Origin of the sequence: Agrobacterium sp. SORGH_AS 787, assembly GCF_030819035.1 — a bacterium.
Lineage (GTDB): Bacteria > Pseudomonadota > Alphaproteobacteria > Rhizobiales > Rhizobiaceae > Agrobacterium > Agrobacterium larrymoorei_B.
The window spans coordinates 57,672-173,014 of the sequence record NZ_JAUTBG010000001.1 but is presented as its reverse complement, the minus strand read 5'-3'; the positions used below and the strand labels follow the sequence as shown (position 1 = coordinate 173,014).

Genomic DNA, 115,343 nt, shown 5'->3' with positions numbered 1-115,343 from the left:
CAGATGAAATTGGCCTGCCGCGGACGCGATTCCACTCAATGGCTTAGTGATTGCGGAATGGTGCGCCTAACCTAAACCTCCTCTGACATGGTGTTCACTTGGTACAGCAACGGAACCCTATTTGCGTGCCAGACTTTACCGGTGCACCATTAAGGGAGTTACCAAATGGCATTCATCGAAGCAAAAGACGGGACTAAACTGCACGTCAAGGATATGGGCCAGGGTCGCCCGGTAATCCTCATTCACGGCTGGCCGCTGACCGGCGATATGTTCGAGTACCAGACAGTTGCCCTGTTGGAGTCGGGCTTTCGTGTCATCACCTATGATCGCCGTGGTTTTGGCCAGTCGGGACATCCCGCGAGCGGCTACACATACGACACTTTCGCCGACGACCTTGCCGCCGTCATCGATGGCCTTGAACTTCAAAACGTCAGCCTTGTCGGCTTTTCCATGGGTGGCGGCGAAATAGCTCGTTATCTTTCACGTCATGGTGCGTCGAAAGTATCGAAAGCCGTTCTCGTTGCGTCCGTGGCCGGCTATCTTCTAAAGGACGAGAGCAATCCTGACGGTGTCGATGCCAGCGTGTTTGAAGGCATGAAAAAAGACATTCGCAAAGACAGGTTCGACTTCCTGCAAAGCTTCGCGAAGACCTTCTATGGTGTCGGTCTCGTGACCAGCCCGGTCAGCCAAGGAGTCCTGGACTGGTCTTTCGTTCTCGGAGTGATGGCGAGCCCGAAGGCCACGATCGATTGCGTTGACGCCTTTGCCAAAACCGACTTCCGTCCCGATTTTGCGGCGTTTACAATCCCCACGCTCGTGATCCACGGTACGGGTGACAAGACAGTTCCTATCGACCCAACGGGTCGGGCCGCTGCGACTGGTATCGCCGGAGCAAAGCTCATCGAGTATGACGGAGAACCTCATGGCCTGTTTGCGACAGTCCCTGACCGCTTGAACCAGGACCTGATAGAGTTCCTTGCCTGATTTCGAAGGGTGGGCAGATGGTATTCTCTGCCCACCCCATCAATCGTCCGACCTCGGTTCGACACATCCTTGAAAAACCTTTTATACTCCTATGGCAGGTCTGACGGCCTGCGTTGAGCCGTTTGTTTGTCGGCGGGTGAAATTCTCGCTAAATTGGCTCTGTATTGTGATAAATTAACTTTGTCGTTCTCTGGAACATCGCCCAACCGCTTTCGTTCTCCCACGCCTATTACATGGCTCTAAAGGGAGAGAACGAGATGGCGACAGCCGAAAAGTCTAGCAAAGAAAATAAGTCTTCGAGAACAGCCGTTAAAAAAACCGCGCGTGCCTCTGGGACAAAAAGTGTTGCTCCAAGCTCTGACACGCGCAGGAAGCGTGCACTGGCGGTGGCAAGCAAGTCCGCTGCCAAGAAAGCAACAAGGGTATCCGCGAAGGACGACAAAAGTCTTTCTGATCTTTTCGAGCACGCGCTCGGCGATATTTATTACGCCGAGAAAAAAATATATAAGTCTCTGCCAAAAATGATCAAGGCGGCAGATCACCCCGACCTGGTTCAAGCACTGACGTCTCATCGCGAAGAAACAGCCGGTCAGATTGAGAAGCTTGAGGCAATTTTTGAGCTTCTGGGCAAGCGAGCTAAAGCTGAGAAGTGCGACGCCATCGACGGAATTCTGGAAGAGAGCGAGAGCCTCTTAGAGGATTTTGGCTCGAGTGTTGCCGCAGACGCAGCGATCATCTTCAGCTGTCAGGCGATTGAGCACTACGAGATTACTCGTTATGGCTCGATGCGTGCCTTCGCAGACGCGCTTGGTATGGATGAGGCCAGGCAGCATATCGATGACATACTCGCTCAGGAGAAAGCTGCTGACACGAGCCTCACGGAACTTGCCGAAGACTCGGTGAATGCTGCCGCAAGCGACTACGACGAAGAGTAATCTCGTTATTCTAACAACGAAGGCTGGTTGCACCGAACGTCGACCAGCCTTCTTCTTTGTCTTCGAACAGCACTATCACGAAGACACAACATTTATTGTGCTGGAGCGTTACCCAAGCCACCAAGTCCTCCAGAGAATGTCACCGCAATCATTACTCTTCGAGTGGGGGAGGGACAGCGCGGATCGCTTTCACGATCTCCTTAAGCCGTTGCTCGACGCGATGCGTAAGGAGGCAACGTTTGTTCGTGCGACATTAAACGTCGACCCTGAATTTTCTCATGTCTTTCAGCTTCGCTAAACGCCGACTATGGCACGCCGGCCGACATTTTGGCCGAGGCCCGTCTATTTCTGTCCGGATGGGGGTAAGGTCTGCTTGATCTTGTAACAGGGTCATATGATCCTTCAGGTAGGAGGTCGCGATCCGGATGTTTAGGCTAGCCATGTGCCGGGAAACGATCTTGCAACCTTTATCCACGTTGATGTGGGAGGGGGCGCTTTAATCACGGATTCTCCAACGTCCTTCTGACCGGAGACATAGGCAGCAGTTTGTACCTAAGATATCGGTGACAATCTCATTCCGAACGCATTATCGATGGGTTGCAGCCAAAAAAGCTAGCAAAAGCCGTTCAGCTTCAAGATTCTATAGGCTTCTATCGAGGCTCTAAGTGCATCCTCGGAACCGCGATCCCCTTCATTAGAGTCGGGGTGATGCATTTTAAGCTTCTCCTTATAGCGGCTCTTGATCTCGTCAGACGTGGCTTTAGCCGTGAGGCCCAGTGTCTCGAAAGCTTTGGCTTCCAGTGTCTTGAGCTTTCTTTGTTGGCCACCGGTTGTTGGCTGCCCCGGCCTAGTGGCCTTGCGAGCATTCAACGTCTTGGCCGAGCCTGAACGGACAGAAGATGGTAGCGGGGCTTCAGTCGCTTCCCTCACACGCTTTCCCCACGTAGGGCGCGCACCCTCTGTCGCCTCCTTTTGATAACGGGCTACGTCGGCGCTGGATGGCGCCGCCGTGAAGCTGTATCCCTTGTTATAGGCGGTCACATGCTCAAGGCAGAAGAGCAGGTAGAGCCCTTCAGCGCCTGCTCCGACAGGTGCCCGATGCGTACCGGTCTTATCACACCCGTCCCACTGGCATTTTGGCCCTGTGGATTCAGTCACCGAAGGCGAACGTTTGCGAGGGGACCGGAGGCCTACAAAAATTTTCGAATCATGCGTCATTGGCGCTATATGGACTTGGAGAACGACTTGGGCAACTCTGGACTCGATTGCATTCCGATTTGTTCATCGCCGTTGCAGCCTTCTGACACGTGAGCTCAGGATTGAGACCGTTTTCCTTCGGACGAGATAATGGCACCATCAAATCGAGATCACCATCGGGTACCTCATTAGGCTCGATAGACTAATCTTTATCGACGGCACGGTGTCGACATCAAGTGGTGAGACAAAAACCTTGAAGGTCTGTGCGCATTCGATACCGGCCTTCTCCACCTGTGCATGCCAACAGCAATGTCCGTCAAGCTGTGAATGGCGCATCGTTTACAGTTCTGCGGGGCACGTTGAATAGGGACTTGGGATCGCGGAAGGTGTTGGATGGCTGATTCAACCTGCTGTAATCCTCCGCTTGCAGAGTGCGGCGGAGGAGCCTCATGCGCCCGTCAGGATGATTTCGTCGTCGGTCGAGAGAGGTGTCCTAAGCCTCGCCGGCGTTGGAAAAATGCTGGATCCTGGAAGACGGTATCTCCTCTATCGTTAGGTTGCGCTTATTTAGGGTTGCTTTAACGGTCCAACCAAGAGGCCTCCTGCAACCCAAAATAAGTTTAATGAGACGTTAATGAATTACTATAATATTAGCCCATAGCATTCTGGGTAGAGGCGCGAACGGCAGATGCCGGTCTGAAACGCGAACAATATTGTTCACCCGTTCCTATTTTCTTCATCAAAGTCCTGGAAGTCTACCTATGTCGCTCATGCAAAACCTCCGTATAAGGACGAAAGTCCTGTCCCTTGTGGTTCCGACGTGTCTTATTGGCATTGCAGGAGCTCTCTATGTCTCCAGCAACTTTAAGACAGCCGATACCACCTATAGCGAATTCATCGCGAATGATGGTGATGCCGAGATTAACATGGCGATTGCCAGCCAGCGTCTCGTCGCTATCGTGTACGATGCCTATCAGGTCTATTTGTACGACGCTGAAACCGCTGGCATGAAGCGAGCGACAGAAGACTATGCCGCCAGCAAGGCCAGGCTCCGTGAACTCTTTGACGAAGCTGAAAAGCTCGTGCCAGAGGAAAGCCGCACACTTGCTTCTCTTCGGTCGCAAGTAGACTCAGTAATCGAAATTACCGATAAGGCCGTTGAGGCTGGAATGGTTAATCAGAGTGAGGCGCCAAAAGCACTTCTGGTTCAAGCTGATGAAAAAGCGGCAAAACTCATCGGTGAGATGCGGACCTGGGTCAATACGACCAGCGACAAGATTAAGCAAAAGTCCAACCTCCTTAGCGAGGAGACCAATGATACCATTCTCTCTACGCTCGCTACACTAGCGGCAGTGTTTGGTGCCGCGCTCTTCCTGGCCGTTTTTATTACGAGGCGCGAAATTACATCGCCGATCGAAGCTTTACGGCTAAGAATGGTTTCGCTCGCATCAGGCAGGGTCGATGAAGCAGTGCCTGGCGCCGACCGTAAAGATGAGCTCGGGAGTATGTCTGCTGCAGTCGCCGTCTTCCGTACGAACGCTATCGAGAAAGATCGACTGCAGACGCAGACGGAAGCTGACCGCGCGCGCTCAGAGAATGAAAAGCTTCAACGGGAAAAACAGAAAGCTGAAGAAGCGGCGAATACAAAATTCGCTGTCGATGCTCTTCGGGATGGGTTGGAAGCTCTGGCAAATGGGAAGATAACGCACCGAATATTGGCGCCATTCACAGGCGCTCTCGACGAGCTTCGATTGAACTTCAATAACTCGCTTGAGAAACTTCACTCGACGTTGCGATCGGTGGGCCAGAATGCAGCCGGCATTGACGCAGGTGCAAACGAGATCCGATCTGCTGCTGACGATCTGTCGAGACGGACAGAACAACAGGCGGCTTCTGTGGAAGAGACGGCTGCCGCACTTGAGCAGATTACAACAACGGTGCAGGACGCCGCCAAGCGCGCAGACGATGCAGGTAAGCTCGTGGAGAAAACGCGAGGTGGCGTCGAATACTCCGGCAAACTAATGCAGGACGCTGTCCAAGCGATGATGGCTATCGAAAAATCTGCCGACGAGATGGGCAACATCATATCCGTTATTGATGAAATTGCGTTTCAGACCAACCTCCTTGCCTTGAATGCCGGAGTTGAAGCAGCTCGAGCAGGCGAGGCTGGCAAGGGATTTGCTGTCGTGGCGCAAGAAGTTCGTGAGCTAGCCCAGCGCTCCGCGTCTGCTGCGAAGGAGATCAAAATTCTGATCGCAAATTCAGGGACGCAGGTTCAATCCGGTGTTGGCTTGGTAAAGCAGACCGGGCATTCCCTGGAAAGCATCGTCATCGAAGTCCAAGAGATCAATCGCCACGTAAACGCCATCGTTGAGTCCTCCCGCGAGCAAGCTACAGGGCTGCGCGAGATCAACACTGCAGTGAACGTCATGGACCAGGGTACTCAGCAAAATGCGGCGATGGTTGAGCAGTCTACGGCAGCCAGCCATAGTCTCGCACGAGAGGCCGAAGCTCTCAATCGCCTGTTGTCACAGTTCGATCTCGGTAGCCGGGAAGGCGGATATGCAATCCGTCAGGGATCATCGAGGGCAGCCTAAATCTCCTGTTTGCGGTCGAGCGGTGTTCCCTTGAGTTGGGCACCGCTGCGGTCCCAATGCGGGCATCTCGACTCAGACTTGCGTTACGTGATGCCGGACGCGTTCGTGAGTGGTTCAGCGCAACTCTGGCTGTTTAGCTGACATGCTAGCGAGCATCGCTTGCTCCTCTTGACCTTACTTCAAGAACAATCGGATGAGGAGCCCGATGGCGGCAACTGTACCGACACCGGCCAGCCAGAGGGCGATGAACCACATTGTCTTTCGAAGACCATCGCCCATCAGTGATATCCCTCATCTGGGTCGATCTTGCCGCGAAAGACCCAATATGCGTAAGCCGTGTAGGCGAGGATCATAGGGACGAGTACCACGGCGCCGACGAGGAGGAAGCTCTGCGAACTCTCTGGTGCTGCTGCTTCCTTGATCGTGAGGACACCGGGGATCACGTATGGATAGAAGCTGATCCCAAGTCCGGCGAAGCTTAACACGAACACGCCGAGTGCCGACAAAAACGGCTGTAGGTGCTTCCCGCGGGTGAGGCCGTGCCAAAGCGCAAAGGCACAAGCAGCTAGCAGCAGCGGTACTAATGACGAGAAAAAGGCGATTGGCCAGCCGAACCAGCGTTCGAAGTACATCTGGTTGATGAACGGTGTCCAGAGTGACACGATCCCGATCAGCGCCAAGAGCATCAAGCTTAAAGGGCGCGCGAGCCTTGCCGAGCGTGCCTGAATATCGCCAGAGGTCTTGAGATTAAGCCATGTAACGCCGAGCAGCGCGTAGCCTGTGAGAACGGCGACGCCTGTCAGGATTGAGAAGGGCGTCAGCCAGTCCCACCAGCCCCCCGCATACTGTCTACCCTCGACTGCGATGCCTTGGACCAGAGCGCCAAGAGAGATGCCCTGCATGAGAGCTGCTACCGAAGATCCGATCCAGAAGCCGAAATCCCAGAGATGGGATTCATGGTGGGTTCGCCATCGAAACTCGAATGCGACGCCTCGGAAAATCAGGCTGACCAACATCAGGATGATTGGCATGTAGATCGCCGGCATGATGATTGCGTAGGCGAGCGGAAATACCGCCATGAGGCCGCCACCGCCGAGGACCAGCCAGGTTTCGTTGCCGTCCCAGACGGGGGCGATGGAATTCGTCATGACGTCGCGGTCGCGGCGCTTTCGGAAGAACGGGAAGACGATGCCAATCCCGAGATCGAAGCCGTCCAGCACAACATAGGCAAGGACGGCGAAGGCGATGATCCCCGCCCAGATGAAGGAAAGATCAATGTCCATGGCGGCCTCCAAGCGGATGATCCTGTGTTGCGCCGGGCACAATGCCCGCGGTCCGGATCGGGCCGGCGTCAAGTTCCTGATCCGTGTCGAGCGGGGTTGGCGGCCGTCGCATAAGCTTTAACAGGTAGTAGACGCCGACGCCGAACACCACGAAGTAGACGACGATGAAGATGAGGAGCGACGTCCCGACCGCAGGAGCGGAAACTGGTGAAAGGCTATCGGCGGTTCTTAAATGCCCATAGATCGTCCAGGGCTGACGGCCGACTTCGGTAGTGTACCAGCCGGCAAGAACGGCTACAAAGCCTGAACCGCCCATGGGCACCGCGACGCGATGAAGCCAAGGCGTGTCATACAGCGTTCCTTTCCAGCGCGCCCACAGCGACCAAAGCCCGACGCCGAGCATCAGGAAACCGAGGCCAACCATGATGCGGAAGGTCATGAATGGCATGAGTGCCGGAGGACGTTGGTCGCGAGGCCATTCCTTCAAACCCTTTATCTCGCCGTTCAATTCGTGGGTCAGGATTAGAGAACCGAGCTTCGGGATTTCTATCGCATAACGGGTGGTCTCTGCTTCGTCATCCGGTATGCCGAATAGGACGAGGGGGGCGCCTGCCTTATGCGTCTCGTAGTGTCCCTCCATAGCTGCGATCTTCGCTGGCTGATGTTCGAGCGTGTTCAGGCCATGCAGGTCTCCGACGAAGATCTGAACAGGCGTGACGATTGCCGCCATCCACATCGCCATCGAGAACATGATGCGGGCCTGACGGTTCGTCCGCTCTTTCAGCAGATGCCAAGCGCCGACGCCGCCGACGGCGAAGGCGGTGGTCAAGAAAGCCGCCAGCACGGTATGGGTCATTCTGTAGGGGAAGGACGGGTTGAAGATGATCTGCCACCAATCTTCAGGCACGAAGACGCCGTTGGAATCGATATTAAAGCCGGCAGGCGTATGCATCCAACTGTTGGCAGACGTTATCCACGTCGCCGATATCAGCGTGCCTATCGCCACCATTGCAACGGCGACCATGTGCGCAGTGTCGCCAACACGCTTTCGGCCAAAGAGCGCTATACCAAGGAAGCCAGCTTCGAGGAAAAATGCGGTTAGGACCTCGTAACCCATTAGCGGTCCGATGACCGGTCCGGCCTTGTCTGAAAACGCGGACCAGTTCGTCCCGAACTGATAGCTCATCACGATCCCAGACACGACGCCCATCGCGAAGGTGACCGCGAAGATCGTCTTCCAGTATTCGAAGAGCTTTAGGTAGGCCTCGTCGCGCTTCCACAGCCATAGTGCGTTTAGAACGGCCAAGTAGCTCGCTGTCCCGATCGAGAACGCCGGAAATAGGAAATGGAATGAGACGGTAAACGCGAACTGGATTCGCGCCAGCATTTCAGCTTCGAGGCCGAGGAAGGTCATGTTGACTCCATCATTGGAGACCCTCGAACTTATCAATGCAGCCCGATGTTCCCGGCACACACTGCCACTTCGCAGAGTCGTTGGAGACCATCGTAGGCTGATGTCAACTGCGTCCAAGCCCGCACAGCGTCGCGTGACGCAATGTCACGCCTCGGCGATGGCGTCGCGCGTGGAGGACGGGTTAGGGGAGTTGATCGACAGCGCCCATATTGGAGATGCGCCACGGATGTGAAACCATCCCTTCAACTGTCCCACCACCATGTGTGGAAACCTACCCGTTGCCTTACAGGTTTGGGCATGATCCCACCCATCTGACACCAGACTTTGCTTGAAGCAGCGAATAGCGGCTCTTCTGAGTTGTCTCGCGTCCGCACTGCTATAGCGTTGCGCTTGGGTTGGAAGAGGAGGAAATTTCATGCGTTTCAGTATACTGTTTTTACCGGCGATTGCGTTTCTTGCGATCATCGCCGCGCCGGCCGCAGCGCAACATCGTAACGCCAACGAGCCCAAAAAGGCAGACTGCCCGGCAGCCCTACCAGCCAGTACGGAATGTTTCTCTGGCCGGGATATGCGAGGCGCCTACTACTGGATTGCGAAACCGAAGAATTGGAACGGCACTTTGGTCGTGCATGCCCATGGTGGTCCGCGAACTGCCAAGCCGCAAGCGAATGACCCGGTAGAGGATCTCGTGCGCTTTGCCGTGACTGTCCAGGAAGGGTACGCCTGGGCAGGGTCTAACTATCGTCGGGAAGGATATGGCGTACGTATGGCGGCCGCAGATACAGACAATATCAGGCGCATCGCGATCCGTCAGCTTGGCAAGCCGAAACATGTCTTGCTGCACGGCCAGTCGTGGGGTGGCAATGTTGCTGCGAAGACCGCGGAGCTCTATGCGCTCGACTGGCAAGGCCGAAAAAACTACGACGGCGTCGTGCTGACCAGCGGGCTCCTGGCCGGAGGCAGCCGTGGATATGATTTCCGTGCCGATCTACGCGCCGTCTACCAGTATTATTGCAAGAACCACCCGCGCGCAGACGAAGTGCAATATCCCGTTTGGCAAGGTCTGCCGAAGGGGGTGACGATGAAGCGTGACGAACTTGAAAAACGCGTTAATGAATGCACAGGCTTGGCGCTTGCGCCGAATGAACGTACTGCGGAACAGGCGCGAAACCTGAAAAACATCCTTGCGGTCACAAAGGTACCTGAAAAAACTCTAGTGGCGCATCTTTCCTGGGCCACTGGACTTTTCTCCGATATCGTTTGGCGTCGAATGGATGGAAAAAATCCTTTTGACAACTCGAAGGTCACGTACACGGGGTCTGATGACGATACGGCTTTGAACAAAGGCGTTGAACGTTTTGAGGCCGACCCGGAAGCGTGTCGGGCCATGGCGTACGACGCCGACCTCACCGGTCAGATCGTTTTGCCAACCATTACGCTCCACGCAGTCAACGATCCCACAGTCTTTGTCGATCATGAGGCAATCTACCGTCAGACGGTGGAGAAGGCGGGGAATAGTGACCTGCTCGTACAGAATTTCTCAGACGAAGCTGAGCACTCAAAGCTTTCAACTCCGCAATATGCAGCGCTGTTTACCGCCATGCTCACTTGGATCGAAGAAGGTGAAAAACCGACCAAACAATCGGTGGCTGCGCTGTGCGAGGAAAAGGGCAAGACCTATGATGAGGTATGTAGGCTGTTACCTAACTATGAGCCAAAACTTCCTATAGATTGAACTGTAGCATTTGGCAGGGGTTAGTTGATACCTAACCCCTGCTAACGGAAAGATTCGCCGACTGCCAGCTCCAGGGACGGATTGATGTTCGCCCATTGAAATTGGTGAAACGGCGAGCGAGAACGCTGAGCTGATAACGTCAACGTAATCGCGGTATGAGCTTATAATTAGCATGGTGTGCATAGAGTGATGAGCCTGGCAGTATCGTCAAGCCGCTAGAGAACCCCACGCGCACGTACAAGAAAGCTTCTGGAGCGCGTCTAGAGCTTTTCCCTTTTATGCTGGATCATATCCACATGAGTTGAAGCAGTTCCGGGCCTCTTGTGGCTGGACCTGATCAATCAGCGTGCCGAAGGCGTGGTCTTCGCGGCAGAACTGGTGCCGTCACTCCATGACTCTGTGGTTGCGTGCTTGACACATAAAAGCGCTGATTAAGCCGCATTTTTCAATTTTTGGCTTTAAAGTTATTGCGGACTCGTTCGTTGATGCTATTCCTGCGTGCAGCTGAATCTGCGTTGGGGATTATGGATGAAGAGGATCGTTCCTGTGCTTCTTTTGGGCTTGCTGAGTGCTTGCGCAAGACCATCCGACGGTCCCACTGCAGGAAACATTCGGTCAGCGACTCTCCCGAATACCAATGAGAAGATTGCGGTCATCGATCTTGCGAATGCTCCCGCTTCGACATCGAGCGCAAGTATCATGTCTTCCTCTGCTGGTCCCGGTCTGGCGGCATTACGGAATACAGGATACAACGCTCAGCGTCTGCGGCGCGGCGACGTCGTCGATATCACCGTGCTTGATACCGGCGAAGATGGTCTTTTCTCGTCCACGCAGAGCAAGACGCTCAACCTTGGTCGATTCACCGTAGACCAAAGCGGCAACGTCAATCTGCCATTCGTGGGTAGACAGAGGGTGATCGACTCCACGCCAGAGGGATTGCAGAACCAGGTTGTCGCAGGATTGAAGGGATCTGCAGTTAATCCGCAGGCGGTCGTAACAGTCGTCGACAAGCCGACAAGTGCTGTGATGGTCAGCGGGGCGGTCAAGACACCAGGCAAGATCGCTTTGACGGCGCGACAGGAACGGGTTCTCGATGCGATCAGCCAAGCGGGTGGCCCGTCAGTCGCGCCGGGGGCTGCGACGGTGACGATCGTTCGCGGTCAGCAGAGAGCAAGCGCAACCCTTGATCGGGTGATGCGTGAAGATCGACAGAATGTTCGTTTGTCGCCTGACGATCAAATCATGATTGACGGGGACGCATCCAGTTTTACGGCACTTGGCGCGTTCAAGAGCGCCGGCGAATTTCAATTCGAAACCGGCAAGTTAACGCTTGCCCAGGCGGTTGGTCGTGCAGGCGGTCTTCTTGATGATCGCGCCGACTCGCGCAATGTCTATGTCTTCCGCACTCAAGAGGTGCCGCTCCGCTCGGTCGGTCCGACCGCGTCCAAGGAACGTGCTGAAATTCTAACGCAGAAACGCCCTGTGATCTACCGGGTGAACATGCGTGACGCTTCCAGCATTGCGCTGATGCAGATGTTCCAGATGCAGAAGGGTGATGTTCTCTATGCCAGCAACGCGCCGCTTGTTGATGCCGCCAAGCTGTTGACGGTGTTCCAGAAGAGCGTGCCGACAGCAGCAGCGCCTCAGCCGGGAAGCGCGAACTGAGCACGTTAGGCTAACCAGCCGGAAGGCGACAGCGCCTGCTCTTAGCCTGATATCATGTCCAGAATCTCCCGAGCGCATTGCGGTCGGTCTTCTGGACGCAACTGGCAGCATTGCTTTATCAATTCGCTCCAGATCTTCCTCGGCGCATTTATTTTGCCTGCGAGCTTTTCGGCCAGCTTTCCAATGGCATAGACATCGTGAGACGGATGGGCGTCCTCCCCTTGTAACTGCTCGGGAGCGGCAAATTCTGGCGATCCCGCGCGCTTTATGCCGATATCTCGATGCCTGGATCCTATCGGAATGGCGATACCGAAGTCTCCAAGCAGCGACTGTTCGAAATCGTCTCCATGCAGGAAAATGTTGTTCGGTGTCACGTCGCAGTGAACAAGCCCCTCTCGATGTATCGTGTCGAGGGCAAGGACAACGCTTCTCAAGATCGTTGAGGCTTCTTGTTCATCGAGCAGTTGCTCTTGTGATAGAGAAGCAAGCGTGAGCGGACGCCACGGCATCACTAATCCCGGTCTGCCGTCCTCTAGACGCAACAAGGCTGATGTCTCGAGGATGTTGGGATGCCTGAAACGCAGTCCCGTTTCTGCCTCTCGACGCAGAGATTGTGCAGTAACAATGTCGTCGCGACAAGTTGGTCGCAGCGTCTTGAGCGCGTGCGACGTGCCTAGATCGATATGGCGCAGATGCAGGACTTCTGTGCGTTCGCTCATGAAGGTGACCGTCTCGACAAGGAAGGTGTTTGCAATTCGGCCGGAGTTTTGCGCGTAGAGAGTGGATGAGTTTCGGTCGAGCGCGTTGCGGATCTGGTCGAGCAATTCCAACGTGTCCTGGGGTGGGCGCAGGCCTTCGTTACCCTGCTGAATAGCGCGCCAGAGATCGGCATAACGCTGCGCGACCAGGGCCTGGTCATTGCTTCTATCTCGGCACACGGTCGTGCCCAATCACGATGGCGCTGATATTGTCTCTTGCGGTCTCGATCAGCGCTTCCTGTATGAGCGCTTCGGCGCAGTCCTCGATCTTCGTTTCGGAGAGAAGTTCAGCGACCACGCGTTCCTTCAGTTGCTGGACGAGCGGAAAACTGCAGAGCAGCAACCTGTCGCTCCACCCCCAGTTCTCCCGAATAATGTCAGGTCGGAATTGCTGCGAGTGCCCGATATATTGCGCCAAAGTTCTTTTCATTCCGACAATCACGTGGTCGCGTGTCAGCGGATGCATGGTTCCATCCCTCAAAAGATAGGCTCGCGCATCGCCCGACCACAAGACGGCGATCGTCTGATTGAAGATCGATGCCGCAACGACGCTTGCTCCCGGACGCAAAGCGCCTTTGCCGACCTGTCGGGACAGAAGGAGGCTGTTGACAGTACCGAGTTTCCCTCTGATCGTCTGTGGATCGACGCTATGCGCGCTGCCTGCTGTCACATCGGCAAGAAGGTTTACGGTCAGCCGGGCTGCTTCGGCTGCCGCGTGGCCTTCTCCTATGCCGTCCGCGATGGCAAAGAGCGGAGGTTGACTGGATACGAAGAGCGAGTCCGCGTTGGCCGAGAGTTTTGTTCCGGCATGCGTCGCATAGCTGTAGATGATCGGGGTGGACGTAAGAGGTTTCGCTGCAAGCGGGAGAGTGACCGGCGCCTTGGGCGAAAGTGTCGGGGACTTGGCCGCGCCCACTTGCTGGTGCTTTTCGGAGTGAAGGGCAGGCTCTGGCGGAAGCTTGTTATCCTGGAAAAGCTTGATGAAATCTGCCGTGCCAGGCCTGCCGTCCAGCTTCACGCCCTTTGGGCGGCGGGTTTCCGCATCGATCTGCCACCAGAGGCTCGTCGGTTTGTCGCGGTTGTGTGTCGGAACTGGCCCATCATCGTCCTCCTTGGGTTTGGGGAGGCGAAGCCGCTTGATCGCTGTGGTGAAGCGGTTCATGTCGAAATCCTCGGACATCGAGGTTTCAGCCAAAGCCTCTGCAGCCATGAACCAGGTTTCGTCAAGATAAAGCGTTCTTGGGTGCAGTCGAAATCTGGTAAGTTGCGCCAGAACCACCAGCGGATATCTTCGACCGACGCGGTCCCGGCTCGGCAGCAAGACGCCGACATAAGCAGCATCGCCCCACACGCCGATTTCGGAGATGAAGCGCGTCGGCGGGGCGTTGGAAAAAACGGAGGACCAACGCGCACCGTATTGGTCGGCGCATGCGTGCATGCCAGCTCTTAGCCACTCATCCAGTCTTGTTATGAACTCACGGTCCAGGCCCTCGGAAACGAAATCTCCGTGGCTTGGTACTTTGCCGAAAAAGCCGATACGGTCGCTGTCCGACGCCGCAACGGCCGGCTTTGGATCTGGCTTAGTCATCAGCCAGGCGTGATCTGTCTTCGGTTGTTGCCGTCATTGCGCATGAAGTTCCTCTCCTTGATTGGTCTTCTCACCTCTGGTCAAAATTGTGTGGGGCAGGAAAATTGCGACAGCGCATCCAACCTGAAGGGGTTAAGGACAGATCCGAACTGAATGTCGAACTCGGCGGTCTGCCCGTCATTTTCGAAGCGCGCCCGGAGGATGTCGCCCGTCTGCGCCTCAATCGTCGCATCATCGAACAGCCGGAAGGGAGACCAATCGCCATTTTCGGTCTTCGCCTGCTGCCAGCCGCCTGGCTGAAAGGCGATGCGAGACAGGTTGGCGGAATTCTCCTGAGAAGGCCAGTGGATCGATTTTGCCTGGATTGGACCGTGGTAATAAACCACCCGTTCTCCTTCAATTTCCAGCATGACAGCACTGGACTGCTCGGTGAGCGAGACCGGCTTCACATTGATCGAAACCACCGGCACCTCGCTGCCATTCGGGAAAAATGCCCGAGAAATTTTGTCGGCATTCTCGAACTGGGCGATGGCTTCACTTGGGATTCCCGCCGAGCCAAAGGTGCCTTTCCAGCTCCACGGCGTCGTTGTCTTGTCGACAAAGGGCTCCATCCGCTGCTTGAAGAAAGTCTGGAAGACACCCTTCGGTCCGAAAAGCCTGGTAAAGTCCGCCATCGCCACATCTCTCGATGATGCCCGGTCAAATGGGTATCGTCCGGCAACGACCGACGAGCACAGCGACGCAGAGTCCGAAGCCCAAAGATCGGCGATGCGGCTGCGTGCGGATTTCACCGCAAGTGATCCGACATCCGCCGCAATGCCAGCAATCCAGACGTCCAGCGGGGCAGGCAGTTGCCGCGCCTGTTGCAGCAGGTCCTGATTGGACTTGGTCAATTGACTGTCAACATCGAAGACCTTTGCCACCTCGTCCGAGGTGGTGTAAGAGCGCGCCAGTTGTTCGTTGAGTGTCTTCAGGTTGGCGAGAAGTTGTTCGGATGGAGTGCCGGCTGTCTTGTTCTCTGCCGACTGGGCGTCCGCTACCGAGCCCCCAGATTTTTCAGCCAGCATATCGCGCAGCCGCGCATATGGATCGACGGCATTGACCGTCGCCGAAAGGATCGTAGCCGTTGCGTCGCCATCGGCAGTGGAGGCGAGCGTGGTAATGTTCGCGCCAGCATTCGGCCGTAGATCGGTTGCATCGGCAATGGACTTGGCTGCCTCCACGACTATATTCCGGTCGTTTGCCAAAATCCGCGTGGTCTCGACGGCATCACCCAGCGTTTGCGATGGCTTCACCCGGATGTCCGAGAGCGCATCCGCCCAGCGCTTTTCGAAACGGTCGAAGTAGATCTGCAATGCAGCCTCAGCCACCTGTTCCACAGTCGCGCCACGCACGGCGTCATCGGAGCCTCGAACCCAGGCTTCGGAGAGCGCCACGCGCGAGGCATAGGCTACTTGCGGGATTACCACATTGCGATAGCCATCCGCCGTGAACAGACCTTCGATGCCGTCCACCATGGGTTTTTTGCTGCGGCGCTCGAAGGCGCGCTCTCCGAGCGGCCCAAAAGCTGCGGCTGGTGTCCATTCCGGCAGAGCCCGCGCTTGCGGCAAGCCTGCGAGGATGTCGTAAGCACGCGCGCTGACGCTCTGGTCCTTGATCGTCTCACGTGCCTTCGCAATCAATCGGGCATCGAGTTCGATGGGAGCGAGATTTCCATTGGCGAGGGCGCGGGCATGGTCATTCAGGGAGGCGCGCGCTGCTGCTCTGCCGTCGCCAGGATAAAGAGAAGCAAACATGTCTTCAGCCTGCACCGTCATGAAATCGCGATCCAGACCGCCAAGCCCGCCCAGCATGCCATACAGTTTCAGCGAATTGAATGTTCGCGTGACATCCTTCTCGTCCTCCAACTGCTTCTGCAATTGCACGATCATGCGCGGTAGAAGAAGGGCGTTGAGGGCGCGTTGATAGGCATCTCTCTGGCGTCCGGCGATCTTGTCCTTCTGATCGAGGCCAAAGCTGATATTCCACAGACGGTCCTTGGAAAAGCCAGAGCTGGCGTCCCGCAGATTGTCCAAAGCGGGCATGATGCGCAGAAAATCCGCATCGGACACATCCCGCACGGGAATCCCCTGCACCAGCCGTTCATAGGTGTCGAGCCTCTGATCCGCTTCGGCAAGCGCCTGGGTGTTTGAGTAATAGGTACTGATCCAACCGGTAAAGACGATCGCGGCGACAATTGCTGCTGCACCATAGGCCAGACGCCGAACCAACTGCTGGCGCCCCGACAGGCGCTTGTCGCGCATGACGAGCGCTGCTTCCGGGAAGATGACATCCTTGAACAGGCGTGACAGGAAGTAGCTTCGTCGCGTCCGCGTCGTTGCGATGTCCGTCTCTTCTTGGGTACCCGAAGCAAAATAGACGCCGCGCAGAAGCGGTGCCTCGATGAGGGGGGAACTGGCACAAAGTTCAGTCAATGCCTCGTGCAAGCGATCCTTCAACTTGGCAAGTTCTGCCGGGAAGCGGAAGATGCGCCCGCGGATCTCTGTATTCTGTTCCTGCTGCAGCCGCTCGATGAGCATGGCATCCACGCGCTGTTGAAGAAGCTCGAATTCTTCCAGGAAGCGTTGGGGCAGAGACTGGGACGTGTAGCTCTCGTCCAGCTTGAAGGTCGTGCCCCATACCTGCTGGCGGTCAGTCTTGTTGAAGCCATCGAAGAATTCCACGAAACCATCCAGAAGGTCGGCCTTGGTCAGCACCAGATAAACAGGGACGCGCGCATGGAGATATTCGTCGAGCTCGGACAGGCGTTGGCGCAGCGAACGAAGTTCCTGCCGCTGTTCTTCCGGATCGCGGGTCAGAAGATCGTGGATCGATAGCGTCACCAATGCGCCGTTGATCGGCTGCGAACGGCGGTAGCGCCGAAGCAGATTGAGGAACCCCTCCCAGCCGGCTTTTGAGGACCCATCCAGATCATCCTGCGTCGTATAGCGACCGGCGGTGTCGATCAGGATCACTTCGTCGGAGAACCACCAATTGCAGTTTCGCGTTCCGCCAACGCCCCGGACGGCGTTTTCTCCTATCGCGTCACCCAAGGGAAATTGCAGGCCGGAATTTGTCAGTGCCGTGGTCTTGCCTGAGCCCGGAGCACCAAAGATCACATACCAAGGGAGATCGTAGATATAGCCGAAGCGCTTTTTGGTGATGCGGCGTAGAAGCGCCAGCGCTTCCTTTAGCCGCGTCTGGATTTCGCCCACTTCTGCATTGCGATTGGCGAGCGCCTCCTGCTCAAGGCTGTCGATCAGTTCCTTGTCCTGTTTGCGGGCGCGCAACAGGGCAATGGTGATATATACGACCCAGACGAGGAGAATGACGCCGATGGCGATAAGCCGCGCTTGCGTCGTGCCGAACGGTTTGAAATTGCCGAAGGCGACAAGATAGCCGTAGAACCAGATGACGACGCAAAGGGCAATGGCCCACAGAAGCGAGATGAAGCGACGCCCGACGAGCGAGGCATAGCTTTCGACATAAGCCCGGATTGTATAAAAGTAACTCAGCGGATTCATTGCTGGGCTCCTGGCTGCTGTCCCGGTGTCGTGGTGATGGTTGGCGAGAGAATGCCGGCGTCGCTCAGTTTCTCGTCTGGATTGGTCAGCACCATGATTTCAGTGCGGCGGTTCATCTCCCGCCCCTCGGACGTATTGTTGTCCGCGATCGGATCGCTGTCTGCGCGTCCCTCGGTCAGGATTGCTTCCTGGCCGGTAAATTGGGCAAGAAGATCGCCGACGGCTTTTGCGCGCGCTTCGGACAGGTGCCAGTTGGACGGAAACTGAACGGTTTTGATTGGCACATTATCCGTGTAGCCGATGACCACGGCGCGGAATTTCTCCGCCGACAATGCCCCGCCGATGCGCTGGATCAGATCGCGGAACTTCGGGCTCACCTCGGCGCTGCCTGTCTCGAAGAGGCCGGAATTGTTGATGCGAACTCTCAGACGTCCGTTCACTTCGGCCAGCGTCACCAGCTTCTGCTGGACTTCCGGCTCGAGGAACTCCATCAGCTTTTGAAGCCTAGTTGGCTCAGGCGGCTTTATCACTGGCGGTGCTTCGGCGACCTTCGGTGCTTCCTCCTTAGCCTGAGGCGGTTCGGGCGGGGCAGGCGGTGCTGCAATCAGAACGCTCGGTGTTTGGGTTGGCGGTAGCTTGGCAAGGCGCTCGAATGTCGCATCGGAGGCGTCGTTGAGTGACAGCGTGAAGAAGAGATAGCCAAGTGCAAAGGCGAGTGCCAAAATCGACAGCAAGGTCCACAGCGCCGACATGGTTTTCAAGGGCGTATGCCGCGCTTCTACGCCCTGCCAGTGGGGGGAAAGTTCGCGTTCGAACACGCCATATTGGCCGATCAGGGTCTTATAGAGACTGTCCCGGATGCGGGCGAGTTCCAGTGCGCCTTTGGGAGAAACACGGGTGCGTCCTTCAAATGCAAGCGAAAGGCACAGATAGATCAGCAGCAGCAGGTCCTTGTTGGCACCAGGCGACTGATGGAAATGATCCAGAATATCGAAGACCCGATCGCCGCCCGTCACGTCGTTGTGGAAGGTGGAGACGAGGCCTGAGCGCGCCCAACCAGCCCTGACACCCCAGGGCTTGCTGAGGATCACGTCGTCCACAGTGGCGCAGACGACATAGTGGGCGGCTCTGGCACGTTCAGGGCTGATCCGAGCAGACGCAAGGTCGCGTTCATAGCGCGTAATGGCTTCGAGGCAAGCGCGGCGTAGATGGTCCGGATCCGGCTGCACATCGCTGAAACGAAGCACGTGGGCGAGGTTGAGCAGCGGCGCGGCAGATTGCACCAGCGTCGGCACCTCCTCTCCGCCGAAACGGAAGTTCGACAGCAGAGAATCGATGGGCAATGCGCCCTTTTCGCCGTGCGATCGCTCGACCGGGTCGGTGGGCTCGATGATGTCGTCAAGCAACGCCGCCATATTGCGGGAACTCTGATTGCGTTGACGGCTTTCCTCGGTAATTTCCACCACCGTCGGCAGATCCTGCCATGAGGAGGACTTTTGGTCACTCATTCGCGTAACGCCCACATTTCCATCTCAAGTCCGGGGAAATCGCCTGCCAGATGCAGAGCGATTGCGCCGGATGTCTCGAGTTGTTTCCACAAGGGTGCCTTGGTATCGATTTCGAAATAGATGGTACCGGAGCGATAAGGGAGCTGGCGTGGCAGGACCGGCAGCGAGCGTACCGGAATACCCGGCAACGCAACATTGACCAGCTCCGAGATCCGCTCGACCGGCCCGACCTTGATCTGCGCCGGCAGCCGGCGGCGAATATCTTCGGCTGGCATGTCGGCCCGCACCGCAAGCACGAAGCCTGCATCGCGGAGAAGCCCACGGTCGTGGATCGTTCCGACCCGCACGCCATGGCGACGCTCGACGAGCTCGATTGCGACGGCGGCCTGTTCGAGTACCGCAGAGAGCGATGCTCGCAGGTCATCGAAGACAGCGGCAAAACTGGCTTTCAGATCGTCATGGCGGTAGGGCAGAAAATCCGTGGCCCGCTTCTTTTCCGTCGTGAAGGTGGCTAGCTCGCCGGCGAGCTGTAGGCACTCTTCGTAGAAGCGGGTCGGATGCATACGCGTGGCGTTAGCCGCAAGATGAGCCAGCAGAGGATCGGCGCGATTCAGGATTTGCAGTAGAAAGTAATCGCCAACTTCCGCCGTGCCACGGATCGTCGGGTCGCCGATGCGTTCGGAGATTGCCTGAGCGCGATGGCGAACGATGCCGAGAAGCTCCGTCATCAACTCATTCAGGCGGGATGACGCTGCGCAATTGAGGCTAGGCGGGATAAAATCGGGATCAAGAATGACGGCACGATCGGATCGCACTTCGACGACGCGCGCCAGTCCTATCAGATCATAGCCGGAGACGTCGTCACCGGTCTTGAGGAATTTCAGGCTGAGGCGACCGACATCGATCGGCGCGACGAAATCGGTATCCACATTGGCGTCCGTCGCATCGTAGCTTGAGGCGACGAAACGAATACTGTTGGTCTCAGGCCTCGGAATCGACGACATATCGGCCTTACCGGGTCGGCGGGCCGGAAGCGCCAGATAGAGGGTGGCGTTCTTGACCGTCTCGTCCAATTCCAGTGGAGGAGGAAGGTCGGTATCTCCCGGAGCTTCGAACGGCGTGCCGTCAGGTAGTATCCCTCGGATATTCGAAAGCGCGAACTGGCCGATCGCAAGCGCACTGCGGTCTACGCCGACTTCGGCGACGCCCCAGGGATAGGCTGAAAGGTTGCGCGTCGTGTTGCGCACCAATCGCTCGGTCCAGCGATCGGACTGCTGGAAATGTTGAACGCGAAGGAACATTCCCTCGCTCCAGGCAACGCGATTCTCATGCCTCATCTTGCTTACTCACCCCCTGATACTTTGATTTTTTGCTCGTCGTATCGTCCAGCTCCATGGCCTCTCCAAGCGCGGCGCGCTGTAGGAATTGCTGGACCGACAACTGGCGTCCGTTTTCTTCGAATTGCCTTTTGTAGAAGGCCCAATAGTCTGGCCCGGAAAGAATGCCTCGCCAGTCTTTGCGCTCGATCTTCGCGCGTAGATCGTTGCCGAGATCGGCTTTCGCCTCCAACAATCTCGGTTCCAGCCTTTGCGTGGAGACACGCATCAGATTGTCCAGTGAGTTTGAAAGAAGTCTCTGTTGTCGCACCAGTGTCTCAAGCCGGGCAGCCAGACTGGCATGTTCAATATGGCCATCCAACTCATCCTCAATGCCGAGGGCTGCGAGGCTGTCTGCACACGCCTTCTCCAGTTGGGAAATGAGTTCAGTGAGACCCCTGTCGGACGGTAAGGCAACGGATTCCACGGGTTCGGCACCGAGCACCTGATCAGGCTCGGTAAAAATGGTGTCGAAGTCGTCACGCGCTTGGGTGACGGGCCGTGAGACCTTGATTGGAGTGTTCAGGGCATCCGTATGCTCGTGCCTGCTGCTTTCCGCTGGCTCTTCGTTCCAATCGTCTGGCAGGATGGCTCCAATGCCCGTGGGCGAGGGTGGCCCGCTCCAGCCGATCTCCACATTGCGGGAGATCGATTTCCCCTTTTTGGGGACGCTGTGATTGATGTCATCCGGCCAGTCGTCATTGGCGATAGCGTTACCAAGCACTCCGCTGGCCGAGCGTCCGGCCGGGGCGATATCGGAAAGAATGGCGGAGATGGTCAATTGCTCGTCGCTGACCCTCAACGCCTGGTCAGGATCGCCGAAATCCATATCCGGTTCGCCCATGATGGCGACTTCGAAGGTTTGGCTGCCGATATCGATCCGCGAGCCGTTGTTTAAGGGCGCCGATTGACCTTCGAGCAGCAATCGACCATCGACCATTGTGCCATTCGCGCTCTGATCGATGATGGCGAAGCGCTGCCCCTCGCGCACTAGGGTGCAGTGAAGCTTGGAGACGCGCCGTTCGCCATCAACGATTTGCCAGTCGCATTCGTTGGATCGGCCAAGCATGCGCTTGCCGTGTTCGAAACTCCAGCGCGACGGCTGGAAGCGGCCATCCGGTTGCTTTTCCTTCAGCACCAGTTTCATGCTTTAGCCCCCAAGCGACCGAGCGCACTACCCTCGCGTTCGGTTACGATCGCATCCGCGCTGTCTTTGTCCGCAGGTGCTACGCGCGCCCAGCTATTCCAGCCAAGCCGTGCGGGCGTGTCTGTCTGGCCGAGCTGACAAAAGGGGATATCTTCTTTTCTCAGAATCACCTGCACATCGAATTCGAGTGCGCTGCCGGTGAAAAGCCGCGTCAACGCGAAGATTTCCGAGAGACGGTGGGAGCCGGGCGATAGCGCCAGATAATCGGCGTAGCCGACCGGTCCGATGACGATCCGGAAACCACCGGCAAAGTCCTCAATGCTGCTTCCGGCTGTCGTGTTTTGCCCCAAAAGGAGCCCGCCGTGCTGGCCCAACTGGCTCTGCTCATGGCTTGGGATCGATACCCACCGGCGCCGGAACTGTTTGACCTTAACAGGTAGCCCCGTGAACTCACAAAGCATCGAGGTAAGCCCCGTTGCATTTCTGGTGCGGTTAGCAAGCAGGCCGCTGAAGCGAAGCAGCACATCCTGCTTCACGCCGGCTTGTTGTGCGGTACCCATTGTGCCGAAGCCCGTCAGGGACAATAGCGTCCTGCGAAATGCAGTTGCTTTATGCTTGTCCGACCAGCGAAGTCCGCGTGCCAGCCGATATTTTTCCGTCGCAGAAACAAAGAGTTCACTGAAACGGGTAGCAAATAGGTTGAAGAAGCTGGCAAGCGCTTTGGAGCGATTGCGCTCTTCTCGCTGAAGGAGTTCGTTATAGGCAGGAGGCAATGAGCCGAGCGGTCCGACGATAGGAGCAAGTGCGGAGCGCAGGTCCGCATCCGCACCCTTTTTGCGGAAGCCACCGACGAAAGCCGTGATAGGGCTCGTCCCGCCGTGCGCGCCGACAGTCAGTTTCTCGCCGTCGGCGATGTGCTGTGCCACACGAAACGCCGTCGGTGGATCGAAACGACCGGGATCGCGGCTGAGGAGCACTTCCTGTTTTTGCTTGAGGCTTTCTGCTTGGGTTTGCATGGGCTCTCCTAAAGCAGCGGGCGATCTGCCGCGCGCGCAGGCCATCGGGCAATCGGCTCGGAATGGCCACGCATGGTCACGGTCAGGCGCGTAAAGCTGTTGATGGAGGTATAGAGACCAAAGAAGTGGTTGAGAACATTGGCAAAGACATAGGCTGCTGCCCTGTCGATCAGCGATGGATCAAACTCTACCGTGACATCTGTTCCGGGCACCATAGCGGAACCAAGTCGCGCGTGAGAATTTTGCGCCTCGACGTTGGAAATTGAATCGACCAGCTGACGGGTTTCGGGCGAATCCCGAAAGGCATATAGCGACAGAATGTCTTTTAGCGGCGCGCCACCATTGTCGAACAGAGAGAGGTGGTTCAGCAGCAGGTGAGAGATCAGGCGCCATTCGCGAGCGGTCCGCTCGTTCATGCGGATGGCGGGTGTCGGCGGCATCAGCGCGTTGATCGACTGAACTGCCTCGTTACCGGCAGAGAGTTGCAAGTAGGGGTGTCCGCCGCCGAAGGGCAACTGGCTCGGCAGTTCGCGGTTGATGCACAGCGTATCGACACTGGCGACAATATCGACTGGCCCTAGTGGTCCGCGCTTCTCGTCGACAAAGGCAATATCGGTGTCGGAAGAAGCATCATCCTCATCGAAGCGGCGGTAGGTTTGCCAGAAGACATTCGAGCCGTTGCTTTTCTGCGTTCGGCCAAAGAACGGTGATGTCTTCTCGACCTGCCCGTCGCGGGTTGTGAGTTGGACATTCTCGATCGAGTAGATTTCGCGCGTGCGCTGACGGCGCGCGTCCGGCAAGAGCCGATACTCCGTCCTCGTCCCGTCTAGGCTCAAAGGCTCGCAGCTTTGCTGAAAGAGATTGATGACTGGCGATGCGTTCAGCACCAGATCCTTGGCTGAGACCATGCGTTCAAGCCTAGCATCTGCGGTCTTCAAATAGATGTAGAGCTCGCAGTCGCCACCGGACCAGCGGTCGAGGACGTCAATGTCGATGAACAGGAACTTTTGCGGTAGCGCAAAGAATTCCGTGAGGAGACGGTAACCATCAAAGCTGTTTGGGGGACAGGGCAGCATGGCTTGGTCGCGCGCAAAGCCGGAAGGTTTTAGATTGTTCGCAGGAAGGAAGACCGCCTGCGGATCATCCGCATGGCGTGCCAGCGCCATTCCCACGCAATTATTGGCGAGCAATTCATAGAGCGCTGTCGCTTGTTGCCAAGCCGAGGAAATGAACAGTTGTAGCTTCGCGAGCCCCATTTCCTGAAATGTAGAGGGCCTCGGAGAGGTGGTACGCAGTGAGATCCGCAAGCAGCTCGCTGCACCTGCAGACGCGGTTGAAAACGGCGCATCGATGGGTTGGCCGGAAAGCGTTGCTGCAGAGATGGCAAGAGGCGTGATTTCAACATCCTGCGTGGTGCGGAAGCGGCAGCTCTCGCCATTAATGGGCTCTGCCAGAATCTCGCTATGGCGCGCGAGCCTCTGAACCGTCGCAAGTGTAGCGCCTGGCTCGAACTGCACGACACTCATGGACGGCAGCGGCGCCAAATAATGGGGGTAAAGCGTTTCGAGCAGACTGTCGGAAAGCTCAGGAAATTCATCATCCAGCTTCTGGCGCACGCGGGCGGCGGAATAGGCAAAGCTTTGGATCAAACGCTCGACATGGGGATCGTCGGCGACATCTCCCGTCATACGCAGCCGTCCGGCGATTTTGGGAAAGGCCGCCGCAAAGCGTGATGCTCGCTTTCTCAGTGCGTAGAGCTCATCGTTGTATTTATCGAGAAAACCATCAGCCATTGGTGGTCTCCACGAGGAAACGCTGTGTCGATGGATCTATCTTCGATTCAAAGCTGATCGGAGGCATCCCCTCATGCAGCCGAAACGTTGCCTGGATCCTCATGCGCAAGGCGCGCTCGCCCTCCATACGGTTCTTCAGGATCGTAACCCGTACATCGGAGAGGCGGGTCTCGAACATGGAAATGCGACGCTCGATGCTTTGCGCAAGCTTATCCTTGGACGCATCCGTCACAAGATTCGCCGACAAGACGCCGTCCATGCCATAGGAAACCAGTGCGTCATTAAGTTCTTTGAGCGCGCCCGGTGGGCCCGAGGGACTTCGGCGGGTATTGAGAAGTGCCTCAAGGTCGCGGCGTATCACTTCACGCATCTCCCTGACTTGATCCGAGAGGCTGACAAGCGGATCGGCCTCCATGTCGGGCGCATCGTCCAGCAGCCTGTCCAGCACGGAGCGGGATAGGGTTCTCTGCTTTGGCCGATATTGCTCCAGCGGATCAACCACGCGCGGATTTCCTTTCACTTTCCTGAGGTGCCGCGGAAATTCTTGTGATTTCGTGGAACGGCACGAGGTCGTCGCCGATCAACAGGCATCTCTGACCATCACCCGTGACGAGTGGGCTGCTTTCCTCGTCCCAGCGTGTCTCTCGGCCAAGCAGCAGAACAGCCGCCTTGTCCGCCCCGTGATAGATCGCGGGCAAAAGCACCGACGCCACGGCGCCATCCTTGAGCGTTAGCTCGCCATCGCGATAAGCGAGGTCGCGCGGACGCGTCATCGGCCCGATCGTGAGAGTTTCGATGCGGTCAAAACCGATCCAGAGATACCTGCCACCATTGGTCAGAACTTCAAGTGCATGCGGAACACGATCGTCAAGGTCACGGATATCATTGGCCTTTTTGCCATTGACGACAATTGATACGTCGCCTCGTTTCTCATCCAGCTCGCTCAAGGCGTCAGCGGCTTCGATGATGTTGCTCTCACGTGCGGCGATATTCGCCCTGATCGCCAGTTGATCGAGTTCACTTGGTCCGCCAGGGAATTCCGGTACGGCGGCGTTTTCGAACCACGCGTCTCGCGCCGCCATGGCGCGCAACTGCTGGCGCAACAGCGAAAATCCGACACTATCCTGCGGCGAGAAGGTCGCAGCCAGGTTACACTGCGCGTCGGCCTTTTCGTAATCGCGGACCAGAATTAAAAGATCGATGTAGAGGTGTCTGGCCTCCTTGTCGGACGGTGACGATTTGACCTGATTCCTCGCGAGTTCAAGGGCGGTCGCGACCTGGTTCTCGTCAAGAAGATCGGAAATGTCGGCGCGCAATGTCATGCGGAGATCCTCTTAGGCTCGGCCGGTGCCCACGACGGGGATGTTGACGGTACCGCCGTCTCGGCGATCAGGTGGAAGCTGGTGGAAACATCATCCAGCTGGAAGTGCGGCTGGATACGCACGGTACAGGAGAAACTACCGGGTTTGCCGGAGATCTCGTAGACGCTGATGCCAGCCGAGCGTAGTGGGTAGCGTGTTCTCAGCCCCACCTCAGCATCATCGTTCCCGAGCGTGTAGGATGATAGCCAGGTTTCGAGTTTGCGTTCGATCGCAGTTGCGTCGCTAAGTTGACCGATGTCGTCACGCATGATGACTTTGAGATAATGCGAGAAGCGGGAGGCACAGAGCACATATTGCAGCATGGCGGCAATGCGGGCGTTCTGTCGCGCGCTTTCGCTTGAGTAATGCCCTGGCGCATGCAGCGATTGGTTGGCATTGAAGATTGCCACGCTGGACAAATATGTGGTGGAGATCGGGACGAGCCCGAGATCGGAAAATTGCTGCTCCTGGCCCGTCGACAGTTGCACCTCGACCGGTGGCTGCGCGGAGAGACCATTGCTTTCCAGCCCGAAGTCGAGCGGTGGCAGTTGGTAGGGGGAGAGCATTCCTCCATCGACCGTGTCCTGCGTGACACCACGTATGTCGGCAAACCAGCCGCTATCGATGAAGTTTCGCACGACGACCGTGCCGAAGGCGAAGGCTGGATTGCCCCACAGAAGTGTCGTGCCGTCCTCGGCGATATGTTCCTGGAACGGGAAGGGATCGTTGCGGCGTCGCGAAAAAGGCCGATAGGGCGATCGCAACAGAATGCGCGGGGCGACGAGGCCGATGAAGCGGGAGTCGTCACGGGCACGCAGCGCATTCCATCTTAGCCGGGATTTTTCCTGTCGAAGCCAGGAAAAATCATGGACCCTGCTCATTTCGGAGAAATCCTGCAATCCGACGGCTTCGGGAGAAGCGGCGGCGATGAAGGGGCAAAAGGCAGCGGCTGCGACCATGCCGATCTGCGACAGTGCTGTCACGCAGTCGACACCGTCCCTGGTATCCGGCGAGAAGGCGTAATCTCCGATCAACAGGCCGATCGGCTCGCCACCCGGCATGCCGAATTCCCGGTTGTAGACGATCTCGAACAATTGGCTCTGGTCGAAGTCGGTTGCTTTTTCGAGATTGCGGGCAAGCTCCCTCCAGCTCGCGTTCAACAGCTTGACCTTTACCTCATCGCTGCGCGATGCCTCACGCACGATCATGGCAAGCCCGCGCCATCTTGCTTCCATCGCTTGAAACTCGCGATGGTGCAAAATCGCATTGACCTGCTCGTTGAGCGCCTCGTCAATAAAGGCGATGAGCTGATCGACCAGACTGCGGGTGTCCGTGAAGGACCTTGTCGCCATGAGCAACGCTCCGAGGGATGCTGTGGACATATGGCAGGCATATGTCCAACATGGTTCAGTTCTTGGACGGAATGCGAGCGACCATGCGAAGCGAGGTCGTGAGTTCTTCCATCTGCAACCATGGGCGCATCCACGCCACCGCGTTATAGGCACCCGGTTTGCCTGGCACTTCCTGAACGGTAACCTTTGCCTCACGCAGAGGATATTTGGCACGGCTCTCCTCGCCCGCCTGCTCGTTGGCATTAACGTAATTCGAAATCCAGCGATTGAGCCAGACTTCACAATCGGAAGCTTCCATGAAGGAGCCGATCTTGTCGCGACCCATGACCTTGAGATAATGGGCGAAACGAGAGGTCGCCATGATATAGGGCAGGCGAGCCGACACGGCGGCATTGGCAGTTGCCTCCGGCCTGTCGTAAAGCTTCGGCTTATGCGCCGTCTGGGCGCCAAAGAACACGGCATAATCGGTGTTCTTGTAGTGGCAGAGCGGCAGGAAGCCGAGCTTGCCGAGTTCGGCATCGCGACGGTCGGTGATGCCGACTTCGGTCGGGCATTTGAGGTCCAGATCGCCGTCGTCACTCGAGAACACATGCATGGGCAGATTTTCAACCTTGCCGCCATTTTCCGCGCCACGGATCGCCGTACACCAGCCATGCTTGGCAAAGGCATCGGTCAGCTTCGTCCCCATGACGTAAGCGGCGTTCATCCAGCAATATTCGTCGTGTTTCAGATCGCCATTCGGCGCTCCTCTTGTTTCGTCGTAGTTAAACTCATCAACCGGGTTGGTCTTTGGGTCATAGGGCATGCGCGCCAGCACGCGGGGCAGGGCGAGCGTCACGAAGCGGGAATCGTCGCTTTCACGGAAGCTGCGCCATTTGGCATATTCCACCGTGTCGAAAATCTTTTCGAGATCACGTGGACGCGAGAGATCGCGATAATCCTCGAAGCCGAACATTCGCGGGCTCGCGGCCGAGATGAAGGGTGCGAACGCCGCAGCCGCAATGGCGGACACACCTTGGAGCGTTTGGACATCATCAAAGGAGTTGTCAAACTCGTAGTCACCGATGATGGCGCCGATCGGCTCGCCGCCCGGCGTACCGAACTCGTCTTCATAGATCGATTTGAAGAGGCGCGACTGATCGAACTCCACTGCCTTTTCCAGGTCCCGCGAGATTTCCCGTTTACCGGCATTCATCACGCGGATCTTGAGGTTAACGCTCGTCTCGGAATTCTTGACGAGGTAATTCAGCCCGCGCCAAGTCCCCTCCAGTTTGGCGAATTCCGGTGCCTGCATGATTGCCGCTAATTGCTCCGAAATTGTTTTGTCGAGTTCGGCAATCGCGTGATTTAGCGTAACCGTCAGATTGCGGTCGTATTTGACCGTTCCCTTCAAGGCTTGGTCGGTCAGTGTGCGCAGCAGATTTTGCGCGCGGTCCGGTTCTGTTTGCCTGGTGGCGGCAACGACTTTGGACAGCAGTCCGTGGTCTTCGGCGGTTGTGGCCTGTGTTTCGTTTTTCAGCAGGCTTTCGGCGCTCATATCTCAATCCTTCCACTTGCGGCCGGTGCCGCAGCTTGAACCGTTCAAATCCCCGGTCGTGGGGCTGTTCGAAAATTTTGATGGCGCGCGATTACTCGGCAGCACCGTTCTTTTCCTTCAGTTCCGAAATCAGCTTTGCCAGGTCTGTCTTGTTCTGCAGGATGTCTTCCAGCATGCGCTCAAGATCTTCGGAGCGATCAGCCTTTGACAGGAGATCGCGAAGTTCGTTTCTGGCATCCAGAAGCGCCTTTAGTGCCGGCACCTGTTGAACAACGGAGCCGGGTTCGAAGTCTTCCATGCTTTCGAACTTCAGATTGACCTGAATGTCGCTACCATCCTTCTCCAATGTGTTGGGGACCGAGATATTCAGGCCGGGCGTCATGCGACGCATCACCTCGTCGAAGTTATCCCGATCGACCTGGACGAACTTGCGCTCGCCAAAAGGTTTGAGTGGCTGAGTGGGATTGCCCGAAAAGTCGCCGAGGACACCCACGACGAAGGGCAACTCCTTGACCACCATGGCGCCTTCCGTTTCCACCTCATATTTGATGTGGACGCGCGGCTTACGAACTCGCTCCAGCTTTTCATGAACACTTGCCATCTAGACCTCCTTCATGCGTATCCGCATGGTTGATTGAGAAGAGCACAGCATCTGTACCCGGTTCATCGGTTCCCATTGCTCTCGCCGCCAGGCTTGATGCCTGCTGCGGTGAGGACAGCATTGCGGGCCTGAGCTTCGGGAAGAAGTTCGGCGAGCAGTTCTGAAAAATCCATGCGCCCCCTGCGAACCAATGTCTCGATTGCCAACGAGATCGGTGAATGCGGTTCAGTTCGACGGAAATAACGCGCAACCAGAAGAAGAGTTTCAAACGCCTCATCGCGAGAATCGATGCCCTCTGGGTTGAGCGAAGGCGAGGGGCGTGTTGCGACGGGGGTGGATGCATCATCGTTGATTGCCGGGGGCTCCGTCCCATGGATCTGGGTTTGATCTGCATCGCGGCCACCAAGAGCACGGATAGCGGCTGCCGCCTCGATCAGCACATTGCGGATATTAGAGCTTGGCGGCGCGTACTGACCACAACGCTCCGTCAAAAGCCCCATCAACCGGTCAAAGACCGAAAGGCAGCCATTCACCTCCGCGAGATGGGCCGTCATCGCGGCGCTCCCTGCTTCCGTGGCGGCCCGATAAAGCTCTTCTTTAAGCGCCGTTTCATTTGGTCGCTGAGCAAGCTGAAAGTCCCACAGGCTGTTTTCGCCAAACTTTTTTCCCGGAACGAGGGACGTGAGCCGCAACGGTTGAACGAGTGAGCCCTCGCTCCCGATACCGTTTAATCCGGCAAAGGGAGCAAACTTGTCTTCCTCGCTATCGTCGTCGATCGAATAAATATTTTCCCAATGGTTGTGAAAAATATGCTCGCATATCTCGTAAACCCGACGCAAACCAGCGAAGCCCTCGAGCCTCAGCTTTGCTTCCATCAGCCACGCCAATATTTCAACATCACGGCTTTCGGAATATATAATCTGCAATCCAAGATTGTTGACGTTCTCCCAGTTGCTGGAAACTTTCAGAGCCTCCTGGGGAGATAAACTGCGTTCTTCTGCCCGAGCTTGGTTTCTTTCATCCTTAATCTTGTAATATAGTTCACGAGTTCTCGCATTGATGCGAATATTTTCTCCGCAATCTCCCGAAAGTGCTACAGTATATATGCCAGATCTCGCGTCCAAATCCAGTTTTTCCTCTATTAAATGTAATAGTTTTGTGAAGCCTACTTCCGTAGCGTGAGGATATTCACCAATCAGACCTATGACAGACTTCTGGAAAATGTGTCCAAATTGCGGCATTCGCATTTTAAGCTGCGAAATAAAAAAACAACTTCTGGCTAGACAAGCCGGTTTCATCATCTTAATTGTACTACGCAACGTTGTGGATTGACCAAGGGCAGGAGGCTCTTCGCATGTCGCATATCGATCTCAATCGCCTCATTGGAGCGCTTGAGCCTGAACTGCGCGTAGCCTTAGAAGCTGCTGCCTCGGTCGCAGTGCGAATGGGTCACCGTTACGTCGATGTTCCTCACTGGCTGAAATCGGTTGTAGAATCTGAGAAGTTTGTTGGTGTCCTCGACGAGTTGAGCATTCCGCGTCAGCGTTTTCTCGCAGAGATCGATCGTAGTCTTGAGGACGCCGTTTTCGGCAGTGGAGAGGATCTCTCGCTGTCGCAGAACGTGCTCGCAGCTGGTCGAGAAGCTTGGCTGCTAGCGTCGCTTGAGGCTGGCCGTAAACACGTCGTGCTGGCCGATCTTCTTTTGGCGCTCGACGAGGAGGAATCGCTTAGAACCCTCGTTCGGTCCACTTTGCCATCTTTAAAAAGCATGGATCGCAACGCTCTTCAGAGACTGCGGAGCGTTGAGGATGACGCTCACACAGGCAAGGCAGAGCTGTTTGAGGGCGGTAAGGTGCGCTCTGCCGAGCAGAACGAGTTCTTACGTCTCTATACCCAGGACATGACCGCTGACGCACGAGTTGGCCGGATTGATCCGGTAATCGGGCGAGATGATGAGCTGCGCCAGATTGTGGATATCCTCACGCGGCGCAGGCAGAACAATCCCATCCTTGTTGGCGAGGCGGGCGTTGGAAAGACGGCTGTGGCGGAAGCCCTCGCACTTGAGATCGTTTCCGGCAATGTCCCCGAAAAGCTGAAGAACGTCAGGCTGCTGACGCTTGATCTTTCGCTCCTTCAGGCAGGGGCGGGCGTCAAAGGCGAATTTGAGCGTCGGCTACACGGCGTGATCGACGCAGTCAAGAAATCGGTTGAGCCCATCATCCTATTCATCGACGAAGCGCATGGGCTCATTGGCGCCGGCGGTGCTGCAGGACAAGGCGATGCAGCCAATATTCTCAAGCCCGCGCTTGCGCGTGGAGAGGTTAGAACGATTGCAGCTACTACGTGGAGCGAATTCAAGAAGTATTTCGAGAAAGACGCTGCCTTGACCCGGCGTTTCCAACCCGTGCATGTTCGCGAGCCGGATGAAGCGACAGCCATCCGCATGTTGAGAGGTGTGGCGGACACCTTCGTCAAACATCATGACGTGATTGTTCGAGACGATGCGATCGTTGCGGCGGTGCAGCTCTCAGCGCGGTATCTGCCTGCGCGTCAACTTCCCGACAAGGCGGTCAGCCTGCTGGATACGGCTGCAGCGGCGGTGTCTCTCGCCCGGCAAACCTTGCCGGAAAAGCTGCGCGCCCTAACAAGCGAGCGGAGCCTTCTCATGATTGAGCTGGATTGGTTGAAGCGTGAACCAACCAGTCATGAATTGGCTGCGCGTATGGTAGCGATAGAGGAGACGATCGATTCTCTTGGGCGGCAAATCGACGAATTGCAGGCGCGCTATGATCTTGAGATGCGGGAACTCCTTGCATCGGAAGAAACAGATGAGAAGCTGACCCAGTCGAACGTTGCGCCTCTACGGCTTGCCGCTTCGAAGTCCGAGGCCGATAAACTTGTCCCCACCGTGGTCGACCGTGAGGTCATAGCATCGGTGGTATCGCGCTGGACCGGCATCCCACTTGGCAAGTTGCTTGCAGACCAGATCGAAAGTGCGCGAACACTCGATGATCGGATCAAGCAGCGGGTGATCGGGCAAGACGCGGCAATCAATCGAATTGCCGACGCTATGCGTGCTGCGCGCGCAGGATTATCCGATCCACGACGTCCCCCTGCGGTTTTCTTCCTGGTCGGCATGTCCGGTACCGGCAAGACGGAGACAGCTTTGTCACTGGCCGATCTCCTCTACGGCGGCAGCAACCACCTCACGACCATCAACATGTCTGAGTTCAAAGAAGAGCACAAAGTCTCGCTGCTCCTCGGCTCGCCTCCTGGCTATGTGGGATATGGTGAGGGAGGTGTGCTGACAGAGGCCGTGAGACGTCGTCCTTTTGGCGTTCTTCTGCTCGACGAAATCGACAAGGCGCATCCGGGTGTTCAGGATATCTTCTACCAGGTCTTCGACAAAGGTGTTCTTCGAGACGGCGAAGGCCGCGATGTAGATTTCAAGAACACCACCATCGTTTTGACCGCCAACACCGGATCGGAATTGTTGTCGGCACTTGCGGCGGATCCTGAGACGATGCCCGAAGGCGAGGCGCTGGAAGCGCTGTTGATGCCGGAACTGATGAAGCAGTTCAAGCCTGCCTTCCTTGGTCGCACGATCATTCTGCCGTTCATGCCCTTGGGGGCCGAACAGCTCTCAAGGATTGTCGACATTCAGATCGAAAAAATCCGCGATCGGGTCAGGGCGACCTACGGCGCGGAGTTGTCGCTCTCCGATGCGGCGCGGGCGGCATTGGTCAACAAAGCGGGCTCCAGCGACATCGGAGCACGCGCAATCGAGATCATGATGGGCAAGGATCTCCTGCCACCCCTTTCCAGCTTCTTCCTTGAGAGGGTTGTTGCCGGTGACAAGGTAGGCATGGTCACTGTCGATTTTGACGGTACGCGGTTCGGCGTTCATGCCGAAGCGGCTGAGAAAACGGGCGATTTCGCTTCGGCAGATGCTGCCGGGGTGGATGAAGTTGTCGCATCCAAAGGGGCAACCCGGCGTGTGCGGCGTCAAGTTGAAAGGTAACAGGGCCTCGGAGCAAGAGGTCGTTTCAAACAGGAGCTTACAGCATGCCAATTTATCTGCAGTTGGACGGTATTCAGGGTGATGCGACTCATCAGGAACATCGCAAGTGGATGGATATCGAAGCCATCCACTGGAATGTGACGCGAAACATGAACACCGCTGCGGGCTCTGCAGCAAACCGAGAAGCATCCGAGCCCACCATTTCGGAAGTCATTCTCACGAAGGTCAGCGACTCCTCCTCCACCAAGCTGTTTCAGGAAGCATGCGCTGGCCGCCAGGGTAAAACTGCTACCATCCATTTGGTAACGACTGGAGATCCCGGCAATACCTATATCCAGTATCTCCTCACCAATACGCTGATCGCCAGCTATTCGGTCGACTCCAGCGGTGACCGTCCCGTAGAGACGATCAAGCTGAATTTCACGAAGATCGAAGTGAAGTATACGCCTGCAGATGAGAACAACTCGCCGCAGTCTCCAATGATCGCCTCTTACGATCTGGCAACGACCAAGGCCGCCTGAGGAAACTGATCCGGTGCCCTCCATGGGCACCGGATTACCTGTCCAGGCTGCGCGGGCCGACAGCGTTCAACGCTAACGGAGCCGCGTAAATCGGTTGTTTCGTCAACGAGGGAGGCGTGTTGAATGCCCAATTTTTCCGTTTCTACAGATAATTTTATCGTCCGTCCGGTCCGGCAGGATGAGGTCGTAGCACCTCAAAAAATGGGTAGGGGACCAGATCTCTCCTATATGAGCCTCCCAGATGGCCCTAGGCAGTTCAATCAGCGAGCCGCGGTTGGCGGCGCAGTTGCTGCCGTGGCCAGTCAGGCTGTTGCTGCTCTGAACGAAGGTGCGATTTCCGTGTGGTTGCGGAAGTGGATACGGGCCAATGAAGCAAAGATCAGCCAGGCTCTCCTTCAGCATGGGCACAGCGCATTCGCCCTTCAAGTGAACTATGCTGTTGCAAACTCTTTCGGCAATCAGATGTTCTTGTCGAGGGATATATATCTTCTTGGCACCGCGCCCTCGGCAAAGGAGATTGGTACCATTCTCACCTCGGACGTAATGTTTGGGCCCAAAGCGGATGCCATTCCAAACTACGCGACAAAATTCAAATACGCTTATCTCGTCGGAGAGCGTCGCTGACGAACACGAACGCAAATGAAAGAGCAGATGCGAAAGCAGTTGCCGGCAGTAGAAGCACGGTAGAGCCGCCTTGCTTCACGAAAAGCGATAGTGAAAGCCACAGTCCATGCGCGTCGCTTCTCATTTTATTGATTGCGGAGAGAGACCATGACCGACCAACCCTCATCGTCTGACTTCATCCAGGCGAGCCGCGTTCTGAAGGTCAAGTCGCCGCTGGGCGAGGATCAGCTTCTGCCCGAGCGTATGGTGATACAGGAGAGCGTGTCGCAACTCTTCGAGATCAACCTCAGCGTCCGCGCCAAGAAGGAAGCGGTGAAGCCTGAGGAATTGATCGGTCGGCTAGTCGATGTCTCTGTAGAGGTGAGCCAGGGCGATGGCGGAGACGGCAGCGGTGTACGACGACCGTTCAACGGGTTGGTGACGGAACTGCATGAAGGCCCGCCCATCACCCGCGGCCTGCGCTCCTACGCCATGACCATCCGCCCGCAAATGTGGTTGCTCTCGCGCCGCTCCGACTGCCGCATCTGGATGGACAAGACGGTGGTAGAAATTGCCGAGACGCTGTTTTCCGAGCACGGCATTCCTGCACCCGACACATCCGGCATCATCACGCCGCCGCCACCGCAGCACTACAGCGTTCAATGGAACGAAACGGACCTCGATTACCTCCTGCGCCGTTTCGAGGAGGATGGACTGTTCTACTGGTTTAGCCATGAGGATGGCTCCCACAAGCTGCATGTGGCCGATAGCGCCAATGGTTGGCTTGGACCATCTCCGTCCGCCCAAGGTGAAGGCAGGGTCAGGCTGGCGCAGGGCTCGTCGGACCGCAACCACATCAATGACTGGGCGCGCCGCTTCTCCTATGTGCCGGGCCAGCGGGCAGGGGCGGACTGGAACTTCGAGACACCCTCCATGGTGCCGGGCACCATGACGCCATCATTGGTGCAGATGCCGGATGCGACCAAGCGCGAGCTTTACGAGTATCCCTCTCGCATCAAGACGGTAGCAGAAGCAGAACGCGCTCAGAAGCTTCGAACCCAGGCCATCGAAGCCGACCATGACCGCGTCTTCGGCGCATCCACCTCCCGCATCCTCGAAGCTGGACGGCGCTTTACGCCTTATGAAGTAGCCCATCCCGAGCATGAGTATGAAGAGCATGTGATCATCAAGGCGACCCACACCATCGTCGATCGCTCCTATGAGACAAACGGCAACGAGCCTGAATACCGCAACAGCTTTGAGGCCATCCCGTCGCGCGTGCCGCTGACCCCGCACCGGACGACCAAGCGCCCACGGATCGAGGGCACACAGGTGGCGATCGTTGCAGGCCCGGAGGAAGAAGAAATCCACCCGGACCAATATGGCCGCATCAAGCTGTGGTTCCCATGGGACCGAAAGGCGAAGAAGGATGGGACAGATACGTGCTGGGTGCGTGTTAGCCAGGCTTGGGGCGGCGGCACTTGGGGTGCACAGGTCATCCCCCGCATCGGCATGGAGGTGATGGTTGCCTTCGTCGATGGCGACCCTGATCGCCCGCTGGTGACGGGCGTGGTCAACAATCCCGCCAACTCCGTGCCTTACGACCTGCCCGCCAACAAGACCCGCATGGTGCTGCGCTCCAACACGCACAAGGGCCAAGGCTTCAACGAAATCACCTTCGAGGACGAGGCGGGCAAAGAGAACCAGTTCTTCCATGCCCAGAAGGATCAGACCACTCGTGTTCTGAACGACCGCACCAAGCGCATCGACCGGCATGAGGTCGCTTCCATCGGTGGCAACAGGGCGGTGGAGGTTTCGGGCAACCAGAAGCACGAGATTGGTGGATCGGTAAACACCGTCGTTGGTGGCACAGGGCCGATGGCGATGATGGCTATGGCGGGTGTGCAGGCGCTGTCCGGGCAGACGGCGGCGTTACTCAGTCAGGCGGCGCAGATAGCGGGTGGCGGTGGTCCGGGTGTTGCGGCCTTTGCCACCACAATTGCTTCATCGGCACTTGGCTTTCTTGGCGCTGGTGGCCTGTCTTCGCGAGAAGGAGTCGTATCGGGGCCAAGCCCAAGGGCCGACGCAGGTACCGCTCTTGCCGGGTCAGGCACAGGCGTCGGCAGCGATGCTTCAGGCCTGTTCCCGCTGCCGGGCATTATGAACACGATCATCGGGGCGTTTCAGTCCACGTCCGTTGGCGTTGCAAAGGCTGAGCAGATTGGCGTCAGCAAGGTGACCAACATCGGCCAGACCGAAGTCCGGCAGGTCGGAAAGCAGCAAAACCTGAGCATAGGCAATGAGCAATATGTCGAGGTTGGAAAGGGCCAGTACACGCGCGTCGGTGAGAAGATTACCGTCAATGTCGGCAAGCTCTACAATCTTGTGTCCGAGGAAAAGTATCACGGTGAAGCAAAGATCTGGGAGATATTCGGGGATGACGAAATTAGGCTTTCCACGCCGGGCGGGTACATCTCTCTCACGAAAAGCGGCATCAAACTCTTCGCGCTGAAGATCGATATCGAAGGCAACCAGATCAACTTCAAGAAAGGCGGACCGGGTGAAGCTCCCTCTTGCTTACGAAATATGACGGCAACTTCAACTCCGTTTGTTGGTTAGTCACGATGGCTGATTTGTCTAAACTTCAAGAGGTTTTGCAGCGGTCGCAAAGGCCATTGTTTGCAGTCCTTGATGGTGCACAATTTCCCGATCTTCCAACAACGCTGTCTGATGGAGATCTATTTCATCGATCTCTCTACCGCGCGTCCTCGCGAGGTGGCCAAGATCAAGACCGGTGCGCCCCGCAATTGGTGTGGCTTGACCGAGGGCTTCATGCAGCTTCCCAAACAGTGAAGAGGCCAATTAGACAAGCCTCACTGGATCGGCTGATCGACTTGATCAAAGGTAAGCACGCTTGCGTTTTTTGGGAATGCGCAGCTGGTGGTGAGAAGCTTTATCACCATTTGAGAAAAATCAACGTAGTGCTGTTTCCAAGACATGCACAAGTGGATCAAGGCAAAAGCTATGAGGTCGATCCACGCCCCAACGCGGATGAATCCGTAGCCCTGCACGGTCACCTGAAGAGGGTCATCCTGCGCCATAGTGACCCTAACGTAATGGCTCAAATTATACCCACACTCAGCCAAGGTCAGTATCTTCGTCTTCTTGGCCCAGCAGACGCGATCATCTTCCAACCGGATGAGGAGTGGGGCGACAGTATAATGCGAGCCAGCCGCAAGGGTGATGCCGCGTCTGCGCCTAGGGGTTTTCTGACTTTCAACATGAGAAATATTGATGAAATTGAGCATCAACGTCGGGAAGCAGTCGTGGGCAAACGCGTGGCTTACCTGCGGAAGGTTGCGCCGGATTTTACCGTTACAAAGAGTGACAACGAATTGCGCGACCTTGTGCGGCGGCAGGATACTGAAGCGGAGGAACTTGGATTGAGGCTAGAGTACTCTCGGAAACTATGGGCGTTCATGATGTTGATTTCTGATGAGAAAAGCGGTCAGGCGCCTGAGGTGCGAGCCTATATTCGATCTGGTCCAGATACTCCTGACCAAAATTTTGCAGTGCTATTTAATAAGACGAAGAGCGTTGTTCGCGTCCATAGGAGAGCTGACTGATGCCTCCCTTGTTGGCAGTTGGAGGCGGGCTCGCGCTCGCTGGTGGAGGAACGGCCGCAGCAGGCGGAGCGACTATTTCCGCAGGCACCGCCGCATGGTTACTCGGAGGGGCCGTAGTAACGACAGGAGCAATCGTCTATGGCGATGACATCGTTAACGGCGTCAGCGGAGCAATGTCAAATGCCCAGTCGGAAGCTCAGTCAGAGGATCAGGCAGTACCTGCAACTCGAACCGTAACTTGCGCTCGCTGCGCCCAAAATCCCTGCGCTTATCTTGCCTGTGGAGTTCCTGGCAGCGCCTACCGCGGCGGAGCTCACGGCTGCATGACTGATACTCCCGAGACGGTGGGAGATGGACTAGACAGCCACCATATGCCAGCAGATTCAAAATCACCTTTGCCCAGACCTGTGGGGCCAGCGATACAAATGGATCCGGTTGATCATCGCCTCACCGCTTCGTATGGTGGCCGCGTTCATGGACCAAGCTACGCGCTGCAACGCGGCCTTCTTTCGCGCGGCCAGACCTACGCTGCCTTCATGGCTGACGTCGTTGACGCCCGTAGAGTGGCAACGTTGCAGGGCGACCCAACAAAATACGACTCGGCCATAGCGCAGGCGACGGCGTATGCCGAGTGCCTTAAACGAAACGGAATAATGAAATAGGAACGGATCATGATTACGGCAGGGGATGATTGGAAGATTTTTCCACGCGAAGGACTGGGTCAGCTCAAATTTGGTATGTCTCCAGCGGAGGTTGACCATTGGTCGAAAACTTATGGCGCGATTGCGGGTCGCGGTAGCGACCGGGCTTCTGACAAACTTTTGAAAGACACGTTAGAGCAATTTGGCGGAGCAATGAGCGACGAAGAGAAGCAGGCTTTCATAGCCGCATATGCTCAGGTTGGCCCATCTTCGGATAGCGTCACGGAAACTCGGGGCAACCCGGGCCTTATTCTCAGATATGAAGCTGAGCGCTTAGTCGAGATAATGCCCGCTATTGGGCAGCGACCTATATTTCTTGATGGAGTCGACTTGCTAGCAGTGGGAGCGCTGGAGGCTTTGGCGGTGCTGGAGCGTCTTAACGGCAGACCGGGCAGGTATGCCAACACGGAAGCTGCATTCGATGAGCTTGCCATTTCGACTGATGGCTTCTGCGTTACAGAAAAGGCCGCAGGTGTGCGAACGCTTAGCGACGGTGATGAGCGTTTCCAGGGCCGTACTGTAATCTTGCGCGAGAAGCCATATCTCCCCGAGGAAGAGATGGAGCGATTTATCGTTCACTCAGTTTTGGAGTAGTAAGGCATGTCGAAATATTTGGCCAAGCAGAGAGGCCCTGACAAAATCGCTACCACTAGGCTCATACTTCGGCGGCCTGTTCTGAGCGACGCTGAAAGACTTTACGTCATGCTTACGGATCCGGAGCTTTTCCGTTACAGCCCCGTCCCGTTCACTGGCACATTGACTGACGTCAATCACATAATCGTTGAGTGGGACGAGAGCTGGGACAAGGGCCTGATTACTTACGTCGTCGCACGAAAAGAAGTAGTGGATGAGCCTATCGGATTCGTGAACATCGGCCCAGACGAAGAACTTGGCGGCGCTTTAATGCCTGATTTTTCAGGCCAGGGTTTCTCAGAAGAGATCATGCGCGGGCTGATTTCTGAGCTTGGTCTAACAAAAGCATGGACACTGATCGACGCGAAGGTGGCGCCTTTAATCCGTCTGCTTGAAAAGGTCGACTTTCACGTCGAAAGAATGCTGCCGCATCACAGAATACATCCGCTTGTTTCGTCAGAACGGCGAGACTGTGTTCTCATGCGACAGAACGGCCGGGGAAGATGAATGATGTGAAGGCGGTGGTGACGTAGATTCGAGATTGAATGAGTATGCAGGTGAAAAAGAGGTATTCATAATGGTTGGCCGCTCAGTTTCCCTTAAGGGCCATATGCATGTTTGTCCAATGGTCGATCCTGGGCCAAAACCGCATGTTGGAGGACCTGTTGTCTCTAGTCAGCAAAGCTTCGTTACAGTCGAGGGAGTGCCGATTGCCACTGTCGGAGACAGTTTACTGTGCACGGGCGTGCCAACAACCTCTGATAAAATCACGGAGGGTTCTTCGGTGGCAAACATTGAAGGAAAAAAGATTGCTCGACTTGGTGACTCCTGCGCTCACGGAGGAAAATTAGTGCAGGGTGTTTCCTGGCTGACGTTTGAGTAGAAGCGATTATCTTTACCTACGCCGCGGTCTGTGAGCAAAAGCATATTACCTTACTTCACCTGCGAATGTGGCTGCTCTCGCGCCGCTCCGACTGCCGTATCTGGATGGACAAGACGGTGGTTGAGATTGCCGAGACGCTGTTTTCCGAACACGGGATTCCTGCACCCGACACATCCGGCATCATCCCACCGCCGCCACCGCAGCATTACAGCGTTCAATGGAACGAAACGGACCTCGATTATCTCCTGCGCCGTTTCGAGGAGGATGGACTGTTCTACTGGTTTAGCCATGAGGATGGCTCCCACAAGCTGCATGTGGCCGATAGCGCCAATGGTTGGCTTGGACCATCTCCGTCCGCCCAAGGTGAAGGCAGGGTCAGGCTGGCGCAGGGCTCGTCGGACCGCAACCACATCAATGACTGGGCGCGCCGCTTCTCCTATGTGCCGGGCCAGCGGGCAGGGGCGGACTGGAACTTCGAGACACCCTCCATGGTGCCGGGCACCATGACGCCATCATTGGTGCAGATGCCGGATGCGACCAAGCGCGAGCTTTACGAGTATCCCTCTCGCATCAAGACGGTAGCAGAAGCAGAACGCGCTCAGAAGCTTCGAACCCAGGCCATCGAAGCCGACCATGACCGCGTCTTCGGCGCATCCACCTCCCGCATCCTCGAAGCTGGACGGCGCTTTACGCCTTATGAAGTAGCCCATCCCGAGCATGAGTATGAAGAGCATGTGATCATCAAGGCGACCCACACCATCGTCGATCGCTCCTATGAGACAAACGGCAACGAGCCTGAATACCGCAACAGCTTTGAGGCCATCCCGTCGCGCGTGCCGCTGACCCCGCACCGGACGACCAAGCGCCCACGGATCGAGGGCACACAGGTGGCGATCGTTGCAGGCCCGGAGGAAGAAGAAATCCACCCGGACCAATATGGCCGCATCAAGCTGTGGTTCCCATGGGACCGAAAGGCGAAGAAGGATGGGACAGATACGTGCTGGGTGCGCGTGGCGCAGAACTGGGCAGGTTCAAGCTGGGGCGGACAGATTATCCCGCGCATCGGCATGGAGGTAATGGTTGCGTTTGTCGATGGCGACCCGGACCGGCCTCTGGTGACGGGAGTGGTGCCGAATGCGAAGCAAGTGGTTCCTTATGAGCTGCCAGCCAACAAGACGAAGAGCACCTTTAGGACTCAAACACATAAGGGGGTTGGCTTTAACGAATTGTCCTTTGAAGACGAAAGCGGGCTCGAAGAAGTATTTTTGCATGCACAGAAAGATTTGACTTTGAAAGTACGAAACCACGCGACTGAGAGGGTGGATGCAAACAAAATCACTTCAGTTGGTGGAGCGTCGCTGACGGAGGTCCAGTCTAGTCAAATGACACACATCGGTCAAAACGCAACATTAAATATAGGAACGGGTATAGGAGGTGGTGTCGTGCGCGGTCCGCTTGCCAATAGTTCTTTTGGTGTTCGCGATGCAGCATACTTCCTTGCAAAAACAATGCCCGCAATGAGCGGTAGTGGTAACTATACAATCAATGCATCCGGGGCGGTTTCGATAAACGCGCTTGGCGCCTCAACATTGACCGTAGGTGGGGCCAATATCGTGACAGTCGGTGGTCTCCATACTGTTAATGTTGGCGGAGCGATCTATGAGAGCGCTGTGGCCACTTCGAGTGAGGTTGTCGGCGGAAAGAAAATTATCGACGCTCACGAAGAGATACTTCTTCGCTGCGGAAAATCGGAAATGCGCATGCTACCTGACGGAACTGTTAAGCTCAAAGGCGTAAATTTCATCGTAGAGGAAGAAAGTTCGGTGAAGATGACAGCAAATCGCATTGACCTAAATTGAGAAATCGCCGGTAGGTAGGGATTTTATGAAGAAACTCAGCCTGACCATCTTTTTTGCTTTGTCTTTACCTTGCGCATACTGCGCAGCGGAGGAGTCAGAATTGCGTACTCGGTTAATTATCCATGTGGACGAGCCACTAAAAAAAGAGGGAGGGGCGGTAGTCGTCTCTGGACGCCAAATTTCCGATGACGAATGGCGCGCTATTGAAACGGAGGCGGGCAACAAAGATGGTGCTGAAAAGGAGTTCCATGTGCGGGTCTCCTCCCCCGCTTCAGTTATAGATTTCGTCTATCCCGCGAGTGGAACGTATAGCTTCAAGTTTCAATCTCTTCCCGGCGACAATTCGGGAGCTTTAGAAACCAAGCAAATATTGATAGGGAGCGCTGAAGTCACCGACCCCGAAACGAAACAGGCGGTAAATTGGCCATCCATGAGCGTAATACATGTGCGTGGCCCAACGTACGATGAGGCGTGGGCGCGTCTGCTTTCTTCGAATTTTGATTTGGCGTTTACGAGCGAAGATAGGACAGCTGTTTCTATCAAACGATTCCCAGCAGGTCGTGTATTGTCCCTGTCGGCGACTGCAATTCAGGACTATGTAAGGGACACCAAATGAGCCAATTGCTTTTGGTAACGCGGTCCTTCCACCCTGATAGGAATTTCGGGATGGGTGGGCTTGGATTTCACGGCGACTCAAGAGGGTTTTCGTCAAGTTTGAGTGTAACCTCGAGAATTACCCATGAAGTTACAATAGACTTGAAAGCCGCCAAATTGACACGCGAACGCTGCTTCTCGGATCCATCATCCAATGAAGTCATACCTCGAGTGCTTGAAGGACGAGGCGACCGTGGTGTTGAGATTATCGCAAGGGATGAACTTGCCGACAGAGGGGTGGATATACCTCAAATGGAGTGGAGGACACGGCGCGACGTACTGCCAAAGATGGAAAATGACTATTCCCAACCCAGAAAACACCCGCGCAAAAACACCACAGGTAATATTTTCACCCTACAGAGAAGATGGTGATCAAAGTGTGAATGGTCGCTTGTCTTACGCAGGAAAAAATTTCGCTTTCTATGGTGCCGATACGGACCTTGGGCACTGGGTTCTCGGTGGTGACGTGTCCGATGGAGGCTCTGACACACGCGGCGGGAGTTGGAAAGTCTGGGAACGTTGGAACGGGGCGGTGCCGGATCTCGATGTTACGCATGAGTTTAGCCTCAGGATCAACAGAACAGAGAAAAAGATATACATTTCTTCTGCAATTTCGGGAGATGGCTTCCCGAACTGTGAAAGCTTTCTGGTTGATTCCTCCAAAAACGTGCTTTTTCTAGGTTCGCATATACGCATTGGGACAGCTGCAACACAACTTCCAGGAGGGGGTGCTTTGCCGATGACTCGAACCCTCCTTACAGTCGACTGGTCTCCTGGAGACTTGTTTGGAGCGAATGTCACTATCGACCTCGCGAACGACTATACTGGAAATGGTTCGCCACAACAGATCATTGCGTCTGGAAGTACTGGGCGAACTGCATGGAATGCTGCGCATACATCACGCGATGCAAGTGGCGACTGGATTAGGAGTATCGAAGATCACGTTCCAATACCCCGTCAAACACTTAGAAAACTTGGTGAACAGATACGTCGAGCATTCTAGTAATACTATGACGTATCCGGATTTTAGAAGTAAAAAAGTATTTTTCGGTGAAGCATCAGTCGGAATTATGGGATGATCGAAGTTTGTGAACTCTCCACCGGCTTTATCCGGTGGAGAGTTCACAAAGACATATCTACTCTTTTATTGCGGTAGTATTTTGGACTATGATGGATTTTTGCTTAGAATTACTTGCGTATTTACAGAAAAATGTTCGCTCATTTGGTGAGCGTACTGTATGCGATGATGGTTCTCATGCGGAACTGGTTAGAATCCGAGAGCGATCGAGATTGAGGTCGTTGCACATTGGTTGGAACTGAAAAGGGAGGATTCCAATGCCAGAGGCTCACCGCCGAGCCGACGTCGGCTCCGGTCATTCTTGTCACTTCCCTCCAACGCTTGCTAAGGGCGGAAGTCCAAATGTGTTTGTTAACAACAAGCCGTTGATGCGGGTGGGCGACGCTTACGTTCCGCACGGTTGTCCGGTTTGTCCTGAACCCGCTCACGGCCGCAAACTCGCCGCCGGGTCATCGACAGTTTTTGTCAATGGCAAACCCGCAGGTCGTATCGGTGATGCAATTGATTGCGGTGGGCAAGCGCAAACCGGGTCGCCTAATGTCTTTATCGGTGATGATAGCAGCTCTGATTCTAGCGGTCCGGGTGGAACGGATTGCCAGAAGAGTATGGCATCCCAATCCATGCCAATGGTGCGAGGATAAGCGATGCAAACCGCTGCTACTGACGAGCTTGAATCGTCTTCAATCGGACAGGCCTTGCTGAGCGCGGTTTCCGAACTCGTTTGTGACCCAAGCAAGCGTGTTTACGCTGTTGTGGATGGATCTCTGTTTGATGATCTTCCACGTTCGTTGAAGCAGATTGACGTGTCGCACAGACCCCTCTATCGCTATGCAGGTGGTGATTATTCCATCATCCTTGGTGGCCCTTGGTTCGTAGACCCTCGCCAGCCCGCTATTCTAAGCTTAGAGTCCGCATCATTCTTGAATGATGAGAGTGAAGTATCGGATGATGAGTTAGCGACGAGATCTGCCGCGCTCTCGGAGCAAATGGTCTTATTGTTGAATGCTGGTGATGCTACCGGCGGCGGGATGCTACCAGTCAACGAAGAGGATCCGTCGCTCGCGACCGCACGTCTTCGCAAACTTTTGGAATTGAGTAAAGGCAAGCCAGCGCCTGTCTTCTGGTGCGGTGATCAAACCTTATCCGCCGAGCGACTTTACCGGCATCTGCGCGGTCTCAACAGGATAGTCGTCCCAAAAGATTGGAGAGATAGTTCGGTTTCCATTGAAGGGCCGCGCGTCAGCAATGAAATTGAATCTGCCGCCGCTGGCGAGGGCGAGCCCACTCGCTGCGACGAGGTTGCACATAGCGAGATGGTCATATTCCGCCATGCTGATGCCAACGTCATGATGCAAACTATCCCAGCGTTGAACGAGGCTCAGGTCGCCCGGCTCTTCGGGCCAGGTTTGACTATCATCTTTGCGCCAGATGAAGTTTGGGGCGGGGGAATCAAGAGAGCTCGTAGGGGTAGTGATATCGCGGCGCCGCGAGGTCTTCTCACGCTCGATCGCGATGCTATGTCTGCCATGAGTGCGTCTCGACTGGACGTTTCCCGGAAGCGGATCATGACCTATCTCCGCAGTGCCGATCCTGAAAATAATAATCTTTCTGACGCTGAGTTGCGCAGGAAGGTATTGTTCTACGAAGCCCAGGGACAAAAGCTTGGACTTCGCTCCGAGCGAGCCCATGGGCAATGGGCATTTCTCATGTCGTCTTCGAATGAGGCGATCGGTGAGGAAGAGGAGATCAAATCCGCTTTAAAGTCCTCTCGTGATGCAGATCAAACTCTGAATCAGATCATGGAGGCCATGGTAAAAATTGGGCAGTCTGAAATCCAAGGTAAACGTGTATTGGAGGGGGGCTAATGGCTCTTCCTTTAGCGATTCCGGTTGCCGTTGGTTTAGGTCGTCTTGCGATGATCGGCTACCGCGCCTATCAGGGCTACAGGGCGGTGCGTGCCGCGCAGGCCGTCACCACCGCAGCGGAAGCTGCGCTCGCTGCTGAACGAGCAAGGAAAGCAGCACAACTTGCGCAAGCAGCTGCACTGGCAAACCAGCTTGCCCAAACAAGGACGCGTGACGAACCCTGTGACGATTGCCCGTGTGAGCGAACCGTCACGATCTCGCGTGCTGCATCACCGCAAGCTGCTCAACACATCGTTGATGCACAAGCCGCTGGCAAACCGAACGTGTTAACACTCGATAGACCTGGAACCGATGCAAGACGTGCTGCGTCCTTGCGTGGCATCCCGACCAAGCCTGGCATGGATCGGGATGAATATCCACCCGCAACCTTTGCAGAAGGCGGTGCCGGTGCTAGCGTGAGGGATATTCCTCGTAGCGACAATCGAAGCGCAGGGGGGCAATTGGGGGCGCAACTCGCGGGTGTTCCTGAAGGATGTAAGATTACAATGGTAGTGGGTCCCTAATGATCGCTGAATTTCCGTTGACTGTTCTCTACACGCAAGTTGTCGTTCACCTCGCCGATCTGCCGCGGCCTGGCTTGCTCTGGGATGATGAGCATGTCAACCAAGGGTTTGCGTGGGCCGAGGGCATTGTCAGTTTTGGTGTTCCTGACCATGACGGCCAATGCTTTCTTAGGATAGATCTGACCGAGACGTTTGAACTCGACCCAGAAGCTGAGTGGGCGGTTCAGACTCCATTTGAGGTAACGCGGCCCTTAAAAGTGGGGACGATTGCTAACATGCATGATGTTGTGGTGCCCAACGGTCTCTATAATGTTGTTTTTCAAGCGCTTCCCGGAAGCCAAGCACCATTAGAGGGGATGGCTTACTTGCTTTCGATAACCTTCGTACCGACCAGCAATCCATCATTTGAAATTTTAAAACAGGGTTTGGAGTTGGCGACGGACAAAGTCCTACGTCGGGACGCTCGACAGGCATAAAAGCGCGGGCTCCGGATAGTTCAACAGTAGAGACTGATCGGTCGGCTGGTCGATGTCTCTGTGGAGGTGAGCCAGGGCGATGGCGAAGAGGGCAGCGGTATCCGACGACCGTTCAACGGCCTGGTGACGGAACTGCATGAAGGCCCGCCCATCACCCGTGGCCTTCGCTCCTATGCCATGACCATTCGCCCACAGATGTGGCTGCTCTCGCGTCGCTCCGACTGCCGCATCTGGATGGACAAGACGGTGGTGGAAATTGCTGAAACGCTATTTTCCGAACACGGCATTCCAGCACCCGACACATCCGGCATCATCACCCCTCCGCCACCGCAGCACTACAGCGTTCAATGGAATGAAACGGACCTCGACTACCTCCTGCGACGCTTCGAGGAGGATGGCCTCTTCTATTGGTTTTCCCATGAGGACGGCTCCCACAAGCTGCATGTTGCCGATAGCGCCAATGGTTGGCTTGGACCATCCCCTTCCGCTCAAGGCGAGGGCAGGGTAAGGCTGGCGCAGGGCTCGTCGGACCGCAACCACATCAATGATTGGGCCCGCCGCTTCTCTTATGTACCGGGTCAGCGGGCAGGTGCTGACTGGAACTTCGAGACACCCTCCATGGTGCCGGGCACCATGACGCCGTCACTGGTGCAGATGCCGGATGCGACGAAGCGCGAGCTTTACGAGTATCCGTCCCGCATCAAGACGGTGGCAGAAGCGCATCGGCATGGAGGTAATGGTTGCGTTTGTCGATGGCGACCCGGATCGACCGCTTGTCATCGGCGTGGTCAACAACCCTGCCAACTCGGTGCCTTACGATCTGCCCGCCAACAAGACGCGCATGGTGCTGCGTTCCAACACCCACAAGGGCCAGGGCTTCAACGAAATCACCTTTGAGGATGAGGCTGGCAAGGAGAACCAGTTCTTCCACGCCCAGAAGGACCAGACGACGCGAGTTCTCAACGACCGCACCAAGCGCATCGACCGTCACGAGGTGGCCTCCATTGGCGGCAACCGCGCGCTTGGTCACGGTGCTAGAGTCCTTCAACCGTCAAGGAGTAGCGGCGTGAGAGAGACAGTTTCGATCAACGGCCTTACGCTTTGCCACAAACACTCCGACGGATGGGTGCGCTCCACCCTCCCTGACGTATGCAAAAGCCCAGACAAGCCCTTGCCCTATGCGAATGTCGCCTATTCGCGCGACCTTGCCAAAGGCACGGTGACCGTCTTTTCGCACGGCGGTGCGATGAACGGCGTAAAAGGTTCGGAATTCTATCGCTCCTTTGGCGACGAGCCGGGGGTTGGCGGCGGAGTGATCTCCGGCGTCAACCTGCACCGCGCCACGTTCCTGTCCTGGTCGCCCAACGTTTTCATTGGAGGGCCGTAACGTCACACGTCTGACTGATCGCATGCTGCTGAACAAAGGTAACACAATCTCGGCGGGCGGGTATTTCACCGGACCTGTGCGAGATGAAAAAAATCGAGAACTTCTGGACCAGATTTGCAAAGCGGCCTGTGAGTGCCAAAAGGCTGGAACAATGAATGGCCGTTGCGTCGCCGATAAGATGCGCCAATGGGCAGGTAACAACAACCGCAACATTGAAGCAGAGGTCGCTTGGGACCTGAATGATGGCCAGTGGACGATGCGCCGGCGCCCGGATGGTTCTATGATGCATGGCGGCGGCAAACGTCCGATCGACTTTATCGATCTCGATAACAATACAGGCACGGAGTACAACGGACCTGGAGATCGAATGCGAGGCCGACAAAGCCGAAATATTGATGAAATTACAAAACAGCACGACATGACCCGTGAGGACGTGAACTTCAAAAATGATTGCGATTGCTCAGGCGGAGGGGGAAGCGCGCCGGCTCCGGCGCCTGCTGCTTCACCGGCTAAGGAGCCAGCTTCGCTAGTGAGTGATCCGATGCGCTGGGCCCAAGAAAATCCGTGGAAGGCTGGGGGGGTGTGGTCGCTGGCGTCGCGACGGGTGGCGCAGTCTACTACGGTGGTGCAGCCCTTGCTGCGCTTCTCGGTGGCGGAGCGCTTATAACTGCTGCAGCCCATTAAATACTAGTTGCAGATCAAATAGCGTCAATGAGGCGAAAGCAATAATGACAGACGAAAGAGCGCTTACAGCAGATGCCCGCGACTGGAGTTTTTTAGACAGCGTCGGCATCGCATCCGATCGTGGTGTTCCCATGCTGCGGTTCGGACACTACATCGATTTTGCGTTACAAAAGGCAACCAGCCTAGAAATGCGCGAAGCCATGGCGGACGTCATCCTCGAGTACAGACAAATATTCAATGACAAGCTGACCCACTATATTCCGCATAATGGACGCAAGCTGAGTACTTTGCGTGGCGTCGATTATGACAGCTATATTAGGGAGCTTGCACGCAAGCCGGACGATGTGAAGAATGATGATGGTTTCGAAGCCACATTGTTCGGGTACCCCTACGGAGGCGATCTCGACGATCCCACCATCTATTATGCCGAAGCTATCGGAGAAACCGAAACCCGAGAGTTTTCAAGCATCAGCATTTATATGCCCGCCAGCTGGCCAGAATCAGTTGGTTATGAACACTATCGATCGCTCATCAGCAGCTGGTGCGAAAAGCTGAAACCCGCCTATGGCACGGCCGGTCTTTCGATCCTGTTCAATGAAGGACGGCAGGGACTTTCTGATCGTCTGCTGGCATTTCCAATTGCAAGACGGTTTCCTGGTCTTGATGTCCCGGAACATTCTCGTTGGTACGTTCGCATGAACCGTCTACGGATACGAGCTATTAGAACCATAAATTGGTTAACCTTTATTGACAACGGTTTGGTAAGCAAACTTGGGGGACAAGCGAAACTTATGGAAGATTTGGAAACGTCATGTCCCATTTACCCTTACAGCGGAGGAATTATTGTTCAGGCGGGTGAGAGACCGGAACTGGGCGATGTGAATAGGGGGGTGATACCGAAGGCGTATCGACACGTTTCTCGAATAATGCAGCCAATACGCTTTAACGAACACCAGCGTCCGTTGATCGACGCGCCACAGCCTCTAGATTCCTTGGAGGAGACAATCAATTGGGTCAAACGGTTCGATTGATGGATCTTAAAAATATCAGCCTGAAAAGTGGCCGTTTGTTTAGGCGTGGGCGAAATTTACATTCATCTGAAATCCTGAGAGAACCGGACAAGTCGAGCTGAAAGATTACAGCACCGTCGTTTCTCAAATAGGTTTCGCGCTGAAACTTTATCTCCTGCGTGACCGGCACGACCGCCCAGATAGCTGGGCCTCGAGAGATGAAACAATGAGTGAGTACAGTTGACACCTGATCATGCAAAAAGGCTTGATGAAGTCAAATTGCTTAACAATGGCTTCGTTGTCGCGAAAGTGGGGTTTGCCTTCGAGCTCTACCTTTCGAATGGCCAAGCGGTAACGACACGTCTGGCGCTTTGCAAAATACTGAGGGAGTACCATGCCCTATTCCATGGTCGGTTATCGCACTATCTCAAGGTCGATGCGAACCGGCTGACCATGATCGATGGTGAGGCTTATCTGAATTATTTTGACGCAAAGGCCAGCACGATTTCACCGGATGAGCCGATGGACGCGATGGTGTTCGGTTATCCTGACAAGAGGGTTGTCGACGAGCCCCAGGCTTTGGCGATTTCATTCACGGTGAGCGGTCCCGAGCCTCTTTTTCCGCACGGAAATTCCAGCATTTGCGCGTACTTTCCCTGCTCCTTCATCGTTGAAAAAGGATATCATTATTTTCGCGATCTCGTTAGCCGCTGGTGCTCTATGGTCGATGCCGTTCACGGCGGTGCCGGCTTTAGCGTTCTGTTCGAACACGGCTCCTTTTCCGGGAGTTCTGGAGGAGTGGCTACCTTACCGGCTCTGAAACGGTTTCCCGGGCTGGATTTTTCTGACCCCAATGTATTTCAGGTGGAGGCTGCTCGTAGCGATGGTCTTCAAATCAAGTCGATCAACTGGCTGACCATTCTATCCGATGGAATTGTCGAGCGCCTTGGCGGAAGGCAGGTACTGGAAGCTAAATTGGGAAGCTCGTGCCCGGTTTTTGACTTCAACGGCGGTGTGATAGTCCAAGCGGGAGACGAACCGCAACTGGGAGACAACAACCGCGGGATCGTCCTCGATGACTATCGTCGGGTTTCCGGAGCGCTGAAAGTGGTGCGGTTCAAAGACTACAAGCTGGGATTGATTGCCTTGCCCGAGCCATATGACGACATGGAAGAGACGTTGAGTTGGATCAGGCGCTTCGATTGATCGACCGGGGTCCAATTTGACCGAAGCCTTTACCACTCAAGGGTATTGCCCATTGCCATAAAAATTCTGACATGCGGGGCGCTCCATCCTGCCCGGCGTAAAGCAGTCTTAAAGATAAAGGCGCTCATATGGACGTTGCCTCAACGTCAAACGACAACAGGCCACGCCGGATGGGCGGACTGGGATGCCGGCTTTGGGGACATCGATAAATCTGGTATGGGGCCGTACCATTGAGCTCGGAGGCGAGGCGGAAGCTTGTGACTCAGCGACTGTGAAAGCCGAACGAGGCACGCTCGATGACGGCAAAAGGTGTGTTTAGGGTTACTGGTTGATAGTTCCGAAATGATATAAAAGCGCTTCTCGCTATACGCCCGAATCGCTAAGCGGCAATTGGCCGCACGGATTGCAAGCCCTCGATAGCTTATATCACGGAGATTGAGGCGTTGACCCTTCCACAAATTTCACAAGAAGAGAAACTCCTCGCAAGGTACCTTGAGACGAGCTTGGGCGAGCGTCCCAAATTCTTTATTCACAGGGAGGAGCCAACAGATCCCGTATATGTTGCTATCGGGCGTGTAGGTGATAGCCCTTCTCATCAACTCATGGCCTTAGCTACCAACGGCATTTCCAATTATCCGCTGTATGCCTCCGATGGCAGTTTTTATCCTGATACTCGCCTTGAGCTTGTCGGTGCTTGCGAGACAGATCAAGCCGACGACTTCGAACAAATGATTTTTTTCACTGCCCGGACAATCATAAAGCAAAGATGGTTTTGCGCACCCGGCACATTTTTAAGTAACGCGGTTTCTCGTTTCGGAAAATTCGGCGATATGCAACATCTCTACTTCACAACGCCATTTGCGTTCGATGGGTTCTCGACTGAAATTTTTGGTGAACGTAAAGTGTCATGGCTTTCGCCCGTTCCCGTTTCCTCAGCAGAAGTGCAGTTCGCACGGGATAACTCAATTGAAAAGTTAGAGGAGGCGTTCGAGGAGAGCGACGTCGATTGGTTTAATTTGAAAAGAGCTTCAATATTTTGACCATTGTACAGGCACGAATAGCCCGCTCAAAGCACTGTTCCAATGTGAAAGGACGCCGCCGGAAGTTGGTTAGCCTATTCCATGTCACTATCACCTGATCATTGGCGTTTTGACACTGGGAAAGTTCATCGTAGCCGCGCTAACGGCTTTTAGGGAGTTTGATCTATGACAGGATTAACAAGTTTCGAAGACGGGTGGAAAATAGTTAATGCTAATGTGTCGTAAGCAGTTTTTTTAGGACCGGCGACCGGAGAAGATTTATTGAAATCTTCGAAGTTGATCGGCTTATAATTCGGCCAGATTACGAATTATTTCTCAAGCAGCTTGGAGTAGGTACTTTTAGAGACGCCGAGTTTTAATGATAACTACGAACAAATTTCGCGAAACTTCTGTGCCCAGTATGGCGTGGCGAACATTGGACGACAGAGAATGCGCGAAGGCAATGCGAAAGTCGTTCGGCATACCTTGGTGAAGTGGCCCACAAATGCGGGGTTGCGTTTGGTCTAAATTCGACGTGGGCAAAGCCGTAGAAAGACGGTCCGCCACAATCCCTGGCCGCACCCCGCATGCTCCAACCTTCTTAGGTCGAAGCACGTGGGGATCAGCTAGAGGATCAGTTGGTCCGGTAACGTGCTAGCCAGTGCGCGTAAGGTGGTGGCAGCGTCGCCCAAGCAGGATTTTCAACGCCGAGTACTTTCGCTGCGGCATAAGGCCAGTGCGGATCGGTTAGTAGCGGACGGGCCAGCATCACCATATCCGTTTTGCCGTCCTGAATAAGAGCATCGGCCTGAACAGGATCGCTGATGAACCAGCTGGTCGATGCCGGCAGGTCGGTCTCAACGTGGACGCGTGCGGCTATCTCTGCGAGGAAGTTTGCACCCCACGGAATTTGCGCCGTTGGTGTGGAGAAACCGACGCTGACGTCAATTGCGTCGAGACCTGTTTCCTTGAAGCGGCGAACCAAAGCGATCGATTCTCGAAGGGTCTCTTCGTCGCGCCCATCAAACTCGATCACCCCGAAACGGGCCGTCAGCGGGAGGTTTTCGGGCCATACTTTGCGCACGGCGGCAAGTGTCTCAATCAAGAACCTCCCGCGGTTTTCGGGGCTTCCTCCGTATTCATCTTGCCGCTGATTGGAGTGTACAGAGAAGAAGCTCTGCGCCAGGTAGCCGTGCGCAAAATGCAGCATAAGCCATTCGAACCCTGCATCGCGAGCCCGTTCGGCTGCAGCAACAAAATCCTGCTGCACGCGAAGAATATCTTCCGTTGTCATCTCAGCCGGCACTTTCCCGAGGTCGCCGCCAAAGGCCACAGCCGATGGTGCGATGGTCTGCCACCCACGCGGGTCACCATCAGCTATATGATCATCACCCTCCCAAGGGAGATTGGCGCTAGCCTTACGGCCGGCGTGGGCAATCTGGATGCCCGGCGTCGAGCCCGCGGATTTAATGGCCTCAACGATTGGGCGAAGCGCTTTGGCTTGGGCGTCGTTCCAGATGCCAAGATCGCCGGGTGTAATCCGCCCTTCCTTCGAAACAGCCGTTGCTTCCAAGATGACGAGACCCGCACCGCCGCGCGCTAAGCCTGCATAGTGGGGAAGGTGCCAGTCAGAAACCATACCATCCGTGGCCATGTACTGGCACATGGGGGAAACCGCTATTCTATTGCGTAGGGTAACGCCTTTGAGGGTGAAAGTGTCAAACAGCTTTGCCATCGATGGTCTCCAGGTTCGAGGATACGGCCGGTCTACAACTTCGTTAGTTCGATTACAATAGAACAATGGCGCCGCGATCGTACCTGTGTTAACAACGGTAGCATGAGAGCCATGAAACATCCCTCCGTTCAAGACGTCAGCCTAGAGCAAGTGTTCTACGCCCTGAGTGATCCTGTGCGCCTCGAGATCGTGCAAAAGCTCTGTGTTACTGACGAGGCAACGTGCAGTGCGTTAGATGGGGGCCGGCCTAAGTCTAGCGTTTCGCATCACTTTCGAGTCTTGCGGGAAGCAGGATTGGTACGGACACGCAATGAAGGCGTCACACATATGAATGCGCTTCGACGCGCCGAACTAAATGAGCGATTTCCAGGGCTACTAGACCTTGTCGAAGCACTCATGCGTAGTAAGCCCGCGTCATTCCGAGGCACTGATGGCGACGCAACAAGATCTCATCTTTGAATGAAGCAGGTCGTTTTCAACTACCGTCGGCCTGTCCCGAAGAGCTAGAGAAATACTAAATAAAGTTTCGCCTAGAGAGACAGGCCCGTGGCTCTGGAATCGTAACTGCCACATCGCAGCACGTCCAGTTGCCTATCGCTACTCCTTACCCTATGAATCCGGAGAGGAGGGCGGTGCTATTAGGAAACCGTTGCAAAGCTCTACCCAATCCATCTGATGTGGTTGGGCTCTGACGATCAAGCAGACGTTTCCAAGCACAAATAATCGCGCTGTCCGCGCCAGCTAAAGCTGGCGCAGTCTCATTTTTCGAGCTCTTTCAGGGTAATGTACCTTTAAGGAATAAGGTGGTTCTTGCGCAAGCTCTCGAAAAGGCCGAAGAACGCATCGTCGGTTGGCTGGTATTCGTTGAAGCCCAGACGGCGGCTTTTACTCATGTCGGTTACGACCTCGATGGGACGGCACAAATCCGCATCCGTGTGCCATGGAGAAGCGAGGCGATCAATGTCGGGCTCCACTAGTTTGTCGCGTTTGGCGATGTCTCTCCAGATCGCAGCATCGCTGTCCATCTGATCGCTCAGAGGACTGATCGTGCCATCGAAAGGCGCTGCCTCTATGCCAAACCAGCCAGCAATTCTTTGCCACATCCATTTCCACCGAAAAACATCGCCGTTGACGACATTGAACGCCTGATTGAAGGCCCGAGGTGTATCGGTTGCCCAAAGCAGATGTTTCGCTAGAAGGTTGGCGTCAGTCATATCCGTCAAGCCGTTCCACTGACTGGACGAACCGGGAAAGCGAAATGGACGACCCGTCTCTCGGCAGATGGTAGCATATACGGCGAGCGTCGTTCCCATGTTCATGGCATTTCCAACGGCTTGGCCGATGACGGTATGGGGACGGTGGACACTCCAGGTGAAACCATCGCGTTCAGCAGCGGAGAAGACTTCATCTTCCTGAGCGTAATAGAAGTTCTCAACATCAAGACGCCCTTGTTCCTCACGAAAGGGCGTTTCCGGTAGAGTGCCTTTGCCGTAGGCCTCGAATGGCCCGAGATAGTGTTTCAACCCTGTCACGAGTGCGACGTGTCGTGTCGACTGACCAGGTCTTAGACCATCTAGAAGGTTGCGTACCATGGCCGAGTTGACACGTATATTTTCAGCTTCGCTCTCCTGGCGGGCCCAGGTTGTGACAAAAACCGCATCGGGGCGCACATCGTGTAAAGCCAGCGCTGTTTCTTCTGCATTCTGCAGATCAGCGGTAACGGATAGGATCTGCTTTTGAGCGCTAGGTCTCCGCGCCAAGCCGTAGACCGTCCAGCCTTCTTTCAGCAACAGCTGTGACGTTGCGTTGCCGACGATCCCGCTTGCACCGACGACCAATGCTGTTCTAACCATGATAATGCTCCATTTTTTGATCGAACCACAGTTAGGCATCAGGCAGGTCGACATGTAGATGGCACAGTTTGGGGACATGGATACCAGGAGGTGACCACGATGAGACCGGGTAGCGATGAAGAGGACTGGCGCGAGGACTGCGCGCCCCGCCGGGTGCTGGAACTATTCTCGACCAAATGGACGAGCATGATCTTGCATACGTTGCACAAACTTCATCAGGGTAGGGCAAGGACAGGTGTGTTGGAACGAAGTCTGCCCGGCATCTCAAAAAAGATGCTGACGCAAACATTGAAGGAGATGGAGCATTCCGGACTTGTTTCGCGACATGTGCATTCGACGAGACCGCCTGCCGTCGAATATCGACTGACCGATCTAGGTCAGCGTTTCGTCGAACCCGTCGAGCTACTGTATGCTTGGGGCAGGGACAATGCCGATGCTCTTGACGCGCTTGAACCTCGTCGAACCTCAAGGCGGTAGGTGTCTGGAAGCTAGGTCGATGTCATCGATATCGTCGTTCCAGAATAGCAATGATGACGCGCACACCGGTCACCGTATGCAAAAAGATAAATTCCTCCACCGTTTGTTCACCGCGGGATACGGCCATCGTTGCGACACGCAGTCTATTCGCTCAGAAAAAACCGAGCTTGAGTAAGGCGTGGAGTATCCCCGCAACGGCAATGAGAGCGGCTCAACAGCGATTGTGAAAACGGGGGGGCAAGATCCTCATGGACGGCATTCGACCTGTCTTTGCGCAGATGAAAAGGATGGCTTGGAGCAACTGACCAATCGTTACGAAGCTGCTACCCTTGCAAACGGGCCCATGCGCTAGCTGCTTTTGCTGTTCGCCAACACGGCTTGGGGGAATGGCCATATTGGTCGTGCGCGCCACCATTTCTCATGCAAAGGCGGGCGAAAGAACGAGAGACGAACTCCCTTCGCGGGGAAATGGGCGCCTTATGTCAGTCATGGCAGGCGACCTCGTCGGTTATAGCAGGCTCATGGAAGACAACGAGGTCGATACAATGGATCGGCCGAACGCTGCTTCAGACGTCACAGACACGATCAGCGAAGACCATGATGGCGCGATAACAGGTACAGGCCCAGCTACAAAAAGAAACCCTCCGGATTTGGAGGGTTTCAGTAAGCCGAATTTTTCCAAACGCCATAACTAGAGCGCGCTTTGTCGGACCACCGTTATCTTTCCGAGCTCGACCAGCGGCGTGACGTCGAGGATTGCACCTTTCTCAGCCAGATCGAGGCTGTAGAGAAAGGCGCGTTTAGCTGGGTGGTTGTCTGCGGTCTCTATTTTTTCGCTGCCGATGTAGGGGCCGGCGGGAATGGGAACTCCTGCGGCTTCACAGTCCTCGATCGCTCTAAAACGTACGGGTGCACCTTCCATTTGTACCTCCTCGGGTTTGGCAAATGAAGAATATGCAGCTGGTACTGCCGAATTATGATGCCCTGAAACAAACCGTGAGGCAACATCTAGAGGTCGATTTTTTAGAGACTTCATCACCTGTCGCGGGGTGATATTAAACAGCGGGCTGCTTAGCGGATGCTCGATGGCCAAGTCTCCGATGGCTGTAAAGAGGGGAAGAAGGGAACAGAGCGGTTCTTTTTGAGCATCTGTTCTTATCCTCGAGGAGATCCTGAGGCATATCGCACAAAAGTGTGCAGCGGTTTTGCAATAACGACAACGAAATGCAACAGACAAAGGGCATAGGAGCGAACGCGAGAGATCGCGAGCTACAGCTGACCGACGGGCCGCTCTGTTTTGCAGGATTAGATCTGCATTTTTTGTCTATGATGTTGGGTGCGGGGGACCCCGCCGGGATGGTCGACCCGCGAACGAGGACGTCACCAGCAGTGCGCGTGAGTTTCTTCTCCGCATGCAGACCCCTGGGCTTAAATCGTTCCATCGGACAACAGGCATCCTCTCGAACCATAACCTTCACTCTCGAGTTTGAAGGCCTCCGGAATAATTTCACTGTCACTCACTATGTCGTGAAACCTTTCGTACCGCCCGTCGTTCAGCGCCCATGAAAACTGACGACGTAAAAGCTGAACCGGCTGTTGGCGCGGAAAATACCGCAAACAAAGCCGTATCCTCCCAAGATGTTGATCATGATGCCGAGGAGCTTCCCCCAGAGGAAGTGGAACCTGCTGCGGGCCTGACGCCGGAAGAGGCTGAGGAAGCACGCCGACGGTATCTGCTCAAACGATTTTGGATCAGCGCGCGGGGCTTCTGGAGCCGACGCGGTGACAAGCTGGCATGGGTGTTCACGCTAGGCCTACTGGCGATGATCGGCATCAATGTTGCCATTCAATATGGGGTCAATGTCTGGAATCGCGGAATATTCGACGCGATCGAAAAACGCGATGCGTCTACGGTCTATTCTCTCGCATCCATATTTCCGCTCCTGGTTCTAGGGAGCGTCTTCATCGTCACGTCTCAGGTCTATGTCAGAATGCGTATTCAGCGCCGCTGGCGGTCTTGGCTGACTAAGGTGTTGGTTGGCAGATGGATTGCGAACGGTCGCTACTACCAGCTGAACCTGATTGATGGCGATCATAAGAATCCAGAGGCAAGGCTTTCGGAAGACATGCGCATCGCTACCGAAGCACCGGTCGACTTTGTCTCCGGCGTAATCGCGGCCTTCGTATCCGCCTCCACCTTTATCGTTGTCCTTTGGACAATCGGAGGCGCGCTAACTCTGCAGGTCGGTGGGGTTTGGGTTACCGTCCCGGGCTTTCTGGTCATCGCAGCGGTCATATATGCGGCAATTACCTCGACAGCTATCGCCTTCATTGCCCGAAATTTCGTCAAGGTTTCCGAGGTGAAGAACCAGGTCGAAGCGGAGTATCGCTACACACTGACGCGGGTCAGAGAGAATGGCGAGAGCATCGCACTGCTTGGTGGGGAAGAGGAGGAGCGCAGCGATCTTGACAAGAGATTCGGTAATGTCCGGGGGCAGTGGCGGCTCATGGCGCAGCAATATATGCGCACCACCGTCGTCTCCAATGGTTCGATGTTGATTGCACCCGTCGTGCCGCTCCTGTTGTGCGCACCTAAGTTTCTTGATGGCAGCATGTCGCTCGGCGAGGTCATGCAGGCAGCGTCAGCTTTCACCATTGTGCAGTCCGCCTTCGGCTGGCTCGTCGATAACTATCCGCGCCTCGCGGACTGGAACGCATGCGCACGACGCGTGGCGTCCTTAATGATGTCGCTTGATGGCCTTGAGCGGGCGGAAAAAAGCGAGACTGTCGGCCGTATTTTACGTGGTGAGACAGAGGGCGAAACCATGCTCGGACTTAAGGATGTATCCGTCGCGCTGGGCGATGGCACCGCGGTCGTCAAAGAGACAGATGTGGCAATTGGGGCGGGCGAGAGGGTGCTGGTTTCAGGTGAGTCCGGTTCGGGCAAAAGTACGCTGGTTCGAGCGATTTCAGGCCTCTGGCCATGGGGCGGTGGTAGCGTGAATTTTCGCGCTGGCAGTCAGCTTTTCATGCTGCCGCAGCGGCCATACATTCCAGCCGGGACGCTACGGCGCGCCGTGTCCTACCCGCAGCCGGCGGAAAGCTGGACAGCGGAAGAGATCGGCGTGGCTCTAGAAAAGGTTGGTCTCGGTCAACTCAAGGACAAGATCGAAGACGAAGCGCCTTGGGACCAGACTTTGTCTGGCGGTGAAAAACAGCGGCTTACTTTTGCGCGCCTGCTGCTCAACGCGCCCGACATTATCGTCATGGATGAGGCGACCGCAGCCCTGGATGAAAAAAGCCAGGACAAAATGATGCAGACTGTTATCGATGAGCTTCCCGATGCCACGATCATTAGCGTGGCTCATCGTGCCGAGCTTGAAGCATTCCATAGCCGAAAGATTACGTTGGAGCGCCGTGAAGGTGGCGCGAAGCTGGTAAGTGACATTGAGCTCATTCCTCAGAAATCAAGGAAGGGTTCCGTGCTCCGGCGGATGGTGAAGCGGAACTGATTTTTTCAGGACGAGACCTATGGCTGCCTCGTGGTGAAGCCAAGATATTGCTGGGAGCTCACTATCCTAATCCGCACCAAGAGTGTTTGAGGCAACGCACCGGACGATTTTTTTAATCCGATCCGACCTGTTGCGTAGAGACGACTTCGAACACGGAGCCACGGTTGCCCACACGCTGAGAAGCCAGGCCCCGGCTACCGGCGCTTTCCTTGTAGGAAATCCAGCATTCGCGAACATCGGCTGTGCTTCATAGATCAGTGCCGTCAAAGGTCCTTATGGCGCCGCTGGATGTCTGCAAACGTAGGCTAAGACCGCGCGCTATCCGACCGCCATCGACTCGCGAGCTCGTCTTCAAAGGCGATTATGCCTCAACGGACCCACTGCATCCCATCTATCTCTATATCTTGGCCCGTCAGAAAATTTGGCTCCGAGGTCGCGAGGAACGTTACTACGCTTGCAACATCCTGCGGCGTACCAACCCGTTTCATCGCTATGCCTGCCGCAAGCTGCGCTTCTCGCGCGTCGATCATCGCGTTAGAACGCTCAGTCTTTATAACACCAGGGCAAACGGCGTTGACGACAATTTCGGGTGCAAGCTCCTTCGCAAGTGCCTTCGTCATTCCTAGAATACCGGCTTTGGCTGCAGTATAGGAGAACTTGCTGACGGCACTCGTGACGCCGCCGGTATGAGCGTTCATCGAGGACATATTGATGATGCGGCCACCGCCGTTACGGCGCATGACGGGGACCGTCGGCTGGATGTAGTTGAACGCGCCCTTGAGGTTGATGTCGATAGTGGTATCGAACTCCTCCTCCGAGATGTCCTCTATTCCCTTCGGCATGGGGCAACCAGCATTGTTGAAGAGAACGTCGATCCGCTTCCACGCCGCTTCGACCTCCACCACGATCTCGGCGGCCCGCTTGTGATTGCGCACATCGGCCACAAAAGTCAGGGCTTGGCGCGACAGGTCACGGATTTCTGCTGCGGTGCGCGCCAGATCGTCGCCAATCAGATCCACAAGAACGATATCGAAACCGTGCTTTGCAAGATCCAATGCACAAGCGCGGCCAATGCCACGACCACCGCCTGTGACCACAGCGACTTTGTGGGGCTCATCAGTCATCGGCGTTCTCCTTGGCGTAACGCGCAATGTCTGCATGCGTGCCGAACCACACGTCGTCATGGCTCTGGATATGCTGGATAAGCTCTTCGAGGATGAAAATACGCGACCGGTAACCAGAGACATGCGGGTGCATGGTCAACAGAAACAGACCACCTTCATGATAGGCACGGTTGAATTCACGTTTGAAGATGTCGAGTACGGCAGACGGCGGTGTGTAGGGGCGGTGGGCGGTAAAACGGTTCATGTTGAAATAGACGGCATCGTCTCTGATCCATTCTACCGGCAACTCCACCATGCCGGTCGGCTCGCCGTCTTCAAGCAGCTCATAAGGATCATCGTCAGCCATCAGTGAGCTATCATAGAGAAGCCCGAGTTCACGCTCGATTTGCAGAGTAACCGCCGAAAAATCCCAAGATGGAGTGCGCATTCCCAGCGCGCGAACGCCAGTGATCTTCTCTATCGTGTCGGCAGCGCGCAGATGCAGTTCGCGCTCTTTTTCTGGCGGCACTTTCGTGTTCACCTCATGGATCCAGCCATGCAGACCGATCTCATGGCCCTCGGCGATCACGCGTTTCTGCTCATCGGGATACAAGAGTGCGGCAACGGCTGGCACGAAAAAGGTGGCGGGCACGTCGGCTCGCTTCAAGGTTTCCAGAATGCGTGGGACGCCCCGGCGGTTGCCATATTGGCCCTGCGACAGCCGACCGATGGATTCCCCACCGTCACGCAATTCATTGGTTTCGTGGTCGCTGTCGAAGGAAAGCGCAACTGCACAGCGCGCTCCGTTCTTCCATATCTTTGGCTTCAGCGAACGACCGGCGCGAACTTTCTCGACCTTGCCACGCCATGTGGCCTCATCCCATTCCCAGGGTTCCATAAAACGTTCTCCCTCGTATTTATTCGGCAGCTTGCGGCAAAACTGGAACGGCAGCGAGCAGTCGCTTCGTGTAATCGTGCTGCGGATTAGAGTAGATCGCGCTCGTTTCGCCTTCTTCGACGATACGGCCCTGATACATGATGGCAACGCGATCGCAGAGATGGCGAACCACGGAGAGATCGTGGCTGATGAAGAGCAGCGACAGATCAAGCTCTGACCGTAACCGGATCAACAGATTGATGATCTGCGCCTGTATAGAGACATCCAGAGATGCGACTGGTTCGTCGCAAACAATCACATCAGGCTGCATGGCGAGTGCGCGCGCAATGGCAATGCGCTGTCGCTGCCCACCGGAGAACTGGTGCGGAAAACGATTGGTAAATGTCGGATCAAGCCCCACCGCTGCCAGCCATTTTCTGACGTAATCGGGTGCCTCCGCGCGGCTTATCAACCGATGCGCGAGTGGTCCTTCAGCGACGATATCGCCAATGCGCATGCGGCCATTGAGAGATGCGAACGGGTCCTGAAAGATGGTCTGGATTCGCGTCGTGATCTTTGTCGGGCTACGGCCAGCACTCATAACCGGATGACCATTAAGGCGAATCGCCCCCGTCGTTGGCACAGTGATGCCGGCTGCCATACGCCCCAGCGTTGACTTGCCAGAACCGGATTCGCCCACCAGCCCCAGTACTTCACCGCGACTCACTGTGATCGAGACGCCATTAACGGCTTTGACGACAGCTACAGGCTGCGAAAGGCCGGACCTGATGGCCCACCCGTGCAGAAGGCCCACGGGCTTTTCGAAGCGCTTTACGGCATTGTCGATCACCAGGTAAGAGCTGCCCAGCGGAGGTAGATTGGCAGTCGCTGTCTTTCGCGGTGGTGGTGCCGCATCGGCAGTACCGCTGCCGCGCAACAACAGCTCGCCGGGTTTGGCGCGCGAAGGCAACGCTTCAAGCAGTGCCTTGGTGTAGTCGTGCTGCGGTTTCGTCAAGACACCCAGAGCTGGGCCGACTTCGACGATTTTGCCGGACCTCATCACGGCCACCCGGTCAGCGATTGAGGAGACGACTGCAAGGTCATGGCTGATCCACATCAGTGCGGTGCCGAGGTCAGCGACCAGTTCCTTCATCTCGGCCAGGATTTCAGCTTGGATTGATACGTCCAGCGCAGTTGTCGGTTCATCGCAAATGATCAGCTTGGGCCGGTGCAGCAGGGCGATGGCAATTGCCACACGCTGCCGCATGCCGCCGGAAAACTGGTGCGGAAAGAAATCGACCTTGCGTTCGGGATCGCTGATCCGCACCTGAGCCAAGGCCTTGATCGCGCGATCGCGCGCGTCCGAGCTACTAATGTTTTCGTGGGCTTCCAACGCCAGCTTGATCTGCGTGCCGATGCTCAGCACCGGATTTAGCGTCATCATCGGGTCTTGAAAGACCATGGAGATGAACTTGCCGCGAATGGCGCGCAGTTGGTGGGCAGGCAGGCCGACCAACTCACGACCCTCCAGCTTGATGGACCCCTCAACGATACGGCCGGGCTCATCGATCAGACCGATGATGGAGAAACCGGTAATCGATTTGCCAGAGCCGGATTCACCGACAACACCCAGCACCTCACCGGGGGCAATGGAAAAGGAGATGCCATCGACGGCCTTCACTTCCCCTCGGCCACTTGGGAACCAGGTCTTCAGATTGGTGACGTCGAGAAGCGGTGGAGCAGATGTAGCGAGAGTTAATGGTGTCATCGGCGAAGCCTCGGGTTGAGCTGGTCGCGTATCTGATCACCGACAATATTAAGCGAGAGGATGAAGAGGATCAGGGCGACGCCGGGATAGATCGAGATCCAGTAACGGCCCGAAAGCAGGTACTGGAAGCCGTTGGCGATCAACATGCCGAGGGATGGTTCTGTCGGTGGCAGGCCGACACCGAGAAAGGAAAGCGTCGCCTCAAGCGAAATGGCGCTCGCCACCTGTACGGTCGCGACAACAATGAGCGGCGGGAGAGAATTAGGCAGGATATGTTTTAGCACCACACGCCACGGTGAAAGCGGAATGGAGAGTGCTGCCTCGACGTAATCCTTTTGCCGTTCGGCTGCTGCAGCACCATGGGCGGTGCGGGCAAAATAGGCGTATTGGGCGAAGATCAGCGCCACGATGAGCTGATAGCGCCCCTGACCAAGAACCGCTGCGATGACGAAGGCGAGTAGTATCGCTGGAAAAGAAAGCTGCAAATCCACGATGCGCATGACAAGGCTCTCGAAACGCCCGCCGATATAGGCGGCAGCGCAGCCGACCACGGCCCCGATGACGAAGGCGACGCCGCCGGCGATGATGCCCATTTGCAGCGAAATGCGCAGACCATAGATGATGGCAGACAAAAGATCACGGCCTTGCGAATCCGTACCCAGCCAGTGGGTGTAACCGCCGGTACCGACATAACCCGGTGGGCGGCGGGCATCGCGCAGCACCAGATGGGTGAGATCGTACGGGTCCTGAGGCGTGACCAGTGGGGCGATGACGGCGACCAGTACGATGAAGAACACCATAACGGCAGCAGCAAGAGCGACCCTGTTGCCGCGAAATTCCTCCAGGAACCGGTAGAACGGAGTATCGCGCATCAGGCACGTCCCTTTCTCAAACGCGGGTCGAGCAGCGCATAGACGAGGTCGACCGCGAGATTGATGACAATGAACAGAAGGGCGACGAACATCAGGTAAGCAACCATGACAGGCCGCGTCGAGCGAGGTGATGCTGTCGATGATGAGTTTGCCAAGCCCCGGCCAAGAAAAGATCGTTTCAGTCACAACCGCGAACGCCAGTGTCGAGCCGAGTTCCAGCCCGAAGACTGTGACAAGCGGGATCGAAATCAGCCGTAGAACGTGACGGCTCAGCACAGTGAATTCCGAAAGACCTGCGGCACGCGCAAACTTCACGGTATCGCTCAGCATCAGTTCACGGGTCCCGGCACGCGCAAGCCGGATCATCAACGAGAACTTGAACAGTGCTAGATTGAGCGCGGGCAATATCAGATGGCGCAAGCCATCCCCGGTCAGGAAGCTGAAATCAATACCGAAAAGACTGATTGTTTCCCCACGTCCACCGGCCGGCATGCAACCGCATTGAACCGCAAAGACCATGATCAGCATCAGCCCGAACCAGAAGGTTGGTACTGAAAAGCCAAGGATTGATAAGGTCATGATGGCTCGCGAGACAGGACTGTGTGGGCGGTAGCCGGCATACATGCCGATGGGTATGCCAATCAGGCTGGCAAACAGCACCGCAGCCAACGTCAGTTCCAGCGTTGCCGGAAGGCGGGTCAGGATCAACTCGCTGACGGGCATGTTGTAGACAAAGGATCGCCCAAAATCGCCATGGAGGATGCGACCAACAAAGGTCAAATATTGCTGCCACAGCGATTGATCCAAGCCATATTGCGCAATCACGGCAGCACGAATGTCCTGCGTCGCGTCGGGAGAGATCAAGACGTCGATGGGATTGCCGACAGCGTAGACACCGCAGAACACGAGCGCCGACATGGCGATGACCACGATGATCGCCTGCCATAGCCTTTGCAGGATGAAACCAAACATACGTTACCAGTTCTCCCGTTTTATGCGGGTTTGCCCGTCTCTTTACGATCTGCGTGTGGTGGTCAGTGCCAGTTAGTCTCCAGCAGCGCGCGCGTCTCCATCACGGCTGTATCCCAGATCGCCAGCATGTCTTCATCTGGTCGCTGGTAGAGCCCGTGATAATTGCCATCGCCCAACAGTTCGCGTTTACGTGCTGCGCCGACGCGCGCCAGTGCTGCGTAGTCGATCTGCGGTTTGGATGTGTCCGGCTGGCGTTGATCCGTCGTGCGTGTCCATGGAAAGTTCTCCATCCAAGAGGCATGCGAAGCGGCCGGATCGATCTCCTGCACCTTGGCTAACGTCTTCGGTGCTCGCCACCAGTCGTGGAATTTGACGGACGCATCCGGATGCGTGTTCAGCCACTCGGAGATGACGGTCGTCGCGGGCACATTGCCGCCGTGGCCATTGATGACGAGGATGCGGCGGAAACCGGAACGGTACATGCTGTCGAGCAGGTCTTTGATCACGCCGATATAGGTAGACAGCGACAGCGTTAGCGTTCCGGGAAACGTCGCGAAGGATGAGGCAAGACCATAGGGCATGACCGGAAAAACTGGGATACCCAGCGGCTCGGCGGCGTCGATAGCGATCTTCTCGGCGAGGATCATATCTGTGGCGAGGCTAAGATAGGCATGCTGTTCGACGCTTCCGATAGGTAAAATGCAGCAATCGTTTTCCGCAACGCGCTCTTCAACGTGCATCCAGTTCATGTCGGCTATCTTCAATTCACCATCCTCATTCTCATTGTCGAGGCAAACGCGCAAAGAACGTCCACCATACCGCGCTAAAGCACAATATTTGTGCTTTTTGCCCATCTGCGCCCCTTCGAGCAAAGTTCTAAATGGAACTAAAAAAAGAAATTGACAGCGAATTAAACCAGCGTCAAGTTCCATACGGGACTAAAATGAATTTCCTTGAGGCGAGGGTTGAGTGCGACAATCACGGATACCAACACTTGATGTTCTGCTGCGGGAAGGTGGCAAAGCCGCCGCCGGAAGCCATGGGGTAGAGCCGCTTGTTTCCATCAAGCTTTGGCACAATCCGTGTTGGCTGTCGTTTCGCTTCAACTTTCTCGCGCTGCAATTCAATGAGCCGATCTACCGACTGATCGAAAAGGAACATGGGATTCCGCGGCCGGAATTCGTCGTGCTTTATTCGCTTGGCCTGTCTGACGGACTGACCGCTAGCGCCATTTGCAGTTCGTCCGGCTTTCCCAAGAATACGATCAGCCGCGCGATTCAGAAACTTATCGACAAGAACATTATCCGCCGCGACATCGATCAGACGGATTTGAGAAGTTTTGTTCTCACCATCACCGACGAAGGCAAGCGCATCGTTGAACAGGCGATGCAGCCGATGGTCGAGCGCGAGAAGGCGATGATTTCATCCCTGACGCCTGCCGAACAGCTGATGCTGTCGGAACTGCTCGCCAAGGTCGTCGTGGATTCACCGAATTGGCCACCAATGACAACGACAGAGGAGAACGAAGAATGATTATCGCCAAATCCTTCCAAACAGCCGTGGTTGCAGCGGCATTGCTCGGTGGCGTCTCAAGTGCCGCCCTTGCGGCCGATCTAACAATCGGCGTGCGCGCCGGCCCGCTGTCGATCGACCCGGATTTCACCGCTGCTGGCACCCACGCCGAAGCGATGAAGCATATTTACGACTCTCTGATTAAATCTGGCAACAACCTCGAACTTGAGCCTGGTCTTGCCACCAGCTGGACGGCAATTGACGACAGCACCTGGGAATTCAAACTGCGTCCGGGCGTCAAATTCCACGACGGATCCGACTTTACCGCCGAAGACGTGAAATTCTCCATCGAGCGCATACCGCGTGTTGCCGGCCCGAACCCGACTACGATCTATGTGCGCCGCGTGAAGGGCGTCGAAATCGTTGATCCGCTCACCATCCGCGTCAAGACCGATGGCCCGGCTCCGAACTTACCGAATGATTTCATCCGTTTGTTCGTCGTCTCGCACATCGCTGCTAAGGATTATTCCGACAGCGCCGAAAAGGCATCCGAAGGCTTCAATTCCGGCAAGGCTGCCATCGGCACCGGTCCTTACAAGTTCGTGTCGTGGACGCCCAAGGAACAGCTCGTTCTGGAAAGGTTTGACGGCTACTGGGGTGGCACTGAGCCGTGGGACAAGGTCATCCGCAAGGAATTGCCCAATGATGCGGCTCGCGTGGCCCAGCTGAAGGCCGGACAGGTTGATCTCATCGCACGTATCCCGGCCTCCGACGTGCCGACGCTGGAACAGGACTCGAAGCTGACTATCGTTCGCCAGGACAGCGTCTATCTGTTCAATATCGCCTTTGACTTTCGTGAAAAGTCGCCCCAGGTTAGCGCCAAGGATGGCACACCGCTGCCAAAAAACCCGTTCATCGATCCAAAAGTGCGCGAGGCATTCGACCTTGCCATCGACAGGGAAACCATTACCGAGATCGCCATGGAGGGCATGGGCACGGTCCAGTCACAGCTCGTGACACCGAACATTTTCGGTTACAACCCCGATGTGAAGCCGACGAAATCTGATGTTGAAAAGGCAAAGGCTCTGTTGGCAGAAGCCGGGTACCCGGACGGCTTTAAGGTCACCTTCTCCTTCACCAATGACCGCCTTCCAGGCGACAAGGATGCCGGAACCACGATCGCGCAGATGTTGGCCGCAATTGGCATTCAGGTCGAAGCGAATGCCCAGCCTGGAGCCGTCTACTTCCCCGCCAATACACGCGGCGACTATTCGCTGACCATGTCTGGCTGGGGCACGCTGACAGGTGAGGCCAACTACACACTGTCGTCTCTGGTTCACACCAACGAGCCAGCAAAGAAGCTTGGTGCCTTCAATATTCGCGGTTATTCCAATCCTGCACTGGACAAGTTGATCGAGCAGGCTGGTCTCGAAATGGATGCTGGCAAGCGAGAGCAATATCTAAAGGATGCCAACGCGATCGTGGCCTCCGATCGGCCTAATCTGTCGATTGCCTCGATCATCTCGGCATGGGGCATGAAGAAGACAATCACCATCGTGCCACGTTCGGATGAAGATACGTTGGCGATGAATATTCGTCCTGCCAAGTAATCTGCGCGGACCGCGTAGACGCAGCCGGGTGAGGCTTTGCCCGGCTGATTTTGTTTAAGGGAAGGAAGAAGCATGGGAAAGATCGCATTGGCGATTCATGGTGGTTGCGGCGTGATGGCGAAACTTGGCCTCACCGAAGCAGAGTGGGAGGCAGCGCGTGTTGATCTCGCCCATGCGTTGCGAGCCGGCTGGGCAGTCCTTTCATCCAATGGCTCAGCGCTTGATGCGGTGGAAGCCGCAGTGGTCGTGATGGAAGATAGCCCGCATTTCAATGCCGGTTATGGCGCGGCGCTCAATGCTGCTGGTGACCATGAGCTTGAGGCCTCGATCATGAACGGCACAACGCTGGAGGCCGGTGGCATCACTCTTGCAAGACGCATCCGCAATCCGATCAAGGCCGCACGGCGTGTTATGGAAAAGGGTGAGGCAGTTATGATGGGAGGCCCGGCTGCGGACGATTTTGCCAGAGTAGAAGGTCTAGACATCGTCGAGAACGCATACTTCACCACGGAAAAGCGCGTCAAAGCACTGGCTGCGATGAAGGCCCATGCCGAAGAAGGAACAGAGGCTGTGGCGAGTGAATCCGAAAAACACGGAACGGTTGGAGCGGTTGCTCTCGATGCGGCTGGACACCTGGCGGCGGCGACCTCCACGGGTGGTTACAACAACAAGCCGGTCGGTCGTATCGGCGACACGCCCATCGTTGGCGCTGGCACCTACGCGCGGGACGGCGTCTGCGCTGTATCTGGCACCGGCAAAGGCGAATTCTTCATCCGCTACGCGGTGGGTCACGAAGTGGCAAGCCGCATCGGATACCTCAACGAGACAGTGGAGCAGGCAGCTTCCAGGGTCATTCATTACGACCTGAAACCACATGGTATCGGTGCCGGGCTTGTCGCCGTCGGTGCAGATGGCTCGATTGCTGCGCCCTATAATACAGATGGTATGTTTCGCGGATGGGTCACATCCGAAGGACAGTTCTTCGTTGCTACTCACGATCAGGTGTTTGCGCTATGATGCCTGGTCTTGGACGCAATGCACCACTTGATGCGGAGCGTTTTATCAACAAAGACTGACGCATACAAAGCGCGTCGTCATCCGCAGTCGTTTCCTGAAGCGCGGCCCGTCGGGACGCGGTAATTCCGAGGACCAAGTGTACTTGGTGCACACATCAAAAAGCTCAAATTACTGTCACCGGTTCAAGCGGCCGACGAGCAGCTGAGTTACGGTCACCGCGGAAGCGTAAACGCTATAAGGAAGATGGAGCGTTAGACGAAGTGACGCCGCTCATTTTTAGGCGATACTTGCGCGGCGTGCAGCCCATAACGCGCTTAAAGGCGGTGCTGAAGGCGCTGTCAGAATCATACCCGACCGCTATCGCAGCCGAGGATATGGTTTTGTGGGGCTTCCTTAGCGCATCGGCAGCCAGCATCATGCGCCAACGCGTGAGATATTCCATTGGACTGGCGCCGACGCTCGCCTTGAAGCGGAGCGCGAAAACCGTGCGCGACATACCCGCGAGCTTGGCCATTGCAGCGACGCTCCATTTGCGAGCCGGCGCCGCATGCAGGGCCGCGATCACCGCCGCCATGGGAGGATCAGCCAGCGCAGAAAGCCATCCCACACGCGCGCCATCGCGCATGGTTAGGTGCTGTCGCAGCGCCTGTATCAGTATCAGGTGCGAGAGGTGCTCGACGAGAAGATCGCTGCCAGCTCTAGGAGCCCGTAACTCCGCCATCATTCTATCGAGCGCCCAGCGCATCGCCGTCTGATCGGTTTCGTCGTTAATATGGACAACCGGCGGAAGCAGGCTCAGTAGCAGACTGGAATCAGGACTGTCGAAATCAAAATGCGCGGCGCAGATAAAGCAACCGCCGCCCTCTCCGTAGGTAACAATCTCGCCGTTGCTTCGGCCAGCCAAGAAGGTGGCGGCATCCACAGGCGCGAGATTTGGGTCGCTACTGATGCGAAAGGAACGACCGCTCGCCAGCAAAACGCAGTCACCGGCTCCAAGTCGCAACGGGTGCGGGTTCTTCCTCAACCGTCAACCAGCATGCACCTTCCAGTATCGCGTAACAGTAGAGGCCCTCATGTGGGGGGAAGCGGATGGAGAGGTCGCCAGCGGCATCCGTGGCACCAGTCTTCAGTCGACGCGGCTTCAAGATGGTCAAGATGTCGGACAATGGATCCATTTTCGAACGATCTCGAGGATTTTCAGGATAATTGAGCATAGATGGTTCGAAGCGGCGCGGCTAGTCTCAAGACGTTCGTTCATAAAAGGATATCTTATGTCTTTCCCCTGGACTCCCCAGCCGCCGCGGAGCGGTAGCATTTTTGAGACGCGATGATGATGGCGGTGCTTGCGTTACGGTCCCGCGTGGACCGGTGCATATGGGCGGTGGCGGCAGTGGCCTCAACCGCTTTGGCACTGGTTTCCTATAGGTATCTTACAGGAAAGGGGCCGATCCCGCCGAATATCGCGGCAAACCGGTATTTCGATCCGTGGATCGCGGTGCATGCGGCCGGTGCCGCTACGGCACTACTTTTGGGCCCCTGGCAATTTTTGCCTGGTGTAAGGACGCGGTGGCCGTGGGTCCACAGATATATTGGCCGTCTCTACACACTTGGATGCGCAAGCGGCGGCCTGGCGGCGCTCGTGCTAGTCGCGGGTCAGACCTCGGGTCTGGCGGCCGGTGCGGGTTTTACCGCACTCAGTCTTGCTTGGCTCACTTCGACGGGTCTGGCGGTTCGCGAGGTTCTCGCCGGCCGTGTCGTAGCGCATCGACGATGGATGATACGATCCTTTGCTCTCACGCTCTCGGCAATAACACTTCGTATCTACGTGCCGCTCGCGGATGTCTTCGACGTCGACTTTCTGACAGCCTATCGTACCATCGCGTGGGCGTGCTGGGTTCCCAACGTGCTCCTCGCCGAGATCTATCTCTTGCGTCGGCCGATCTCCTCGGCAGTCGCTCATCCGGTGACAATTCCTGGGGAATAATCAAATGCGTATCTTCTTGACGGGAGCGACCGGTTTCATCGGGCCAGCGCTGATCGAGCATTTGTCATCAAAAGGCCACGAGATCGTCGGACTGGCCCGTTCAAGGACAGCAGAGCATAAATTACGATCTTTGGGCGCGCGTCCAATTGCTGGCAGCATCCTGGATCTCGATATCCTCCGTAGAGGTGCTGCCGATGCTGATGGCGTTATCCATCTCGCCTACAGCTTTTCACCCAGCGACCTGTCGCAACGAAGACTTTTCAACGCGCTGCTCGGTGGTTGGCCTGGCGGCATTGTCGGCAGAATGATGCATGCCATCACGGCTACGAACAACGCGGCCGTTGATGCTTTGGCCGGCGCGCTGAGCGGTTCCGGACGCCCGATGGTGACGGCGTTCGCCACCATGGGCGTGGCCAGCGCACCTGGCAACCACGCTGAACGATGCGCCATAGAAACAGATGCGCCCGATTGCCGGTCGCCCGGGCACGTTCGTGCAGTTAGCGAGGCACTGGTAAAGCAATGGGCGGGGCGGGGCGTTCGTGCCTCTATCGTCCGGCTAGCGCCTTCGGTCCACGGCAGAGGCGATAGCGGCTTAATTCCACAACTCGCAACAGTGGCCCGTAAGCATGGTGAGGTCCTTTATGTTGGAGACGGTTCAAATCGGTGGAGCGGCGTGCATATCGGTGATGCGGTGTCTCTTTTCGAGCTGGTGCTGGAGAAGGGCCGGTACGGGGGTGTCTATCATGGCGCGGTAGAAGAAGGGGTCGACTTCAGGCTTATTGCGGAGATCATGGCAAGACGCCTCGGACTGCGCGTGCGATCTGCAACTCCAATTTACGCCAAGCGCCAGCTTGGCTTCCTGGCGCCCTTCGTGGCAGTCGACAATCCCGTCGACAGCCAGCGGACCAGACAGGAACTCGGCTGGCAGCCGTTTGGACCCACACTAATCGATGACCTCGAAGGACCGGACTATTTCGGATAAGTGCTCGGCCAGTGTCGATCAGGATCGCGTGTCTTTTTCCACGACAATCCTGGACAAGATCCTAAAGTCGCTCAGCGTTCGTCTCGGGGTTGAGAGCGAAAATAAATGGTCGTCGACGTAACCCCTTTAGAAGTGCTCGCATGCATTTATTCTGCTCGAAAGCTCTTCCAATAAAGGCTCATCCCGTTTCAGCTCAACGGACCCAAGTTGTTTTTAAATGCGTCCGACCAGACTGCGTAGCCTGCTGCATTCAGGTGAACGAGATCGGGTAGATAGTAACGGAACATCGGCAGGCCATTTTCGCCCAAAAGGCCAGCGTTCAAATCCAGCCATGTTGTGCGTTCGCAGCTGTTGCACCAGTCGTGTGCCGTCTGGTTGAAGAGATCAAACTCGTGCCGATAGATCCAGCGCGCCGGACTGTGCTTGATCGCCAGGACAAACACGTCTGCCTGCGGTAGCGCTTCATGGATGCGACCGCGCAGATCCTGCAGGTGTCGAAGCGTCGTTTTAGCCTTGAGACCGTCGCTCGCAATGTCGTTTTCTCCGAAATAGAGAACGACTCTGCTTGGACTTAGAGGGATCAGGAGCTGGTGCAGGTAGTGGGTGGCGGAGAGGTAGGTACCCCCGCCGAACCCCAAATTCACGATGTTTAGCGAGCGAAGATCTTCGGTGATGGAATTCCAGATTCGAAACGAGGACGAGCCGTAAAAAGCGATCGGATCGTCAGGAATACCGATGCGTTCAAGACGAGCAAGAACGGCAATGATATCACTTTCGTGACGGCTGGTGCCGATATTGACTGGGAAGTCGTACATGACACTCCTAAAACAGTAGTACTGGAAAGATCGGCACAAGCCATGCCTCGATGCTGGACTCGGCACGGTCTACGAAAGGCATTGGCGCAGTACAGCCAGGGCACCTTTAGAAAGAGCGTCATCCCCAGCTATAGAAGTCTTGAGGCCGAATAGATTTGCGGCAACAAGGTAGAGATCGTTCAGCCCGTCATTGCCGACGATAGTTGCTTCATCTCCTTCCGCATACCAGCCGGCCTCGTGGGCTTGGCGAAACTCCTGCCCGATGACCAGTCCCCGCACGTAGGAACGCAACTGCTCCGATGACAGCCTGCCGGCGAGGCCACCAGTCCGCGCCGAAAAAAGCAGCGACAGCATGGTGGCGGAATGTTTCGCCTCATGCAGACCCCATCGGTAAGCCTCCGGATCATCCACCGGCGGCTGCGTTGATCCGCGCGCGATGAAAGAATGATTGATAAGCAAGTTGAAGATCTCACCGGTGACGAATGTCTGGAAGCCGTCAATTCGTCCCTCCTTCACGCGTGCCCATTTGCTGTGGGTTCCTGGTATGATGAGGGTGGCATCCTTAGAGAGGCCATGGCCGACGATCTGGGTCTCTTCGCCTCGCATTACGTCCGGAAAAGGCTGGCGCGCGGTGTCATTAATACCCGGCAGGAAAACGAGATCAGACCCGTTCGGCAGCGACCTGCGCGCCGTTCCGTAAGCGAGTTCTGTCGGGCCTGCGGGACACGGAACGTAAGGAACCTCGATCCATCCATTTCTGCTGGTAATCATTCCTAGAGCGGCAACGGGCAGGGCCCCGTACCGTGAAAACCAGGGCGCAAGTGCTGTCATCAGCGCCGCCTCGTGCTCACCCTGGCGAAGGCTCGAGATGCCGTTTTCGGTTTCTAGATGATCGAGTTCTTCGCCGTTTTCTCCTACGAGCGCCGCCCTCAGTGATGTGGTTCCCCAATCGACGATGATCGAGTTTGTCGCTACCGCCATGTCTTTTAGCCTCCTCGTTCATTTCATATTGGGGCTTGTCATATGGCGGATGTACAGATAGTGTCAACTAGTGATTTCAAGGTATCAACATATGATACTCGAAGGGAGTAAGAAGATGGTCGCACATCTGAAAGGGATTTTACCCGTTTTACCCACCCCGTTCTTGGCCGGTGGTCGCATTGACGAAGCGGGTATGAAGCGGCTGGTGATGTTCGCACTCGATAGGGGTGTGGACGGTGTCGTGTTTCCCGGCTTCGCTAGTGAGGTGGAGACGTTGGACGCCACCGAGCGCGCAACGCTGCTGAAGATCGTGGTAGACGCAGTAACCGGCCGTGTGCCGGTCGTGGCGGGTGCTAGTGCGGCCGATTGGCATGAGGTGGTCGAGCACGGAAGGGCGGCATTCGCGCTTGGCATTCGGCACCTGATGGTGCAGCCTCCTAAGTCCGTTGGAACAGATGCCCAAGCCCTGATCGAATTCCTAGGCAGGATCGTTGAAGAACTGCCCGAAGTTGAAATCATCCTGCAGAACGCCCCTGCTCCGCGCGGCTCAGATCTTTCGCCGGAGGCGATAGTTGAAATCGTGAGAGCACTGCCGCAGATCACCTACGTCAAAGAAGAGACCCTTCCTGCCGGACCAGCCATCAGCCACATCATCTCTCACGCACCCTCGACGTTAAAAGGCGTCATTGGTGGTGGCGGCGCGCGTTACATTCTGGACGAATACGCCCGTGGTGCGACTGCGGCCATGCCGGCGCTGGAGATCGCCGAGGAACATGTGGCAATCGACCGGGCGCTGGTCGCCGGGCGGAAGGCAGAAGCTCGCCAGATCTATGTCCGCACCCTGCCCCTCCTGGTGTTGCAGGCTGTATATCGTATGAGGCTGACTAAGTATGTACTGGCCCGTCGCGGTGTAATAGAAGGCGTTAGCGTGCGTGCTCCGACGCCTGAGCTTGATACGGCCGCCATTGCCGATATCGACGTCAATCTGGTGGAGCTCGGCCTTGTCGCCGCGGAGGCCGCATGAACAGCCCCGTCGCAACCATCGAAGTCTTCACGCTGACCCAGCCGCGTGAGGTTCCTTATCTCGGCGCGCTCAGGGAAGGGGAGGCGATCAACCCGAATGGCTACATAGTGCGCAAGGGCAATCGAACGGTCTATCCTACTTTCGACCGCAGCGTACTAGTGCGTATGACGACCGAGGCTGGCGTCGTGGGGTGGGGCGAGACCTATGGTATCGTTGCGCCTGGCGCGGTGGCGGCTCTAATCAATGATCTGTTGGCCGGCTTCGTAATCGGCCGTGATGCTTCCGATCCGTCCGCGATCTATGACGACCTTTACGACATGATGCGCGTGCGAGGCTATACCGGCGGCTTTTACGTGGACGCGCTAGCCGCGCTTGACATAGCCCTTTGGGACATTGCCGGACAGGAAGCAGGAAAATCGGTTCGCGACCTCCTCGGAGGCGGAGCGGGTAGTTTCTCCGCCTATGTTTCGGGCCTTCCAGAAAAGACATTGAAGGCGCGCGGCGAACTGGCGAAATATTGGCAGGATCGGGGTTTCGAAGCGTTTAAATTCGCGACGCCGGTTGCCGACGATGGCCCAGCGGCGGAAATCGCCAATCTCCGGCGCGTCCTCGGCCCCCGGGCCAAGATTGCCGCGGACATGCATTGGAACCAGACGCCGGAACAGGCGCTGGAACTCATAGCCGAGATGATGCCATTCGATCCTTGGTTCGCTGAGGCGCCTGTCTGGACAGAAGATATTGCCGGGTTGGAAAAGGTATCGAAGGGAACAGAGGTTCCGATCGCTGTAGGAGAGGAATGGCGCACCCACTGGGACATGCGCGCCCGTGTTGAACGCTGCCGCATCGCGATCGTGCAGCCGGAAATGGGCCACAAGGGCGTTACCAATTTCATCCGCATTGGCGCTCTTGCAGCCGAGCACGGCATAGATGTCATCCCGCACGCAACGGTTGGCGCGGGCATCTTCCTCGCGGCTAGCCTACAGGCGGCATCGACATTGCCTACTTTGAAAGGCCACGAGTTCCAGCACTCGATTTTCGAGCCCAACCGTCGCCTGCTTTACGGCGACATGGATTGCCGCGAAGGCAGATATTACCTGCCCTCTGGCCCGGGACTGGGCGTTAAGCCGTCGGAGGCGGCGCTCGCGCTTATTGAACCTATCTGAACTGGTTTTCTGGAGGAGGAACCCATGACTAAAACAATCAAAAGGCTGGCGCTTGGCACAGCGACCGCGATGTTGATCACGATGGGCGGACTTGCTCCGGCTATGGCGGACACGGTGTTGAAATTCATTTCCTGGCAAACTGACGATGCGGGCACCGGCGAATGGTGGCGGTCTGCCATAGCTGCGTTTGAGAAACAGCATCCCGGCGTAAAAATCGAATTCACCAAGGCCGAGCGTAGTTCCTACGCCGACACGATGACGACGCTTTTTGCCGCGAACCAGCCACCTCAGATCGTGCACCTGGCGTCCTTCGAATTCCAAATGTTTGCAGATAGCGGCTGGCTCGAACCGCTCGATCCGTGGCTGAAAAAGGACGGCATCGACATGACGGGCTGGGCCGGCCAGCAGAAATGCCAATGGAACGGCCAAACCGTATGCATCATGACCAACTATTTCGGCTTCGTGATGGCCTACAACAAGAAAATTTTGGAAGAGGCGGGCGTCACGGTTCCAAAGACCTACGACGAGTTCTTGGCTGCGGCAAAAGCAACAACCAAGGATTTGAACGGCGACGGGATCATCGACCAATTCGGTACTGGCCATGAAACAAAGGGTGGGCCAGGACAGTATCTTACGGAAATGCTGAACTACATCCTCGATGCAGGCGCTTACTGGACCGACAAGGACGGCAATATCACTATCGATACACCGCAGATGGTTGAAGGCCTGACAAGGTGGAAAACCATCATGAAGAGTAGCATCAGCCCAGTTGACATGAGCGCGAGCGACATCCGCAAGCTTTTTGCTGACGGAAAGATGGCGATGCGGTTTGATGGACCCTGGCTTTACGGTACGACCGAAAAGGGCTCGGCCAAGAATGACATCGTTTACGCCGCACCGCCGCTTCATCCGCCACTTGGCGGATCCTCTAACGTCTTGGCCATGCCGGCCGATATTTCCGACGATCAAAAGGCTTTGGTCTGGGATTTCATCAAGCTGACGATGTCGCCAGAATTTCAACGCAGCTATGCCACCCTCGGCGGCAACACGCCGCCCAGCCCCAAGGCCGACGTCTCGGGTGTCGAGAAGACGATTCCGCATTTTCCTGTGCTGATCGCAACGATGAAGGCAGCATCCGAAGCTGGCATCGACCGCATTCCGAGCGGCCTTGAGCTTTTCTACAACGAGTTCAGCAAGATGGTGATGGAAGAAAGCCAACGGATGATCATAGAGGATCTTGATCCTGCAGAGGTGGCAAAAACCATTCAGGCAAAGGCGGAAGCCATCAAGGGTTGATCCCGTCGTCTCGCCATAGCCGCTTGACACGGCCATGGCCATCATTCGCATCCGGCAGGAGGACCATCCATGACCGAACCCGTTCGGGCTGGGCGTCGCAGTTTTTTTGATCTTGCGCGTCCCAGCCGACAGCATCTCCTCGGCTATATCCTGATCGCGCCTGCGGTCTTGATGGTTGCCGCTATCATTGTCTGGCCACTAATTTTGGCAATCGACCTGTCGTTCCAGCAGGTAAAAATACCGAGGCTTGGCGGCGCCAGCCGGCCATTCTCATTGGCCAATTACAACTGGCTATTTTCCTCGCCCGAGTTTTGGCTGGCCTGCTGGGTAACGCTAAAGCTTGTCATTGTTGTCACCGCCGGCAGCGTCGCCGTCGGTCTGAGCACCGCGCTTCTTGCCAACAACCGTTTCAGGGGCCGCGCAATTGCGCGGCTGGGAATGGCGTTGCCTTGGGCCGTGCCGGAGATCATCGCGGTTGTCATCTTCGCGTGGATGTTCGACACCTCCTTCGGCCTGTTCGGCTGGTTGGCGATCCAACTTGGATTTTCCGACCAGATGATACCTTGGGTTAGCAGCTCGACCGCAGCTTTTTGGGCCGTTGCCATCACTATGGTGTGGAAAGGCTTTCCCTTCGTGTCCATCATGTGTCTTGCCGGTCTGCAGTCCATTCCCGCCGATTATTACGCGGCTGCCAAGGTGGATGGAGCAAATGTATGGCAGCGTTTCCGGTGGATCACCATGCCCTTGTTGATGCCGGTCTTGGGCGTAACCTTGGTGCTGACGCTGTTGTGGGTTTTCCGTGACTTTTCAATCATCAAGGTTCTGACGGGTGGCGGGCCGCTGCGTTCGACACAGACGCTGTCAATCATGACCTACGACCAGGCCTTCCAGTATCACAATTTCGGACGTGCCGCCGCAGTCGGCGTGCTCACGCTGGTAATCTGCATCGCCGCTAGCGTGCTGATGCTCGGCCGTCGTTCGAAATCGATCTATTGAGGAGGCTTCGATGAGACGGACATTCTTACAGAACCTCGCGCTTTATGCGACTGTCATCTTCACGTTAGTGATGATCCTCTTCCCGATCTATTGGCTGCTGGTCACCGCCCTCTCCACGACCGACGAGCTTTACCGCCTCCCGCCGACCTTCTGGCCGGACGATGCGCAATGGGACATCTTCGCCCGGGTCTGGGCAGCAAAACCGATCTTGCTGTGGCTTTGGAACTCGATGCTGGCGGCTATCGGCTCAGTAGCGCTATCGATGTTGGTCTCGGTCAGTGCCGGTTATGCGCTGTCGCGGTATTCCATGAAAGGCGGCGCGGCCATGGGCCTCTTCGTGCTGACAGCAAAGATGTTGCCTGCCACGCTGCTCGTCATTCCGCTGTTCTCGATCTTTTCCAGCTTCGGACTGATCGGCAGCCTATGGACATTGGTTCTCGCGCACTCGACCATGATCATTCCCTTCGCCACGTGGATGTTGAAGGGTTACTTCGACACGATCCCAAAAGAGTTGGAGCAGGCCGCTATGGTTGACGGCTGCTCGCCCATCGGTGCGATGGTGCGTGTGGTGCTTCCCATAGCCACGCCGGGCCTTGCCGCTACCGCACTATATGCGTTCGTGCTCAGCTGGGCAGACTACGCCTACGCCCGCACCTTCCTTGTCAACTCGCCGGACAACTGGACGGCGAATCTCGGCATCACCACGATGCAGGGCGAATATGTCACCTACTGGAACGACATTTCCGCCGCATCCGTGTTCATCGCGCTGCCCATCATCGCAATCTACCTGTTCCTTGAACGTTATTTGGTCGGCGGGCTCACCGCTGGCGCGGAGAAATAAGCATGGCCAATATTTCGATTCGCAACGTCAGTAAGTCTTACGGTGCGCTCAATGTGCTCAGGCCGTTTTCGCTCGAGATTGAGAACGGCGAGTTTGTCGTGCTAGTCGGACCCTCCGGCTGCGGCAAGTCGACAATGCTGAAAATCCTTGCTGGTCTGGAACCGGCGAGCGAAGGGCAGATTTTCATCGGTGACAACGAAGTCACTGATCTGGCGCCTGGTGACCGCGATATCGCCATGGTGTTTCAAAACTATGCACTTTATCCACATCTGACGGTCCGCCAGAACATCGGCTTTGGTCTGAAGATGCGCGGCACTGACAAGGCGGAGATCGACCGACGGGTAGACGATGCCGCGCGTATTCTCGAAGTGACACCCTACCTTGATCGTAAGCCCAAGGACCTTTCCGGGGGGCAACGGCAGCGGGTCGCGCTTGGTCGCGCTATCGTGCGCCAGCCGCAGGCCTTCCTAATGGATGAGCCACTATCCAACCTAGATGCCAAGCTACGCGTCCACATGCGCGCCGAAATTGGCGCTTTGCACAAACGCATAGGGGTTACCACCGTTTACGTAACACATGACCAGGTGGAAGCCATGACCATGGCGGACCGGGTGGTCATCATGCAGGGCGGCGTCATCCAGCAGATCGCTGCGCCGGACGAACTCTTCAACAATCCGGCTAACCTCTTCGTTGCCGGTTTCATCGGCTCGCCGGGCATGAATTTTCTTAATGCTGAGCTGCGCAACGGTGCGCTCACACTTTTTGGCCACACAGTCACCATGCCTACCGCCAAATCCGGTGAAGGCAACGTCGTTGTCGGTCTGCGACCCGAGCATCTGACGCTGGGTGACGCGCCCGTGACATTCAATGTTCGACCTACACTCGTGGAGAGCCTCGGTTCGGAGAAGTATGTGTACTTCAATGATGAAGGCGCAAGGCTAGCTGATGCCGAAGAGGACAAGTCCAAGGGGCTCATCGCGCGCGTCTCCCATACCGGCAGCCTTCCTGGCGGCGAGACGCTCCGGCTAGGTTTCGATCCTGCTCAGCTATACTTTTTCGATGCAAATACTGGAGCTCGGCTATGATCCTTGTCACTGGGTCGGCAGGGCGTGTCGGCCGCGCCGTGGTCGCGGCTCTGCGCGCAGAGGGGCGCGCCGTTCGCGGTCTCGATCTGAGGCCGTCCGGAACCGGGGGTGAGGAAATCGTCGGGTCTTTTGAGGATGCCCAGGCAGTTGCAAACGCTTTGGAAGGCGTAAGGGCTGTACTGCATCTCGGAGCCTTCATGTCCTGGGCCGCCCTCGATCGCGACCGCATGTTCGAAGTCAATGTCGCGGGTACACGTAGACTTTTGAATGCTGCATCGGAGACTGGCGTCAGGAGGTTCGTTTTCGCCTCTTCCGGTGAAGTGTACCCGGAAAACCGCCCAGAGTTCCTGCCTATTACCGAAGATCATCCGCTTCGCCCCAATTCGCTTTATGGTCTGACAAAGCTGCTAGGAGAAGAACTGGTACGGTTTCACCAGCGAACGGGCAGTATGGAAACGGTCATCCTGCGTTTTTCCCATACGCAGGATGCGGAGGAACTGCTGGATGAGGAGAGTTTCTTTTCCGGTCCCCGTTTTTTCCTGCGCCCGCGTATTCGCCAGCAACTGAGTTTTGGAAACCTTGCCATCGCCGATTTGCTGCGGTCTCGCGATATCGGAGAGCCGTCACATATACTTGCACGAAACGAAAACAGCCGGCCATTCCGCATGCATATAACGGATACACGTGACATGGTGGCGGGAGTCTTGCTCGCTCTCGATCACCCAAAGGCGGCCGGCGGCACATTCAATCTGGGTGCTGACGAACCGGTCGATTTTGCTGCGCTTCTACCGAAGCTCTGCGCGCTGACCGGCCTTCCAACTGTGACAGTCGATTTTCCCGGCGACGGAGTTTATTACCATACATCCAACGAGCGGATCAGAAACACCCTGGGGTTTGAAGCGCAATGGACGATGGACCGGATGCTGGACGACGCGGTAGCCGCAAGGCGCCAGCGGATCGCGAAGGAGCGACGACTATGAAACCGGAGACGCCCGGCGGTACCGCGGCGCTGGGCAAAGGGCTGACCCTTCTCGACATGGTAGCGGATGCGCCTGAGCCACCGCGTTTTGCGGAACTGCTACGCGCGTCCGGTCTGCCTAAGCCAACATTCGCAAGGATCCTACGCACACTCATCGCTTATGGGCTTGTCCGGCAGGACGAAGCGCGCGGCACTTACGTTCTTGGTCAGCGTTTTCTAGAAATGTCCCATAAGGTTTGGGAGAGCTTCGATCTCGTATCAGCGGCGACACCGGAACTCGAGCGGCTGGCAGCCGAGCTGGGAGAGACGGTCGCGCTGTGCCGACTTGACGGCACGATGACGCTGTATCTCGCAGAGCGCTCGCCAAATGGTCTTTCAGTGCGCGTCGAAGTAGGTCGTCGCGTTCCGCTTCATTGTACGGCGCCCGGCAAAGCGCTGCTCGCCTTCCAGGATCCCGCAGTCGGACGCACGTTATTGGACCGCCTGACGCTCGACTTGGAGACACCTAAAACCATCACCACCCTTGAGGCGCTGCAGGCCGATCTGACATTGACGAGGGCGCGGGGTTACTCGATTTCTTGTGAGGAGCATTTGCCGGGAGTAAACTCGGTGGCCGCTCCTGTCATGGGGCGCGACAATACGCCCATGGGCGTGCTCGTCGTACTAGGGCCGTCATCGCGCCTCGATCCCTCTAAAATTCACCCTGCCGGCCGCGAGCTCATCGCCGCTGCTCGGCGAATTACAGGCGCCGCCGGGGCAGTGGCGATCAGCTCAAGACCACGTCCACGTTCGGCAACCGGCCGCCCGAGCGACGAACTCAGTTGCATCCTTCCCTGGGGCGCGCAGCTCGGGGAAAGCCCCGTCTGGCACGAAGAGGAAAACGCGCTCTACTGGGTCGATATTCTGCATCCTGCCGTCCATCGTTTCGATCCGGTCACCGGCCGCAACGAAACCTGTGAGACAGGGAAGCTCGTGAGCGCGGTCATCCCAGTCACTGGAGGTCGGTTGCTGGTGGCATCACAAGATGGTGTCGAATGGTTAGATTTCAGCTCCGGTCAGCTGACGTCTTTTGTCAGCCCCGAGGCGGGCATTACTGACAACCGCCTAAACGATGCCAAATGCGGGCCCGACGGTGCGATATGGATAGGGTCAATGCGTATCGATGCCTCCAAGCCGACAGGTGCGCTATACCGCATCAACGCCAATGGTGCATCGGAACGCAAGGAAGGCGGCATTATCGTTTCCAATGGGCTGGGTTGGAGCCCGGACGGTAGGACATTCTATTTCGTTGACACAGTGCCCGGTCTCATCCACGCCTATGATTGCGATCCGGTGACAGGCGCTCTATCTCAGCGGCGGGAATTTGCCCGCGTTCCCGTGGCTGACGGCCGGCCGGATGGTCTGGCCGTGGATGCGGAAGGCGGGGTTTGGTGCGCGATCTGGGATGGTTGGTGCGTGCGGCGCTATCATCCGAACGGGAAGCTGGAGCGAGTGATTGATATGCCAGTTCCACGCCCTTCCAGCATTGCCTTTGGCGGACCTGATCTGTCGACCCTGTTTATCACCAGCGCTCGCACGCGCCTGCCCGCATCTACACTATCTGACGCCCCACTCTCCGGTGGACTGTTCTCCTGCCGCCCGGGCGTTTCTGGCGCGCGCGTTTCGCTGTTCAAAGGATAAGAGATGGGTCTTCAAAGCGTTTTTGGTTTGCAGAACCGCACGGCGCTCGTCACAGGTTCTAGCCGTGGAATTGGTGCCGCCATTGCCGAGGGCTTGGCGGGCGCAGGGGCACGCGTGATACTTCATGGCGTGAAGCCGGGAGCCACTGCTGCCGTTAAGCGCAGGATCGTTGAAAGTGGCGGTACGGCGCTGGAATTGTCAGGCGAGCTTTCAGAGCGCGGCGCTGGCCGCGACCTCATAGAGCGTGCTGAGGCAGTTGCCCCGGTCGATATCCTTGTCATCAATGCCAGCGCGCAAATCAACGCCGTGCTGTCGGAAATGACGACGGACGATCTGGCGTTTCAGCTGGCGGTCAATTTCGGTTCAACAGTGGATATGCTGCAGGCCGTGCTACCACGCATGGCAGCCCGGAAGTGGGGCAGGGTGGTCTCAATTGGATCGGTCAACCAGCTGCGGCCGAAAGGCGTAGTTACCGCTTATGCCGCGACAAAGGCTGCGCAACATAATCTCATTCAGAGCCAGGCCCGCGATTATGCGCGTGACAACGTGTTGCTCAACACCCTGGCTCCGGGGCTCATCGACACTGACCGTAATGCCCACGGTCGTGATGAGGATCCCGAAGGATGGGCAAATTATGTCCAGACGTTGAACTGGATGGGACGTGCCGGAAGGCCGGAGGAAATGGTGGGCGCTGCCATCTTTCTTTCGTCCGAAGCCTGCAGTTTTATGACCGGAGAGAGCATTTTTATGACGGGCGGATATTGACGGGTTGCTTAGATGGCGGAGTTGCCCCAGGCAATGCTGCCGAACGCTGCGGGTACCAGTAGTGTCGGCACTGTGATATGGATTCTCGCGCAACGTTTTTGACTAAGCGGGCGATTTTTCCATTCCGCGGTGCGATGGGAAGATAAGACGATATTATTACGCAACACGTGGTGCAGCCGCAAATCGCGCAACGGCCATTAGGATCCTCACTAGAGTTAGACAGTAGACTTTCTGCGCCAGCCCTAGGTCGTCAGCCTTCAAACTGGCATGAAGCCTAGGTGAAGGGGAGGCGATCGCCCGTTTGTGAAGCGGTGCGTTAGCCTGGTAGCACGTCATCCTCAGCCACCCTCCTGGCGGAGAACGTTTTGGCCAGCACTGCGTCAGTTAAGCTTCGATAATCAGTATATCATCATCTGCATTGCGTATGCGTGTCCATCATTTCTTTGTTTCGAGATGGATTTCCAAGACCATGAGCAAAGATGACAGCCTATCTTGACCCTCAGGTTCCAGCACGGCAAAAACATCATCGTTTCCGGTCTTGATCTCGGCTCCAATGCTGCCCATGCGACCTGAAGCTCGTTCTGACAAGCTGAAGATAACTTTGCGACGATCCACAGAGTCAGCAGTACGCTGAAGCAACCCCTCTTTCACCATCCGGTCTAGCATCTGAGCCATGGCAGGTTGCCCAATTCCAGCGAGTTCTGCGAGTTCCTTCTGGGACAGCGCTTGAGCTGTATTCAAAGCGCCAAGGACAGGAAGGTAGGCGACGTTTACTCCCAGCGGGGCGAGCCTTCGATCAAACTCACGGTTAATGAGCCGGGCGACGTGGTTCAAACGGCGCGCGAGATTAGCGGGAGGGAGAGTTTTTGTAGAGGCGCTCATTTACATTGGTTCCAATGGAATATACATTGGCACCAATATATTTCATTTGGAGACTGTGTTCAATGAGCGGATCCCCTGAAATCGCTATCGTCGGTGCCGGTCCGGCCGGCCTTACCGCCTCGATCATGCTGCATCGTTGTGGCTATCGTGTTCGCGTCTTCGAGTCGGATTCCTCTCTTCACCACCGCATGCAAGGCGGCACGCTCGACCTGCATGCTGACTCTGGGCAACTGGCTTTAAGCCGCGCAGGTTTGCTCAAGGACTTCCGCGCCATCGCACGCCACGAAGATCAGGAGACCAAAAACGTTAATCCGCTCACAGGGCTAGCCAATGAAGTGGGACCCCAACCAACTGAAGAAATGGACCGTCCGGAGGTCGATCGAGGGGTGCTGCGAGAACTTCTTCTATCAGCAATTCCAGCCGATTGCGTGGGATGGGACGCGAAGGTCGAGCGGGTGGAACCCAATAGTCGAGGACCGCATCGTCTAATATTTCAAGACGGTGCCGTGACGGAAGCCGATATTATCATCGGAGCTGACGGCTGTTGGTCCCGAGTGCGCAGGTCGCTATCACATGTTTCTCCATCGTATACCGGTGTTACTTTTATGGAAGGCTGGATTGAAGCTCCGACGTCTACGCAGGCCGATCTGGTTGGCAAAGGGTCGATGTTTGCCTTCGGAGGACCGGAGGCACTTGTTGCGCAGAAAAACGGAGCGGGCCGCATTTGCGTCTACGCGGCCGCCAAGAGATCACAGCCCTGGCTTAAGACGCAGCTAGAGAAGGTGTCATCGCTGACACTCGTTCGGGAAATGTTCAAAGGATGGTCACCCAATCTCCTAGAGCTAATCTGCGGGTGTAAGTCCTTTACCGCGCGACCGATATACAGCCTCCCTGCGGACTTTACCTGGACTTCTATCCCAGGCTTGACGCTAATCGGAGACGCTGCCCATGTGATGCCGCCGCTCGGCGTCGGCGTAAACCTTGCGATGCTGGACGCGTCGGATATGGCCATCGCGATTTCGCAGGCTGATGACTGGCGCGACGCTATGAAACAGGCGGAGTGCGCCATCCGTCAAAGGGCGCGTGGTTACATGGGCCAGATTATCCCGCAGTTCCAGGAATGGTTCGCGGAGCCGTCGCCCGTGCTATCCCGCTAGGGACCGACGCGATGAAGCCGCGTTACGATCTTAGTAACTGAAACATACGGTCGCCGGATCAGAGCGTTGTCGTCCCTCGCATCGCTCTGAGCTTCACCGTCTCGTATAACACGTTCAGCGCTCTGCTGCTGTGCCGAAAGGCCGTTCCGGTAGCGGCTGTCGGCTATCAAAAGGAGGTTGGGCCCATCGGTCGTTGGCAGTCGATTTATTCGATGTGGTAACCGAGAGCGGGACCAACGCGGCGCGCCACCGTCTTCCAGATCGGCGTTTTTGACTATGGGCGAGCAGTTGAATTCCGTCTCAACTCCAGCATTTCGTAAGATATTGTTAGCCGCGATACAGCTCCCCCGTGTTGCGAGATAAGCTGGTCATGATCATCGCAGAGGCCCACACAGTCTCGCGTCCTGCGGAACGAAACGAGGAGGCCACTGCCGAAAATGCCTGTTTAACGTAGCGGGAGCGCGAGGTTCTAGGCGGTTTAGTTGACGGCGGCACCAACATTAGTCCTGGCACCTTCAAACTCCATCGATTTCAGGTGATGAACAAACGTGGAGGCAGATAGCGCAAGAGAACTAGGACAGATTGTAATGGCAGCAGGCATCGCACCATTGGGCGCGGGCAGCAAGAGACGCAAGCCTGCTTAGTATTCCCACGAGTGCGTTCGGAGCTTGGTGCAAGCAGTACGTCGCCGTTTGCGCGATCGCGGTGACAAAACCTCGCAGCTGTTGTCCTTGCAGCCCTATCGACGTTGATATTGTTAATCTGTTCAGACCCTTGACCGATCCTGTGGAACAATCGGTGATTCAGGAAATGCAGAAGCGATGCGCCTTACACTGCCGTTGGGTAAATTAGCAAATATGTTAGTGTGCGGAACTCATTCATCAAGGAAGTAACAAGCGCCAACTGATTGTCGCCATGCGATATCTGCAAGGCCGGACGCCGAACCAGTTGAGAAACTTGCGGCGCTTTGGCAGGTTCCATTGCTCGCTTCGCTTGATGGAGTGCGCTCTTCAATAGGCCGCCACTCTCTGAGCAGCCTGCCTGAGCCGCATTCGGACTACCGCTTTTAGCGTCTCAAAACGACGCGATCGCTCTAGATGCTAGGTCTGTCGATTAACTCCACTCGGGACCAAGTTTAAGGCAGCAATGAAAACTTTCACTATCGGGGTTTTGTCGTATCCAATGCATTGCCGCCGGAGAGATTATAGCGGCTCGCGTCAAACGCTTCCTGCTTGTAACGCAGCGTAATTCCGCTGAAAGAAATATCAAATTGTCGGCCAAGCGCTAAAGTCACATCGAGTTCTCTGAGCGGCGATTGATCTCCGATAAGCGTGTAGACTATCGCGGCCGCTCTCCCGCCTAAAAGTTGCCTTGAGAGGAGCGACCCAAAATTAAGTTTGAGGCGAAAGCTGCTCCACCGTTCAGGATGAACGCCGCGGATCTGAATGAACAGGGAGGGCGAGTGCCCCGTTTCAGGATACTCCAAAAGATAGGTGCATTCCCATTCGCCGTTCTCTTTCACTTGAAACAGCGGCTGAACTTTTGAAGAGATGTCAGCAATGCTGCGACAGCGAGCCGCAGTGAAGCTAGAACGAACATTCGACGGCGTTGAAAAATCTACCTGACGATACGCAATATCGCTATCGTTGGGCGTGCCTCCTAGCCCGGAGCCCGCTAAGCTCAGAAGAAGAACCGATATATTCAGCATCAATTGGTCAATTCAATCAATAGGAATGCCTCCTCAGGTCTACACGTCATGTGCGTGAGAACATCGCGACCTCTCTCAGCCAGTCTGTTCTCACTCGTCCCCATTGGAAGCGACAGCCTCTAACCTATAGGAGTTATAGCGAGCCCATCGTATCGTCGAGGCATTTCCAAGTACAACGAATTGAAGGAGAAGCGTAGATAGACACTTGTTTTCTATTTCCGGCAAAGGAAATTTACAACCAATGGCCCTCATGCATCGTCAAGAAATCTCAACCGTGTGCGAGCCGCGGTGAGTCCGCTTTGTTAGCATACGCTGCAAAGCATTTTTGGACTAAGAGCGATCAACTCTGAGAATGCACATGATGTTGGAATTCGCCTGAACCAGCTCGCCTCCAGGCGTAGGGAGTTCCTCCAGACCCAGGGGTAGAACTGCGCGCCTGACATCGATGTTCTTGTTGTGTCTTGGGCTGTGAGTGGCTTCATGTTTCTGATTGTGGAAGCGACTCGACTCAGGGGTGTGCAGCGTGAGATTTTGTAGCGCACGCGCAAATCGCCAGGAGTAAGACGCGATGAACCACCATCTTGCATCCGCTTATAAGCAGTTAAACGAATTTTTTGAGCAAGCAAGATACATATCTGAGATATCGATCTAGACGTTTTAGGCTACCTGACAATGAATTTTACAGTCTTGGTCCCCGACGCATTTTCCAGAACGCATTGGTAGTTTGTATCTAATTTTAATGCAGACGTGCCCGCGTTAAAAAAGTTCTTCCACTACCGGCACGTACATTAAATGGCCGCGAAGGGCCCTACCTGATGCCGCCGCCACGGCGATCAACGCAAAAACCCACCTTGCACCTTGAGCGCGCGCCGTTAGCAGGTTTTGCTGTGGGCTAATGGCTTGTCTCTGTGAGATCGTCAGCGAGCGACTCGGTCACTGCTTTCGTGATCGCAAGCTCGAATTCGTCGACAGTGGAGACTATCGTGGGGCTATTCATGTATCGCAATCCAGACGCGCTTGCAGCATTGATAAACGCCGACATAGCGCTTTGATCGTGAGCCTCGCCTCTGAGCGCTTTGGTGCAGGAGATAATAGCACTCGAGTAAGAACGATCACGTTCTCCAGGCCACTCCTCAATGAGGTATGAAGCGGCGTCGCGTGTACTGTTGATACGTGCGTAAGATCTACGCTCGCCTCGAATTTCGATAGTGACGACGTTTTTCCATGTCTTCAGGCTCATTGCGACCTCCAACTCGCAAGCTTTGTAGCGCTGAGCCCTTACGCGTGGCTTGCAATGAATAAGGCTACCGTTGGCAGTCCGGCGGAAGGCTAATTTAAGGTCGAGCTAAAGGCTCGGATCACTAATCTAGGTGTTGGTATCGTGCCTGGATAGTACTGATGCGACGCATCCAGGCGTAGTTTGTAGCGGAGTCGATGGGACGCAGAGTAGCGACGGCGGGGAAACAGCCAGTGATAACGCGCGTGCGTGTATAGTATTCCGGACGGTTAGCGCAGGTGCGCTAACGACGGCGCCAAAGTTGCTGCTCGGTTCCGCCTGCCAGCGCTGATGTCGCGCCGTCACGCCCGTACCCACAAGGGCCTCACTCCTTTGGCATATTGTTGTTGAACGTAGAATAGCAAGAGCGCGGGACTGGAGTTTTTTTTAACTCTATGCTTAGGCAGGGTTGCGAGGGGAAATGTTGCCGCGAGTGAAATTCGTAGTGATAGTGACCGCATCCAAACGCCATCGCTACCCCAATACCCAGGTTAGGGTAGGTGGTGAAAAGGCGGGGCGTGATTGGTTGTGAGGTAACCGGCCGTTAATCGAGGAACTCTTCAAGAGGGGTGTTGGCAATTTGAATGAGATATTTGCCGTAAGTGCTTCTGCCTAACTGCGCTCCCAGAGCTGTCAGTTCTGCAGCACTGATGTAGCCCATCCGATACGCTATCTCTTCAGGGGAAGCGATTTTAAAACCTTGCCGCTTCTCCAGCGTCGCAACGAAACTAGCTGCATCAAGAAGACTATCGGGCGTGCCCGTGTCCAGCCAAGCATAACCGCGGCCCATCAACTCGACACTAAGCTCACCGCGTTCGAGATATATGCGGTTCAGATCCGTTATTTCGAGCTCTCCCCTGGCAGAGGGCTTCAGATTAGCTGCAAAGTCGACCACTTGTGTGTCGTAAAAATACAGACCTGTCACCGCCCAGTTGCTTTTTGGTGAGGCAGGTTTCTCCTCAATGGAGATCGCCTTCATTGATGAATCGAAATCTACAACCCCATACCTCTCCGGATCAACGACGTGGTAAGCGAAAACACGCGCGCCCTTTGCGCGAGCTCCCGATTGCATCAAATCCATCAATCCATGCCCGTAATAGATGTTGTCACCCAGTATCAGCGCAGATGGACTTTTGTCGACGAAGTCCGCTCCGATGATGTAGGCTTGAGCGAGGCCATCCGGCGTTGGTTGTACAGCATACTCAATCGATATGCCCCAGCGGCTGCCATCGCCCAGCAAGCGTTTGAACGCCTCACTGTCATGCGGTGTAGTGATGATCAATAGCTCTCTTATGCCTGCCAGCATCAGTGTCGTGAGAGGATAATAGATCATCGGTTTATCGTAGACGGGCATCAGCTGCTTGGACACTGCCATCGTGATTGGGTAGAGCCTAGAGCCAGAGCCCCCAGCTAGAATAATGCCCTTCATACTTTCATTTCCTAAATACACTCACGCAAGATGGACCGTGGATAATCTGGCTATTCGGTCTTACGTCAGGAGCCTTTCTAAAATTTCAGAGGTTGATTTCTCCCATGGAGGGAGAGTTAGGTGATAGGCGTCAGCGAGCTTTCGGCAAGACAACCGAGAGTTTTTTGGCCGCTGAGCCGGCGTAGGGTATTGAGCAGTTGTAATTCTGCTTACAGCAACAGCCTTCCCGGTTCGTTGATTTAAGTGATCAAAAATTCTTTCACCGAAATCTGCCCAAGTAGCCTCGCCTTGTCCAGTCATATGGAAGACGCCTCTCAGATTCGGATCTGCTTTTGAGTGAAGTTGTTTTGCAACTGAAATGACTGCGTCGGCGATGTCGAGTGCGCTCGTTGGCGTTCCTTTCTGGTCACTTACGATCCTCACAGTGTCGTTTGTCTCAGACAGCCGAAGCATTGTTCGAAGGAAATTATTCCCGAAAGGAGAGTAGACCCAAGACGTACGGAGGATCGCATGATCCGAATTGTATTTTGCGATCGCGTTCTCGCCTGCCAGTTTTGAACGACCATAGACCGATATTGGGTCAGGCTGGTCTGTCTCAGAATAAGGTGCCAGCTTTTCACCCGAAAACACGTAGTCGGTCGAAATATGGATGATGGGTATTCCAAGCTCTACCGTTGCTTTTGCAAGGAACTCTGGGCCGCTGGCGTTTACGCAGAATGCAGCGGCTTCATCATTCTCTGCTCTGTCCACAGCGGTGTATGCGGCGGCCGATACAACAAGATCGGGGAGCAAGTCGAAGAGGCTGTTTCTTATCGATGCGGGGTTGCTGAGATCCAATTGCGGACGCCCTAAGGCGATGATCTCAACACCATTACGTTCTGCTCTCTCAATTAACGAGGTTACTACCTGTCCTTGGCTCCCAGTGACGGCTATACGCATCCGGTCATTTCCCTTTCAACAGCCCTAATCGCTGGCCCCCGTAGACACTTCTGCGCAGAGGACCCCACCACCACTCATTTTCAAGAAACCAGCGGACAGTACGCTCTATACCAGTGTCAAAAGTTTCTCTTGCCTTCCACCCAAGTTCTGTCTCCAGTTTCGTAGCGTCTATGGCGTACCTCGCATCATGTCCCGGCCGATCAGCTACATAAGTAATTAACTCGCGGTGTGAGTGTTGCACGGGACGTAGATCGTCCATCAAAGTGCAAATAGCCTCGACGACCTCGATGTTACGACGTTCGTTTCGCCCACCAATGTTGTACTTTTCACCTGGCCGTCCCTGCGAAGCGATAAGATGCAGCGCGCGAACATGGTCTTCAACGTAGAGCCAGTCACGGATATTTGTGCCCTGGCCGTATACCGGAAGCGGATTACCGTCCAACGCATTAAGAATGATGAGAGGAATAAGCTTTTCAGGAAAGTGGTAGGGACCATAATTGTTCGAGCAATTCGAAATGATGACGGGCAAGCCATATGTCCGATGCCACGCAATCGCTAAGTGATCACTGGCAGCTTTGGATGCAGAGTATGGCGATGACGGATCGTACGGGGTCACTTCTGTGAACAGACCCTCACTGCCGAGCGAGCCATAAACCTCGTCGGTCGAAACATGGAGGAAGCGAAACTCGTCCTTCCGGTCCGGCTTCAGTGTGCTCCAATAGTTGCGAGAAGCTTCGAGTAGAGAGAAGGTGCCGACGATATTTGTCTCAACGAAGTCAGACGCGCCGCTGATAGACCGATCAACGTGGCTCTCTGCTGCGAGATGCATGATGCGATGTGGCTTGAAGGATGCGATGGCCTCGTTCATTTTTTGCACATCGCCTATGTCTGCATGCAAAAAATGGTGACGCGAAGATCCTTCTACCTCACGAAGAGATGCAAGGTTCCCTGCGTAGGTGAGGTGGTCGATGGTCATGACCTCCGCGCCAACTTCGTTGACGAGGTGGCGAACCAAAGCCGAGCCAATGAAGCCCGCTCCGCCCGTGACTATAATCCGCATCGGTGGCTCCACGATCATGAGTAGGTAAAGCTTACAGGCAAGTTTACTAATCGAGGCTGCTCAAGGTCTTTCTCTGACAGAATTACCTCGTTGACATCGATCGGCCACTCGATGCCGATAGTTTCGTCATCCCATAAAAGTCCCCGATCGTGTTCTGCGCTGTATGGGGCCGTCACTTTGTAAGACAAGATGCTGTCAGTTTCCAAAGTAGCGAAACCGTGGGCGAAACCCGGAGGAATCCAAAGTTGAGCTCCATTTTCCATTGAGAGCTCGAGGCCAAACCATCTACCGTAAGTCGGGGACCCGACCCGAATGTCAACTGCTACGTCGAAGACTTTACCTGCTATGCATCGGACTAATTTTCCCTGCGCGAAGGGTGACAACTGGAAATGAAGGCCCCGAACCGTCCCTATCGTTGCTGAGAGGGATTCATTCTCTTGGACAAAGGTGACGTCTGCCACGTTTTCCCTGAACCAAGCGTCTTTGAACACCTCGGAAAAAAAGCCCCGCTTGTCACCTAGACGGCTAGGGACGATACTGGCCAGTCCTGGGAGCGGTAATCGTTCGAGCTTCATTCCATCCTCTTAATTTCAAGTGTCGGTTGTTTGGATGTGTTGGTTAAAACTTCAACAGGGCTTCTCCTGATCTTTGACGTTACAGGAAAAGGAGCAGTTTTAGGTTGTCCTTATTCCCAAGTACCACGGGAGGTAACCTCATGAGCGGCACAACCTCATGTAATCGTCTGTGAGTTTCGACATCTCGTGAACACGCGCTCTCGTTGCCGAAGCGACCCTCTGTCTTAAGACAGAATCATCAGTCAAACTCAAAATACCAGTAACCCACTGCGAGGGGACGTTAGGGAGCAGTATTTCATCTTTTTGCTCAGCGAGGCCGTAGGCGGCAGAGAGAGAAAAAATGCCAGCAGCGCCGAAGCGAGCGACATCGATTCTTTTTGTTGGTGCGCGGCAGTCATTGACTTCAGAGTCGCATAACGGGACCAGCATTACGTCAATCTGACGTTGTTCTGCTTCAGCCAAATACTCTGACCAAGGAACCGGTCTGCGGACCGTTACGCCTGGCATATTTTTCCAGATTTTAGCCGTCCGCCCGTCCGCAAATACCTCGAAACGGATGTTAGGTCTCTTTTTCATCGCATCTGCTATGATCGGTTGAAGAAACTTGTGCTCGCTTTGGTGTACGCCCGTCGCATGATACGCGATGCTGACTTCGCTAGTGTCAGACCGAGGGTGCCAATTTCTAGCGTAAAGTTTCGGAGGAGGGGCGGGTGGGACTATTAATGTCTTGGTATGCCCTAAGTTCGCTCCCAGCCGGGGTGTAGAGACCCATATCGAATCAAGATATCGATTCAGTTGCGCCAGGGGATAGAGTGCTCGATAGTAGAGGAAAGCACGGTAGGAAATTGAAGCGTCTCTACCTACTATGACAGCAGGTATGTCATCGTCTAGAAACAGAACGACCTTTGCGAGCCTAGCTCTGTTCTTGCAGATCCAGCTGACAGCTCGCTTCGACGCATAACGACACATAACGACGAGAGCGTCATCTGGATTCAAATCTTCGGCTATACGGTCGCGGATGTCGATCAACTTGAGTTCAATGTCGGGATGTCCACCGAACCGCCCAACCAGATAATAGTCGGTCGTTGGATTAGGGTGCCGACCGAACACAATCACCGTACGAATGTCGCGCTTGTCTACCGAGCCAGACGATCGCAATACCTTAGGACGAGGAAGCATCTTGGCAACGTGTTTTCTGAAGAAGTCTACCAACATCAAGATGTCCTAACGTCGCGAGTTATCTGAATATCCAGTTCAACGGCCAAGCTGTACAATCCTTCTTACATCGGTGGTGCGACACCGTCTGTCACGAGGCTTCGCATCGAGAGTGTAGTCATCGCCATACAGAGATAGGTTGGGATTGTAGTAGGGGTCGTTCTGTAACAGAGGCCCCCAATGGTCATGCATGTACTTCTCCTCACCTGCGAAGCGGCGCATCTTTTCGGGCGTATCATCGGACCGACGCGACACCGACTCTAGGTGAGTCAGCCGAGCATAAGGTGTCCACAGGATCTTTTTTCCTTGTGCCAATAATTTTAGGCAGTAATCCACATCGTTGAACGCCACTGGTAATGCCGGTTCATTCATTCCATCAACCAACGTCCATAATGATTTGCGGGTTAACAGACATGCTGCGGTTACCGCGCTCACTTCGCGACGCTGTGCGATAAGGCCAAGATTCTCTGAGCTGTTGGGATGTTTGAAGTGGAACGAATGACGAGCTACGGATCCCATTCCTAAGGTTACCCCGCCATGCTGAATGAAACCGTCTGGGAACAGCAGCAAGGCGCCACATGCGCCCACACTTTCATGCTCTAACTCTTGAGCCATCTGCACCAGCCAGTCTGAGTGCAGAGGCTCAACGTCGTTGTTCAAAAGTAAGACAAGCTCATGTTTGGCAGCGGCCACTCCGAGGTTACAAGCTTTTGAAAAATTGAACTGACCGGGCATAACAAGCCGCCTAATGAGGCCCTCGCGTTCATAACCCGACATAAGCTCCAGCGCGTCAATGTTCCGGCTGTCATTATCGATGACGATGACGTCGAGGTTGACGTCGCTCGTGCCTTTGAACAGTCCCAGAAGGCAGCGGCTCAGTAGATCGGCGCGGTCTCTGGTGGGAATGACTACGCTGACGTGGTATGTCTTGTCGAGCTTCTTTTTTTGGGGCGGTGCAGGCAATACCCTCTCAGCTGGACGATAAAAAAGAGGTAGTGGAATGTGTCCGATCAAACCGGTCCGCGAGACGTCGAATAGAATATTGCCCATGGTAGTCGAAGCTAAGTTCATACTCTCAGGCAGCGACTTAACTCGTATTAGTGCCGCATCAGGCGCGAGCCAGCCGCTTTTCGCTAGCGGCCCGTTGAAGGCCGGCTTAAAAAATGGCTTCGTTTCTCTCGTTCTCTCGTCGAAGTATTCCTCATCGCAATAGACAGCAACGATGTCTTCTTCTTGATGCAGCGGCTCCAACAATCGCGCCACGTAATCGCGATCTAATCCAACACCAGCGGGAATTCGTAACCAAATATCATCATCACAAGCTGGGAGATCCGCTCGATGGGCCGGAAGGGGTACTTCCACCAACCTCGGGTAGCTTTGGCTTTGCATCGAGCGGCGAGTAGACTCTGCAGCGTCGCCAGACCCGTGGATAGAGTACACGACAAGCGTTGTCGTATCTTGCACTTTCAAAGGAGTTTCTTCTGGTGCCTGAGCGTGACGCCAATCCGAGTACCGAGGGGCGATCATGCTGTCGAGCAGCCTCACCATACGGAACTGAAAGCCACGGATATTCCCCGCCATGAGCAGTCTGAGAGCTCGAATTACGGTTTGGGGAGAGAAGATAAACAGCCGAAATGCAAGCTCGATGTAGGATAGCTCTCGCAGGGCAAGTTTCAGCCCATCCGTTTCGGTGTCGTCCAAGTTAACAGTTATGTTAGAAAGATTAGCGGGCATCCAGCCATAAAAGACTGCGCGGCCTGTGCTATCAGTTAGAAATGAACGCGAAAAGATCGAGGGTTCACGCTCACTGCGATGAAGGTGAACAGTACCTCGCCGTGTCTTGCCACTTCCGCTAACGTCACGAACGCTGATGGTGATTGGCTTGTCGGCGAGGCTACAAATATCGTCCGTTTGATTCTTGAAAAAATTAAGCATCAGCTTCACGTGTTAAAGGCATAGAGAATGGTTCCCAGAGGCGGTATGTTAGTTATAACGGCGGGCGCCCTGGCTTCACAACCGCTATGGTTGGCCGAATCAATTCTAAAAAATTTTCTCGCCGTGAAAGAACTCGTCGGAGGTAGTCGGAGGTGGCTATCGAACTGCTACGACAAGGGCTCCCGCCGTATATTCCTGCTGGGACGAGCGATGGCAACTCTGATGGGGACCTGCAGAGGCTACTTCTGCACTCCTCGCTTCGGATTCGTAATCGAGCTGCCTGGGGAATCATTGCCAGGCTTTGAGGCCGTCCGCAAAAAACTGTATTCAAAAACTAGGACTGGCTAGGCCACGTTTTGGAGGCAGGGATGGTCGCAGCTGGCATCGCTGCGCTGTTCAGAACCGCTATGTCTTGAACATATGGTGGATAATTGTACTATTATGTTCCGCTGATCATTTTCATGGTACGCACAAACGCTACTACGTGGAGAGCTTCCCGTTTCACCAGTCATGCCGCATAGAGTGATGTGGCCCTGATGTACTGCCGGTTGAAGCCTTGTTGAGGGCGGAATTTGGATGGATTTCGTTGTAGTCCTTGATCCATCCGTTGATGATTCGGAGCGCAGTTTCTATGTCCGGAAGTGCTGCAATGCTGATGTAGCCCCCCTTCAGGGTTTGACGAATGCCTCGGACATTCCGTTCGATTGCGAGCTGGGTCCGGCGTGAAGCGGGACGTCAGACTGAGCGCTTGGTCAAATAGAATGGTCTCGCGTGCTGTGTAGGCCGAACCGTTGTCCGTTAGACGCTCGATAGAGCGCGGAGTTCGGGTTGCCGCGAGCCGCTTCTCGACCGCCTTCAGCATCATGTCGCGCACGTGCGAGCCAGAAATGCCCGCATTCGCGACGGTGGTCCGGGCGATGCTCTCTCGGTCGAAGGCGTCGATGATGAAGGCGAAACGGATGACCTCTCCATTCCATCAGGTGAAGTCGAGACCGTCCGAGCACCATCTCACATTGGAATGCGTAACCATGATCTTGCGATCATGGATGCGGGCCTTGCGAACGGATATATGCTTTTCCAGGAGCATGACGTGGTCGCCCATGATGCGGTGGGCCCGTTTGGCGTTGACGAGAGGTTAATCGGCGGATTGCCTTTTCGCGATTGAGGAGCGCGGCGACCCCCCGATAGCCATAGGTTGGCCTTAGATCCACCAGACTGCAAATGGGGGGAGAAGCTCTGCATCCTCGACCTTGTGGTATGGCCGACGTGGCTTTGATTTGCCTTTCAGCCGTTCGATGACGTTGGAACAGGAGACGCCCAGCGTGCCTGCTATGGGCGTCATCGAGAACCGTCCTTCGGCAACAAGATCGGCCGCGATATTCGTTTTTTTTGATTCCGCTTTGGAAAAGGCTTTGCAGAGAATTTCCACCTCCATCATCTTGCGGCAGAGCCTGCGCTCTAATTCGCGGACGCGATCTTCCAGTTTCTTAACTTCCGAGTTGCCGATCACCAGCTCGTCAGAAGCCACGGCTGCAGCACCTCCATTGCTTAACAGCCTGCGACACCAATGAAGCAGATTGGGCGCAACGCCGTGCGGGCGAGCGGGCGAAGATACCGTCTCGCGTAGTTCAAAACGCTGCTCAATGTCGTCAGCTTTTGCTCGGTTGTCCACCTTCTACGGAGACATCATTTGCCACCATTTCAACGTGTCGATACTCGTTAGACATAAGTCTGTACCCCAGCTTGTGCTTAAGCCTTTCTACTTATGCCGAATGTCCGGTCGAAATGGCGGACATTTCACTACGAGGCGTCTGTGCACATGCCGCCTCGAACGTAAATGATATTCTACATGGGACTGATCCTTGCATCGCGTCACCGACCTTCGGCCTTCTGCCATCCTGCGCATCACTTTCATTTATCTGATCTCACGGAAAATCTGCGAATATGCTGAACCCGGTAAATTGTGCGCCACCGGTTAGGTGGAGCGCGTAATCTAACGGCACTGATGTCCGCTAAGATGGGGCGGGATTCGCTTCCGCGGGAGGAGTTTCATATCGCGTTGGTAGAGCAAACAGTCAACCCAGCATGGCATGTTCACAAAGTGTTTCAGTTAATGACACAGATCGGGCACGAGCACATTATGACAGCACCTTAAGTCGGTGATCTCGAATACAACGTTTTCGCGGTTCATTTTAGAGGCTTGCTGCGAGTTTCTTGGCTCCTAGTTCATTAGAAGCACGCTCAATGTTCTCGAAACTTAGCCGCCCAAACCAGGGCACGAATAGTTCAAGGCAACTAGTAGAAGAGCGAACGGCTTGAGGGGGTTACGGAAGACTATAGGAGCTTTCGGGTCTGAATCTGCCGCTTTGCGCTGAGAATATAACCGAGGCCATCTGAAAAGAGTTAGTCGGCTCGATCCCTATGAAATCAGACAAGCCATGGGTGATAATCAGTGTGGTAGACAGCACGTTCTAGGAGATCGCATCAGAAGACGAGGCCGCGCTGGATAGGGACAGTTCGACCTATCGGACCCCAGAACAGAAAACGCCCTGAGTTCGGGCTCGCCAGCGAGTGTACTGGTGTTCCTAATGGCGTTAATATGTTATCATTGGCACAGATATTTGGATATGATGCTTAATGGGCGATGATCTGAAAGACGTTTTGACGATTTTGTACCTCGCTGGAGCTGAGAAAGTACCTGCTTCTGAGCTTGCCTGGAACCCCAGTATGCTGGCCGCTATAAACGTCGCTGTGAATATGGGCTATATGCGCTACAGCGTCAAAGATGGTATGCGCTATTTCTTCCTCACTGATGCCGGCTACCACAAAATAGGAATTCCGGCCTTCTCCGTTAGGAAGTACCTTTTTGCGAAGCTGAAAGGATTGATCCGCTCAAGCCGTTGAACTTTTTGATGCCCATTTACCTGTTGAAATTATTGTATATCCCAGCGCCACCAGCGACAATGCCTATTGGCTGTCCGACAATCGTCATAAATCGAGTGAAATCGACCGATGGGTGTCGTGACGCGTAAATCACGTCTCTGGCTTTGATTTCAAAGTTCTGGCCGACTAACATGCTTCCTGCTTTGGTCATATCAAACCGATAAACAATAGGGTATCGCCCCAGCTTATCTGTACGCATTCCTTTTTGCGTGAGTTCAGTGAATCGTGGGCGACCCAAAAGGTCCATAATTATGTCGGGCTCTTCGTACCTAAAAACGAAATAGCCCTTCATGTCACTTGTCTCGGCAGAACCTCCGCCTGCAAGTGCCACGGCCTCCAGAAGATTTATATCGTTTGCGCCAAACTCGATCCTGTTGTTGGACTTAACTGCTCCTAGAACGGTGAAAGTCCTCGGTTCGCGCGTCACGAAAACTTGGTCACCGGGTTGAACGAAGACATTCTCGCGTGGATTTTGAACGAGTGTTTTCAGAAGTACAGTGGCTGTGTTGGAATCGCGGGTGAGCGTCACGTAACTCTCATAGGGTTGAGCTGTCGGGCCGCCAGCTTTGGCAAGGACCTCCATGATCGTTTCGGGGACCAGATTGAGTGGCACAACAGCAGGAGTTTTCACTGCTCCAGAGACGGTTACATTTCTAGACGCTGTGCTGGCACTACTTATAAGAACATCCGGTTCAACAGCTTTACTTTTAAGTGCACCTAAGACTGTTTGGCGTGCCTGTTCTAGTGTCTTCCCAGCAAAGCTAACAAGGCCAGCGTATGGAATTGCAGCCTTCCCATCAGGTTGAACAACGATCTCCAAAGAGGTTTGTTTGGAATCCGTAGTCGAAAAAAGTCCGTCTGATCCCGCCTCAAAAATGGTGATTTTTAACTCATCACCTACACCAATTACTGGCCTCTTTACGCCCCCACCGACACCGAAACGACTTTGGAGTAGGCGTCCGTCAAATTTAGAAATGAGCGTGGCTGAGTTTACGTCAATGTCAACAATGTCGAAGACGACATTTTGTCCCGGCGCGGGACGCGCCACAGATTGCTTGGATTGCTCCAAAACGTCGGATGCCAATGGTCCGTCACCGGGAAGGTTATTGCACGAAGTGAGGCTGATCCCCACCAATAACAAGCCAGCTTTTCTCAAAACTTCCCCACACAATAAACTCCACTAGCGAGCACTCCCATACCAACAAAGTGTTAATGATGGCTAGACCGGTAGTGCCACATCCGTAAAATTCTACCAACCAGTGGAAAATTTTGCATCGGCGAGCCTAAAATGTTTGGCTTGTCGGATTTTGCGTAATACATGCATAGGAAAGCAGCTATGTTGCTAAGCAATAAATTTTCGGGCAAAGCAGGATTGTCACCCTACACGTAGCGGTGGTTCCCTGATCAGGATTTGAGTATGACGGTTGAAATTCTTGGACGGGCTTGTATTGCTCCATCTGCCAGCAACGTTCAGGAACTGCTGAGAATTCTTGAAGACGCGAGATGTACCGTCAGTTCAATACCAAATGATCGCTGGAATCACGCACGGTTTTGGCATCCAGCCAGAAGTGTCCCCGGTAAAGCCTACACATTCGCGGCCGGCGTCATCGATCGCGCGTTTGATTTCGATCCGGCACTATTTGGGTTGTCCGCAAGAGAAGCTGCTAACATGGATCCACAGCAGCGTGTTTTGCTTCAGACCGTATGGCGCGCCCTCGAAGACGCGCGTATATCTGTCTTGCAGCTACGCGCAGAACGAGTAGGCGTCTATATTGGTGCATCCTCTCTCGATAGCGGTAACCTCCAGGTAGAGGATCCTGCGTCCGGCAGTCCCCATTTTATGACCGGCAACACGCTCTCTATCATATCCAACCGTATCTCTCATATCTTTGGCCTTATTGGCCCGAGTATGACTATTGATACTGCCTGCTCGTCATCTCTCGTCGCACTCCATCAGGCAAGACAAGCCTTGGAAGATGACCAGATCGATACCGCCATTGTGGGGGGTGTCAATCTCCTCCTTCACCCTTTTTCCTTCATAGGGTTCTCGCAGGCAAGAATGCTATCGCCCGAAGGCCTTTGCCGGGCGTATGCGGAGCAAGGCGAGGGATATGTTCGCGCTGAAGGAGCAGGAGCGATCGTTCTGCAAAGATCCGACCGTGTCATGAGGGAGGGTCGCCGAAGCCGAGCGACTGTCGTCGCCACCGGGATGAACTCTTCGGGCCGAACCAATGGCATTTCCCTTCCGTCCAGAGAGGCTCAGGCGCAGCTTCTGCGTAGCATCTATGATGACTTCGGTATCGACCGGTCGCAGCTCGCTTTTGTGGAGGGACATGGCACCGGTACCAAGGTGGGTGATCCTGCTGAGCTATGGGCAATCGGTACCGTCTTGGCAAAGGGGAGGTCGGAGCCGCTATCGATAGGTTCAATCAAGTCGAATATCGGTCATGCTGAGCCTGCCTCGGGGATTCTCGGGCTCATCAAAGCCATGCTGTCCCTCGAAAACGATATCGTTCCGGCGACCCTGCATGCTGATGTACTCAACAGTGGCGTAGATTTCACGGATCTGAACATTAGCGTAAACCGGGAGACGCGGAGCCTAATTAGAGGCAGCACACGGCGCCTCGCAGGGGTCAATTCCTTCGGCTTCGGCGGGACCAACGTTCATGTGGTGATCTCCGATCCGCCCCAAGCGGATACAAACGCCGCCGCAACGCCTGAACTCGACGAGCCTCTTATTATCTCCGCGCACACTCCGTCGGCGCTCAGGAGTTTGCTCGAAGCGTATCAGCGGCGGCTTTCTATGTCAGATGATGAAGAGGCGGCACAGCTCATCAGTGCCGATGGAGACCTGATGGCTCTCCGCCATCGCTTTGCGACGACCGGTAAAAGCGCGGACGACGTTTCTTCAGCAATACAGGACTACCTCGAATACGGCAAAAGTGCCTGTGCACAAGTCGGTGAGGTGCCCGGCAAAATCATTCGCACAGCGTTCGTCTATGCGGGTAACGGCTCTCAATGGGCCGGTATGGGCGCTGACGCCTATCGGGAAAGCGAGGAATTTCGCTCACGGTTCGATCGCTTCAGTGACTTGTTTATCAAACGCGCAGGTTTTGATCTCTCGAGCCTACTTCAATCGGCCGAGCTGGAGCCAAAATTGCGAGATACCCGCGTTGCCCAGGCAATGCTTTTCGCAGTACAGGCCGCGTTGACAGATTGTCTCGAAGCACGCGGGGTCAGGTCCGATGTCGTTTTCGGTCATTCGGTAGGGGAAATCGCTGCGGCATATGGAGCAGGAATTCTCAGCGCTGAAGACGCCGCGACGATTGTCGCGGTCCGGTCCAAGCATCAACATTCGCTCGCTGGAACAGGCACGATGGCAGCCGTTGTCATGTCGGAAGCGGCGACCGTCGCTTTTTGTGTGAGACACGGACTTTCAAACATCGTCATCGCCGGCGTTAACGCGCATAATTCGGTCACGATTTCCGGGCCGGTTGACGAGATCAAGCGTTTCAAGGTGCTGGCTCAGACAGAGCGTTATGTCGCGCATGTGCTTGACATAGATTATCCTTTCCATCATCCGATCATTGACCGAGAAAAATCAGCCTTTCTGAATGAATTACCCGCTTTGACGCTCAGCGAGGGCCACACAAAGTTCGTGTCGACCGTAAAAGGTGCGGTTGTCGACGGAAGGACGCTCGATGCCGAATACTGGTGGCTCAACGTTCGTGAACCCATTGCTTTCAAGCCGGCTGTTCAAGTTTCGATAGAGGACGGCTGCAACCTCTTTCTTGAAATCTCGCCGAGATCAATCCTTTCCAACTACGTGGCTGAGACAGGAAAACAGGTTGCCGCCTCGATCACCGTCCTGCCAACACTGACCCGCCCGGGGATGGAGCCTGGCATCGACCCGCTCCAGTCCGTTTTCCTCCGCATGGTCGCTCATGGTGCTAATGTCGGGCGTAGATCGTTAAGGGGAGCTACGGCTATCGAGCCGCCGCATCTTCCGTTTGAGAATGTCCAGTGCCGCCCGACAACGACGACCGACACCCTCAACATATTTGGCCGGGACAATGCGGACGCTGGGTATACGCTTCTTGGATGGCGTAGCGACCCGAACTCGTCAGTCTGGAAAAACCATATCGACGCTCAGCTTTTCCCTGATCTTGCTGGTCATGTCGTGGACGGAAAGTCCATTCTTCCCGGTAGCGCCTTCATTGAGATCGCGCTGCAGGCAGCGCGGCAGTATTATGGTGTTTCGGATGTCGAAATTTCCAACCTCGAGATTTTCCGACCTCTGGAGTTGCGCGACAGCAAGCTCTCCGAGCTTTCAACGAAGCTCTCCACCGAAACCGGCTTTATCGAAATCTCATCTCGAGAATATCTGAGCGATGATGGCTGGACGGTGCATGCCACGGCCCGTAGTCGCAAGCCAACGGGGCCGTTGTCTGGTCTCGAAGCCGTTCCCAGCAAATCCAATTCCGTCCATCAAATCGAAGCGGAAGCGGCCTATTGTACTGCTCGTAGCTTCGGCTTGGACTATGCCCCCTGTTTCCAGTTGCTCGAGCGCGCAGAGGTTATTGATAACAGGTACATCTTCGTCGATCTAAAGCAGGCTGAACGTCCCTCGCATCCCTACTTGGTTTACGGTCTCGATCCCGTATCCACGGACGCGGCCTTCCATGGTCTTGTTGCACTTTTCGGTCTGCTCACAGGTGAGGCGGATGGTGCACCCTATATCCCCGTTCGCTTCGGTTCGGTTCGGTTCGTCTCGTCATCTCAAAGCGTGACGAGCGCGATTATTGAAGTGCAGCGGTTCAGTCCTTACAGTCTGAAGGCCCGCATAAACCTCCTGTCAGACGACGGTTCTCTCGTCGCGTCTCTTGAGGACTGCCGTTTCCGTCGAACGTGGCTGCGCCAACACCATATATTGTCAAGCGTGTCCTTCCACTACCAAGCTATTCATGCGGGTGCTGGTTTTGCGGGAGGACAGGCGGGGAGCGCGCTCTCTAAGACCAGGCTTCTTTCCGCATCACAGTCGCAAGATCTCAACGAGGCCAGTCTCATTCTCGATGCCGCAGTACACCGGGCAGCCTTCGATATCGCGCAGAGGCTTATGAATCAGGACGGATTGATTTCGATCTCTGATTTACCTGGCGGACGCGACTTTCAATGTTATCTCTCGAGCTGCCTGTACGGACTCGTTGATATTGGCTTGGCAGAACTTGTCGATGGCGGGTGGGAAATTGCAACGTCCTGCGATATTCCGTCGGTGGATGAGATGATCAGGCAGGTGAACGATCAGTATCCTGACCGTGTCGCCGAGGCGGTACTCGTTAACGACGCTTTCCGCGAAACCATGAGGCTGCTGGAGATTGGGCCGTCGCTGGGTGAGGATGCAGTTGATGCCCGCGTCTTCAGCAACGCAACACTTGATCATGTCAGGCACCATACGCCTCTGGCACGGGAGCGGGAAAAGCTCGTCGTGGGTGCCCTTGAAGCCGCGCTGAACAACGTTCTTCCAGAAGATGATTTCACAATTATTGAGGCCGGTGCTATCTCGCCAGCCTTCAGCCAGCGTCTGGCCGATATGGCATCGGAAAGAAACGCACGCCTTATCATTCTCGAGCCGTCCGACCATCTGCGCCGCACACTGGAAATCAATTTCGAGGCAAATCCCTCCGTCTCCTGTTTCGATCCGGAACAGCCGGTTGAGATCGATAGTGCCGATCTGATTTTGAGCGCCAGCGGCTACGCATATGGCACGCTTGGACGAAGCAAGGCCTTACGGACTGCCTTGCGCTCGGCGGCGGACGCTGGCGGGCGCGTCGTCGTGACGGAGGATGCGTCGTCAGCTTTTGTCGATTTCGTTTACGGAATGACAGACGGCTGGTTCTCCGAAAGCGCGACACCCGAGTTCCCGATCGGGCGAACCTCGAGCGAGACTCAGTGGTCTGACATTCTTCTTGATCACGGATTCTCCAACCCTCTCTTTTCACAGCTCGAAAGCGCTGGTGGAGTGTTGCTTCTGGTCGAAGCCACGTCCAGCCATCAACCTAGTGCCTCATCTCAACCTGCAATAGATTTCGCCAACATCGTAGAGATCGTTGCGGATGAGGGACCGGCTTCTGTGGCGGCACATGCTGGGCAAAACACGCTGCGTTGCTCAGCTGATAATGCCGCAGAGGTGTTTCGAGCGTTCTTTGCAGAGAAACGGGCAGCGCCTATTGCATTTATTTTCAGTGTCAGAGGCAGGGCGCATGCATCGTCTGCGTTTCAGAATGATGTTCTGATATTGTCCGCTTTTGCTGAGACGGTTCGCGCTGCTGCTAATCTCGGCGATGCTGTTGTTCCGGTGAAACTGCTTCTCCTAGCCGCTGGCGGTGCGCCCGCATCCTGCCCCGATCCCGATCCTGCAACTAGCGGGATTTGGACGTTTTCCCGTGTACTGCAAAACGAATATAGCGAACTTGATATCGTCCTTCTCGATCCTGCCGATAATCGTGAGCTGCGTGTCGGCGCTATTTCCCGACTTATTGGCGGGAAGACTGAGAACAGAGAATGGGTGCAGGATAGAAGAACAGGCTTGCTTTCAGCGATACGGGCTGTGACCGGACCTCGGCCTCATCACCGACTGAAAACGAAGATGTTTGAAAGTGCCACCATTCGACAGGCATCCGCGGGACGAATAGACTCCATCCAGTGGGTAGAAACCGCGTTGCCGATTCCAGGGGCCGGCGAGGTCAGTATCGAAGTTGCCGCGACGGGTCTCAACTTCCGCGATGTCATGTGGTCAATGGGACTTCTGCCGGAAGAGGCACTCGAAGACGGCTTCGCCGGAGCGACGATCGGAATGGAAATGTCCGGCACGGTAATTGCTGTCGGTAGCGGCATTGACGATATCGTCCCGGGCGATGTCGTGATGGGCATTGCGTCGAAGGCGCTATCGACCCATATCGTGGTTGCCAGAGAGGGTGTGACGAAGATTCCCAACGGAATCGACCGTGTTGCCGCTGCAACCATTCCGGTGGCATTCCTCACGGCCTATTACGCTATCGTCGAACTCGGTCGTATTCAAAAAGGGGAAACGATCCTGATTCACGGTGCCGCTGGCGGCGTGGGTCTGGCGGCCATCCAGATCGCGAAGCTGTTCGGTGCCAAGGTCATCGCAACAGCGGGCACGGCCGAAAAACGGCAGTTCCTTTCGGTCCTTGGCGCCGATCATGTCTTCGATTCGAGATCGATGTCTTTCGTCGGTGATACATTGCGGGTAACCGGCGGTAGGGGGGTTGATCTGGTACTCAACTCGCTCTTCGCGGAAGCGATGGAGCGCAGTTTCGAATTGCTCAAGCCCTTTGGCCGGTTCCTGGAACTGGGCAAGCGAGACTATTATTCCGACCGCAAGCTTGCTCTGCGGCCATTCCGGCGCAACATCTCCTACTTCGGCATTGATGCAGACCAGCTTCTGGTCAATGTCCCCGACGTTACACGACGGATTTTCACAGCGGTCGGTACGCTTTTTGCGGAACGCAAGTTGACGGCATTGCCTTACCGCGCTTTCGGCTTCGATGAGATCGCGCCTGCTTTCCGGTTGATGCAGAATGCCGGCCATATCGGCAAGATCCTGATTCGTCCTCCAGTCGCGGCGAAGGACGCCGTGTTGAAGCGAAACAAGAGCCGTCTTGCGTTGGCACAAGGCGTTTATCTGGTGGTCGGCGGCGTTGGCGGTTTCGGCCTGGCGGCTGCCGACTGGCTGGCTATGCGCGGCGCGACGCATGTCGCGCTGTGCACGCGGCGCGGGGTTGTTGACGATGAAACACGCGCTACGATTGACAAGTGGAAAGCGGCGGGTGTCGAAGCCAGCGTATATGCGTGCGATGTGTGCGATGAAACGCAGCTTGCCAAACTGCTGCGCGAACTCCGTAGCCTAGGCCCGTTGAAGGGTATCGTTCACGCCGCTATGGTGCTTGAAGACGGTCTCATTTCTAACCTCACTCGGGATCGTAACCGCGCTGTTATCGAGGTGAAGGCGGATGGCGCTTCGAATCTAGACCGTTTGACGAGAAGCGACGAGCTGGACATGTTCCTTCTCTTTTCATCGGCCACGACGATGATCGGCAATCCCGGCCAAGCAAATTACGTCGCTGCAAACGGATATATGGAAGGGCTTGCGCGGTCGCGCCGTGCCGCAGGATTGCCAGCGCTGGCGATAGGGTTTGGAGCGATTGCCGATGCAGGGTTTCTCTCACGCAATGCCGAGGTGGGTGACATTCTTGCCCGCAAGATCGGCAAGACGGCGCTGAAGGCTAAAAATGCGCTGGCTTTCGTTGAGCAGATCATCGTGAACGACAGCGGTGAGATTGATGGTGCAGCTGTCATGGTTGCCGAAATCGATTGGGCAAGCGCGGCATCGCTTCCAATCACTGCGACGCCGCTTTTCTCGGCCATTCCGCGCCATGCGACGAAGATAGGCAGCGGCGACAGCGAGCAGGTGGACTTGGCCGCGTTGGTCGAAGGCAAGACGAATGAAGAGGCGCAAGGGATTCTTCATGGGTTCCTCGCTGCGGAGATTGCTTCCATCCTCAAAATTGCGGAAGATAGTGTCAAGCTAGACAAGGTGCTTAAGGACATTGGGCTTGATAGCCTGATGATGATGGAGCTCAGCACCGGATTCCAGCAAAAGACCGGCATTGACATACCGCTTTCTGGAATGAGCGATGGTGCTACGATCGGCGATGTTGTTAGGAAGCTTCATGAGAAGTTGACCACAGGAGCCGAGACGGCCCTCGCCACCTCGGAGGAAGCCTCGGTACTGGCGGAACTTACTGAGAAGCACGTTTCCCAGGCGCAAGAACGGAAGCCAGAGTAATGACGGATGACGTATCACGACAGGATGCAGAAGAGGCGCCGGCATTGCGTAGCGACTTTCTGAAAACTCTGCGCGACCGGAAGGACGCGGCTGGCAAGAGCCGACTTGCCCGCGTGAACCGACTCACGCCGACGTCGGTGAAAGCGCCGAAGCGTTTCGATGATCTCCCGGAGTACAGGAAGATCGTTGCGCAAAAGGCGATCAGTGATCTGGCGGGTGTGGAGAACCCCTTTTATCGCGCCCACGAAAGGGTTGCGGGGGCGACATCGAGAATCGCGGGGCAAGAGGTTATCAATTTCGCCTCCTATGATTATCTGTCGACCAACAGTCATCCTGCAGTGCGGGACGCTGCAATCGATGCTATAAGGCAGTTCGGCATATCGGCGTCGGCTAGTCGCCTCGTGGCAGGCGAACGGCCGCAGCACGGTCTGCTCGAGCAGAAGATTGCAAGTATTTATGAGGCTGAGAACGCGGTCTGTTTTGTCAGCGGATATCTGACGAATGCGACGGTCATTGATTGTCTCGTCGGCCCGAATGATCTCGTCATTCACGATGAACTCATACACAACAGCGTTCTCGCGGGCGTTAAGCTGTCCGGCGCCACACGTCGCTTTTTCCGCCATAACGACGCAGGCGATCTGGAAAGAATTCTCAAAGACATTGTCGGCGATTTCGATCGTATTCTCGTCATCGTCGAGGGCATCTATTCGATGGATGGCGATGTTGCGCCGCTGCCCGAGCTTGTCAATTTGAGGTCGAAATTCGGCTTTTGGCTGATGGTGGATGAAGCCCACGCGCTTGGCGTTATCGGTGAGCGTGGCCGGGGAACATTCGAGCACTTCGGCATTGATCCAAGCTCTGTTGATATCTGGATGGGAACTCTGTCGAAGACAGCTTCCAGTTGCGGAGGATATGTCGCTGGCTGCTCATCGTTAGTTCAGATTCTGAAGGCGCATGCTGGCGGGTTTGTTTACAGTGTCGGTCTCGCGCCAGCACTTGCCAGCAGCGCCCTCGTCAGCCTCGAACTCCTCGAAACTGAAGTCGACCGTGTCACGAAACTACGCGAAAATGGCCAGCAGTTTTTGAAGCGTGCGCAAAGTGCCGGGTTGGATACGGGCTCTAGTGCCGGTTTTTCCGTCGTCCCAATTATCGTCGGGGACTCATTGCGGGCCGTCCAACTTTCAAACGAATTGTTGAAAGCAGGCGTAAACGCTTTGCCGATTATTTATCCTGCGGTGCAGGAAGGAATGGCGCGTTTGAGATTTTTCCTAACTAGCGAACACACCCCTGAACAGCTAGAGACCGCCGTTACGCTCACTGCCGAAATTCTGCGCGAGCTCATCGACAAGAAAGTCGGACTTGCGAGTCTCGATATGCAACAAGTTGCCAAGCTCATCACCTGAGCGAGTTTGTTGCAGGAGCCTGCCAATGCCACATGTCATCATCACCGGCGGTTCCAGTGGCATAGGCTTGGCGATTGCTGAGCTGTATCACGCCAGAGGATGGAGGGTCTCGTTGCTGGCCCGCGGAGAGGAAATGCTCGATATGGCGGCTCAAAAGTTGGAAAGTGCTGGAGGATCGGGCGAAGGCCGGGTTTTCTGGGCGTCGGCGGATGTGAGCGATGAGCAAGCTGTGCAGAGCGCGATATCCCGTGCCGAGGCGATGAATGGCCCTTGTGACGTCATAGTCGCATCTGCAGGTCGTGTCGATCCGCAGGATTTCGATGTGCAGTCTGCTCAGATATTCGAGTCGCAGCTTCGGGTTAACTTCCTCGGCACGGTGTATGCTATCCGTGCTGTCCTCCAAGGGATGAAGCAGCGTCGCAGCGGAACCATTGTAGCCATTTCATCTGGCGCCGCGATGATTGGTATTCCTGGCTATGCCGCCTATTGCGCATCGAAATCCGCATTGGTCGGTTTCGTGGAGGCGCTACGTGCGGAACTTTCTCAATCCGGCGTGAAGGTCTGTATCACTTTTCCTCCCGATACGCTCACGCCGCAATACGAGCGCGAAATCGCACTTCGGTCAGACCTGGCGCAGACACTGATGGGAACGGTCTCGCCTTGGCCGGTTGACAAGGTTGCCAGAAAGATTGTCGCAGGTGTGGGAGAGGGAAGACGTGCAGTTCATTTCGGTATCGCGTTGACGCTCATGTCATTCTTCGCGCCGTTCATTAAGCCGGTGCTGTTCTGGCGTATGCGGCGTCTATCGGGTCGATCGTTATGATCCCATTTTCCCAAGTGTCTTTCCACGAAGCCGATCCTGCGGAGCTGACGTTCGCGTGCTTTTGTGCCGCTGCCATCGTCGTTTACCTGACTGACCGCTTCGCCCTTCCCCGCAAAGTACGGTTTGAGAGCAAATTGAACCATAGCTGGAAGAGAGTGGCTGTCGAGCAACTGGCGAGACTGCCTATCATTCTTTTTGTCTTTTCTATCTTTTTTTCAATATCTTGGAGACCGTTCTACAGCTGCGTCGGGACAATAAGCTTTTTCATCATTTTTACCGGGATTTCCCGCGTGAAGTTCATCTTCATTCGCGAACCGCTCATATTCTCCGATATCGCGCTTGTCGTCGATGTATTCAAATACAAAACCATTTTTTACGCCACAAAGTTCAACATCCTCTTCTGGATCGTGGCAATTCTTTATGTTTTCGGGGTGTCCGCGCTTTTTATGATGGAGGAGCCCGCCGTCATACCTTCGCGTCATATGTGGTTCTGGATAGTGCTGGGCGTGCTCGTCCCGACCCTGTCCGTTCTGCTGCTCTTTGTTAAGCCTATCGGGCACGCTGCGGCCGCTGTCGCTCAGAGACTTCTGACGACACTGAACGTGAAGTCGAATACAACGCGTTTCGGAACGTTTACGTCGGTAAGCTACCATTTCATCATGTGGCTCGGCATGCGCCGAGCCGACATTATCAAGGAGCTCACGCAAGGCCTCCAGAGTGTCATGCATGACATGCTCGGACAGCCTAACCGGGATGCTCCCCTGTTGATTCTCTGGCAGTCAGAGTCATTCATGGATCTCCGCAATGTCGGGTGCGAGGACCTTGAGTTGCCCACGATAGACATGCTGAAGGAGCGCGCCGCGCAATGGGGTCGACTAACCAGTGTCTTCGAGGGTGGTTACACGCTGCGAACGGAATTTGCGGTTTTAAGCGGCCTCCAGCCGGATGACGTTCATGCCGATGCCAGTTATCCCTATCTCCGAGCGTCCCATTACGCAGATGTAGTTTGGCCGAACAAGCTTCAGCGGATGGGATGGTACACGCATTTCGTACATCCGTACGATCGAACCTTCTTTCTGAGGCATAAGGCGATGCCGATCTTCGGGTTTCGCCACCTCACCATGCTGGACGATTTCGACCACGTTCCCGCCAGAGACGGTGACTACGTGTCCGACATGAGGCTGACGCAAAAAGTGCTGCACATAGCGGATGGTATTGACAAGCAACAATCCGCCTTACTTTTCGTAGCATCGATGGCGAACCATGGTCCCTGGGAGCAGGGTCGCTGCGAAGGCATAACGGACTCCGTCGAAATCTACAAAGAGCTTCTGCGCAAGGCGGATGAGGCTCTCGGCTACCTGATCGAAGAGTTAGATAAATTCGACAGGCCCGTCTGGTTGGCATTTTACGGTGACCATGCACCGCTTCTGAAGCAATATGCCGACCCGTTTCCCGACCCCCGCACCGATTATTTCATCGTACCATTGGCAAAAGCACAGGAGAGCAGGCACACCCCGAGTCTGTCGAGGTTGGAGGCACCCTGGACCCTGTTCGAAACGCTTCTATGGCATGCGCATCTATACAAGGAGCAGTTTAGATGAGGTCCGATGGTCCGTATCTTTTTCTGCAGGGTCCATCCTCTCCTCTGTTTGGCAAAATTGCTAATCATCTCGAAGACGCCGGTCAACGATGCCATCGCATCAATTTGAATGCAGGCGATCAGATTTTCTGGCGTAGAAAAGGTAGTACCAACTATCGCGGGACATTCGATGACTGGGGGCTTTTTATTCGCCGGTTTTTTCAGCACCACGCTATTAAAACATTGATTCTACATGGGGAAGAGAGACCCTACCACAAAGAGGCAGTTAAGGCGGCGAAAGAGCACGGCATAACCGTCGTTGCTATCGAGATGGGTTATCTCAGACCTGATTGGGTGACTGTTGAACTGGATGGTCTCTCATCCAACTCTCGTTTTCCAAGAGATCCTCACAAAATCCTGAGTGCGGCGAAGTCTCTGCCTGAACCGGATCTCCAGCGACGCTACAGTCAAACATTTTTGGCTGAAGCGCTTTTTGATCTGAGCTACTATCTTCCGGCCTCGTTCCTATGGTTTTTGTTCCCGCATTACAAGTTTCACGGCATCTACTATCCGCTCAACGAATACAGGGGGTGGGTCGGCCGCCTTCTGACACGTCGTCGTCGACACAAGGTCGCGTTGCGGATCCAGCAGGATCTGCTGTCGTCAGAAGGCAGATGGTTTCTCTATCCGCTTCAGCTCCAAACGGATTACCAGCTAAGGGCGCACTCTCCATTCAACTCACAGCAAGAAGCGATAGGGTTGGTTCTGCAATCCTTTTCAAAGAACACGCAAGCGGAAGAGTTGCTAGTGGTGAAGACACATCCACTCGACAATGGCCTCATATCGTGGCGGGATGTCGTTTTCGCGAAAGCCGCCGCGTTCGGAATAGAAGAGCGCATCGTGTTCTTAGATGGTGGAGACCTCAACGCACTGATACCGCAGGCCGCCGGCATGGTGACTGTGAATTCCAGCGCTGCGCTGGCGGGGCTGCGTGTCGGGCTTAAAACCAAAGTGTTAGGTTCCGCGATTTACGACATAGCGGGGCTGACGGAACAGGGCTCGCTTGATGCGTTCTGGCATTCCGATACCGCGCCTAACAGCGTGCTGAGAGACGCATTTTTCCGTCTGCTTGCAACATCGATTCAGGAGCGCGGCAACTTTTATGGTCGAGAAGGGGTCGCGGCCGCAGCCCACAATATCGCTGTGCGGCTGATTGAAAGGCGCATGAACCAATGGCTTTAATGCGTTTTAGAATTTAGACTAAAGGCATTTCTTGAAAAGGAGCAGCTATTGTCTCACCCGATTTTTGTTGTGTCCGGAAGCCGGCCCGCTTAAACAACCGATGTCGATACCTCAGGAATAATCCAGAGTTCTCATTACGCCGTCCGATTTGTTGATTTTTACGGGTTACAGTTCAGACATGAATTTGAAGATGCTGTTGAGACCCTTTCGTTCGCTTGTTGCCGGTAAGAGTCAATCTCCTTTGGAGCGGCAGGTTGCCCAGCTCAAGAAATTCATCTGTTACGAGCCGTTGGACGGGGTTCCACCTTCGAAGGCCTTCGATCCGGCGCGGATGGAGGTCACCTGGATCATTCCAGACTTTAAAGCAGGCGCGGGCGGACACATGACTATTTTCCGCATCGCGAGTTACCTGGAACGATTCGGCCATAAAGTCTCGTTTCTCATCCAGAATCCAAGCGTTCACGATAGCGGAGATGCTGCAAAGGCAACGATTAACGATCACTTTCAACCATTCTCGGGCAATGTTGAATTGTTCTCTGGAGAAAGCCCGGATCGATCAGGCGACGCGTTGATTGCGACTGATCGATATACCTGCTACCCGGTCCGGGCGATGCAGCGGTTTCGGAGAAAATTCTACTTCGTGCAGGACTACGAACCTTCCTTTTATCCCGCCGGCACTGAGGCCCTGTTGACGGAAGAGACTTACTCGTTCGATTTCGACTGCCTCTGTGCTGGCGAGTGGTTGAACAAGATCATGTTGGAAAAATACGGTCGGTGGTCAATGTGCTGGCCGCTGGCATTTGACAAGACCGTCTATCATCTTGATGACGGACGAACGCAACGAGGCACCAACCGTATTGCACTCTACGCCCGTTGGGTAACTCCAAGACGGGCGGTGGAGCTTGCATTCATGGCGCTTGAGATACTGAATAAAAGGGGCGTCGAGTTCGAGGTTGATTTTTTCGGCTGGAAACTGGGGACGCTCCAGGTTGACTTCCCTTATCGTGATCACGGCATCCTTGATTCGCATGCGCTGGCGAAATTGTATCGCGAAAGCACGATAGGGATAGTGTTCTCAGCGACCAATCATTCTTTGGTCAACAAGGAGATGATGGCTTGCGGTTTACCCGTCATCGATCTCGACCTCGATACGGTGAGGTCAATCTTTCCTGAAGGCACGATCGCCTTGGCGAAGGCGACGCCGGACGGCATTGCAGATACTATAGAGAGATTGCTTGAGAGCCCGGACCAGAGAGATGCTCTTGCTCGGGCCGGGCAAAAACATGTCGAAGCTCTCTCCTGGGAGAAGTCGGCCCGCATGGTCGAAGATGCCATTCGCACGCGTGTGACCGTCGCTGATGGGAGGCATTCCGATGGCGCGATTTAAGTGTTCGATTGTCATCCCAGCAAAAAATGCAATCCTGATTTTGCCGCAGGTACTGGAAATGGTGCGCAGACAAAGGACCGACTGGCCGTTTGAGACCATCGTCATTGATTCAGGCTCGCGCGACGGCACAGTCGAACATCTCCGGCAGCACTGCGACATAAGGTTAATCGAAATTCCGTCCACCGAGTTCGGCCATGGCAGAACCAGGAACCTTGGGATAAGCGTGGCAGACGCGGAGTTTGTCGCGTTTCTGACCCATGACGCAGTCCCGTTTGACGAAGATTGGCTTGCCAACCTTGTGCGTACCGCAGAACTTGACCCGCAAATTGCAGGCGTTTTCGGACGTCATGTCGCCAGAGGTGATGCATCTCCCTTTACCAAGAAGGATCTGGCGCAGCATTTCGCAGGTTTCGAGACGTTGCCGCGTATTGTCAGCAAAGATCTTGATGAAGCGCGCTATAAAACGGATCAGGGATGGCGGCAGGTGCTGCATTTTTACAGCGACAATAATTCGCTGCTCCGTAAGTCGGTCTGGCAAGACATACCCTATCCCGATGTGGAGTTTGCAGAGGATCAGCTCTGGGCGAGAGCCATCATCGAAGCTGGTTACAAAAAAGCCTATAGCTCTGATGCGGTGGTTATTCATTCCCACGACTACGATGTGTATGAGCAATTCCGGCGTGCATTTGACGAGTCAAGAAATTTTCGAAAGTATTTTGGCTATCGGCTGACACCAAATCCATTTCATATGATGGAGGCAATCGTCCGGTTTTCCTTCCAGGCTTTTAGAGAGCGGATCGATCCCAAGTATGGTTTTCCAACA

General features: G+C 55.4%; 89 protein-coding genes and 3 pseudogenes (1 of these 92 only partly in view). 52 read left to right on the top strand and 40 right to left on the bottom strand.

The genetic code is table 11. From position 1 onward, the window contains the following. Positions 1-165: 165 nt before the first annotated feature. Both QE435_RS00705 and QE435_RS00700 read left to right on the top strand, forming a co-directional pair. The gene (locus QE435_RS00705) at positions 166-984 is read left to right on the top strand and encodes an alpha/beta hydrolase (RefSeq protein ID WP_309769017.1); all 819 of its coding nucleotides are present in this window, start codon (positions 166-168) and stop codon (positions 982-984) included. Positions 985-1,241: 257 nt separating this feature from the next. Then, positions 1,242-1,919, top strand: a complete 678-nt coding sequence (locus QE435_RS00700; RefSeq protein ID WP_349039835.1) for a ferritin-like domain-containing protein — start codon at positions 1,242-1,244, stop codon at positions 1,917-1,919. Positions 1,920-2,531: 612 nt separating this feature from the next. On the opposite strand, the gene QE435_RS00695 is transcribed toward QE435_RS00700, so the two are convergent. Further along, entirely contained in the window at positions 2,532-3,137 is a 606-nt protein-coding gene (locus QE435_RS00695; protein ID WP_306930080.1) for a DnaJ domain-containing protein, read from the bottom strand. A 740-nt stretch (positions 3,138-3,877) separates the two neighbouring features. On the opposite strand from QE435_RS00695, the gene QE435_RS00690 reads away from it, so the two are divergent. Beyond that, positions 3,878-5,713, top strand: coding sequence for a methyl-accepting chemotaxis protein (locus tag QE435_RS00690; protein ID WP_349039834.1), 1,836 nt, complete (start codon positions 3,878-3,880; stop codon positions 5,711-5,713). A gap of 278 nt (positions 5,714-5,991) precedes the next feature. Here QE435_RS00690 and cydB read toward each other — a convergent pair whose 3' ends face one another. Both cydB and QE435_RS00680 read right to left on the bottom strand, forming a co-directional pair. After that, positions 5,992-6,996 (bottom strand): cytochrome d ubiquinol oxidase subunit II, encoded by a 1,005-nt coding sequence (gene cydB, locus QE435_RS00685; RefSeq protein ID WP_349039833.1) that lies wholly within the window; start codon positions 6,994-6,996, stop codon positions 5,992-5,994. Continuing rightward, a complete protein-coding gene (locus tag QE435_RS00680) occupies positions 6,986-8,410 on the bottom strand; it encodes a cytochrome ubiquinol oxidase subunit I (RefSeq protein WP_349039832.1) in 1,425 nt (474 codons plus the stop codon). The genes cydB and QE435_RS00680 overlap by 11 nt, the downstream gene beginning before the upstream one ends. Positions 8,411-8,825: 415 nt before the next feature. Here QE435_RS00680 and QE435_RS00675 point away from each other — a divergent pair, with 415 nt between their 5' ends. Together QE435_RS00675 and QE435_RS00670 are read left to right on the top strand one after the other, a co-directional pair. Further along, a complete protein-coding gene (locus tag QE435_RS00675; protein WP_349039831.1) occupies positions 8,826-10,145 on the top strand; it encodes a hypothetical protein in 1,320 nt (439 codons plus the stop codon). A 528-nt stretch (positions 10,146-10,673) separates the two neighbouring features. Beyond that, complete coding sequence (locus QE435_RS00670; RefSeq protein WP_349039830.1) at positions 10,674-11,810, top strand: polysaccharide biosynthesis/export family protein; 1,137 nt, start codon at positions 10,674-10,676, stop codon at positions 11,808-11,810. A 41-nt stretch (positions 11,811-11,851) separates the two neighbouring features. Here the strand turns inward: QE435_RS00670 and QE435_RS00665 are convergent, their stop codons facing one another. From QE435_RS00665 to tssA, 14 genes are all read right to left on the bottom strand, one after another. Next, on the bottom strand, positions 11,852-12,760 hold the full coding sequence (locus tag QE435_RS00665) for a protein kinase (protein WP_349039829.1): 909 nt from the start codon (positions 12,758-12,760) through the stop codon (positions 11,852-11,854). Then, complete coding sequence (gene tagF / locus QE435_RS00660) at positions 12,735-14,156, bottom strand: type VI secretion system-associated protein TagF (RefSeq protein ID WP_349039828.1); 1,422 nt, start codon at positions 14,154-14,156, stop codon at positions 12,735-12,737. The genes QE435_RS00665 and tagF overlap by 26 nt, the downstream gene beginning before the upstream one ends. 80 nt (positions 14,157-14,236) lie before the next feature. After that, the gene (gene tssM / locus QE435_RS00655) at positions 14,237-17,719 is read right to left on the bottom strand and encodes a type VI secretion system membrane subunit TssM (RefSeq protein ID WP_349039827.1); all 3,483 of its coding nucleotides are present in this window, start codon (positions 17,717-17,719) and stop codon (positions 14,237-14,239) included. Beyond that, entirely contained in the window at positions 17,716-19,227 is a 1,512-nt protein-coding gene (tssL, locus tag QE435_RS00650; RefSeq protein ID WP_306930094.1) for a type VI secretion system protein TssL, long form, read from the bottom strand. The genes tssM and tssL overlap by 4 nt, the downstream gene beginning before the upstream one ends. Then, complete coding sequence (gene tssK / locus QE435_RS00645; RefSeq protein WP_349039826.1) at positions 19,224-20,564, bottom strand: type VI secretion system baseplate subunit TssK; 1,341 nt, start codon at positions 20,562-20,564, stop codon at positions 19,224-19,226. The genes tssL and tssK overlap by 4 nt, the downstream gene beginning before the upstream one ends. Continuing rightward, a complete protein-coding gene (locus tag QE435_RS00640; protein WP_349039825.1) occupies positions 20,554-21,750 on the bottom strand; it encodes an FHA domain-containing protein in 1,197 nt (398 codons plus the stop codon). The genes tssK and QE435_RS00640 overlap by 11 nt, the downstream gene beginning before the upstream one ends. Then, complete coding sequence (gene tssG, locus QE435_RS00635) at positions 21,747-22,766, bottom strand: type VI secretion system baseplate subunit TssG (RefSeq protein WP_349039824.1); 1,020 nt, start codon at positions 22,764-22,766, stop codon at positions 21,747-21,749. The genes QE435_RS00640 and tssG overlap by 4 nt, the downstream gene beginning before the upstream one ends. 8 nt (positions 22,767-22,774) lie before the next feature. After that, on the bottom strand, positions 22,775-24,559 hold the full coding sequence (gene tssF / locus QE435_RS00630) for a type VI secretion system baseplate subunit TssF (protein ID WP_349039823.1): 1,785 nt from the start codon (positions 24,557-24,559) through the stop codon (positions 22,775-22,777). Further along, complete coding sequence (gene tssE / locus QE435_RS00625; protein WP_062426852.1) at positions 24,552-25,061, bottom strand: type VI secretion system baseplate subunit TssE; 510 nt, start codon at positions 25,059-25,061, stop codon at positions 24,552-24,554. Before tssE ends, tssF begins: the two co-directional genes overlap by 8 nt. Further along, positions 25,054-25,881, bottom strand: a complete 828-nt coding sequence (locus QE435_RS00620; RefSeq protein WP_349039822.1) for a type VI secretion system accessory protein TagJ — start codon at positions 25,879-25,881, stop codon at positions 25,054-25,056. Before QE435_RS00620 ends, tssE begins: the two co-directional genes overlap by 8 nt. Next, positions 25,878-27,272, bottom strand: coding sequence for a type VI secretion system contractile sheath large subunit (tssC, locus tag QE435_RS00615; protein WP_349039821.1), 1,395 nt, complete (start codon positions 27,270-27,272; stop codon positions 25,878-25,880). The genes QE435_RS00620 and tssC (QE435_RS00615) overlap by 4 nt, the downstream gene beginning before the upstream one ends. A gap of 55 nt (positions 27,273-27,327) precedes the next feature. After that, a complete protein-coding gene (gene tssC / locus QE435_RS00610) occupies positions 27,328-28,809 on the bottom strand; it encodes a type VI secretion system contractile sheath large subunit (RefSeq protein WP_349039820.1) in 1,482 nt (493 codons plus the stop codon). Positions 28,810-28,900: 91 nt separating this feature from the next. Next, positions 28,901-29,410, bottom strand: coding sequence for a type VI secretion system contractile sheath small subunit (gene tssB / locus QE435_RS00605; protein WP_349039819.1), 510 nt, complete (start codon positions 29,408-29,410; stop codon positions 28,901-28,903). 62 nt (positions 29,411-29,472) lie between these two features. Then, a complete protein-coding gene (gene tssA, locus QE435_RS00600) occupies positions 29,473-30,534 on the bottom strand; it encodes a type VI secretion system protein TssA (RefSeq protein WP_349041099.1) in 1,062 nt (353 codons plus the stop codon). A gap of 230 nt (positions 30,535-30,764) precedes the next feature. Between tssA and tssH the strand changes: the two genes are divergently transcribed. The 21 genes and pseudogenes from tssH (at position 30,765) to QE435_RS00495 (ending at position 52,220) form a co-directional block, all read left to right on the top strand. Beyond that, positions 30,765-33,431 carry a type VI secretion system ATPase TssH gene (tssH, locus tag QE435_RS00595; protein WP_349039818.1) on the top strand — a complete coding sequence of 889 codons (2,667 nt, stop codon included), beginning with the start codon at positions 30,765-30,767 and terminating at the stop codon, positions 33,429-33,431. 44 nt (positions 33,432-33,475) lie between these two features. Further along, complete coding sequence (locus QE435_RS00590) at positions 33,476-33,952, top strand: Hcp family type VI secretion system effector (RefSeq protein ID WP_062426859.1); 477 nt, start codon at positions 33,476-33,478, stop codon at positions 33,950-33,952. 123 nt (positions 33,953-34,075) lie between these two features. Beyond that, positions 34,076-34,576 carry a hypothetical protein gene (locus tag QE435_RS00585; protein ID WP_349039817.1) on the top strand — a complete coding sequence of 167 codons (501 nt, stop codon included), beginning with the start codon at positions 34,076-34,078 and terminating at the stop codon, positions 34,574-34,576. 147 nt (positions 34,577-34,723) lie between these two features. After that, complete coding sequence (gene tssI, locus QE435_RS00580; protein WP_349039816.1) at positions 34,724-37,174, top strand: type VI secretion system tip protein TssI/VgrG; 2,451 nt, start codon at positions 34,724-34,726, stop codon at positions 37,172-37,174. A 5-nt stretch (positions 37,175-37,179) separates the two neighbouring features. Continuing rightward, positions 37,180-38,181, top strand: a complete 1,002-nt coding sequence (locus QE435_RS00575) for a DUF4123 domain-containing protein (protein WP_349039815.1) — start codon at positions 37,180-37,182, stop codon at positions 38,179-38,181. Between the two features lie 671 nt (positions 38,182-38,852). Continuing rightward, positions 38,853-39,476, top strand: coding sequence for a hypothetical protein (locus QE435_RS00570; RefSeq protein WP_349039814.1), 624 nt, complete (start codon positions 38,853-38,855; stop codon positions 39,474-39,476). A gap of 6 nt (positions 39,477-39,482) precedes the next feature. After that, positions 39,483-40,022: a GNAT family N-acetyltransferase gene (locus QE435_RS00565; RefSeq protein WP_349039813.1), complete on the top strand. Its 540-nt coding sequence runs from the start codon at positions 39,483-39,485 to the stop codon at positions 40,020-40,022. Positions 40,023-40,092: 70 nt separating this feature from the next. Continuing rightward, positions 40,093-40,398, top strand: coding sequence for a PAAR domain-containing protein (locus tag QE435_RS00560; protein ID WP_296106579.1), 306 nt, complete (start codon positions 40,093-40,095; stop codon positions 40,396-40,398). Between the two features lie 104 nt (positions 40,399-40,502). Beyond that, a complete protein-coding gene (gene tssI / locus QE435_RS00555) occupies positions 40,503-42,257 on the top strand; it encodes a type VI secretion system tip protein TssI/VgrG (protein WP_349039812.1) in 1,755 nt (584 codons plus the stop codon). 25 nt (positions 42,258-42,282) lie between these two features. Further along, entirely contained in the window at positions 42,283-42,873 is a 591-nt protein-coding gene (locus QE435_RS00550) for a hypothetical protein (protein WP_349039811.1), read from the top strand. 333 nt (positions 42,874-43,206) lie between these two features. Further along, positions 43,207-43,914 carry a hypothetical protein gene (locus tag QE435_RS00545; protein WP_349039810.1) on the top strand — a complete coding sequence of 236 codons (708 nt, stop codon included), beginning with the start codon at positions 43,207-43,209 and terminating at the stop codon, positions 43,912-43,914. Between the two features lie 332 nt (positions 43,915-44,246). Next, the gene (locus QE435_RS00540) at positions 44,247-44,630 is read left to right on the top strand and encodes a PAAR domain-containing protein (RefSeq protein ID WP_349039809.1); all 384 of its coding nucleotides are present in this window, start codon (positions 44,247-44,249) and stop codon (positions 44,628-44,630) included. A gap of 3 nt (positions 44,631-44,633) precedes the next feature. Further along, positions 44,634-45,854, top strand: a complete 1,221-nt coding sequence (locus QE435_RS00535) for a hypothetical protein (RefSeq protein WP_349039808.1) — start codon at positions 44,634-44,636, stop codon at positions 45,852-45,854. Beyond that, the gene (locus QE435_RS00530; RefSeq protein WP_349039807.1) at positions 45,854-46,417 is read left to right on the top strand and encodes a NucA/NucB deoxyribonuclease domain-containing protein; all 564 of its coding nucleotides are present in this window, start codon (positions 45,854-45,856) and stop codon (positions 46,415-46,417) included. The genes QE435_RS00535 and QE435_RS00530 overlap by 1 nt, the downstream gene beginning before the upstream one ends. Further along, positions 46,417-46,893 carry a competence protein ComJ gene (gene comJ / locus QE435_RS00525; RefSeq protein WP_349039806.1) on the top strand — a complete coding sequence of 159 codons (477 nt, stop codon included), beginning with the start codon at positions 46,417-46,419 and terminating at the stop codon, positions 46,891-46,893. Before QE435_RS00530 ends, comJ begins: the two co-directional genes overlap by 1 nt. Positions 46,894-46,926: 33 nt before the next feature. Further along, a pseudogene (locus QE435_RS00520) lies at positions 46,927-47,917 on the top strand (contractile injection system protein, VgrG/Pvc8 family); the annotation flags it as partial. A 42-nt stretch (positions 47,918-47,959) separates the two neighbouring features. Beyond that, positions 47,960-48,280, top strand: coding sequence for a PAAR-like domain-containing protein (locus tag QE435_RS00515; protein ID WP_349041098.1), 321 nt, complete (start codon positions 47,960-47,962; stop codon positions 48,278-48,280). A gap of 22 nt (positions 48,281-48,302) precedes the next feature. Then, positions 48,303-48,947: a hypothetical protein gene (locus QE435_RS00510; RefSeq protein WP_349039805.1), complete on the top strand. Its 645-nt coding sequence runs from the start codon at positions 48,303-48,305 to the stop codon at positions 48,945-48,947. A 61-nt stretch (positions 48,948-49,008) separates the two neighbouring features. Beyond that, entirely contained in the window at positions 49,009-49,995 is a 987-nt protein-coding gene (locus tag QE435_RS00505; protein ID WP_349039804.1) for a type VI immunity family protein, read from the top strand. 219 nt (positions 49,996-50,214) lie between these two features. Continuing rightward, positions 50,215-51,180, top strand: a complete 966-nt coding sequence (locus QE435_RS00500) for a type VI immunity family protein (RefSeq protein WP_349039803.1) — start codon at positions 50,215-50,217, stop codon at positions 51,178-51,180. 443 nt (positions 51,181-51,623) lie between these two features. Then, positions 51,624-52,220, top strand: coding sequence for a suppressor of fused domain protein (locus QE435_RS00495; protein WP_349039802.1), 597 nt, complete (start codon positions 51,624-51,626; stop codon positions 52,218-52,220). A gap of 613 nt (positions 52,221-52,833) precedes the next feature. Here QE435_RS00495 and QE435_RS00490 read toward each other — a convergent pair. Next, the gene (locus QE435_RS00490) at positions 52,834-53,934 is read right to left on the bottom strand and encodes an NADH:flavin oxidoreductase/NADH oxidase (RefSeq protein ID WP_349039801.1); all 1,101 of its coding nucleotides are present in this window, start codon (positions 53,932-53,934) and stop codon (positions 52,834-52,836) included. A gap of 102 nt (positions 53,935-54,036) precedes the next feature. Between QE435_RS00490 and QE435_RS00485 the strand changes: the two genes are divergently transcribed. Further along, the gene (locus QE435_RS00485) at positions 54,037-54,393 is read left to right on the top strand and encodes a helix-turn-helix domain-containing protein (protein WP_349039800.1); all 357 of its coding nucleotides are present in this window, start codon (positions 54,037-54,039) and stop codon (positions 54,391-54,393) included. A gap of 332 nt (positions 54,394-54,725) precedes the next feature. Here the strand turns inward: QE435_RS00485 and QE435_RS00480 are convergent, their stop codons facing one another. Beyond that, complete coding sequence (locus QE435_RS00480; RefSeq protein ID WP_349041097.1) at positions 54,726-55,787, bottom strand: SDR family oxidoreductase; 1,062 nt, start codon at positions 55,785-55,787, stop codon at positions 54,726-54,728. A gap of 99 nt (positions 55,788-55,886) precedes the next feature. Here QE435_RS00480 and QE435_RS00475 point away from each other — a divergent pair, with 99 nt between their 5' ends. Next, positions 55,887-56,264 (top strand): helix-turn-helix domain-containing protein, encoded by a 378-nt coding sequence (locus tag QE435_RS00475; protein ID WP_349039799.1) that lies wholly within the window; start codon positions 55,887-55,889, stop codon positions 56,262-56,264. A 691-nt stretch (positions 56,265-56,955) separates the two neighbouring features. On the opposite strand, the gene QE435_RS00470 is transcribed toward QE435_RS00475, so the two are convergent. Further along, positions 56,956-57,186 carry a hypothetical protein gene (locus tag QE435_RS00470; protein WP_349039798.1) on the bottom strand — a complete coding sequence of 77 codons (231 nt, stop codon included), beginning with the start codon at positions 57,184-57,186 and terminating at the stop codon, positions 56,956-56,958. 640 nt (positions 57,187-57,826) lie between these two features. On the opposite strand from QE435_RS00470, the gene QE435_RS00465 reads away from it, so the two are divergent. Beyond that, positions 57,827-59,776 (top strand): ABC transporter ATP-binding protein/permease, encoded by a 1,950-nt coding sequence (locus tag QE435_RS00465; protein ID WP_349039797.1) that lies wholly within the window; start codon positions 57,827-57,829, stop codon positions 59,774-59,776. A 368-nt stretch (positions 59,777-60,144) separates the two neighbouring features. Here the strand turns inward: QE435_RS00465 and QE435_RS00460 are convergent, their stop codons facing one another. The 6 genes and pseudogenes from QE435_RS00460 to QE435_RS00435 all read right to left on the bottom strand — a co-directional run bounded on the left by QE435_RS00460 (position 60,145) and on the right by QE435_RS00435 (position 66,300). Further along, entirely contained in the window at positions 60,145-60,900 is a 756-nt protein-coding gene (locus QE435_RS00460) for an SDR family NAD(P)-dependent oxidoreductase (protein WP_349039796.1), read from the bottom strand. Continuing rightward, positions 60,893-61,777 (bottom strand): polysaccharide deacetylase, encoded by an 885-nt coding sequence (locus QE435_RS00455; protein WP_349039795.1) that lies wholly within the window; start codon positions 61,775-61,777, stop codon positions 60,893-60,895. The genes QE435_RS00460 and QE435_RS00455 overlap by 8 nt, the downstream gene beginning before the upstream one ends. A gap of 19 nt (positions 61,778-61,796) precedes the next feature. Then, complete coding sequence (locus tag QE435_RS00450) at positions 61,797-63,524, bottom strand: ABC transporter ATP-binding protein (protein ID WP_349039794.1); 1,728 nt, start codon at positions 63,522-63,524, stop codon at positions 61,797-61,799. Then, positions 63,521-64,396 carry an ABC transporter permease gene (locus QE435_RS00445; protein WP_349039793.1) on the bottom strand — a complete coding sequence of 292 codons (876 nt, stop codon included), beginning with the start codon at positions 64,394-64,396 and terminating at the stop codon, positions 63,521-63,523. The genes QE435_RS00450 and QE435_RS00445 overlap by 4 nt, the downstream gene beginning before the upstream one ends. Then, positions 64,396-65,368: pseudogene (locus tag QE435_RS00440) on the bottom strand (ABC transporter permease). Before QE435_RS00440 ends, QE435_RS00445 begins: the two are co-directional and overlap by 1 nt. Positions 65,369-65,430: 62 nt before the next feature. Next, positions 65,431-66,300 (bottom strand): creatininase family protein, encoded by an 870-nt coding sequence (locus tag QE435_RS00435; RefSeq protein ID WP_349039792.1) that lies wholly within the window; start codon positions 66,298-66,300, stop codon positions 65,431-65,433. Positions 66,301-66,337: 37 nt separating this feature from the next. Between QE435_RS00435 and QE435_RS00430 the strand changes: the two genes are divergently transcribed. From QE435_RS00430 to QE435_RS00420, 3 genes are all read left to right on the top strand, one after another. Then, positions 66,338-66,901, top strand: a complete 564-nt coding sequence (locus QE435_RS00430; RefSeq protein WP_349039791.1) for a MarR family transcriptional regulator — start codon at positions 66,338-66,340, stop codon at positions 66,899-66,901. Then, positions 66,898-68,490, top strand: coding sequence for an ABC transporter substrate-binding protein (locus QE435_RS00425; protein WP_349039790.1), 1,593 nt, complete (start codon positions 66,898-66,900; stop codon positions 68,488-68,490). Before QE435_RS00430 ends, QE435_RS00425 begins: the two co-directional genes overlap by 4 nt. 72 nt (positions 68,491-68,562) lie before the next feature. Beyond that, positions 68,563-69,507: an isoaspartyl peptidase/L-asparaginase gene (locus tag QE435_RS00420; protein ID WP_349039789.1), complete on the top strand. Its 945-nt coding sequence runs from the start codon at positions 68,563-68,565 to the stop codon at positions 69,505-69,507. Between the two features lie 232 nt (positions 69,508-69,739). On the opposite strand, the gene QE435_RS00415 is transcribed toward QE435_RS00420, so the two are convergent. Together QE435_RS00415 and QE435_RS00410 are read right to left on the bottom strand one after the other, a co-directional pair. Further along, entirely contained in the window at positions 69,740-70,483 is a 744-nt protein-coding gene (locus tag QE435_RS00415; RefSeq protein ID WP_349039788.1) for an AraC family transcriptional regulator, read from the bottom strand. Between the two features lie 7 nt (positions 70,484-70,490). Further along, positions 70,491-70,673, bottom strand: coding sequence for a cupin domain-containing protein (locus QE435_RS00410; RefSeq protein ID WP_349039787.1), 183 nt, complete (start codon positions 70,671-70,673; stop codon positions 70,491-70,493). A 161-nt stretch (positions 70,674-70,834) separates the two neighbouring features. Between QE435_RS00410 and QE435_RS00405 the strand changes: the two genes are divergently transcribed. Continuing rightward, complete coding sequence (locus QE435_RS00405) at positions 70,835-71,491, top strand: DUF2306 domain-containing protein (RefSeq protein WP_349039786.1); 657 nt, start codon at positions 70,835-70,837, stop codon at positions 71,489-71,491. Between the two features lie 4 nt (positions 71,492-71,495). Continuing rightward, positions 71,496-72,473, top strand: coding sequence for an SDR family oxidoreductase (locus QE435_RS00400; protein ID WP_349039785.1), 978 nt, complete (start codon positions 71,496-71,498; stop codon positions 72,471-72,473). Positions 72,474-72,661: 188 nt separating this feature from the next. On the opposite strand, the gene QE435_RS00395 is transcribed toward QE435_RS00400, so the two are convergent. Next, the gene (locus tag QE435_RS00395; RefSeq protein WP_349039784.1) at positions 72,662-73,288 is read right to left on the bottom strand and encodes a GDSL-type esterase/lipase family protein; all 627 of its coding nucleotides are present in this window, start codon (positions 73,286-73,288) and stop codon (positions 72,662-72,664) included. A gap of 69 nt (positions 73,289-73,357) precedes the next feature. Beyond that, positions 73,358-74,269, bottom strand: coding sequence for a 2-dehydro-3-deoxygalactonokinase (locus tag QE435_RS00390; RefSeq protein ID WP_349039783.1), 912 nt, complete (start codon positions 74,267-74,269; stop codon positions 73,358-73,360). A gap of 115 nt (positions 74,270-74,384) precedes the next feature. Here QE435_RS00390 and QE435_RS00385 point away from each other — a divergent pair, with 115 nt between their 5' ends. The 9 genes from QE435_RS00385 (at position 74,385) to QE435_RS00345 (ending at position 84,098) form a co-directional block, all read left to right on the top strand. Further along, positions 74,385-75,293: a dihydrodipicolinate synthase family protein gene (locus tag QE435_RS00385; protein ID WP_349039782.1), complete on the top strand. Its 909-nt coding sequence runs from the start codon at positions 74,385-74,387 to the stop codon at positions 75,291-75,293. Next, positions 75,290-76,456 carry a mandelate racemase/muconate lactonizing enzyme family protein gene (locus tag QE435_RS00380; RefSeq protein WP_349039781.1) on the top strand — a complete coding sequence of 389 codons (1,167 nt, stop codon included), beginning with the start codon at positions 75,290-75,292 and terminating at the stop codon, positions 76,454-76,456. Before QE435_RS00385 ends, QE435_RS00380 begins: the two co-directional genes overlap by 4 nt. Before the next feature lie 24 nt (positions 76,457-76,480). Continuing rightward, complete coding sequence (locus QE435_RS00375) at positions 76,481-77,752, top strand: sugar ABC transporter substrate-binding protein (protein WP_349039780.1); 1,272 nt, start codon at positions 76,481-76,483, stop codon at positions 77,750-77,752. Positions 77,753-77,821: 69 nt separating this feature from the next. Then, complete coding sequence (locus QE435_RS00370) at positions 77,822-78,748, top strand: sugar ABC transporter permease (RefSeq protein ID WP_349039779.1); 927 nt, start codon at positions 77,822-77,824, stop codon at positions 78,746-78,748. Between the two features lie 10 nt (positions 78,749-78,758). Next, a complete protein-coding gene (locus tag QE435_RS00365) occupies positions 78,759-79,589 on the top strand; it encodes a carbohydrate ABC transporter permease (protein ID WP_349039778.1) in 831 nt (276 codons plus the stop codon). Between the two features lie 2 nt (positions 79,590-79,591). Then, a complete protein-coding gene (ugpC, locus tag QE435_RS00360) occupies positions 79,592-80,674 on the top strand; it encodes a sn-glycerol-3-phosphate ABC transporter ATP-binding protein UgpC (RefSeq protein ID WP_349039777.1) in 1,083 nt (360 codons plus the stop codon). Beyond that, positions 80,671-81,654 carry an NAD(P)-dependent oxidoreductase gene (locus tag QE435_RS00355; protein WP_349039776.1) on the top strand — a complete coding sequence of 328 codons (984 nt, stop codon included), beginning with the start codon at positions 80,671-80,673 and terminating at the stop codon, positions 81,652-81,654. The genes ugpC and QE435_RS00355 overlap by 4 nt, the downstream gene beginning before the upstream one ends. Then, positions 81,651-83,333 carry an SMP-30/gluconolactonase/LRE family protein gene (locus QE435_RS00350; protein ID WP_349039775.1) on the top strand — a complete coding sequence of 561 codons (1,683 nt, stop codon included), beginning with the start codon at positions 81,651-81,653 and terminating at the stop codon, positions 83,331-83,333. Before QE435_RS00355 ends, QE435_RS00350 begins: the two co-directional genes overlap by 4 nt. A 3-nt stretch (positions 83,334-83,336) precedes the next feature. Continuing rightward, positions 83,337-84,098: an SDR family oxidoreductase gene (locus QE435_RS00345; RefSeq protein ID WP_349039774.1), complete on the top strand. Its 762-nt coding sequence runs from the start codon at positions 83,337-83,339 to the stop codon at positions 84,096-84,098. A gap of 435 nt (positions 84,099-84,533) precedes the next feature. Here the strand turns inward: QE435_RS00345 and QE435_RS00340 are convergent, their stop codons facing one another. Beyond that, positions 84,534-84,980, bottom strand: a complete 447-nt coding sequence (locus QE435_RS00340; protein WP_349039773.1) for a MarR family transcriptional regulator — start codon at positions 84,978-84,980, stop codon at positions 84,534-84,536. Positions 84,981-85,006: 26 nt separating this feature from the next. Between QE435_RS00340 and QE435_RS00335 the strand changes: the two genes are divergently transcribed. Next, on the top strand, positions 85,007-86,137 hold the full coding sequence (locus QE435_RS00335; RefSeq protein ID WP_349039772.1) for an NAD(P)/FAD-dependent oxidoreductase: 1,131 nt from the start codon (positions 85,007-85,009) through the stop codon (positions 86,135-86,137). 1,159 nt (positions 86,138-87,296) lie between these two features. Here the strand turns inward: QE435_RS00335 and QE435_RS00330 are convergent. The 8 genes and pseudogenes from QE435_RS00330 to QE435_RS00295 all read right to left on the bottom strand — a co-directional run. Next, entirely contained in the window at positions 87,297-87,845 is a 549-nt protein-coding gene (locus QE435_RS00330) for a DUF6030 family protein (RefSeq protein ID WP_349039771.1), read from the bottom strand. Between the two features lie 1,820 nt (positions 87,846-89,665). Continuing rightward, complete coding sequence (rfbA, locus tag QE435_RS00325; protein ID WP_349039770.1) at positions 89,666-90,550, bottom strand: glucose-1-phosphate thymidylyltransferase RfbA; 885 nt, start codon at positions 90,548-90,550, stop codon at positions 89,666-89,668. Positions 90,551-90,610: 60 nt separating this feature from the next. Then, complete coding sequence (rfbD, locus tag QE435_RS00320) at positions 90,611-91,489, bottom strand: dTDP-4-dehydrorhamnose reductase (RefSeq protein WP_349039769.1); 879 nt, start codon at positions 91,487-91,489, stop codon at positions 90,611-90,613. 4 nt (positions 91,490-91,493) lie between these two features. After that, the gene (gene rfbB / locus QE435_RS00315; RefSeq protein WP_349039768.1) at positions 91,494-92,549 is read right to left on the bottom strand and encodes a dTDP-glucose 4,6-dehydratase; all 1,056 of its coding nucleotides are present in this window, start codon (positions 92,547-92,549) and stop codon (positions 91,494-91,496) included. Positions 92,550-92,563: 14 nt separating this feature from the next. Further along, positions 92,564-93,124 carry a dTDP-4-dehydrorhamnose 3,5-epimerase gene (gene rfbC, locus QE435_RS00310; RefSeq protein WP_349039767.1) on the bottom strand — a complete coding sequence of 187 codons (561 nt, stop codon included), beginning with the start codon at positions 93,122-93,124 and terminating at the stop codon, positions 92,564-92,566. A 138-nt stretch (positions 93,125-93,262) separates the two neighbouring features. Further along, entirely contained in the window at positions 93,263-94,339 is a 1,077-nt protein-coding gene (locus tag QE435_RS00305) for a hypothetical protein (RefSeq protein ID WP_349039766.1), read from the bottom strand. A gap of 39 nt (positions 94,340-94,378) precedes the next feature. Further along, positions 94,379-96,274 carry a glycosyltransferase gene (locus tag QE435_RS00300; protein ID WP_349039765.1) on the bottom strand — a complete coding sequence of 632 codons (1,896 nt, stop codon included), beginning with the start codon at positions 96,272-96,274 and terminating at the stop codon, positions 94,379-94,381. Between the two features lie 501 nt (positions 96,275-96,775). After that, positions 96,776-97,975, bottom strand: a pseudogene (locus tag QE435_RS00295) (IS3 family transposase); the annotation flags it as partial. 936 nt (positions 97,976-98,911) lie between these two features. Between QE435_RS00295 and QE435_RS00290 the strand changes: the two are divergent. Further along, positions 98,912-99,178, top strand: a complete 267-nt coding sequence (locus QE435_RS00290) for a hypothetical protein (RefSeq protein WP_349039764.1) — start codon at positions 98,912-98,914, stop codon at positions 99,176-99,178. Positions 99,179-99,194: 16 nt separating this feature from the next. Here QE435_RS00290 and QE435_RS00285 read toward each other — a convergent pair whose 3' ends face one another. Then, entirely contained in the window at positions 99,195-100,373 is a 1,179-nt protein-coding gene (locus QE435_RS00285) for a polysaccharide biosynthesis/export family protein (RefSeq protein WP_349039763.1), read from the bottom strand. A 261-nt stretch (positions 100,374-100,634) separates the two neighbouring features. Between QE435_RS00285 and QE435_RS00280 the strand changes: the two genes are divergently transcribed. The 7 genes from QE435_RS00280 to QE435_RS00250 form a co-directional block, all read left to right on the top strand. After that, on the top strand, positions 100,635-108,086 hold the full coding sequence (locus QE435_RS00280; protein WP_349039762.1) for an SDR family NAD(P)-dependent oxidoreductase: 7,452 nt from the start codon (positions 100,635-100,637) through the stop codon (positions 108,084-108,086). Beyond that, positions 108,086-109,489, top strand: coding sequence for an aminotransferase class I/II-fold pyridoxal phosphate-dependent enzyme (locus QE435_RS00275; protein WP_349039761.1), 1,404 nt, complete (start codon positions 108,086-108,088; stop codon positions 109,487-109,489). Before QE435_RS00280 ends, QE435_RS00275 begins: the two co-directional genes overlap by 1 nt. A gap of 25 nt (positions 109,490-109,514) precedes the next feature. Then, on the top strand, positions 109,515-110,312 hold the full coding sequence (locus QE435_RS00270) for an SDR family oxidoreductase (RefSeq protein WP_349039760.1): 798 nt from the start codon (positions 109,515-109,517) through the stop codon (positions 110,310-110,312). After that, positions 110,309-111,913 (top strand): LTA synthase family protein, encoded by a 1,605-nt coding sequence (locus QE435_RS00265; protein ID WP_349039759.1) that lies wholly within the window; start codon positions 110,309-110,311, stop codon positions 111,911-111,913. The genes QE435_RS00270 and QE435_RS00265 overlap by 4 nt, the downstream gene beginning before the upstream one ends. Continuing rightward, on the top strand, positions 111,910-113,133 hold the full coding sequence (locus QE435_RS00260) for a capsular biosynthesis protein (RefSeq protein WP_349039758.1): 1,224 nt from the start codon (positions 111,910-111,912) through the stop codon (positions 113,131-113,133). Before QE435_RS00265 ends, QE435_RS00260 begins: the two co-directional genes overlap by 4 nt. Positions 113,134-113,311: 178 nt before the next feature. Then, positions 113,312-114,520: a glycosyltransferase family 4 protein gene (locus QE435_RS00255; protein WP_349039757.1), complete on the top strand. Its 1,209-nt coding sequence runs from the start codon at positions 113,312-113,314 to the stop codon at positions 114,518-114,520. Next, positions 114,507-115,343 carry the 5' portion of a glycosyltransferase family A protein gene (locus tag QE435_RS00250; RefSeq protein WP_349039756.1) on the top strand. 135 nt of this gene lie beyond the right edge of the window, so 837 of the gene's 972 nt are visible here — the first part of the coding sequence; it begins with the start codon at positions 114,507-114,509; its stop codon lies beyond the right edge, outside the window. Before QE435_RS00255 ends, QE435_RS00250 begins: the two co-directional genes overlap by 14 nt.

Coding starts and splice junctions, on each gene's coding strand:
- QE435_RS00705 (WP_309769017.1), top strand. CDS start 166: ATGGCATTCATCGAAGCAAAAGACGGGACTAAACTGCACGTCAAGGAT.
- QE435_RS00700 (WP_349039835.1), top strand. CDS start 1,242: ATGGCGACAGCCGAAAAGTCTAGCAAAGAAAATAAGTCTTCGAGAACA.
- QE435_RS00695 (WP_306930080.1), bottom strand. CDS start 3,137: ATGACGCATGATTCGAAAATTTTTGTAGGCCTCCGGTCCCCTCGCAAA.
- QE435_RS00690 (WP_349039834.1), top strand. CDS start 3,878: ATGTCGCTCATGCAAAACCTCCGTATAAGGACGAAAGTCCTGTCCCTT.
- cydB (WP_349039833.1), bottom strand. CDS start 6,996: ATGGACATTGATCTTTCCTTCATCTGGGCGGGGATCATCGCCTTCGCC.
- QE435_RS00680 (WP_349039832.1), bottom strand. CDS start 8,410: ATGACCTTCCTCGGCCTCGAAGCTGAAATGCTGGCGCGAATCCAGTTC.
- QE435_RS00675 (WP_349039831.1), top strand. CDS start 8,826: ATGCGTTTCAGTATACTGTTTTTACCGGCGATTGCGTTTCTTGCGATC.
- QE435_RS00670 (WP_349039830.1), top strand. CDS start 10,674: ATGAAGAGGATCGTTCCTGTGCTTCTTTTGGGCTTGCTGAGTGCTTGC.
- tagF (WP_349039828.1), bottom strand. CDS start 14,156: ATGACTAAGCCAGATCCAAAGCCGGCCGTTGCGGCGTCGGACAGCGAC.
- tssM (WP_349039827.1), bottom strand. CDS start 17,719: ATGAATCCGCTGAGTTACTTTTATACAATCCGGGCTTATGTCGAAAGC.
- tssL (WP_306930094.1), bottom strand. CDS start 19,227: ATGAGTGACCAAAAGTCCTCCTCATGGCAGGATCTGCCGACGGTGGTG.
- tssK (WP_349039826.1), bottom strand. CDS start 20,564: ATGAGGCATGAGAATCGCGTTGCCTGGAGCGAGGGAATGTTCCTTCGC.
- QE435_RS00640 (WP_349039825.1), bottom strand. CDS start 21,750: ATGAAACTGGTGCTGAAGGAAAAGCAACCGGATGGCCGCTTCCAGCCG.
- tssG (WP_349039824.1), bottom strand. CDS start 22,766: ATGCAAACCCAAGCAGAAAGCCTCAAGCAAAAACAGGAAGTGCTCCTC.
- tssF (WP_349039823.1), bottom strand. CDS start 24,559: ATGGCTGATGGTTTTCTCGATAAATACAACGATGAGCTCTACGCACTG.
- QE435_RS00620 (WP_349039822.1), bottom strand. CDS start 25,881: ATGACATTGCGCGCCGACATTTCCGATCTTCTTGACGAGAACCAGGTC.
- tssC (WP_349039821.1), bottom strand. CDS start 27,272: ATGGCGACAAGGTCCTTCACGGACACCCGCAGTCTGGTCGATCAGCTC.
- tssC (WP_349039820.1), bottom strand. CDS start 28,809: ATGAGCGCCGAAAGCCTGCTGAAAAACGAAACACAGGCCACAACCGCC.
- tssB (WP_349039819.1), bottom strand. CDS start 29,410: ATGGCAAGTGTTCATGAAAAGCTGGAGCGAGTTCGTAAGCCGCGCGTC.
- tssH (WP_349039818.1), top strand. CDS start 30,765: ATGTCGCATATCGATCTCAATCGCCTCATTGGAGCGCTTGAGCCTGAA.
- QE435_RS00590 (WP_062426859.1), top strand. CDS start 33,476: ATGCCAATTTATCTGCAGTTGGACGGTATTCAGGGTGATGCGACTCAT.
- QE435_RS00585 (WP_349039817.1), top strand. CDS start 34,076: ATGCCCAATTTTTCCGTTTCTACAGATAATTTTATCGTCCGTCCGGTC.
- tssI (WP_349039816.1), top strand. CDS start 34,724: ATGACCGACCAACCCTCATCGTCTGACTTCATCCAGGCGAGCCGCGTT.
- QE435_RS00575 (WP_349039815.1), top strand. CDS start 37,180: ATGGCTGATTTGTCTAAACTTCAAGAGGTTTTGCAGCGGTCGCAAAGG.
- QE435_RS00570 (WP_349039814.1), top strand. CDS start 38,853: ATGATTACGGCAGGGGATGATTGGAAGATTTTTCCACGCGAAGGACTG.
- QE435_RS00565 (WP_349039813.1), top strand. CDS start 39,483: ATGTCGAAATATTTGGCCAAGCAGAGAGGCCCTGACAAAATCGCTACC.
- QE435_RS00560 (WP_296106579.1), top strand. CDS start 40,093: ATGGTTGGCCGCTCAGTTTCCCTTAAGGGCCATATGCATGTTTGTCCA.
- tssI (WP_349039812.1), top strand. CDS start 40,503: ATGGACAAGACGGTGGTTGAGATTGCCGAGACGCTGTTTTCCGAACAC.
- QE435_RS00550 (WP_349039811.1), top strand. CDS start 42,283: ATGAAGAAACTCAGCCTGACCATCTTTTTTGCTTTGTCTTTACCTTGC.
- QE435_RS00545 (WP_349039810.1), top strand. CDS start 43,207: ATGACTATTCCCAACCCAGAAAACACCCGCGCAAAAACACCACAGGTA.
- QE435_RS00540 (WP_349039809.1), top strand. CDS start 44,247: ATGCCAGAGGCTCACCGCCGAGCCGACGTCGGCTCCGGTCATTCTTGT.
- QE435_RS00535 (WP_349039808.1), top strand. CDS start 44,634: ATGCAAACCGCTGCTACTGACGAGCTTGAATCGTCTTCAATCGGACAG.
- QE435_RS00530 (WP_349039807.1), top strand. CDS start 45,854: ATGGCTCTTCCTTTAGCGATTCCGGTTGCCGTTGGTTTAGGTCGTCTT.
- comJ (WP_349039806.1), top strand. CDS start 46,417: ATGATCGCTGAATTTCCGTTGACTGTTCTCTACACGCAAGTTGTCGTT.
- QE435_RS00510 (WP_349039805.1), top strand. CDS start 48,303: ATGCTGCTGAACAAAGGTAACACAATCTCGGCGGGCGGGTATTTCACC.
- QE435_RS00505 (WP_349039804.1), top strand. CDS start 49,009: ATGACAGACGAAAGAGCGCTTACAGCAGATGCCCGCGACTGGAGTTTT.
- QE435_RS00490 (WP_349039801.1), bottom strand. CDS start 53,934: ATGGCAAAGCTGTTTGACACTTTCACCCTCAAAGGCGTTACCCTACGC.
- QE435_RS00485 (WP_349039800.1), top strand. CDS start 54,037: ATGAGAGCCATGAAACATCCCTCCGTTCAAGACGTCAGCCTAGAGCAA.
- QE435_RS00480 (WP_349041097.1), bottom strand. CDS start 55,787: ATGGTTAGAACAGCATTGGTCGTCGGTGCAAGCGGGATCGTCGGCAAC.
- QE435_RS00475 (WP_349039799.1), top strand. CDS start 55,887: ATGAGACCGGGTAGCGATGAAGAGGACTGGCGCGAGGACTGCGCGCCC.
- QE435_RS00470 (WP_349039798.1), bottom strand. CDS start 57,186: ATGGAAGGTGCACCCGTACGTTTTAGAGCGATCGAGGACTGTGAAGCC.
- QE435_RS00465 (WP_349039797.1), top strand. CDS start 57,827: ATGAAAACTGACGACGTAAAAGCTGAACCGGCTGTTGGCGCGGAAAAT.
- QE435_RS00460 (WP_349039796.1), bottom strand. CDS start 60,900: ATGACTGATGAGCCCCACAAAGTCGCTGTGGTCACAGGCGGTGGTCGT.
- QE435_RS00455 (WP_349039795.1), bottom strand. CDS start 61,777: ATGGAACCCTGGGAATGGGATGAGGCCACATGGCGTGGCAAGGTCGAG.
- QE435_RS00450 (WP_349039794.1), bottom strand. CDS start 63,524: ATGACACCATTAACTCTCGCTACATCTGCTCCACCGCTTCTCGACGTC.
- QE435_RS00445 (WP_349039793.1), bottom strand. CDS start 64,396: ATGCGCGATACTCCGTTCTACCGGTTCCTGGAGGAATTTCGCGGCAAC.
- QE435_RS00435 (WP_349039792.1), bottom strand. CDS start 66,300: ATGGAACTTGACGCTGGTTTAATTCGCTGTCAATTTCTTTTTTTAGTT.
- QE435_RS00425 (WP_349039790.1), top strand. CDS start 66,898: ATGATTATCGCCAAATCCTTCCAAACAGCCGTGGTTGCAGCGGCATTG.
- QE435_RS00420 (WP_349039789.1), top strand. CDS start 68,563: ATGGGAAAGATCGCATTGGCGATTCATGGTGGTTGCGGCGTGATGGCG.
- QE435_RS00405 (WP_349039786.1), top strand. CDS start 70,835: ATGATGATGGCGGTGCTTGCGTTACGGTCCCGCGTGGACCGGTGCATA.
- QE435_RS00400 (WP_349039785.1), top strand. CDS start 71,496: ATGCGTATCTTCTTGACGGGAGCGACCGGTTTCATCGGGCCAGCGCTG.
- QE435_RS00395 (WP_349039784.1), bottom strand. CDS start 73,288: ATGTACGACTTCCCAGTCAATATCGGCACCAGCCGTCACGAAAGTGAT.
- QE435_RS00390 (WP_349039783.1), bottom strand. CDS start 74,269: ATGGCGGTAGCGACAAACTCGATCATCGTCGATTGGGGAACCACATCA.
- QE435_RS00385 (WP_349039782.1), top strand. CDS start 74,385: ATGGTCGCACATCTGAAAGGGATTTTACCCGTTTTACCCACCCCGTTC.
- QE435_RS00380 (WP_349039781.1), top strand. CDS start 75,290: ATGAACAGCCCCGTCGCAACCATCGAAGTCTTCACGCTGACCCAGCCG.
- QE435_RS00375 (WP_349039780.1), top strand. CDS start 76,481: ATGACTAAAACAATCAAAAGGCTGGCGCTTGGCACAGCGACCGCGATG.
- QE435_RS00370 (WP_349039779.1), top strand. CDS start 77,822: ATGACCGAACCCGTTCGGGCTGGGCGTCGCAGTTTTTTTGATCTTGCG.
- QE435_RS00365 (WP_349039778.1), top strand. CDS start 78,759: ATGAGACGGACATTCTTACAGAACCTCGCGCTTTATGCGACTGTCATC.
- ugpC (WP_349039777.1), top strand. CDS start 79,592: ATGGCCAATATTTCGATTCGCAACGTCAGTAAGTCTTACGGTGCGCTC.
- QE435_RS00355 (WP_349039776.1), top strand. CDS start 80,671: ATGATCCTTGTCACTGGGTCGGCAGGGCGTGTCGGCCGCGCCGTGGTC.
- QE435_RS00350 (WP_349039775.1), top strand. CDS start 81,651: ATGAAACCGGAGACGCCCGGCGGTACCGCGGCGCTGGGCAAAGGGCTG.
- QE435_RS00345 (WP_349039774.1), top strand. CDS start 83,337: ATGGGTCTTCAAAGCGTTTTTGGTTTGCAGAACCGCACGGCGCTCGTC.
- QE435_RS00340 (WP_349039773.1), bottom strand. CDS start 84,980: ATGAGCGCCTCTACAAAAACTCTCCCTCCCGCTAATCTCGCGCGCCGT.
- QE435_RS00330 (WP_349039771.1), bottom strand. CDS start 87,845: ATGCTGAATATATCGGTTCTTCTTCTGAGCTTAGCGGGCTCCGGGCTA.
- rfbA (WP_349039770.1), bottom strand. CDS start 90,550: ATGAAGGGCATTATTCTAGCTGGGGGCTCTGGCTCTAGGCTCTACCCA.
- rfbD (WP_349039769.1), bottom strand. CDS start 91,489: ATGCGTATAGCCGTCACTGGGAGCCAAGGACAGGTAGTAACCTCGTTA.
- rfbB (WP_349039768.1), bottom strand. CDS start 92,549: ATGCGGATTATAGTCACGGGCGGAGCGGGCTTCATTGGCTCGGCTTTG.
- rfbC (WP_349039767.1), bottom strand. CDS start 93,124: ATGAAGCTCGAACGATTACCGCTCCCAGGACTGGCCAGTATCGTCCCT.
- QE435_RS00305 (WP_349039766.1), bottom strand. CDS start 94,339: ATGTTGGTAGACTTCTTCAGAAAACACGTTGCCAAGATGCTTCCTCGT.
- QE435_RS00300 (WP_349039765.1), bottom strand. CDS start 96,274: ATGCTTAATTTTTTCAAGAATCAAACGGACGATATTTGTAGCCTCGCC.
- QE435_RS00290 (WP_349039764.1), top strand. CDS start 98,912: ATGGGCGATGATCTGAAAGACGTTTTGACGATTTTGTACCTCGCTGGA.
- QE435_RS00280 (WP_349039762.1), top strand. CDS start 100,635: ATGACGGTTGAAATTCTTGGACGGGCTTGTATTGCTCCATCTGCCAGC.
- QE435_RS00275 (WP_349039761.1), top strand. CDS start 108,086: ATGACGGATGACGTATCACGACAGGATGCAGAAGAGGCGCCGGCATTG.
- QE435_RS00270 (WP_349039760.1), top strand. CDS start 109,515: ATGCCACATGTCATCATCACCGGCGGTTCCAGTGGCATAGGCTTGGCG.
- QE435_RS00265 (WP_349039759.1), top strand. CDS start 110,309: ATGATCCCATTTTCCCAAGTGTCTTTCCACGAAGCCGATCCTGCGGAG.
- QE435_RS00260 (WP_349039758.1), top strand. CDS start 111,910: ATGAGGTCCGATGGTCCGTATCTTTTTCTGCAGGGTCCATCCTCTCCT.
- QE435_RS00255 (WP_349039757.1), top strand. CDS start 113,312: ATGAATTTGAAGATGCTGTTGAGACCCTTTCGTTCGCTTGTTGCCGGT.